The organism is Micrococcus sp. M4NT, assembly GCF_033790745.1.
GTDB lineage: Bacteria > Actinomycetota > Actinomycetes > Actinomycetales > Micrococcaceae > Micrococcus.
Genome location: NZ_JAMYEH010000002.1, coordinates 1 through 115343 on the forward strand (window position 1 = coordinate 1; position 115343 = coordinate 115343).

At 73.5% G+C, this 115343-nt stretch carries 99 protein-coding genes and 1 pseudogene (1 of these 100 running past the window's edge); 76 read left to right on the plus strand and 24 right to left on the minus strand.

Annotated features, from left to right (window positions below):
* Positions 1 to 232: 232 nt before the first annotated feature.
* From acnA to NJC10_RS01530, 5 genes are all read left to right on the plus strand, one after another.
* Entirely contained in the window at positions 233 to 2935 is a 2703-nt protein-coding gene (acnA, locus tag NJC10_RS01510; protein ID WP_319074184.1) for an aconitate hydratase AcnA, read from the plus strand.
* A 128-nt stretch (positions 2936 to 3063) separates the two neighbouring features.
* Positions 3064 to 5130, plus strand: a complete 2067-nt coding sequence (dxs, locus tag NJC10_RS01515; protein WP_319074185.1) for a 1-deoxy-D-xylulose-5-phosphate synthase — start codon at positions 3064 to 3066, stop codon at positions 5128 to 5130.
* Between the two features lie 58 nt (positions 5131 to 5188).
* Positions 5189 to 5788, plus strand: a complete 600-nt coding sequence (locus NJC10_RS01520; RefSeq protein ID WP_319074186.1) for a hypothetical protein — start codon at positions 5189 to 5191, stop codon at positions 5786 to 5788.
* 3 nt (positions 5789 to 5791) lie between these two features.
* Positions 5792 to 6766: an aldo/keto reductase gene (locus NJC10_RS01525; RefSeq protein ID WP_319074187.1), complete on the plus strand. Its 975-nt coding sequence runs from the start codon at positions 5792 to 5794 to the stop codon at positions 6764 to 6766.
* Entirely contained in the window at positions 6766 to 7191 is a 426-nt protein-coding gene (locus tag NJC10_RS01530; RefSeq protein ID WP_319074189.1) for a PLD nuclease N-terminal domain-containing protein, read from the plus strand. Before NJC10_RS01525 ends, NJC10_RS01530 begins: the two co-directional genes overlap by 1 nt.
* A gap of 45 nt (positions 7192 to 7236) precedes the next feature.
* On the opposite strand, the gene NJC10_RS01535 is transcribed toward NJC10_RS01530, so the two are convergent.
* Entirely contained in the window at positions 7237 to 7767 is a 531-nt protein-coding gene (locus tag NJC10_RS01535; RefSeq protein ID WP_319074191.1) for a Rieske (2Fe-2S) protein, read from the minus strand.
* A gap of 136 nt (positions 7768 to 7903) precedes the next feature.
* On the opposite strand from NJC10_RS01535, the gene NJC10_RS01540 reads away from it, so the two are divergent.
* Positions 7904 to 8557, plus strand: coding sequence for a hypothetical protein (locus NJC10_RS01540; protein WP_319074193.1), 654 nt, complete (start codon positions 7904 to 7906; stop codon positions 8555 to 8557).
* 166 nt (positions 8558 to 8723) lie between these two features.
* Here NJC10_RS01540 and NJC10_RS01545 read toward each other — a convergent pair whose 3' ends face one another.
* The 5 genes from NJC10_RS01545 to msrB are packed head-to-tail and all read right to left on the minus strand — an operon-like array spanning position 8724 to position 14561.
* A complete protein-coding gene (locus tag NJC10_RS01545; RefSeq protein WP_319074195.1) occupies positions 8724 to 10907 on the minus strand; it encodes a 3-hydroxyacyl-CoA dehydrogenase NAD-binding domain-containing protein in 2184 nt (727 codons plus the stop codon).
* A gap of 42 nt (positions 10908 to 10949) precedes the next feature.
* Complete coding sequence (locus NJC10_RS01550; protein ID WP_319074196.1) at positions 10950 to 12227, minus strand: ribonuclease D; 1278 nt, start codon at positions 12225 to 12227, stop codon at positions 10950 to 10952.
* Between the two features lie 23 nt (positions 12228 to 12250).
* Positions 12251 to 12850, minus strand: a complete 600-nt coding sequence (locus NJC10_RS01555; protein ID WP_319074197.1) for a DUF3000 domain-containing protein — start codon at positions 12848 to 12850, stop codon at positions 12251 to 12253.
* A gap of 59 nt (positions 12851 to 12909) precedes the next feature.
* Positions 12910 to 14049 carry a threonine aldolase family protein gene (locus NJC10_RS01560; RefSeq protein ID WP_298711165.1) on the minus strand — a complete coding sequence of 380 codons (1140 nt, stop codon included), beginning with the start codon at positions 14047 to 14049 and terminating at the stop codon, positions 12910 to 12912.
* Positions 14046 to 14561, minus strand: coding sequence for a peptide-methionine (R)-S-oxide reductase MsrB (msrB, locus tag NJC10_RS01565; protein ID WP_319074198.1), 516 nt, complete (start codon positions 14559 to 14561; stop codon positions 14046 to 14048). Before msrB ends, NJC10_RS01560 begins: the two co-directional genes overlap by 4 nt.
* A 108-nt stretch (positions 14562 to 14669) precedes the next feature.
* Here msrB and NJC10_RS01570 point away from each other — a divergent pair, with 108 nt between their 5' ends.
* From NJC10_RS01570 to NJC10_RS01580, 3 genes are read left to right on the plus strand one after another with little or no spacing between them, the layout of a single operon-like run.
* On the plus strand, positions 14670 to 16013 hold the full coding sequence (locus NJC10_RS01570; protein WP_319074201.1) for an alpha/beta hydrolase family protein: 1344 nt from the start codon (positions 14670 to 14672) through the stop codon (positions 16011 to 16013).
* Positions 16014 to 16072: 59 nt separating this feature from the next.
* Complete coding sequence (locus NJC10_RS01575) at positions 16073 to 16243, plus strand: hypothetical protein (RefSeq protein ID WP_319074204.1); 171 nt, start codon at positions 16073 to 16075, stop codon at positions 16241 to 16243.
* The gene (locus NJC10_RS01580; RefSeq protein ID WP_248115630.1) at positions 16243 to 16512 is read left to right on the plus strand and encodes a hypothetical protein; all 270 of its coding nucleotides are present in this window, start codon (positions 16243 to 16245) and stop codon (positions 16510 to 16512) included. Before NJC10_RS01575 ends, NJC10_RS01580 begins: the two co-directional genes overlap by 1 nt.
* A gap of 138 nt (positions 16513 to 16650) precedes the next feature.
* On the opposite strand, the gene NJC10_RS01585 is transcribed toward NJC10_RS01580, so the two are convergent.
* The gene (locus NJC10_RS01585; RefSeq protein ID WP_319074205.1) at positions 16651 to 18735 is read right to left on the minus strand and encodes a M3 family metallopeptidase; all 2085 of its coding nucleotides are present in this window, start codon (positions 18733 to 18735) and stop codon (positions 16651 to 16653) included.
* 93 nt (positions 18736 to 18828) lie between these two features.
* Between NJC10_RS01585 and NJC10_RS01590 the strand changes: the two genes are divergently transcribed.
* The 8 genes from NJC10_RS01590 to NJC10_RS01625 all read left to right on the plus strand — a co-directional run bounded on the left by NJC10_RS01590 (position 18829) and on the right by NJC10_RS01625 (position 27909).
* Positions 18829 to 19593 carry a YebC/PmpR family DNA-binding transcriptional regulator gene (locus tag NJC10_RS01590; RefSeq protein WP_248115628.1) on the plus strand — a complete coding sequence of 255 codons (765 nt, stop codon included), beginning with the start codon at positions 18829 to 18831 and terminating at the stop codon, positions 19591 to 19593.
* 11 nt (positions 19594 to 19604) lie between these two features.
* A complete protein-coding gene (ruvC, locus tag NJC10_RS01595; RefSeq protein WP_248115627.1) occupies positions 19605 to 20270 on the plus strand; it encodes a crossover junction endodeoxyribonuclease RuvC in 666 nt (221 codons plus the stop codon).
* Positions 20271 to 20365: 95 nt separating this feature from the next.
* On the plus strand, positions 20366 to 21007 hold the full coding sequence (gene ruvA / locus NJC10_RS01600; RefSeq protein WP_248115626.1) for a Holliday junction branch migration protein RuvA: 642 nt from the start codon (positions 20366 to 20368) through the stop codon (positions 21005 to 21007).
* Between the two features lie 17 nt (positions 21008 to 21024).
* Positions 21025 to 22026: a Holliday junction branch migration DNA helicase RuvB gene (gene ruvB / locus NJC10_RS01605; protein ID WP_404465332.1), complete on the plus strand. Its 1002-nt coding sequence runs from the start codon at positions 21025 to 21027 to the stop codon at positions 22024 to 22026.
* Positions 22027 to 22092: 66 nt separating this feature from the next.
* Positions 22093 to 22584, plus strand: coding sequence for a preprotein translocase subunit YajC (gene yajC, locus NJC10_RS01610; protein ID WP_248115624.1), 492 nt, complete (start codon positions 22093 to 22095; stop codon positions 22582 to 22584).
* A gap of 58 nt (positions 22585 to 22642) precedes the next feature.
* Complete coding sequence (gene secD / locus NJC10_RS01615; RefSeq protein WP_319074206.1) at positions 22643 to 24427, plus strand: protein translocase subunit SecD; 1785 nt, start codon at positions 22643 to 22645, stop codon at positions 24425 to 24427.
* On the plus strand, positions 24424 to 25446 hold the full coding sequence (gene secF, locus NJC10_RS01620; protein ID WP_298711141.1) for a protein translocase subunit SecF: 1023 nt from the start codon (positions 24424 to 24426) through the stop codon (positions 25444 to 25446). The genes secD and secF overlap by 4 nt, the downstream gene beginning before the upstream one ends.
* 138 nt (positions 25447 to 25584) lie before the next feature.
* Entirely contained in the window at positions 25585 to 27909 is a 2325-nt protein-coding gene (locus NJC10_RS01625) for a RelA/SpoT family protein (protein WP_413466368.1), read from the plus strand.
* 7 nt (positions 27910 to 27916) lie between these two features.
* Here NJC10_RS01625 and NJC10_RS01630 read toward each other — a convergent pair whose 3' ends face one another.
* Together NJC10_RS01630 and NJC10_RS01635 are read right to left on the minus strand one after the other, a co-directional pair.
* Complete coding sequence (locus NJC10_RS01630; RefSeq protein ID WP_319074208.1) at positions 27917 to 28591, minus strand: hypothetical protein; 675 nt, start codon at positions 28589 to 28591, stop codon at positions 27917 to 27919.
* A 102-nt stretch (positions 28592 to 28693) separates the two neighbouring features.
* Positions 28694 to 30343, minus strand: a complete 1650-nt coding sequence (locus NJC10_RS01635; RefSeq protein WP_319074209.1) for a DUF349 domain-containing protein — start codon at positions 30341 to 30343, stop codon at positions 28694 to 28696.
* A gap of 175 nt (positions 30344 to 30518) precedes the next feature.
* On the opposite strand from NJC10_RS01635, the gene hisS reads away from it, so the two are divergent.
* Positions 30519 to 31895, plus strand: coding sequence for a histidine--tRNA ligase (gene hisS, locus NJC10_RS01640; RefSeq protein ID WP_319074211.1), 1377 nt, complete (start codon positions 30519 to 30521; stop codon positions 31893 to 31895).
* A 62-nt stretch (positions 31896 to 31957) separates the two neighbouring features.
* Positions 31958 to 32230 carry a hypothetical protein gene (locus tag NJC10_RS01645; RefSeq protein WP_319074212.1) on the plus strand — a complete coding sequence of 91 codons (273 nt, stop codon included), beginning with the start codon at positions 31958 to 31960 and terminating at the stop codon, positions 32228 to 32230.
* Positions 32231 to 32242: 12 nt separating this feature from the next.
* Here the strand turns inward: NJC10_RS01645 and NJC10_RS01650 are convergent, their stop codons facing one another.
* The gene (locus tag NJC10_RS01650; RefSeq protein ID WP_319074213.1) at positions 32243 to 33535 is read right to left on the minus strand and encodes an APC family permease; all 1293 of its coding nucleotides are present in this window, start codon (positions 33533 to 33535) and stop codon (positions 32243 to 32245) included.
* Between the two features lie 165 nt (positions 33536 to 33700).
* Between NJC10_RS01650 and aspS the strand changes: the two genes are divergently transcribed.
* Together aspS and NJC10_RS01660 are read left to right on the plus strand one after the other, a co-directional pair.
* On the plus strand, positions 33701 to 35572 hold the full coding sequence (gene aspS / locus NJC10_RS01655; protein WP_319074214.1) for an aspartate--tRNA ligase: 1872 nt from the start codon (positions 33701 to 33703) through the stop codon (positions 35570 to 35572).
* The gene (locus NJC10_RS01660) at positions 35572 to 35793 is read left to right on the plus strand and encodes a hypothetical protein (RefSeq protein WP_319074216.1); all 222 of its coding nucleotides are present in this window, start codon (positions 35572 to 35574) and stop codon (positions 35791 to 35793) included. The genes aspS and NJC10_RS01660 overlap by 1 nt, the downstream gene beginning before the upstream one ends.
* Before the next feature lie 15 nt (positions 35794 to 35808).
* On the opposite strand, the gene dtd is transcribed toward NJC10_RS01660, so the two are convergent.
* Positions 35809 to 36261, minus strand: coding sequence for a D-aminoacyl-tRNA deacylase (dtd, locus tag NJC10_RS01665; protein ID WP_319074218.1), 453 nt, complete (start codon positions 36259 to 36261; stop codon positions 35809 to 35811).
* On the opposite strand from dtd, the gene NJC10_RS01670 reads away from it, so the two are divergent.
* Positions 36260 to 37606, plus strand: coding sequence for an MFS transporter (locus NJC10_RS01670; RefSeq protein ID WP_319074219.1), 1347 nt, complete (start codon positions 36260 to 36262; stop codon positions 37604 to 37606). The genes dtd and NJC10_RS01670 overlap by 2 nt on opposite strands.
* Positions 37607 to 37742: 136 nt before the next feature.
* Here NJC10_RS01670 and NJC10_RS01675 read toward each other — a convergent pair whose 3' ends face one another.
* Positions 37743 to 39488 (minus strand): choice-of-anchor I family protein, encoded by a 1746-nt coding sequence (locus NJC10_RS01675; protein WP_319074220.1) that lies wholly within the window; start codon positions 39486 to 39488, stop codon positions 37743 to 37745.
* A gap of 129 nt (positions 39489 to 39617) precedes the next feature.
* Here NJC10_RS01675 and NJC10_RS01680 point away from each other — a divergent pair, with 129 nt between their 5' ends.
* The 25 genes from NJC10_RS01680 to NJC10_RS01800 all read left to right on the plus strand — a co-directional run bounded on the left by NJC10_RS01680 (position 39618) and on the right by NJC10_RS01800 (position 68182).
* The gene (locus NJC10_RS01680; protein ID WP_248115614.1) at positions 39618 to 41084 is read left to right on the plus strand and encodes a replication-associated recombination protein A; all 1467 of its coding nucleotides are present in this window, start codon (positions 39618 to 39620) and stop codon (positions 41082 to 41084) included.
* Between the two features lie 252 nt (positions 41085 to 41336).
* Positions 41337 to 41987 (plus strand): 30S ribosomal protein S4, encoded by a 651-nt coding sequence (rpsD, locus tag NJC10_RS01685; protein ID WP_319074221.1) that lies wholly within the window; start codon positions 41337 to 41339, stop codon positions 41985 to 41987.
* Positions 41988 to 42145: 158 nt separating this feature from the next.
* Complete coding sequence (locus NJC10_RS01690) at positions 42146 to 42559, plus strand: hypothetical protein (protein ID WP_319074222.1); 414 nt, start codon at positions 42146 to 42148, stop codon at positions 42557 to 42559.
* Complete coding sequence (gene alaS / locus NJC10_RS01695) at positions 42556 to 45267, plus strand: alanine--tRNA ligase (RefSeq protein ID WP_319074223.1); 2712 nt, start codon at positions 42556 to 42558, stop codon at positions 45265 to 45267. Before NJC10_RS01690 ends, alaS begins: the two co-directional genes overlap by 4 nt.
* Complete coding sequence (gene ruvX, locus NJC10_RS01700) at positions 45264 to 45764, plus strand: Holliday junction resolvase RuvX (RefSeq protein WP_248115610.1); 501 nt, start codon at positions 45264 to 45266, stop codon at positions 45762 to 45764. Before alaS ends, ruvX begins: the two co-directional genes overlap by 4 nt.
* The gene (locus NJC10_RS01705) at positions 45761 to 47125 is read left to right on the plus strand and encodes an endolytic transglycosylase MltG (RefSeq protein ID WP_319074224.1); all 1365 of its coding nucleotides are present in this window, start codon (positions 45761 to 45763) and stop codon (positions 47123 to 47125) included. The genes ruvX and NJC10_RS01705 overlap by 4 nt, the downstream gene beginning before the upstream one ends.
* On the plus strand, positions 47122 to 48066 hold the full coding sequence (locus NJC10_RS01710; protein WP_319074226.1) for a shikimate dehydrogenase: 945 nt from the start codon (positions 47122 to 47124) through the stop codon (positions 48064 to 48066). Before NJC10_RS01705 ends, NJC10_RS01710 begins: the two co-directional genes overlap by 4 nt.
* A gap of 81 nt (positions 48067 to 48147) precedes the next feature.
* The gene (gene aroC, locus NJC10_RS01715; protein ID WP_319074227.1) at positions 48148 to 49383 is read left to right on the plus strand and encodes a chorismate synthase; all 1236 of its coding nucleotides are present in this window, start codon (positions 48148 to 48150) and stop codon (positions 49381 to 49383) included.
* A 76-nt stretch (positions 49384 to 49459) separates the two neighbouring features.
* Positions 49460 to 50032, plus strand: coding sequence for a shikimate kinase (locus tag NJC10_RS01720; RefSeq protein ID WP_248115606.1), 573 nt, complete (start codon positions 49460 to 49462; stop codon positions 50030 to 50032).
* Between the two features lie 17 nt (positions 50033 to 50049).
* On the plus strand, positions 50050 to 51225 hold the full coding sequence (gene aroB, locus NJC10_RS01725; protein ID WP_319074229.1) for a 3-dehydroquinate synthase: 1176 nt from the start codon (positions 50050 to 50052) through the stop codon (positions 51223 to 51225).
* Between the two features lie 123 nt (positions 51226 to 51348).
* Positions 51349 to 51912, plus strand: a complete 564-nt coding sequence (efp, locus tag NJC10_RS01730) for an elongation factor P (RefSeq protein ID WP_248115604.1) — start codon at positions 51349 to 51351, stop codon at positions 51910 to 51912.
* Positions 51905 to 52354 carry a transcription antitermination factor NusB gene (gene nusB, locus NJC10_RS01735; RefSeq protein WP_248115603.1) on the plus strand — a complete coding sequence of 150 codons (450 nt, stop codon included), beginning with the start codon at positions 51905 to 51907 and terminating at the stop codon, positions 52352 to 52354. The genes efp and nusB overlap by 8 nt, the downstream gene beginning before the upstream one ends.
* 171 nt (positions 52355 to 52525) lie before the next feature.
* Positions 52526 to 53143 (plus strand): bifunctional pyr operon transcriptional regulator/uracil phosphoribosyltransferase PyrR, encoded by a 618-nt coding sequence (gene pyrR, locus NJC10_RS01740; protein ID WP_319074232.1) that lies wholly within the window; start codon positions 52526 to 52528, stop codon positions 53141 to 53143.
* 3 nt (positions 53144 to 53146) lie between these two features.
* Positions 53147 to 54169, plus strand: coding sequence for an aspartate carbamoyltransferase catalytic subunit (locus tag NJC10_RS01745; protein ID WP_248115601.1), 1023 nt, complete (start codon positions 53147 to 53149; stop codon positions 54167 to 54169).
* Positions 54166 to 55548 carry a dihydroorotase gene (locus tag NJC10_RS01750; protein WP_319074234.1) on the plus strand — a complete coding sequence of 461 codons (1383 nt, stop codon included), beginning with the start codon at positions 54166 to 54168 and terminating at the stop codon, positions 55546 to 55548. The genes NJC10_RS01745 and NJC10_RS01750 overlap by 4 nt, the downstream gene beginning before the upstream one ends.
* Complete coding sequence (locus NJC10_RS01755; RefSeq protein ID WP_248115599.1) at positions 55545 to 56189, plus strand: hypothetical protein; 645 nt, start codon at positions 55545 to 55547, stop codon at positions 56187 to 56189. Before NJC10_RS01750 ends, NJC10_RS01755 begins: the two co-directional genes overlap by 4 nt.
* Complete coding sequence (gene carA / locus NJC10_RS01760) at positions 56186 to 57412, plus strand: glutamine-hydrolyzing carbamoyl-phosphate synthase small subunit (protein WP_298711088.1); 1227 nt, start codon at positions 56186 to 56188, stop codon at positions 57410 to 57412. Before NJC10_RS01755 ends, carA begins: the two co-directional genes overlap by 4 nt.
* Positions 57413 to 57415: 3 nt before the next feature.
* A complete protein-coding gene (gene carB, locus NJC10_RS01765; protein ID WP_319074236.1) occupies positions 57416 to 60718 on the plus strand; it encodes a carbamoyl-phosphate synthase large subunit in 3303 nt (1100 codons plus the stop codon).
* Complete coding sequence (pyrF, locus tag NJC10_RS01770) at positions 60715 to 61602, plus strand: orotidine-5'-phosphate decarboxylase (protein WP_319074237.1); 888 nt, start codon at positions 60715 to 60717, stop codon at positions 61600 to 61602. Before carB ends, pyrF begins: the two co-directional genes overlap by 4 nt.
* Before the next feature lie 136 nt (positions 61603 to 61738).
* Positions 61739 to 62053, plus strand: a complete 315-nt coding sequence (gene mihF / locus NJC10_RS01775; RefSeq protein WP_248115596.1) for an integration host factor, actinobacterial type — start codon at positions 61739 to 61741, stop codon at positions 62051 to 62053.
* Between the two features lie 96 nt (positions 62054 to 62149).
* A complete protein-coding gene (gene gmk / locus NJC10_RS01780) occupies positions 62150 to 62767 on the plus strand; it encodes a guanylate kinase (RefSeq protein WP_413466370.1) in 618 nt (205 codons plus the stop codon).
* 62 nt (positions 62768 to 62829) lie between these two features.
* Positions 62830 to 63300, plus strand: coding sequence for a DNA-directed RNA polymerase subunit omega (rpoZ, locus tag NJC10_RS01785; RefSeq protein WP_319074239.1), 471 nt, complete (start codon positions 62830 to 62832; stop codon positions 63298 to 63300).
* Between the two features lie 7 nt (positions 63301 to 63307).
* Complete coding sequence (locus tag NJC10_RS01790; protein WP_319074240.1) at positions 63308 to 64600, plus strand: bifunctional phosphopantothenoylcysteine decarboxylase/phosphopantothenate synthase; 1293 nt, start codon at positions 63308 to 63310, stop codon at positions 64598 to 64600.
* Positions 64601 to 64724: 124 nt separating this feature from the next.
* Entirely contained in the window at positions 64725 to 65987 is a 1263-nt protein-coding gene (gene metK / locus NJC10_RS01795) for a methionine adenosyltransferase (RefSeq protein WP_248115593.1), read from the plus strand.
* 98 nt (positions 65988 to 66085) lie between these two features.
* Positions 66086 to 68182: a primosomal protein N' gene (locus NJC10_RS01800; protein WP_319074241.1), complete on the plus strand. Its 2097-nt coding sequence runs from the start codon at positions 66086 to 66088 to the stop codon at positions 68180 to 68182.
* A 45-nt stretch (positions 68183 to 68227) separates the two neighbouring features.
* On the opposite strand, the gene NJC10_RS01805 is transcribed toward NJC10_RS01800, so the two are convergent.
* Positions 68228 to 69283, minus strand: a complete 1056-nt coding sequence (locus NJC10_RS01805; protein WP_319074242.1) for an alpha/beta hydrolase — start codon at positions 69281 to 69283, stop codon at positions 68228 to 68230.
* A 171-nt stretch (positions 69284 to 69454) separates the two neighbouring features.
* Between NJC10_RS01805 and NJC10_RS01810 the strand changes: the two genes are divergently transcribed.
* The 8 genes from NJC10_RS01810 (at position 69455) to holA (ending at position 82228) form a co-directional block, all read left to right on the plus strand.
* Positions 69455 to 70861, plus strand: a complete 1407-nt coding sequence (locus NJC10_RS01810) for an alkaline phosphatase PhoX (RefSeq protein ID WP_319074244.1) — start codon at positions 69455 to 69457, stop codon at positions 70859 to 70861.
* A 66-nt stretch (positions 70862 to 70927) separates the two neighbouring features.
* On the plus strand, positions 70928 to 72442 hold the full coding sequence (gene glpK, locus NJC10_RS01815) for a glycerol kinase GlpK (protein WP_319074247.1): 1515 nt from the start codon (positions 70928 to 70930) through the stop codon (positions 72440 to 72442).
* A 133-nt stretch (positions 72443 to 72575) separates the two neighbouring features.
* Complete coding sequence (locus NJC10_RS01820; protein WP_319074248.1) at positions 72576 to 73865, plus strand: hypothetical protein; 1290 nt, start codon at positions 72576 to 72578, stop codon at positions 73863 to 73865.
* Positions 73866 to 73991: 126 nt separating this feature from the next.
* Complete coding sequence (leuS, locus tag NJC10_RS01825; protein WP_319074249.1) at positions 73992 to 76496, plus strand: leucine--tRNA ligase; 2505 nt, start codon at positions 73992 to 73994, stop codon at positions 76494 to 76496.
* A 54-nt stretch (positions 76497 to 76550) separates the two neighbouring features.
* A complete protein-coding gene (locus NJC10_RS01830; RefSeq protein WP_298711051.1) occupies positions 76551 to 77513 on the plus strand; it encodes a DegV family protein in 963 nt (320 codons plus the stop codon).
* Between the two features lie 138 nt (positions 77514 to 77651).
* Positions 77652 to 78596, plus strand: coding sequence for a ComEA family DNA-binding protein (locus tag NJC10_RS01835; protein ID WP_319074250.1), 945 nt, complete (start codon positions 77652 to 77654; stop codon positions 78594 to 78596).
* A gap of 4 nt (positions 78597 to 78600) precedes the next feature.
* Positions 78601 to 81198 carry a ComEC/Rec2 family competence protein gene (locus NJC10_RS01840; RefSeq protein WP_319074251.1) on the plus strand — a complete coding sequence of 866 codons (2598 nt, stop codon included), beginning with the start codon at positions 78601 to 78603 and terminating at the stop codon, positions 81196 to 81198.
* 10 nt (positions 81199 to 81208) lie between these two features.
* The gene (gene holA / locus NJC10_RS01845; RefSeq protein WP_319074252.1) at positions 81209 to 82228 is read left to right on the plus strand and encodes a DNA polymerase III subunit delta; all 1020 of its coding nucleotides are present in this window, start codon (positions 81209 to 81211) and stop codon (positions 82226 to 82228) included.
* Between the two features lie 84 nt (positions 82229 to 82312).
* Here holA and rpsT read toward each other — a convergent pair whose 3' ends face one another.
* Both rpsT and NJC10_RS01855 read right to left on the minus strand, forming a co-directional pair.
* Positions 82313 to 82579, minus strand: a complete 267-nt coding sequence (gene rpsT / locus NJC10_RS01850) for a 30S ribosomal protein S20 (protein ID WP_248115583.1) — start codon at positions 82577 to 82579, stop codon at positions 82313 to 82315.
* 213 nt (positions 82580 to 82792) lie between these two features.
* On the minus strand, positions 82793 to 83560 hold the full coding sequence (locus NJC10_RS01855) for a type II toxin-antitoxin system PemK/MazF family toxin (protein ID WP_319074253.1): 768 nt from the start codon (positions 83558 to 83560) through the stop codon (positions 82793 to 82795).
* A 90-nt stretch (positions 83561 to 83650) separates the two neighbouring features.
* On the opposite strand from NJC10_RS01855, the gene lepA reads away from it, so the two are divergent.
* Both lepA and hemW read left to right on the plus strand, forming a co-directional pair.
* Positions 83651 to 85501 (plus strand): translation elongation factor 4, encoded by a 1851-nt coding sequence (lepA, locus tag NJC10_RS01860; protein ID WP_248115582.1) that lies wholly within the window; start codon positions 83651 to 83653, stop codon positions 85499 to 85501.
* On the plus strand, positions 85502 to 86791 hold the full coding sequence (hemW, locus tag NJC10_RS01865; RefSeq protein WP_319074254.1) for a radical SAM family heme chaperone HemW: 1290 nt from the start codon (positions 85502 to 85504) through the stop codon (positions 86789 to 86791).
* A gap of 18 nt (positions 86792 to 86809) precedes the next feature.
* On the opposite strand, the gene NJC10_RS01870 is transcribed toward hemW, so the two are convergent.
* Both NJC10_RS01870 and NJC10_RS01875 read right to left on the minus strand, forming a co-directional pair.
* Positions 86810 to 87220 (minus strand): DUF4870 domain-containing protein, encoded by a 411-nt coding sequence (locus NJC10_RS01870; protein WP_319074255.1) that lies wholly within the window; start codon positions 87218 to 87220, stop codon positions 86810 to 86812.
* Between the two features lie 105 nt (positions 87221 to 87325).
* Positions 87326 to 88186, minus strand: coding sequence for a DUF3097 domain-containing protein (locus NJC10_RS01875; RefSeq protein WP_319074257.1), 861 nt, complete (start codon positions 88184 to 88186; stop codon positions 87326 to 87328).
* A gap of 78 nt (positions 88187 to 88264) precedes the next feature.
* On the opposite strand from NJC10_RS01875, the gene hrcA reads away from it, so the two are divergent.
* The 11 genes from hrcA to NJC10_RS01930 all read left to right on the plus strand — a co-directional run bounded on the left by hrcA (position 88265) and on the right by NJC10_RS01930 (position 100063).
* Positions 88265 to 89278: a heat-inducible transcriptional repressor HrcA gene (gene hrcA, locus NJC10_RS01880; RefSeq protein WP_319074259.1), complete on the plus strand. Its 1014-nt coding sequence runs from the start codon at positions 88265 to 88267 to the stop codon at positions 89276 to 89278.
* A 49-nt stretch (positions 89279 to 89327) separates the two neighbouring features.
* Positions 89328 to 90455 (plus strand): molecular chaperone DnaJ, encoded by a 1128-nt coding sequence (gene dnaJ / locus NJC10_RS01885; RefSeq protein ID WP_319074260.1) that lies wholly within the window; start codon positions 89328 to 89330, stop codon positions 90453 to 90455.
* Complete coding sequence (locus tag NJC10_RS01890; protein WP_248115576.1) at positions 90452 to 91204, plus strand: 16S rRNA (uracil(1498)-N(3))-methyltransferase; 753 nt, start codon at positions 90452 to 90454, stop codon at positions 91202 to 91204. Before dnaJ ends, NJC10_RS01890 begins: the two co-directional genes overlap by 4 nt.
* A gap of 80 nt (positions 91205 to 91284) precedes the next feature.
* Complete coding sequence (locus NJC10_RS01895; RefSeq protein WP_248115575.1) at positions 91285 to 92307, plus strand: PhoH family protein; 1023 nt, start codon at positions 91285 to 91287, stop codon at positions 92305 to 92307.
* Positions 92297 to 92770: an rRNA maturation RNase YbeY gene (ybeY, locus tag NJC10_RS01900; RefSeq protein WP_298711020.1), complete on the plus strand. Its 474-nt coding sequence runs from the start codon at positions 92297 to 92299 to the stop codon at positions 92768 to 92770. Before NJC10_RS01895 ends, ybeY begins: the two co-directional genes overlap by 11 nt.
* Positions 92771 to 92781: 11 nt before the next feature.
* Entirely contained in the window at positions 92782 to 94116 is a 1335-nt protein-coding gene (locus tag NJC10_RS01905) for a hemolysin family protein (protein WP_319074261.1), read from the plus strand.
* A gap of 72 nt (positions 94117 to 94188) precedes the next feature.
* Entirely contained in the window at positions 94189 to 95151 is a 963-nt protein-coding gene (gene era / locus NJC10_RS01910) for a GTPase Era (protein ID WP_319074262.1), read from the plus strand.
* Between the two features lie 268 nt (positions 95152 to 95419).
* Complete coding sequence (locus NJC10_RS01915; protein ID WP_319074263.1) at positions 95420 to 96295, plus strand: hypothetical protein; 876 nt, start codon at positions 95420 to 95422, stop codon at positions 96293 to 96295.
* Between the two features lie 369 nt (positions 96296 to 96664).
* Positions 96665 to 98398 carry a 2-isopropylmalate synthase gene (leuA, locus tag NJC10_RS01920; protein ID WP_319074264.1) on the plus strand — a complete coding sequence of 578 codons (1734 nt, stop codon included), beginning with the start codon at positions 96665 to 96667 and terminating at the stop codon, positions 98396 to 98398.
* A 7-nt stretch (positions 98399 to 98405) separates the two neighbouring features.
* Complete coding sequence (gene recO, locus NJC10_RS01925) at positions 98406 to 99245, plus strand: DNA repair protein RecO (RefSeq protein ID WP_319074266.1); 840 nt, start codon at positions 98406 to 98408, stop codon at positions 99243 to 99245.
* Complete coding sequence (locus NJC10_RS01930; RefSeq protein WP_319074268.1) at positions 99242 to 100063, plus strand: isoprenyl transferase; 822 nt, start codon at positions 99242 to 99244, stop codon at positions 100061 to 100063. Before recO ends, NJC10_RS01930 begins: the two co-directional genes overlap by 4 nt.
* A 10-nt stretch (positions 100064 to 100073) precedes the next feature.
* Here NJC10_RS01930 and NJC10_RS01935 read toward each other — a convergent pair whose 3' ends face one another.
* On the minus strand, positions 100074 to 101138 hold the full coding sequence (locus NJC10_RS01935; protein WP_319074269.1) for an alpha/beta hydrolase: 1065 nt from the start codon (positions 101136 to 101138) through the stop codon (positions 100074 to 100076).
* Positions 101139 to 101217: 79 nt separating this feature from the next.
* Between NJC10_RS01935 and NJC10_RS01940 the strand changes: the two genes are divergently transcribed.
* Positions 101218 to 102345: a quinone-dependent dihydroorotate dehydrogenase gene (locus NJC10_RS01940; protein WP_319074271.1), complete on the plus strand. Its 1128-nt coding sequence runs from the start codon at positions 101218 to 101220 to the stop codon at positions 102343 to 102345.
* 124 nt (positions 102346 to 102469) lie between these two features.
* On the opposite strand, the gene NJC10_RS01945 is transcribed toward NJC10_RS01940, so the two are convergent.
* Positions 102470 to 103072: a DUF3043 domain-containing protein gene (locus NJC10_RS01945; RefSeq protein ID WP_319074272.1), complete on the minus strand. Its 603-nt coding sequence runs from the start codon at positions 103070 to 103072 to the stop codon at positions 102470 to 102472.
* A 42-nt stretch (positions 103073 to 103114) separates the two neighbouring features.
* On the opposite strand from NJC10_RS01945, the gene NJC10_RS01950 reads away from it, so the two are divergent.
* The 6 genes and pseudogenes from NJC10_RS01950 to NJC10_RS01975 all read left to right on the plus strand — a co-directional run.
* On the plus strand, positions 103115 to 104539 hold the full coding sequence (locus NJC10_RS01950) for a dipeptidase (RefSeq protein WP_319074273.1): 1425 nt from the start codon (positions 103115 to 103117) through the stop codon (positions 104537 to 104539).
* Positions 104540 to 104640: 101 nt separating this feature from the next.
* Positions 104641 to 105033 carry an iron-sulfur cluster insertion protein ErpA gene (gene erpA, locus NJC10_RS01955; RefSeq protein ID WP_298710992.1) on the plus strand — a complete coding sequence of 131 codons (393 nt, stop codon included), beginning with the start codon at positions 104641 to 104643 and terminating at the stop codon, positions 105031 to 105033.
* A gap of 300 nt (positions 105034 to 105333) precedes the next feature.
* Complete coding sequence (gene coxB, locus NJC10_RS01960) at positions 105334 to 106236, plus strand: cytochrome c oxidase subunit II (protein ID WP_248115563.1); 903 nt, start codon at positions 105334 to 105336, stop codon at positions 106234 to 106236.
* The gene (gene ctaD / locus NJC10_RS01965; RefSeq protein ID WP_248115562.1) at positions 106236 to 107948 is read left to right on the plus strand and encodes a cytochrome c oxidase subunit I; all 1713 of its coding nucleotides are present in this window, start codon (positions 106236 to 106238) and stop codon (positions 107946 to 107948) included. The genes coxB and ctaD overlap by 1 nt, the downstream gene beginning before the upstream one ends.
* Positions 107945 to 108346 (plus strand): cytochrome c oxidase subunit 4, encoded by a 402-nt coding sequence (locus NJC10_RS01970; RefSeq protein ID WP_319074274.1) that lies wholly within the window; start codon positions 107945 to 107947, stop codon positions 108344 to 108346. The genes ctaD and NJC10_RS01970 overlap by 4 nt, the downstream gene beginning before the upstream one ends.
* 425 nt (positions 108347 to 108771) lie before the next feature.
* Positions 108772 to 109142, plus strand: a pseudogene (locus NJC10_RS01975) (integrase core domain-containing protein); the annotation flags it as partial.
* Between the two features lie 324 nt (positions 109143 to 109466).
* Here NJC10_RS01975 and NJC10_RS01980 read toward each other — a convergent pair.
* From NJC10_RS01980 to NJC10_RS01995, 4 genes are all read right to left on the minus strand, one after another.
* Positions 109467 to 111164 carry a cytochrome b gene (locus tag NJC10_RS01980; protein WP_248115560.1) on the minus strand — a complete coding sequence of 566 codons (1698 nt, stop codon included), beginning with the start codon at positions 111162 to 111164 and terminating at the stop codon, positions 109467 to 109469.
* A gap of 5 nt (positions 111165 to 111169) precedes the next feature.
* Positions 111170 to 112246 (minus strand): ubiquinol-cytochrome c reductase iron-sulfur subunit, encoded by a 1077-nt coding sequence (locus tag NJC10_RS01985; protein ID WP_248115559.1) that lies wholly within the window; start codon positions 112244 to 112246, stop codon positions 111170 to 111172.
* A 69-nt stretch (positions 112247 to 112315) separates the two neighbouring features.
* The gene (locus NJC10_RS01990) at positions 112316 to 113122 is read right to left on the minus strand and encodes a c-type cytochrome (protein ID WP_298710989.1); all 807 of its coding nucleotides are present in this window, start codon (positions 113120 to 113122) and stop codon (positions 112316 to 112318) included.
* Between the two features lie 85 nt (positions 113123 to 113207).
* A complete protein-coding gene (locus NJC10_RS01995; RefSeq protein ID WP_319074361.1) occupies positions 113208 to 113786 on the minus strand; it encodes a heme-copper oxidase subunit III in 579 nt (192 codons plus the stop codon).
* A gap of 277 nt (positions 113787 to 114063) precedes the next feature.
* Between NJC10_RS01995 and trpD the strand changes: the two genes are divergently transcribed.
* Positions 114064 to 115119 carry an anthranilate phosphoribosyltransferase gene (gene trpD, locus NJC10_RS02000; protein WP_319074362.1) on the plus strand — a complete coding sequence of 352 codons (1056 nt, stop codon included), beginning with the start codon at positions 114064 to 114066 and terminating at the stop codon, positions 115117 to 115119.
* Positions 115120 to 115292: 173 nt separating this feature from the next.
* Here trpD and NJC10_RS02005 read toward each other — a convergent pair whose 3' ends face one another.
* Positions 115293 to 115343, minus strand: partial view of an Lrp/AsnC family transcriptional regulator gene (locus NJC10_RS02005; RefSeq protein ID WP_248115556.1) — the 3' portion only. Its footprint extends 231 nt past the window's final position; only the last 51 of its 282 coding nucleotides appear in the window; its start codon lies off the right edge, out of view — the gene reads right to left on this strand; its stop codon occupies positions 115293 to 115295.

Below are 115343 nucleotides of genomic sequence, written 5' to 3' on the forward strand. Positions count from 1 at the left end.
TGCGACGACGGACGCCGTCGTCGCACGCCCCCGTCACGTCCGCGGCCGCAGTGTGTCGCCACACAGGGGAAGAGAGCCCCGGGGCGGGGCGGGCACGCGGTAGGCTGGGCGGCAGTGCGGCGCCTGTGATTCAGGTGACGGCCCTGTGAGGACCGTCACGGACGAGGACCCGGCGCCGACCCCCACTGGACGAGTGCCCGGGACGAACCCGGGCGGGAATAGGAGTCCTCCCGTGACCACTGTTGACAGCTTCGGGTCGAAGGGCGTCCTCGACGTCGCCGGCGCCGAGTACGAGATCTTCCGCCTCAACGCGGTGGAGGGCGCTGAGAAGCTGCCCTACTCCCTCAAGGTGCTGCTGGAGAACCTGCTGCGCACCGAGGACGGTGCCAACGTCACCGCCGAGCAGATCAGGGCCCTGGCCTCGTGGGATCCCTCCGCGCAGCCGGACACCGAGATCCAGTTCACCCCCGCCCGCGTCATCATGCAGGACTTCACCGGCGTGCCCTGCGTCGTGGACCTGGCCACCATGCGCGAGGCCATCAAGGACCTCGGCGGCGATCCCGCCCGCGTGAACCCGCTCTCCCCGGCCGAGCTGGTCATCGACCACTCGGTGCAGATCGACGTGTTCGGCAACGACCAGGCGGTCGAGCGCAACATGGAGATCGAGTACGAGCGCAACGGCGAGCGCTACAAGTTCCTGCGCTGGGGCCAGACCGCGTTCGACGACTTCAAGGTCGTCCCCCCGGGCATGGGGATCGTCCACCAGGTCAACATCGAGCACCTGGCCCGCACCGTCATGACCCGCGAGGTCGACGGCGCGCTGCGCGCCTACCCCGACTCCTGCGTCGGCACCGACTCGCACACCACCATGGTCAACGGCCTGGGCGTGCTGGGCTGGGGCGTGGGCGGCATCGAGGCCGAGGCCGCGATGCTCGGCCAGCCGGTCTCCATGCTCATCCCGCGCGTCGTGGGCTTCAAGCTGACCGGCTCCATCCCGGCCGGCGCCACCGCCACCGACGTGGTGCTGACGATCACCGAGATGCTGCGCCAGCACGGCGTGGTGGGCAAGTTCGTGGAGTTCTACGGCGAGGGCGTCGGCTCCGTGCCGCTGGCCAACCGCGCCACCATCGGCAACATGTCCCCGGAGTTCGGCTCCACGGCCGCGATCTTCCCGATCGACGACGTGACGCTCGAGTACCTGCGCCTCACCGGCCGCTCCGAGGAGCAGGTCGCCCTCGTGGAGGCCTACACCAAGGAGCAGGGGATGTGGCACGACCCCTCCACCGAGGTCGCCTACTCGGAGTACCTCGAGCTGGACCTCTCCACGGTGGTCCCCTCGATCTCCGGCCCCAAGCGCCCGCAGGACCGCATCGTCCTCTCCGACTCCAAGGAGACGTTCCGCAAGGACCTGCACAACTACGCCACGGACGACGAGGCCGGCGAGGGCCGTCCCTCCAAGCTCGTGGACGTGTCCATGGAGGACGGCCGCCGGTTCCAGCTGGACCACGGCGCCGTGTCGATCGCCTCGATCACCTCATGCACCAACACCTCGAACCCCTCCGTGATGATGGCCGCGGGCGTGCTGGCCCGCAACGCGCTGGCCAAGGGCCTGACCTCCAAGCCGTGGGTGAAGACCTCCGTGGCCCCGGGCTCCCGCGTCGTGACCGACTACTACGAGAAGTCGGGCCTGCGCGAGTCCCTCAACGGCCTCGGCTTCAACGTGGTCGGCTACGGCTGCACCACCTGCATCGGCAACTCGGGCCCGCTCGAGCAGGAGATCTCCGAGGCGATCCAGGAGAACGACCTCTCCGTGACCGCGGTGCTCTCCGGCAACCGCAACTTCGAGGGCCGCATCAACCCGGACGTGAAGATGAACTACCTCGCGTCCCCGCCGCTCGTGGTGGCCTACGCGCTGGCCGGCACCATGGACTTCGACTTCGAGAACGAGGCCCTGGGCCAGGACGCGGACGGCAACGACGTGTTCCTGAAGGACATCTGGCCGGACCCCACCGAGGTCCAGAAGATCATCGACGAGTCGATCGACACCGAGATGTTCACGAACCAGTACGGCACCATCTTCGACGGCGACGAGCGCTGGCAGTCCCTCGAGACCCCCACCGGCGACACGTTCGCCTGGGACGCGGACTCCACCTACGTCCGCAAGCCCCCGTACTTCGAGGGCATGCAGGCGCAGCCGGAGCCGGTGGAGGACATCGCCGGTGCCCGCGTGCTGCTGAAGCTGGGCGACTCGGTCACCACCGACCACATCTCCCCGGCGGGCTCGTTCAAGTCGGACACCCCGGCGGGCCGCTACCTGCTGGAGAACGGCGTGGAGCGCAAGGACTTCAACTCCTACGGCTCGCGCCGCGGCAACCACGAGGTGATGATCCGCGGCACCTTCGCGAACATCCGCATCAAGAACCAGCTCCTGGACGGCATCGAGGGCGGCTTCACCCGCGACTTCTCCCAGGACGGCGCCCCGCAGGCCTACGTGTACGACGCGGCGCAGAACTACGCCGCCGCGGGCACCCCGCTGGTGGTGCTGGGCGGCAAGGAGTACGGCTCCGGCTCGTCCCGTGACTGGGCCGCGAAGGGCACCGCGCTCCTGGGCGTGAAGGCCGTCATCGCGGAGTCCTTCGAGCGCATCCACCGCTCGAACCTCATCGGCATGGGCGTGCTCCCGCTGCAGTTCCCGTCCGGCGAGTCCGCGGACTCCCTGGGCCTCTCCGGCACCGAGACCTTCGACATCGCCGGGGTGACGGAGCTCAACGAGGGCCACACGCCGAAGACCCTGAAGGTCACCGCCACCGGCGATGACGGCAAGGTCACCGAGTTCGACGCGGTCCTGCGCATCGACACCCCCGGTGAGGCCGACTACTACCGCAACGGCGGCATCCTGCAGTACGTGCTGCGCCAGATGGTCGCCGAGGCCTGATCCGCGCACGGGCCCCGTTCGCGGGGCCGCCCGACGCCGGCCCGCCGCCTCCCACGCGGAGGCGGCGGGCCGGCGTCGTCCTCGGCCTCCGCGCCCGCGCGCGGGGAGCGGAGTACCCTGGACGGACTATGAACGAGCCGTCCCGCGCCAGCCGCCCCCAGGACACCGGTGCACCCCTGCTGCCCCAGATCACGTCTCCGGAGGCCCTCGAGGGCCTCTCCGAGGAGGAGCTGACGCGGCTGGCGGCGGAGATCCGCGCGTTCCTCATCGCCCACGTCTCCCAGACGGGCGGCCACCTCGGCCCCAACCTCGGCGTGGTGGAGCTGACGCTCGCCGTGCACCGCGTGTTCTCCTCCCCGCGGGACGCGGTCATCTTCGACACGGGCCACCAGTCCTACGTGCACAAGCTGCTCACGGGGCGCCAGGACTTCACCACGCTGCGGCAGCAGGGCGGCCTGTCCGGCTACGGCGACCGCGCCGAGTCCGAGCACGACGTCGTCGAGTCCTCGCACGCCTCCTCCTCCCTCTCCTGGGCCGACGGGATCGCCCGTGCGTGGTGGCAGACGGGCCAGCGGGACCGCACCGTGGTCGCGGTGATCGGGGACGGCGCCCTCACCGGCGGCATGGCCTGGGAGGCGATCAACAACATCGCCGGCGATCGCAACCGGCGCGTGGTGATCGTGGTGAACGACAACGGCCGCTCGTACGCCCCCACCGTGGGCGGCCTGGCCGACCACCTCGGCGGGCTGCGCCGCGGAGTGCTGGACAAGGTCCGCACGCACCGGCGCTACGAGCAGACCCTGGACTACATGAAGCGCCGCCTGCAGGAGGGCGGCACGGCGGGCCACCTCCTCTACCGCCCGCTGCACGCGGCGAAGAAGGGCCTCAAGGACCTCTGGGCGCCGCAGGGCCTGTTCGAGGACCTGGGCATGAAGTACATCGGCCCCGTCGACGGGCACGACGTGGAGGCCATGGAGGAGGCCCTCGAGGACGCCCGCGCCTACGGCGGACCCGTGATCGTGCACGCCATGACCGAGAAGGGCCACGGCTATGCGCCGGCCGTGGCGAACGAGGCGGACCAGTTCCACGCGATCGGCCGGATCGACCCGTCCACGGGCGAGCCCGTCACCTCCGACACGGCGCAGTCCTGGACCAACGTGTTCGGCGAGGAGTTGGTGGACATCGCCCGCGAGCGCCCGGACGTCGTGGCCATCACGGCCGCCATGATGAACCCGGTGGGCCTGGCGCCCATGGCCCTGGAGTTCCCAGACCGCGTGTTCGACGTCGGCATCGCGGAGCAGCACGCCGTCACCTCCGCGGCGGGCATGGCCTTCGGCGGCCTGCACCCCGTGGTGGCCGTGTACGCCACGTTCCTCAACCGCGCGTTCGACCAGGTGCTCATGGACGTGGGCCTGCACCGCGCCGGGGTGACGTTCGTGCTGGACCGCGCCGGCGTGACCGGCCCGGACGGCCCGAGCCACCACGGCATGTGGGACCTCGCCCTGCTGCAGACCGTGCCGGGGCTGCGGATCGCGGCCCCGCGCGACGCCGAGACCCTGCGCGAGGAGCTGCGCGAGGCCGTGGCGGTGAGCGACGCGCCCACCGTGGTGCGCTTCGCGAAGGGCTCGGTGGGCGAGCCCGTGCGCGCCCTCGAGCGCCTCGAGGACGGCACGGACGTGCTCTCCCGGATCGGCCCGGCCGCCCACGAGGACGACGCCGACCGCGACGTGCTGATCGTGGCCGTCGGCGCAATGGCCGAGCTCGGGCTCGACGTCGCGCAGCGCCTGAGCCGCCAGGGCATCACCGCCACCGTCGTGGATCCCCGGTGGGTCCTGCCGGTGGCCGGGTCCGTGATCCGCCTGGCCGCGCGCCACCGGATCGTGGTGTGCCTCGAGGACGGCGTCCGCGCCGGCGGCGTGGGCTCCCGCATCCGCCAGGAGATGCGTGCCGCGGGCGTGGACACCGCCCTGAACGAGGTCGGCCTGCCCGTCGAGTTCCTCGCCCACGGCACGCGCGCCGAGGTGCTGGACCGCGTCGGCCTGACCGCCCAGCGCATCGCGCAGGACACCGTGGCCCAGGTGCTGGGCGCCAAGGTGCCGTATGCGCGGCCCGTGTCCGGCGCCGTGCCGGAGTCCGGCATGCCCGGCGTGGCCCCGTCCAGCCCCGAGGACGCGCGGCGCACGTCCGATCGCTGAGCGCCGGCCGCCGTCGTCGCCCTCCCCACCCACTGACCCCCGACGCCAGGAGCACCCCATGAGCATCGTCCGCCTGTACCGCGACGTCACCGCCGAGGACGGCACGCGCCGCTTCGAGTACCGCGAGGCGTGGTGCGAGCCCGGCTCCGGGCAGTTCACCGTGCACCACGGCCGCGTCGGCGCGGTCGGCACGGTGGGGGACCAGCCCGTGGCCGACGACGCCGAGGGCGAGGAGCTGCTGGCCGCCTTCGTGGCGCAGGGCCGCGAGGAGGGCTTCGCCGAGCTCGACGACGACGCCCTGACCACGCTGTCCGTGACCTACCGCCTGCGGGGGCGGACGAGCACGCCGATCGAGGCTCAGCACGCGGACGCCCTGCGCTCGGAGATCACCCACCAGCTCGCGTGGCGCGGTCTCGGCGACGTCGAGGACGTCGCGGAGGAGGAGGGCCGGCTCGTGCTCATCGTCCGCACGCCCCACGCCGCCAAGGCCGAGGCGGAGATCCCGGCCGCCGCCAAGCGCGCGCACGGCGTCCAGCCGAACAAGGTGGAGGTGCACCGCGGGGACCTGCGCCCGGCGGACGCCTCGGCCCGTGGTGAGGCGGACGCGGAGGCGGACGCCGACGTCGTGGACGCTGCGGCCGAGACCCGGGAGGCCTGAGCGATGCGCACCGTGCGACTGGGCCGCTCCGGCCTCACCGTCTCCGTGGTCGGGCTGGGCTGCAACAACCTGGGCCGTCCCGGCACCGCCACGATGGAGCAGGCGGGCACCGACGCCGTCGTCGGCGCCGCGCTGGATGCGGGCATCACCTTCTTCGACGTCGCCGACATCTACGGCGCCGAGCCCGGCCTCTCCGAGGAGCGCCTCGGCAGCGCCCTGGGCTCCCGCCGCGACGAGGTGGTGCTGGGCACCAAGTTCGGCATGGAGATGGGCGGGGCGAACGGGCCCGACGGCGGCGCCCGCGGTTCGCGCGCGTACATCGTCAGGGCGGTGGAGGCGTCGCTGCGCCGGCTCGGCACCGAGTGGATCGACCTGTACCAGTTCCACACGCCCGATCCCGGCACGCCGATCGACGAGACGCTGCGGGCGCTCGACGACCTCGTGCGGGCGGGCAAGGTCCGCTACGTCGGGCACTCGAACCGCACCGGCTGGCAGATCGCGCAGGCCGAGTACGTGGCGCGCGAGCTCGGCACCGAGCGGTTCGTCTCAGCGCAGAACCACTACAACCTCCTGGACCGCCGCGCCGAGCTGGAGGTCGTCCCCGCGGCCGCGGAGTTCGGCCTGGGCGTGCTGCCCTACTTCCCGCTGGCCAACGGCCTGCTGACGGGGAAGTACTCGCAGGGTGCGGCGCCCGAGGGCTCACGGCTCTCCCACGTGCGGCAACACATGGTGGACGAGGCGGACCTGGAGCAGCTGGCCGCGTTCGGGGCGTTCGCGCGCGAGCGCGGCATCACCGAGGTGCAGGCGGCCATCGGCTGGCTCGCCGCGCAGGGGCCGGTGGCGTCCGTGATCGCGGGGGCCACCCGTCCCGAGCAGGTCGCCGAGAACGCGAAGGCCTCCGACTGGGAGCCCACGGCCGAGGACCTCGCGGAGCTCGACGCGCTCTTCCCGGGCCCGGAGAAGGTGGCGCTGTTCTGATGCCCCTCGTGCCCTCGCCGGCCGAGATGGCCCTGGGGTGGAGCGTGTCCCTGACCGCGGGGGCGATCTGGGTGGGCGGGCTCGTCTCGCTCGCGCGCGGCCCCCTCGACCCCCGGGCCCGCCTGCCGTGGGCCGTGGCCATGCTGATCCTGCCGGTGCTCGGGGCGCTCATCTGGTTCTGGTGGCGGCACCGCTACTACCCGGCGCGGCGGCGTGAGCAGCCCGGATGGGACCCCAACCGGCGCGAGGTCGCGGCGCTGCCGCCGTCGCGGGGCAGCCGCACGCCCGCGCCCAGCCGGCGGGGCCGGCCCGATCCGTACGCCGGTCACGCCGCCCCGGAGGGACTGCTGCCGCGCCGGCGCTTCGGCATGGAGGAGTTCGCCGCGCCGGCAGGCCCCGGGCGGGAGCGCGGCGACGACGTCTGATCGCCCAGGACTCGCCGCGCCGCTCGGTTCCGGGCGTGCGCGGGCTCAGAGCTTGACGACCACCTGGTCGCCGTCGATGGCGGCCTCGTAGTCCATGAGGGGCTGGCGCGCGGGGCCGCCGAAGGGCTTGCCGGTCTCCACGTCGAAGTGGGAGCCGTGGCACGGGCACGCGTAGGCCGTCCCCTCGGGGCGGTCCACCACCTGGAGCAGGCAGCCCTGGTGCGTGCACACGTTCGAGTACGCGGTCACCGTGGACTCGTCCACGCGGTGCATCAGCAGCGTGCGGCCCTCCACCTCCACGGACGTCGTGGCGCCCACGGGCAGCTCCGAGACGGCGAGGGCGGGCGTCCTGGCGGCGCCGACGTAGTGGTCCTGCGCCGTGTCCTCCGCGCGGATCTCATCCGTGCAGCCGGAGAGGACGAGGGAGCTGGCACCCACGGCGGCGACGGCGGCGCCGCGGCCGAGCACGGTGCGGCGGGTGGTGCCGGGCTGGGCGTCCTGGGGGGCGCAGTGGCCGCAGCAGCCGGTCTCGGCGGCGGGGGCGGGCTGGGAAGAGCGGGTGTCCTGCGTGGTCATACCCCCATTGTTCCACTCGGCGGACCGGGCGCCTCCCCGCGTGCGGTGCGCGGGGGAGGGTGAGAGGATCGTGAGCCGACCCGCCGTCGTCGTGCATGAGAGCGCGGCGAGACCGACCGAGACCAGGAGACCCGCCGTGGCCGAGACCGCCCGCCCCGCCTTCGACCTGACCCCGTTCGAGCGCTGGGAGGCCGTGACCCTGCGCGGGGAGCACGTGGGCTTCCTGTTCCGGCGGCTCGCCGAGGGCGTGCTCACCTCCCGCATGGGCTTCGCCCCCACCGCGGTGCAGCGCGCGGCGACCCCGGACCTGCCGGAGCGGTTCTTCGCGCAGAGCCAGGTGGCCTTCACCGACGACGGGGCGACGTGGGTTTGGACGTCCTATGAGGACTCGGCCACGGAGCAGCGCGTGCGGATCGAGCGCGAGCGCGCGGGGCTGGGGGAGGACGTCGTGCCCTCCTACGCGGAGCACCTGCTGATGGGACCCGCGGCCGAGGCGGCGCTCACGTTCGTGCGGCTCGAGGAGGCATCCCCGCTGCAGGGGCCGGTGCGCATGCCGGAGGCGACGCTGCGGCCGGCCGGCGGCGATGCCGGTGCGGGGGCCGAGGGCGGCGTGCGGGTGGACGTGGTGAGCGAGGGCGTGGTGATCGGCGCGCATCACGTGAGCGAGGGCGCCGTGACGGCCTCGGACTGGGGTGGCGGGACGGCGTCCGCGCCGGTGGCCGGCAGGGACGAGGCGCTCGCCGGGCTGGGCGCGCAGCTGGTGACGTTCGCCGGACTGCCGGTGGCGTGAGGCGGGGCGGGCACCAGCGCCGCCAGGGACATGACCTGCCACCCGGCCAGCGCCCATCCGACGCCGAACGTGCGCGCCCTCGTGCCGCCGCTGCCGTGGGAGCGGTACGCCGGCGGCCCCGCCACCCTTCCGCGGTGACGGGGCCGCCGGCGCCGGGATGCCGGCCTCAGCCGTGGAAGCGCGTCCCGTTGACCCGCTCGGACGCGCCGGAGTCGTCGAGGTACCCCGTGATGCCGCCCAGGTGCAGCGGCCAGCCGGCGCCCAGGATCATGCACAGGTCCACGTCCTCGGGGGCGGCCACCACCTTCTCCTCCAGCAGCAGGCCGATCTCCTCGGCCAGGGCGTCCTCCACGCGGTGCAGCAGCTCCTCGGCCGTCTGCGGGGCGTCGCCCTGCTCGAGCAGCGCGGCGGTCGCGGCCGGGATCTCCTCGCCCGTCGCGCCGACGGCCTCCTCGCTCTCGGCGCCGCCGCGCACGTCCTTGGCCCAGATCGCCGTCTTGCCGGCGTCGATGAGGCGCTGGAGGTTCGCGGACACCGGGAAACGATCGGCCCCGAACGCCGTGTTCAAGGACTCCGAGACGTGCTGCGCCACCGGGATGCCCACCATCGCGAGGAGCGTGAACGGGGTCATCGGCAGGGCCAGCTCGTCCAGGGCGTGGTCGGCGGTGTGCGCGTCGGTGCCCTCGTCGAAGGAGTTCTGCACCTCGCCCATCATGCGCAGCAGCACGCGGTTGACCACGAAGGCCGCCGCGTCGTTGACGAGCACGCCGGTCTTGCGGAGGCGGCGGGCCAGCTCGAACGCGGTGGCCACGGCCTCGTCCGAGGTCTCGGCCACGCGGACGATCTCGATGAGCGGCATCTGGGCCACGGGGTTGAAGAAGTGGAAGCCCACGAGGCGCTCCGGGTTCTGGAGCACCTCGGCCATCGCGGCCACGGACAGGCTGGAGGTGTTGGTCGCCAGGATCGCGTCCGGGCGCACGATGCCCTCCAGCTCGCGGAACACCGCGCGCTTGACCTCGAGCTCCTCGAACACGGCCTCGATCACGACGTCGGCGTCCGCGTAGACGGACTTGTCCGTGTCCGCGGTGATGAGCCCGGCGAGCGCTTCGCCCTGCTCCGCGCTCATCCGGCCCTTGGCCACCTGCTTCTCGATCTGCCCGCGCACGCCGGCCAGGCCGCGGTCCACGCGCTCGGCGTCCATGTCCGTCATCACGACGGGCACCGTGAGCTGCTGCGCGAACACCAGGGCCAGCTGACCGGCCATCAGGCCCGCACCGACCACGCCGACCTTGCGGACCTCGCGGGCCTGGTCCGCGCCGGGATCGCCCGCCGGCCTCTTCGCACGGCGCTGGACGACGTCCAGGAACGCGTACACGGTGCGGCGGAACTCGGGGGAGCCGATGAGCTCCTGGAGCGCCTCGGCCTCGTGCTCGGCCGACTCCTCGCGCGTGCGCGTGCGGGCACCGACGAACAGCCCCTCGATGTGGCGGCGCGCCGGGAGGTGGCGCCCCGGGCGCGAGGCCTGGAGCTGCTCGAGCGCCGCGAGCGCGCGCTCCCATGCTGCGTCGGAGACGTCGCGGCCGTGGTGCTCGGACTGCGCCTCCTCGGTCTGGCCCTCGCCCGTGAGGATGCGCGCGGCGAACGCCAGGCCGGCCTCCAGCAGGTCGCCCTCGGCCACCGCGTCCATGAGCCCCAGCTCGTACGCGGCCTTCGCGTCCAGGGTCCGGTTGTTGTCCAGCGGGTTCTTCACCAGGACGCCGACGGCGGCCTCGGGGCCGATCAGGTGCGGCACGCGCCACACGCCGGACCAGCCGGGCACGAGGCCCAGCCGGACCTCGGGCAGTCCGAAGCCCTTGGCGCCCGCGGCCACCACGCGGTGCTCGGCCGCGAGGGCGAGCTCGAGCCCGCCGCCGAGCGCCGTCCCGTTGACGAAGGCGAAGGTCCGGGCGGGGAACGCGTCGAGCCGGTCGTAGGCGGCGTGGCCGAGCCGGGCCAGGTCGCGGCCGATGCCCGCCTGCGGGTCCCCGGCGTCCTCGATGCCCGCGATCAGCGAGAGGTCGGCGCCGGCGGCGAAGGTGCCCTCCGTGCCGGTGACCGCCAGGGCCTGGATCTCGCCGGCCTCGGCCCGCGCGGCCTGGGCGTCCAGGGCGCGGGCGAGCCCCAGCAACGAGGCCGGGCCCAGCGTCGCCGGCCGCTTCGGGCCCTGGCCGTTGTCCAGGGTGAGGAGGGCGAGGGTGCCCACGCCGCCGGGCAGCGCGTGGTCGGTGACCTCGATGTGGGTGACGACCTCGTCCGGGGTGATTCCGGGCAGGTGGCCGAAGGCGTCCAGGGGAGCGGGGCGTTGTGTCATGGCTCTCACTCTAACCGTGACGCGCCGTCCCAGGAACGCCGCTCAGTCCTCCACGGGGTCCGGATCCAGCAGGGCCACGGTCAGGACCGCGGCCACGTTCTCCACCTGCCACGGCCGCGCCCCGCGCTCGCGGAGGGCGTCCTCCACGGACTCGGGGGTGAGCGGCGTGGGCGGCTCCCAGCAGATCCGGCGCAGCGTGTCCGGGGTGAGCAGGTTCTCGGTGGGCATGTCGAGCTGCTCCGCGCGGCGGGCCACGCGCGCCTTCGCGGTCTTGAGCCTCCGGTCGGCGAGCGGGTCGCGATCGCGCCACGCCCGCGGCGGCGGCGGGGCGTCCCCGCCGCGCACGTGCAGGGGCGGGGCTGCGCCGTCGGCGGCGTCCTCGAGCCCGGCGCGGATCGCGGCGATCCAGCGGGGCGCCTCCCGGGACGCGGAGCGGCCATGGAAGCCGGAGGTGTCCCGCAGCGCGGGGACCGTGCGGGGCTGCGCGGTGGCGGCGGCCACCAGCGAGCGGTCGGGGATGAGTCGGCCGGGGGCGACGTCCCGGTGTCGGGCCAGCTCCTCGCGGGCCTCCCACAGGCGGCGCAGCACGGCCAGCTGTGCGGGTCGGCGCAGGCTGTGCGAGCCGGAAGTGCGGCGCCACGGGTCCGTGCGCGGGGCGGGCGGGGGCGCCAGCCGGGCGGCCTCGAACTCCTGGCGCGCCCACTCCGTCTTGCCCTGCTCCTCCAGCAGCGCGGCGAGCGCGTCCCTCAGCGGCACGAGCAGCTCGACGTCGAGGGCCGCGTAGGCCAGCCAGCCCTCGGGCAGCGGCCGGGTGGACCAGTCCGCCGCCGAGTGCTCCTTGGCCAGGGTGACCCCGAGCATCGCCTCCAGGACGGCGGCCAGGCCCACGCGGGGCAGCCCGGCCAGGCGGGCGGCCAGCTCCGTGTCGAACAGGGCGTCCGGGCGCAGCCCCTGCTCGGCCAGGCAGGGCAGGTCCTGGCTGGCCGCGTGGAGGACCCACTCGACCCCGCTCAGGGCCTCGGCCAGCGGCTCCAGGCCGTCGAAGGCCTCCGGGTCCACGAGCCAGATGCCCGCGCCCGCGCGCTTGAGCTGCACGAGCATCGCGCGCTGGCCGTAGCGGATGCCGGAGGCGCGCTCGGCGTCCACGGCCACCGGTCCGGTGCCCGCCGCGATGGCGCGGGCGCAGGCCTCGAGCCCGGCGGGGGTGTCGGTCACATGCGGGGTCCCGTCCTCGGGCTCGGTGATGAGCCGGGGCGCGGGGGCCTCCCCGGCGGCCTCGTCGGGGGACGGCTGTCCCGGTGCGGACGCGGCCTGGGTCATGGAGTGCTCCTGCTGGTGGGTCGTCAGTGGGTGGGGTGGGGGAGAGCGGCGGACTCGGGCGGCAGGCCGGCGAAGGCGCAGATCATGTCCGACCACGCCTCCAGATGCGCCCCGAGATCCCGCCCGCTCGGGGTCCAGGAGGCGCGCAGCTCGATGTCCGTCACGTCCGGCTCGCCGGCCAGGGTGCCGAAGCTCTCCGCGAGCTGGCGCGTGGCCACGCCTCCGGCCTCGGTGTGCTCGGCGTGCCGGGTCTCCAGGGCCTCCACGAGCCAGGTCCAGGCGACGGCGCCGGCGAGGTGGTCCGTGGCGACGTCGGGCTCCAGGCTCGCCCGGATGTACGTGACCGCGCGGAACCGGCCCCGCCACTGCGGCGAGCCGGCCGGATCGTGCAGGAGCACGAAGCGGCCCGTGGCCAGCACGGGGCCGGCCGGGTTCTCCGCGGCGACGTCCTCGCACACGTCCGCGGCCAGGGCCACGGCGTGCGGGGCGAGACCGGGCGGGGCCGGGATCTCGCGCAGGCGCACGGGGGTGCGGGGCCGGGCGTCGCGCAGTTCCGCGAGCGCCCGGCGGAACTCCGCGGGCACCTCGGCGCGCGCGGCGTGGGGCGCCCCGGTGACGGTCATGCCCGACAGCGTAGGCGGGCCGGTGCGCGTCGCGGCGCAGGGCGCGCCGTCGGCGGTCCTCAGCGCCGGGCCGCCAGGGCCTGGCCGAGCGCGTCAGTGAACCCGGCGACGTCCTCGCGGGAGGTGTCCCACGAGGTCATCCAGCGCACTTCGCCGGTGGCGGGGTTCCAGTCGTAGAACGGGTAACGGGCGCGCACCGCGTCGGCGGCGGCCGGGTCCAGGACGGCGAACACCGCGTTGGCCTCGGGCTGACGGGAGAGCTCCACCCCCTCGAGCGCGGACACGCGCTCGGCCAGCAGGCGGGCCATGGCGTTGGCGTGGTCCGCCAGGCGCACGCCGAGGTCGTCGGTGAGCAGGGCCAGCAGCTGCGCGGAGAGGTAGCGCTGCTTCGAGGCCAGCTGCATCGAGGACTTGCGCAGGTACCCCAGGGACATCTGCGCCGCGGAGTCCGCGTCGCGCTCGCGGCCCGGCACGTCGCGGTCGGTGATCATGGCCGCGGTGGCCACGGCATCCGGGTTCAGCACGACCACGGCCTCCGCGCCCAGCGCACCGTTCTTCGTGCCGCCGAAGGAGACCGCGTCCACGCCGGCGTCGGTGGTGAACTCCCGCAGGGGCACACCCAGGGCGGCGGCCGCGTTGCACAGGCGGGCGCCGTCCATGTAGACGCTCAGCCCGGCGGCGTGGGCGGCGTCGGCGAGCGCCCGCACCTCCTGCGCCGAGTACACGGTGCCGACCTCGGTGGCCTGGGCGATCTCCACCACGGCCGGCTGCACCGCGTGGACGAATCCGAAGGAGCCCAGCACGGGCGTGAGGAGCGCGGGGGTGAGCTTGCCGTCGTCGCCCGTGGGGACCGGGAGCAGGGAGAGCCCGCCGACCTGCACGGGGGCGCCGCCCTCGTCCGTGGCGATGTGCGCGTGGCTAGCGCACACCACCGCTCCCCACGGGGGCGTCAGGGCCCGCAGTGCGACGACGTTCGCGCCCGTGCCGTTGAACACCGGCAGCGCGAAGGCCCGCTCGCCGAAGGTCGCGCGGACGCGCTCCTGCAGCGCCGCCGTCACGGGGTCCTCGCCGTAGGCCCGCGCGTGGCCCGCGTCCGCGTCCAGCATGGCGGCCCACACGTCCGGATGGACGCCCGCGTAGTTGTCGGAGGCGAAGGCGCGCAGGTCGGCGGGCGACGTCGGCGCCCCCGGGGCGCTCACGCCGCGTCGCCCGGCGTGTCGGACGCGTCGGCGGAGGGCACGTCGGACGGGCTGAGGCGCAGCGAGATCGAGTTGATGCAGTAGCGCAGGTCCGTGGGCGTGCCGTAGCCCTCGCCCTGGAACACGTGGCCCATGTGGGAGCCGCACCCGGCGCAGCGCACCTCGATCCGCTGCATGCCGAGGGTCTCGTCCTTGATGTACTCCACGCGGTCCTCGGCCAGGGGTGCGAAGAAGGAGGGCCAGCCGCAGTGGGAGTCGAACTTCTCGTCCGAGCGGAACAGCTCCGCCCCGCACGCGCGGCACGCGTACACGCCCTGCACGTGGGAGTCCCAGTACTCGCCCGTGTAGGGGCGCTCCGTGCCGGCGCGGCGCAGGACCTGGAACTCCTCCGGGGTGAGGCGGCGCGCCCACTCCTCCTCGGTGAGGGCCGCGGTGTGCGGCGTCGCGGGCGGGGCGGCGTGGGGGGCGGCGTGCGGAGGGGTGTCCGGGGATGCGGTCTCGTGGGTGCTCATGGTCCGCACAACGCCCGCGCCGCTCGCCCTGTTCCCCGCCGGGCCGGCCGGATCGGCGCGGTCGGTGCGGATTGGCACGCCCGCGCGTGCGTGGTCGAGAATGCACTCATGGCCTCCTCCTGCCGCCGTCGCCCCCGCCGCCACCGGTCCCGCGCTCGCGGAGCCGTGCCCCTCGCGCAGCGCCTGGTGCGCCGAGGGGTGAAGGGCGCCGTGCGCGGCTCGGTGGCGATCGCCGCGCCCATGGCGCGCTGGTCCCCGGTGGTGGGCAGCGTGGCCCTCTCCGGGGCGTTCGTCGTGGCCGGGGCCAGCTCCGCGCTCGCGGGCGTCTTCGCCCGCACGGTGGTGACGCCCGTCCGCCAGCACGCGGAGTCGACGGCGATCCTGGCCGTCGTGGACGGGGAGGACGGGCCCGAGGTCATCCTGCCGGCCGACGAGTACACCACCGTCCCCGGCGCCTACTCGCTGACCTTCGACGGCGGCGCCGGCTGCGCGCGGATCGGTGCCATCACCTCGTTCGACCCGCGCGACGGCACGGTGCAGCGCGTCGTGGAGGAGGTCTACGCCGGCGAGCTGCGGGCCGCCGTGAAGGGGCGCTTCACCGCGTTCGTGTACCCCACCCCGGCCGACGCCGGACTCGAGGCCGCCGAGGTGCTCGTCCCCGTGCCGAACGGCTGCGCCCCGGCCTGGCGTGTGGACCCGGAGGCGGATCAGGACGCCCGGTCCGGCGAGGGGCTGTGGGCCGTGATGGTGCACGGCCGGGGCGCCCGCCGCAACGAGGGCATCCGCGCGGTGCCCACGGCGCAGCGACTCGGCATGACATCCCTGCTGATCTCCTACCGCAACGACGGCGACGCCCCCGACGCCCCGGACGCGCGCTACGGGCTCGGCACCACGGAGTGGGAGGACGTGGAGGCCGCCATCCGTTACGCGATGGAGCAGGGGGCCGAGGACGTCGTGCTGTTCGGCTGGTCGATGGGCGGGGCGGTGGCGCTGCAGTGTGTGGACCGCTCCGCGCTGGCCCCTCATGTGCGGGCCGTGGTGCTCACCGGCCCGGTGGTCGACTGGATGGACGTGCTCGAGCACCAGGCCAAGCTCAACCGCATCCCGGAGGCGATCGGCCTGCTGGGCCAGTGGCTGCTCTCCAACCGGGCCGGCCGGTTCGTCACCGGCCTCGCGGCCCCCGTGGACCTGAAGGCGATGGACTGGGTGACCCGCGCCGAGCAGGTGCGGGTGCCCACCTTGATCCTGCACTCCGAGGACGACGAGTACGTGCCCGTGGGCCCGTCCATGGACCTGGCCGAGCGCAACCCCGAGCTCGTGCGGTTCGTGCGGTTCCAGCGCGCCCGCCACACGCGCGAGCAGAACGTGGACCCCAAGAAGTGGGACACCACCGTGCGCGGCTGGCTGCGCGCGGTGCTCGGCGCGAGCCGGCCCGGCACCCGCCGCGCATGACGTCGTGATGGAGGCGCCGGGAGCGAGTCGAGGCCCCGCTCGAGGTGTCACGAGGGGGGATGGAGGAGCTGTACGGCCACGCTCGGGAGGTGTGTCGTGGGTCGGCGCGGATCTCACTCGCTGAACTCGCCGGCGCGGACATGATCGTGCTGGACCTTGTGCCCCACCGGAGGGACGCGGCGGAGATGCAGGTATGCGGTGACCTCGCCGAGCCGGGGGGGCCGCTGTGATGGGACTGACGATCTCCGTGGACGGGTGTGCACGCTTCGAGATCGGCGTGGACGACGACGACCTGGACTTCGCACGGCAGGTGATCGACGCCGTCGTCGACGGCCGGGTGCGGATCAGGGAGGCGCCCGGGCGGTCGGAGACCACGCTGACACTGCGTGACGGATCGACTGTCGTGTCCCGCGGGTGGTCGCTGCCCGACGGCGGGCTGGTGCCGCGTCCAGGATGGAGGAGCCGTGCCGATGTCCGGGAGTGTGCGCCCTACCGGTGAGACCGGCCCGCGAGGCGACACCCTCCACCTGCGTTCGTGTCACGGCGGAGGTGTCCTGAAGATGGCCGGAGACCGGGCCGGAACCGGGTCGGTTCCGGCCATCCTCATGACTGCTCGTCCCCGGTCACGGGGTCGCGCTCAGTCCTCGGTGAGCCCCCGGCGCCGCAGCAGCGGTTCCAGCTCCGCGTCCCGCCCGCGGAAGGCGCGGTAGGACTCGAGCAGGTCCCGCGTGTTGCCGCGCGCGAGCAGCTCCGCTGCGAAGCGATCGCCGTTCTCCCGCGTGAGGCCGCCGTTCTCCCGGAACCACTCCACGGTGTCCGCGTCCAGCACCTCGGCCCACACGTACGAGTAGTATCCCGCCGCGTAGCCCGAGCCGAAGATGTGCTTGAAGTAGCCGGTGCCGTAGCGCGGGGGCACGAGGTCCGGGTCGATGCCCGCCTCCGTGAGGACCCTGCGCTCGAACGCCGCCGGATCCGCGGTGGCCGCGTCCACGGTCTCCTCCGTGAGGGTGTGCCACGCCCAGTCGATCAGCGTGGCGCCCAGGTACTCCACCGTGCGGTAGCCCTCGCCCCACAGGTCCGCGGCCTCGAGCTTCTCCAGGGTGCCGGCGGGCAGCTCCTCGCCGGTCTCCTCGTGGCGCGCGTACGCGGCCAGGATCTGCGGCTCGCGGATCCACATCTCGTTCACCTGGCTCGGGAACTCCACGACGTCCCGCGGCACGGCCGTGCCGGTCAGCGAGGGGTACTCGCCCTCAGCCAGCAGGCCGTGCAGGGCGTGGCCGAACTCGTGGAACAGGGTGGTGGTCTCGTCCAGGGTCAGCAGCGCCGGGCGGCCCTCCGCCGGGGCGGGCACATTCATGGTGGTGAACACCACCGGCTTCTCGCCGAGGGCCTCGGACTTGTCCCGCACCGTGTGCATCCACGCGCCGCCCGACTTCGTGGCCCGGGCGAAGAAGTCGCCCACGAACAGGCCGACGGACTCGCCGCCCTCGCGGGCGACCTCCCAGACCCGCATGCCGGGGCGGTACAGGTGCCGCGCCAGCTCCGGGCGCTCGGTGAACGTGAGCCCGTACAGCGCCCCCGCCGCGGCGAACACGCCCTGCGTGAGCACGCGGTCCAGCTCGAAGTACGGGCGCAGGGCCGCGGTGTCCACTGCGAACGCCTCCCGCGCGTGCCGCGCGGACAGGTGCGGCCAGTTCCACGGGGCCACCTCGGCCGCGCCGTCACCCGTGCCCGCGACGACGGCGGCGTCCCGGCGGGCGTTGGCCATGGCCCGCGGAGCCATGGCGGAGAGCAGCTCCTCCACCGCAGCCACGGACGGCGCCGAGCGGTCCTTGAGGGCCTGCTCCGCCCAGCACGAGGCGCCCAGCAGGCGGGCCTTGCGCAGCCGCAGCCGCACGATCTCCATCGCCAGCGTCAGGGTCTCGTTCTCCCCCGATGCGCCGCGGCCCACAGAGGCCTCGAACACCTCCCGGCGCAGCGCCTCGTCCTCGAGGTCCGCCAGCCAGGGCTGGGAGGTGAACAGGGAGAGGGTCAGCAGCCACGGGCCCTCGCCCGCGGGGGCGTCCGCCGCGCGGTGCCCGGCCTCCACCGCGGCGGCCGCGGCGGCGTCGACGTCGTCCTGGCCGAGGCCCGCGAGGCGCTCGCGGTCCGTGACGAGCACGGCACGGGCGGCGGTCTCCGCGACGAGGCGGCGCGTGAAGGCGGAGGACGTGGAGGCGAGCTCGCCGTTGATGCGCTGCAGCTCCTCCCGCTCCGCGCCGTCGAGGTGGGCGCCGGCGACGTCGAGCCGCTGGCGGAGCACCTCGAGCAGGCGGGCGTCCTCGCCCGTGAGGGAGCCGGCGTCGATCGCGGCGACCCGCTCGGCCAGCCGCGGATCCAGCAGCAGGGCGTCCTCGTGGGCGGCGAGCTCGGGGGAGAGCTCCTGGGCCAGGGCCTGCCGGGCGTCCGTGCCGTCCGCGCCGACGAGCGTGAAGAACACGGCGGCGACGCGGCGCAGCAGGTCCTCGGAGAGCTCAAGCGCCCGCACGGTGTTCTCGAAGGTCGGGGCATCGGGGGAGGAGAGGATCGCCTCCACCTCGGCGCGCTGCTCCGCCATGCCCTGGCGGATGCCGGCGGCGAGGTCGGCGTCGGAGCACGCGGCGAAGTCGGGCAGCTCGTGGGGGAGGGCCGAGGGGCTCAGCAGGGGATGGCCCTCGGGGAGGGTGTCGGTGAGGGAGGTCATACGGGCACCCTACGACGGCGGCCGACGTCGGCGGGTGCGGGCCCGCTGGCTAGACTGGGCCGTCGAGCCAGCAGTCGAAGCCAGGAGGCGTGCATGTCCGGACATTCCAAGTGGGCCACCACCAAGCACAAGAAGGCCGTGATCGACCAGCGTCGCGCCAAGGCCTTCGCCAAGTACATCAAGGGCATCGAGGTCGCCGCCCGCGCCGGCGGCGCGGACATGTCCGGCAACCCGGCTCTGGACCTGGCCGTCAGCAAGGCCAAGAAGAACTCGGTCCCCAACGACAACATCGACCGCGCCATCAAGCGCGGCGCGGGCCTGACCGGCGAGGTCATCGACTACGTCGAGATCATGTACGAGGTGCGCGGCCCCCAGGGCTCCGCCCTGCTCGTGGAGTGCCTCACGGACAACAAGAACCGCGCCGCCTCTGAGGTGCGCGTGGCCGTGACCCGCAATGGCGGCACGATGGCCGACTCCGGCTCCGTCTCCTTCCTCTTCACGCGCAAGGGCGTCGTGCGCCTGCCGGCCGAGGGCAACACCGAGGACTCGCTCCTCGAGGCGATCCTCGAGGGCGGCGCGGACGCCGAGGAGGTCGTGGAGGCCGGGGAGGACTTCGAGATCGTCTCCGATCCCTCTGACCTGCGCGCGGTGGCCGAGGCGCTCGACGCCGCCTCGGTCGAGTACGAGACCGACGAGGTCGAGTTCATCCCCACCATGAAGGTGCAGCTGGAGGACGCCAAGGGCGCCGGCACCTTCCTGCGGCTCGTGGACGCGCTCGAGGAGCTCGACGACGTGCAGAACGTCTACTCGAACGTGGACATCGCCCCCGAGATCCTCGCCCAGCTGGACGAGGACTGAGCAGCACCGCCGTGACGCGGCCCGCCGAGGTCGTCCGCATCCTGGGGGTGGACCCCGGGCTCACCCGCTGCGGGATCGCCGTCGTGGACGTGGACGCCCGTCGTCGGGCCGCGCTCGTGCACGTGGAGGTCGTGGGCACCCCGCCCGGGACCTCCCTCGACCAGCGGCTGCTGCGGATCGACGAGGCCGTGACCCGCATCATGGCGTGCCACCGGCCCGACCGCGCCGCCGTGGAGCGCATGTTCGCCAACAACAACACGCCCACCGTGCTCGGCACGGCCCAGGCGGCCGGCGTGGCGATCGCGGCGGCGGCGCGCGCCGGGATCCCGGTGGGGCTGCACACCCCCTCGGAGGTGAAGGCGGCGGTGACCGGCCACGGCGACGCGGGCAAGGAGCAGGTCACCACGATGGTCACCCGCATCCTCCGGCTCGACGCCCCGCCGCGGCCGGCCGACGCCGCCGACGCCCTCGCGCTGGCCATCGCCCACGGCTGGCGCGGCACCGCCCTCGGCCACGCGGCCGGGCAGACCGGCATGGACACGGCCGACATGGCCTCGCGGGCGGGACGATCGCGCTCCGCGGCCCGGGTCCCCCTGCCGACGCGGGCCGGGGAGATGACGGCGGCGCAGCGGGCGTGGCTCGCCGCGGAGCGCTCGACGGGCGGCAGGCGCCGCTGACCCCGCGCCCTCGCCGGGGGCCGGGCGGATGCCGGGATCGCGGGACGTTCGATGATATGTTCGAATGCGTCCCCCTCGACGTCGGAAGGCCCAGCATGATCGCGTCCCTGAGCGGCACCGTGGAGCACGTGGCGCTGGATCGCGCCGTCATCGCGACCGGCGGCGTGGGCGTGCTCTTCCACTCCACCCCGCAGACCCTCGCCACCCTGCACGAGGGCCGCCCCGGCCACGTCCAGACGCACCTCGTGGTCAAGGAGGACGCGCTGACCCTCTACGGCTTCGCCGACCGCCATGAGCGCGAGGTGTTCGAGGTGCTGATCGGCGCCAACGGGGTGGGCCCGCGCCTGGCCCTGGCCATCCTCGCGGTGCACCACCCGGAGGCCGTGCGTCGCGCCGTCACAGAGGAGGACGAGAAGGCCCTCACGCGCGTGCCGGGCATCGGCCCGAAGATGGCGCGCAAGATCATCGTGGAGCTCTCCGGTCGGCTGGCCCCCACGGGGGAGCAGGTCCCGGAGGAGGACGCCCCCGCCGCCGAGGAGGCCGCCGCGACCGCGTGGCACGCCGACGTCGTCGCGGCCATGGCGGGCCTGGGCTGGTCCGAGAAGGAGGCCGAAAAGGCCGTGGCCGCCACCGTCGCCGCCCGGCCGGAGCTCGAGGACTCCCGCGACGTCGCCGCGCTGCTGCGCGCCACCCTGCGCGACGTCGGCACCGCCGGCGCCGCACGCGGGGGCCGGTGAGCATGGCCGAGCGGCCCATGACCGCCCCCGAGGCGGACGCGGAGGAGCGCCGGCTCGAGGCGGCGCTGCGGCCGAAGCACCTCGACGAGTTCGTGGGGCAGATGCGCGTGCGCGAGCAGCTGGACCTCATGCTGGCCTCGGCCCGGCTGCGAGACCGCGCGGCGGACCACGTGCTCCTCTCCGGCCCGCCCGGCCTCGGCAAGACCACGCTGGCCATGATCGTGGCGGCGGAGATGAACGCCCCGCTGCGCCTGTCCTCCGGCCCGGCCATCCAGCACGCCGGCGACCTCGCGGCCATCCTCTCCTCGCTCACCGAGGGGGAGGTGCTCTTCCTCGACGAGATCCACCGGATGTCCCGGCCGGCCGAGGAGATGCTCTACATGGCCATGGAGGACTTCCGCGTGGACATCGTGGTGGGCAAGGGCGCCGGCGCCACCTCGATCCCGCTCGAGCTGCCGCCCTTCACGCTCGTGGGCGCCACCACCCGCGCGGGCCTGCTGCCCAGCCCCCTGCGGGACCGGTTCGGCTTCACCGGCCACCTCGAGTTCTACGCGGAGGAGGAGCTGGAGCGCGTGCTGCGCCGCTCCGCCCTGCTGCTGGACATGCGCGTGGACACGGACGGCTACCGGCAGATCGCCTCCCGCTCGCGCGGCACCCCGCGCATCGCCAACCGGCTGCTGCGCCGCGTGCGGGACTGGGCGCTCGTGAAGGGCCTGGAGTCCGTGGACGCCGAGGCCGCCTCGGCCGCCCTCACCATGTACGAGGTGGACGCCCGCGGGCTGGACCGCCTCGACCGCGCGGTGCTCACCGCGCTGTGCACCACGTTCGGCGGGGGGCCGGTGGGCCTGTCCACCCTGGCCACCGCGGTGGGCGAGGAGATGGAGACCGTGGAGACGGTGGCCGAGCCCTTCCTCATCCGCGAGGGGATGGTGGCCCGCACGCCGCGTGGCCGCGTCGCGCTGGCTGGAGCGTGGGAGCACCTGGGGCTGACGGCGCCGGCAGCCCCCGGCTCCGCCTGAGCGGCCCGGGCGGGGACGGCCCCTAGACTGGCCCGGACCCCGACCTCGACTGACGGAGCCCGACGCATGTCCTCGCTCGACCACGCCCTCCCCGCCCTCGCCCCCGCGGCGGCCGCACAGCCCGCCGGCGGCGGCTCCAGCATGTTCATGCTGCTCATGTTCGCGGCCCTGGCCGTGCTCATGTTCATCTCCATGCGCCGCGCGAAGAAGGTGCAGACGCAGCAGGCGGAGATGCGCCGCGGCCTCACCCCGGGCCAGGAGGTCATGACCACCTCCGGCATCTTCGGCCGCGTGGTGCGCCTCGACGAGTCCGAGCAGCGCGCGACCCTCGAGGTCGCCCCCGGGATCCGCATGGACTTCCACCTCCAGGGCATCGCCAGCGTCGTGGAGCCCACCGGCGTCGACGCCGCGGCCGACGGTCCCGTCCTCGCCGAGCCGACCGCCGCGCCGACCACCGACCCGCGCGTCGCTCCGGAGAGTGCTGCGTCCGGCTCCACGGCGGCCGACGTCGTGGACCCCGGCCACGAGGGCACCGCCCCGCGGACCGACCGCCCCTGAGACCCACCCGGCGGCCCGGTCACGGGCCGCCCCCGACGCGGACGGAAGCACCTGAAGCATGGCGAAGACATCCCCCACCGGCTCAGTCGCGCGCACCCTGGCCTGGCTGGCCGCCCTGATCGTGGCGCTCACGGCGATCCTCGGCTTCGGCGTCGCCTCCGGCCAGGCGAGCTGGGCCCCGAAGCTGGCCCTGGACCTCGAGGGCGGCACGCAGATGGTGCTGGCCCCGCAGACCGCCTCCGGTGAGGAGGCCACCCCCGAGCAGCTCCAGCAGGCGGTGGAGATCATCCGCCAGCGCGTGGACGGCTCCGGCGTGGCCGAGGCCGAGGTGGCCACCCAGGGCGCCGAGAACGTCGTGGTCTCCCTCCCCGGCGTGCCCGACGACGAGACGCGCCGCCTCATCCAGGCCTCGGCGGACATGGTGTTCCGCCCCGTGCTGCAGGCCGCCCCCGGCGAGGCCACCCCCGAGGACCAGCTCATTCCCGCCGACCAGTTCCCGAAGCCCACCGCGGAGCCGACGGACGCCTACGACCCGAACCGGCTGACGCCCGAGCTCGCCGACGAGTTCCAGCGCGCGGACTGCACCGTGCCCCGCGATCCCTCCGCCCCGGCCCAGCCCGCGGACCAGGCGATCGTGGCGTGCCAGCCGGCGGAGGAGACGGACGGCGGCATCGTCTCCCCGTCCGTGAAGTACCTCCTGGGCCCCGTGGTCATCCCTGGCACCCAGATCGACGGCGCCACCAACGGCATGGCCCAGGCGACGGGCGGCGTGTCCACGAACCAGTGGGTCGTGAACATCGACTTCGACGCCGAGGGCGCCAAGACCTTCGCCGAGGTCACGCAGCGCCTGACCCCGTACCCGGAGGGCGACCCGCGCAAGCAGTTCGCCATGGTCCTGGACGGCGAGGTCATCTCCGCGCCGCAGTCCAACGGCGTCATCACCAACGGCAGCGCGCAGATCAGCGGCGGCAGCATGACGGAGGAGTCCACCGCTCAGCTCGCCGAGCAGCTCAGCTACGGCTCACTGCCCATCTCCTTCTCCATCGAGTCCGAACAGCAGATCTCCGCCACCCTCGGCCAGGACCAGCTCTTCTGGGGCCTGATCGCGGGCCTCATCGGCCTCGCCCTGGTGGCCGTCTACCAGCTCTTCCAGTACCGCGCCCTCGGCCTGCTGACGTTCGCCTCGATCGTGGTGGCCGGACTCCTGACCTACCTCGCCATCGCCATCCTCGGCTGGACGGACAACTACCGCCTCTCCCTGGCCGGCATCGCGGGCCTGATCGTGGCGATCGGCCTCACGGCCGACTCGTTCATCGTCTACTTCGAGCGCATCAAGGACGAGTTGCGCGCGGGCCGCACCGTGGACGTCGCCGTCCACGAGGGCTGGAAGCGCGCCAAGCGCACCATCGCCGCGTCGAAGGCCGTGAACCTGCTCGCCGCCGTCGTGCTCTACTTCGTAGCCGTGGGCAACGTCCGCGGCTTCGCCTTCACCCTGGGCCTCACCGCGATCGCCGACCTCATCGTGGTCTTCTGGTTCACCCACCCGATCATGCAGCTGCTCGCGCAGACCCGCTTCGTCGGCGGCGGGCACCGCATGTCCGGGCTGGACCCCTCGCTGCTGGGGGAGGAGCCGGCGCTGTACCAGGGCGCGGGCCGCCTTCGGGAGCCCCGGGTCGCCGCGCCGGGAACCCCCGCCGAGGAGGACGGCGCCCCCGCCTCGGGCGCGCACGCCGCCGCGTCCGTCCTCGCCGGCCCGTCCCGCGGGCGCCGCGGGGCGGCCCCCATGACCATCGCCGAACGCCGGCGCGCCGAGCGCGCCGCCGCACAGGAGGACACGCCGTGAACCGCTTCGCAGCCTGGGGCAACGACCTCTACTCGGGGCGGACCTCCTACCCCTTCGTCCAGCGCTGGGGGCGCTGGTTCGCCCTCGCCGGGATCCTCCTGGCCCTCGCCGCGGGCCTGACCGCGCTGCGCGGCGGGTACAACCTCGGCATCGAGTTCAAGGGCGGCTCGGAGTTCACCGTCTCCTCCGCCCAGTCCACGGACGTGGAGCCCGGACGGCAGGCCGTCGCCGACGTGGTGCCGGACTCGGACCCCACGGTCACCGACATCGCGCCCGGCACCATGCGCGTGCAGACCGAACAGCTCGACGACGCGCAGACCCGCCAGGTGGCCGAGAACCTCCAGGGCGCCTACGGGGTGGGACAGGACCAGGTCACCTCCACGTTCGTCGGCCCGACTTGGGGCCAGGCGGTCTCCCAGCAGGCGCTCATCGGCCTGATCGTGTTCGTGGTGTTGGTGACCCTGTTCATGGCCCTGTACTTCCGCACGTGGAAGATGTCGCTCGCCGCCGTGCTGGGCATGCTGTACGTGGTGGCCCTGACCGCCGGGATCTACGGGGCGACGGGGTTCGAGGTGACGCCCTCGGCGATCATCGGCTTCCTCACGATCCTCTCCTACGCGCTCTACGACACCGTGGTGGTCTTCGACAAGATCCGCGAGAACACGGCCACGGACCACGAGGACCCCCGCCGCACGTTCGCGCAGAACGTGAACCTGGCCGTGAACCAGACGCTCGTCCGCTCCATCACCACCTCGATCGTCGGCATCCTGCCCGTGGGCTCCATCCTGTTCATCGGCGCCGGACTGCTCGGGGCCGGCACGTTGCGGGACATCGCCCTGGCCCTGTTCGTGGGCATCATCGTGGGCACGCTCTCCACGCTCTTCATCCAGGCCCCGCTGTACGCGCTCCTGCGCCGCGGCGACGCGGACGTGCGGGCGCACGACGCGCGGGTGGGCGAGCTCTCCGCCGCCCGCGGCGCGGACGGCGAGGACGGTGAGGGGCGCGTCCCGGCGGTCTGATCCGCTGACGGCGACCCGGGCGGGGGCGGGCGGGGGCGGGCGGGCACGGCGACGTGCCCCCCCGCCCCCGTCCTTCTGCCCGGGGTAGACTCGCCCATCATCCGCGGGCCGGGCCCGGTATCCGAAGGAGTCGCCGCCATGAGCGAGCAGCACCAGCACCCCGCCCCGGCCGGCCCGCCCCCGGCGCCGCAGACACCGCCCGCCGCGGCGCGGCCCCGCGGCCGCATGGCCCGCCTCACCGGCCGCCACGCCACCGAGTACTCGCCGCTGCTCGAGCCGCTCATGCGCACCGTGCGCCAGCGCGCCACCCGCGCCGAGCTCATGGAGATCGTGCGCGCCTTCGAGGTCGCGCAGCGCTGCCATGCGGGGCAGATGCGCCGTTCGGGGGACCCCTACATCACGCACCCCGTGGCCGTGGCCACCATCCTCGCCGAGATCGGCGTCACCGGCCCCACGCTCCTGGCGGCCCTGCTGCACGACACCGTGGAGGACACCGACTACTCGCTCGAGCAGCTGCGCCGGGACTTCGGCCCCGAGGTCGCGCTGCTCGTGGACGGCGTCACGAAGCTGGACAAGGTGACCTACGGGGCCGCCGCGCAGGCCGAGACCGTCCGCAAGATGGTCATCGCCATGGCGCAGGACGTGAACGTGCTGCTCATCAAGCTCGCGGACCGCCTGCACAACGCCCGCACATGGCGCTACGTCTCACCCGCCTCGAGTGCCAAGAAGGCGCGGGAGACCCTGGACATCTACGCCCCGCTCGCGCACCGGCTCGGCATGAACACGGTGAAGTGGGAGCTCGAGGACCTCGCGTTCGCGGCTCTGAAGCCCAAGGTCTACGCGGAGCTCGTGCGCCTCGTGGGCGACCGCAATCCGGAGCGGGAGAAGCATCTCCAGTCCCTGCGCGGCGTGATCGAGGAGCAGCTGCGCGAGCAGCGCATCCGGGCCACCGTCACCGGGCGCCCCAAGCACTACTACTCGATCTACCAGAAGATGATCACGCGCGGGAAGGACTTCGACCAGATCCACGACCTCACGGGCATCCGCATCATCGTGGACACCGTGCGGGACTGCTACGCGGTGCTGGGCGTGATCCATGCGCGGTGGAACCCGATCCCGGGCCGGTTCAAGGACTACATCGCCGTCCCGAAGCTCAACATGTACCGCTCCCTCCACACCACCGTCATCGGCCCCGACGGCAAGCCCGTGGAGATCCAGATCCGCACGCTGGAGATGCACCGCCAGGCCGAGTACGGCGTGGCCGCGCACTGGAGGTACAAGGCCGGGGCGGCTGCGGCTGCCCAGGCCCCCGCGCAGGCCACGCCCGCGTGGCTGCGCTCCGTCATGGACTGGCAGAAGGACACGCGGGACCCGGACGAGTTCCTCTCCGCGCTGCGCACCCAGATCGGCGCCGACGAGGTCTACGTGTTCACGCCCAAGGGCGAGATCCGCTCCCTCCCGGCCGGGTCCACGCCGGTGGACTTCGCGTACGCCATCCACACCGACGTCGGCCACCGCACCATCGGCGCGCGCGTGAACGGCAAGCTCGTGCCGCTCTCCACCCCGCTCAGCCACGGGGACACCGTGGAGGTGTTCACCTCCAAGGCCGAGGACGCCGGCCCGAGCCGGGATTGGATGGGGTTCGTGGTCTCGCCGCGGGCCAGGTCCAAGATCCGCCACCACTTCGCCACCCAGCGCCGCGACGAGCAGGCCGAGCGCGGCCGCGAGGCCCTCACCCGACGCATGCGTCGGGCCGGCCTTGCCGTGCAGAAGGTGCTCGGCGGCGAGGAGATCGTCGGGGTCGCGGAGGAGATGGGCTACGCCGACCTGGACGGCCTCTTCGCCGCGGTGGGCGACGGGCATGTCTCCGCGCAGGCCGTGTGCGAGCGGCTCGAGGAGCGCCTGGCCCCGCCCGCACCCCCCGCCGCGGAGCCGACCGCGGAGCTCCCCGTGGGCGAGGTCGACCTCGCAGCGCTCGTCCCCGCGCAGACGCGCCGCACCCCGAAGCGTGCCACCAACGACGCCGGCGTGCTCGTGGCCGGCGACGGCGGGGTGCTGGCGAAGCTGGCGCGGTGCTGCAACCCCGTTCCCCCGGACGAGGTGGACGGATTCGTCACGCGCGGCTCTGGCGTCTCCGTGCACCGGGCCGACTGCCGCAACCTGGCGACCATGCTGGGGCAGGAGCCCGAGCGCCGGGTGCCCGTGGAGTGGGCGCCTTCGCGGGACACCGTCTACCTCGTGGAGATCCAGGTGGAGGCGCTCGACCGCACGTCCCTGCTCTCGGACGTCACGCGTGTGCTCGCGGAGAACCACGTGAACATCCTCTCGGCGTCCGTGAACACCACGCGCGACCGCGTGGCCATGAGCCGGTTCGTCTTCGAGATGGGCGATCCCATGTACCTGAGCCACGTGGTCAACGCGGTGCGCCGGATCGACGGCGTGTTCGACGTCCACCGCACCTGAGCGCCCCTCACCCGGGCGCCTCCAGCGCAGTGAGCAGCGCCGCGAGGCGGGCCCGGGCGGCGACGACGCCCGCCCGCCGCGTGCGCCGAGCCAGTCGCTCGGTCAGCCCCGCCGTCCCGTGGCGGGCCATCACGTGCGCGGCGCGCCGCGCGTGGTCCGGGTCCCCGGTGAGCAGGAGGTCCTCCACGGTGCGGGCCGGCGTCGTCACGCGCGCCGGCCCGACCCGCATCACGTCCGCCTCGGCCTCGGCGTGCCCCTGCGGCCCCGCGGCCACGTCCGACTGCACGAGCGCCCACGGCAGGACCGTGCCGCCGGCGGGCAGGCGGTGGTAGTGCGCCACGGCCGCGTGGATCCGCGGGGGCGCCGGCCCGCCCGCGAGCACCCACGCCGCTGACGGGCCCACCGCCGTCCAGCCGGCCGCCAGGACGGGGCCGGCCAGGAGCCAGAGGGCGGCGGCCCGTGTCTCCGCGTCGCGGGCCGCGCGGGACCGGCAGTAGACGCCCGGGAGGACCCGATCGATGGCGCCGCGGTGCACGAGCGCCTGCAGCTCCGCGTCGGTGAAGTGCTCCCCGGCCACAACGAGGTCCGTCGCGAGCCCGCGGCGGGCCGACGTCGGGAGGGCAGTGGCCGGCGGTGCGGCCGTCGGCGGCGCGGCGGGCGCAGGGGCGGGGGAGGTGCTCATGGCACCGAAGCGTGCCAGAGACGCCGCACCCCCGTTCGGCACCTGTGGACAGGTGCCGAACGGGGGTGCGGGAGCCGGCGTTCGGGGGACGCCGCGGAGGAGTCAGCGCAGCTCGGAGGCCGCGGCCTCGAGGGCCTGCTTCCACTGCAGGCGGGCGTCGAGGGCCTCCTGGGCCTTCGCGATGCCGCGCTGGTCGCCCTTGGCCTTGGCCTTCTCCAGGTCCGTCTCGAGGCCGGCGATGGTCTCCTCGAGCTGCGTCAGGGCCGAGCTGGTGCGGGCCTTGGTCTCCGGATCGGTGCGGCGCCAGTGCTCGGACTCGGCCTCCTTGACGGCGTCCTCGAGCTTGCGGAAGCCCTCCTCCATGCGGCGCATGTCGCCCCGCGGCACCTTGCCGGCCTCCTCCCAGCGGCCCCGCAGCGCATTGAGCGCGGCGCGGCCCGCCTTGAGGTCGGTGACGGGGAGCATCTTCTGGCCGTCGGCCAGGATCTGCTCCTTGACCTTCAGGTTGGCGGCGTATTCACGGTCGACCTCGGCGTCCACGGCCTTGCGGGCCGCGAAGAACACGTCCTGTGCGGCGCGGAAGCGGGCCCACAGGGCGTCGTCCTCCTTGCGGGAGGCGCGGGGGGCCTTCTTCCACTCGTCCATGAGGTCGCGGTACTTGCCGGCCGTCACGCCCCAGTCTGTGGAGGAGGAGAGCTCCTCCGCGCGGGCGATCAGCTTCTCCTTGACCTGCTTGGCCTCGGAGCTCGCCGCGTCGAGGCGCGAGAAGTGGGCGCGGCGGGTCTTGTCGAACGTGGTGCGGGCGGCACGGAAGCGCTTCCACAGGCCGTCCTCCACCGACTTGGACAGGCGCGGGCCGGCCTTCTGCGCGGCCTTCCACTCGTCGAACAGCTCGGCCATGCGCGCGGAGGCCTGCTTCCACGGCATCCGCTCCGCGGCGGTGCCGGCGTAGCCCTCGGCCTCGGCCACGATCGCCTCGCGGGCGGCCAGCTGCTCCGCCTGGGCGGCCTGGCGGGCCTCCTGCTCCGCGGCGCGGTAGTCGCCCAGGAGGGTGTCGAGGGCGGCGAGGCGGGTGCGCAGCGCGGCCATGTCGCCCACCATGTGGCGCTCGTCCACGGCGGAGGTCATCTGGCCCAGGGCCTTGCCCAGCTCGCCCGAGGGGGCCCCGGCGGCGATGCGCTGCTGGAACAGGGCCATCTGCGCGCGCACGTCGTCGTACTTGCGCACGAAGTAGCTGAGCGCTTCCTCGGTGGAGGCCTCCGGCACCTGGCCGACCGCGACCTCGTCCTCGCCGTCCAGCAGCGTGACGTGGCCGTCCTCGCTCACGCGGGCGAAGCGGGCGGCCTCGGCGATCGGCGTGGGGGGCACGGCGGGCGCGACGACGGCCGGGGCCTTGGCGGCGCGCGCCGGCTTCACGGCGGCGGGAGTGGCGGGGGCCTTGGGCGCCGCGGGGCGCATCGCGGCGGGGGAGGCCGGACCGGGGCGGGCGGCGGGCGCGGCCTGCTCGGCGGACGACTCCGCCGGGGCCTCCGCGGTGTCCTCGGCCGGCGCGGTGCCGTGCTCGGAGGCGTCGGGCACCACCACGGCCAGCGGCTGGGCCTCCGCGGGCACGGGGGGCTCCTCGGCGCTGGCTTCCTCGGCAGGAACGGCGTCCTGGTTCGGGGCGTCCTGCTCGGGCAGGGCGGCGGTCGCCTCGGCCTCGTCCTCGAGGGCGGGGGACTGCTGGTCGTCGGGCTGCTGCTGGTGGGTCACCGCTGGAACTCTCCCTGGATGCGCCGACGCGCACGCGGGGCGCGGGCCGGTCGGGATGGACACGAACGTCCCCAGCGTACCGGCCGCGTCGGCGGCCCCGACTAGAATGGGCCGGTGCTCGGGCTCGGTGCTCCGTTCCCGCCACCGCCCCTCACCGTCGTCGCGAAGGATTCCCATGTCCCGCAAGGCCTCCCTCTCCGGTTTCCACGAGTGGCTCCCTGCCGAGCGCCTCGTGGAGCAGCACGTGCTGGACACCCTGCGCCGGACCTTCGAGCTCCACGGGTTCGCCGGCATCGAGACCCGCGCCGTCGAGACCCTGGGCCAGCTGCTGCGCAAGGGCGAGATCGACAAGGAGGTCTACGCCGTCTCCCGCCTCGCCGAGGACGCCGAGGGCACCTCGGCCAAGGATCCGAACGACCCGAAGCGCCTGGCGCTGCACTTCGACCTCACCGTTCCGTTCGCGCGCTACGTGGTGGAGAACGCCGGCCACCTGGCCTTCCCGTTCCGCCGCTTCCAGATGCAGAAGGTCTGGCGCGGCGAGCGCCCCCAGGAGGGTCGCGCCCGCGAGTTCACGCAGGCGGACATCGACGTCGTGGGCGACGGCGAGCTCTCCCCGCGCTACGACGCCGACGTCGCGCTCGTGATGGCCGAGGCGCTCGGGGCCCTGCCGATCGGCGACTTCCGCATCCGCGTGAACAACCGCAAGCTCGCCGAGGGCTTCTACCGCGGCATCGGGCTCACCGACGCCGCGGGCGTGCTCCGCTCCATCGACAAGCTGGAGAAGATCGGCCCCGACGAGGTCGCCCGCCTGCTGCAGGAGGAGCTCGGCGCCACCGAGGAGCAGGCGCGCCAGGCCCTCGAGCTGGCCGCGATCCGCACCGAGGACACCTCCTTCGTCGAGCAGGTCCGCGCCCTCGGCGTGGAGGACGAGCTGCTCGAGGAGGGCCTGGCCGAGCTGGCCGACGTCGTGGGCACGCTGCACCGCCGCGCCCCCGGGCGCGCCGTCGCGGACCTCTCGATCGCGCGCGGCCTCGACTACTACACCGGCACCGTCTACGAGACCGTGCTCGTGGGCCACGAGCAGCTCGGCTCGATCTGCTCGGGCGGCCGCTACGACGCGCTGGCGTCGAAGGGGAACCGCGTCTTCCCGGGCGTGGGCCTCTCCATCGGCGTGACGCGCCTCGTGATGCGCATGCTCTCGCAGGAGATGGCCGTGGCCTCACGCTCCGTGCCGACCGCCGTGTACGTCGCGCTCACCCAGGACGCGGACTGGTCGGAGGCGCAGGACGTGGCCGCGCTGCTGCGCGAGCGGGGCATCCCGGCCGAGGTTGCCGTGAGCGCGGAGAAGTTCGGCAAACAGATCAAGTACGCCGACCGCCGCGGCATCCCCTACGTGTGGTTCATGGGTCGCGACGACGCCGGCACCCGCACCCACGAGGTCAAGGACATCCGCTCCGGCGAGCAGACCGCGGCCGACCCGGCCGACTGGACCCTGCCCACCGAGGACCTGCTGCCGCAGATCACGCGCGCGGAGGACGTCGACCCCGCCTGACCGATGCCCGTCCGACCCGCCTGTCCGTGAGGCGGGTCATGGCCGACGCCGAGGATGCCACCATGGAGCTGCCCACCGCCGTCCTGACCCTCCTCACCGCCGGGGAGCCGAACCCGCTGGTCCCGCAGCCGTACGAGATCACCGTGCTGGTGCTCGGCGGGCTGCTGGTGGCCCTGGCGGTGGCCGCCGTCGTCCTGCTGGCCCGCACGCCCATGGACCCGTTCTGGCGCCTGCTGTGGCTCGTGGTGACGCTGGCGGTGCCGCTCTTGGGCCCGGTGGCCGGCATCGCCGCGGCTCGCCAGGAGCGTCGTCGCCGACGGCCCGCATCGGCCTGACGGCCTCCGGCCTCAGCGCGGGGGCCGGTCCCGCCCGGCCAGCACGAAGGCGCGTCCGCCCACGCCGATGAGGAAGACCGCGAGCATCGCCACCACGGACAGAGGCGGCAGGGTGAACGCCAGGACCAGGCACAGCACGAGGCCCAGCACGTTCACGGCCCGCGGGACCCGCAGCGGGCGGGGGAGCGCGGCGTCCCTGCCGTCCTCGCCGCCGCGCAGGGTGAGCGCCGCGAGGTTGGCCACGGCGTAGTAGACCAACACGCCGAAGGAGCTGAAGCCCACCACGGTGAGGATGTCGGTGGTGAGCACCAGCAGGATCACGGCCATCGCGACGGCCAGCTGGCCGACCCACGGCGTGCCGGTGCGCTCGTGCACGCGGGCCAGCGGCCGCGGCAGGTCGGACTCCCGGGCCATCGCCAGGGCCGTGCGGGAGATGCCGGTGAGCAGGTTGAGCATCGCGCCCGCGCTGGCCAGGCCGGCGGCGACGAGGGCGAGCCAGCCCCATCCGGAGCCCAGGGTGACCTCGAGTGCCTCGCGCACGGGCGCCGGGGAGAGCGCCAGGCCCCTCGGGCCGAGCGCGGCGAGGAGCCCGAGCGTCACGAGCGTGTAGAGGCCGACGGTCAGGCCCAGGGCGATCAGGATGGCCCGCGGGATGGTCTGCCGCGGGTCGATGACCTCCTCTCCCATCGTCGCCACGCGGGCGTAGCCGGCGAACGCGAAGAACAGCACGCCCGCGCCCATGAGCACGCCCGCCATGGGGGCGTCCCCGAGGCCGCCCGCCACGTCGCCCGCGCCGCGATCGCCGAGGGCCAGCCCGGCCGCCGTCGTGAGGGCGAGCACCGCCACCACGGGCACGAGGATGGCCATGGTGGCCTGCGCGGTGCGGGTCACGCCCGCCATGGCCACGCCCGTGAGGACGACGACGGCGGCCACGCCCGCCAGGCGCGCGGCCAGGGGCTGGTCCGGGAAGAGGTAGAGGCCGACCGTCGTCGCCATGGCGGCCACCGAGGCCGTCTTGCCCGTGACGAAGCCCCAGCCGGCGAGGAAGCCGGCGAGGGGGTGCAGCTGCCGGCGGCCGTACACGTAGGTGCCGCCGGACTGGGGGTGCACCGTGGCCAGCTGGGCGGTGGAGAGCGCGTTGCACAGCGCGGTGAGCACGGCCAGGCCGAGTGCCGCGAAGAGCAGCCCCGGATGCCCGCCCGTGAGGGCGGCCGCGAGGCCGATGGCGGTGAAGACGCCCGCACCGATCATGGAGCCGAGGCCGATGGCGATGGCATGGGGCAGGGTCAGGCGGCGCTGCAGCACGGGGCCTCCTGGTCAGAGGGGACGGTGGTGGCCTGGCGCCGGCGGGCGGCCAGTAGACTCGCGTGCGACGGTCCGCGCGCGTGTCCCCCAGGGATACCACGGCGGACCGACCATCACATGAACCCCGCACCTCGTCCGGCGGACACCGGACGGAGAGGACACCCCGTGCTGCGCACCCACCACCTCGGCGAGCTCAACGCCTCGCTCATCGGCCAGACCGTCACCGTCACCGGCTGGGTGGCGAAGCGGCGTGACCACGGCGGCGTGGCCTTCGTGGACCTGCGCGACGCGTCCGGCCGCGCCCAGGTCGTGGTGCGGGACGAGGCCGACTTCGACCCGCTGCGCAACGAGTGGGTCCTGCAGGTCACCGGCACCGTGGAGCGCCGCCCCGAGGGCAACGAGAACGCGAACCTCGCCTCGGGCGAGGTCGAGCTGATCGCCGAGGACGTCACCGTGCTCAACACCGCGGCCGCCCTGCCGTTCCAGGTGGACGAGCACGTGGAGGTCGGCGAGGAGGCGCGCCTGCGCCACCGCTACCTCGACCTGCGCCGCCCGCAGCCGAGCCGCATCATGCGCCTGCGCTCCGAGGCCAACCGCACGGCCCGCGAGCTGCTGCACGGCGAGGGCTTCACCGAGGTGGAGACCCCCACGCTGACCCGCTCGACGCCGGAGGGCGCCCGCGACTTCCTCGTCCCCGCCCGCCTCGCGCCCGGCTCCTGGTACGCCCTGCCCCAGTCCCCGCAGCTGTTCAAGCAGCTGCTGCAGGTCGGCGGGATCGAGAAGTACTACCAGATCGCCCGCTGCTACCGCGACGAGGACTTCCGCGCCGACCGCCAGCCCGAGTTCACCCAGCTGGACATCGAGGCCTCGTTCGTGGAGCAGGACGACGTCATCGCCCTCGGCGAGAAGATCGTGCAGGCCCTGTGGGGCCTCGTGGGCGTCGAGGTCCAGACCCCGATCCGCCGCATGACGTACGCCGAGGCCATGGAGAAGTACGGCTCGGACAAGCCGGACCTGCGCTTCGGCCTCGAGCTGACCGACCTCACCGCGTACTTCAAGGACACCCCCTTCCGCGTGTTCCAGAACGAGTACGTGGGCGCCGTCGTCATGCCGGGCGGGGCCTCCCAGCCGCGCCGCACCCTGGACGCCTGGCAGGAGTGGGCCAAGCAGCGCGGTGCCAAGGGCCTGGCCTACGTGCTCGTCCAGGAGGACGGCTCGCTGACCGGCCCGGTCTCCAAGAACATCACCGACGAGGAGAAGGCCGGCCTTGCCGCCGCCGTCGGGGCCGAGCCCGGCGACTGCGTGTTCTTCGCCGCCGGCTCCGCCAAGGAGGCCCGCGCGCTGCTCGGCGCGGCCCGCGTGGAGATCGGCCGCCGCTGCGAGCTCTTCACGGACGCCGGCAACGGCATCGAGGCCAAGGACGCCGACTGGGCGTTCGTGTGGGTCGTCGACGCCCCCATGTTCGAGCCCGCCGCCGACGCGGTCGCCTCGGGCGACGTGGCCGTGGGCTCCGGCACGTGGACCGCCGTGCACCACGCGTTCACCTCGCCCAAGCCCGAGTTCGCCGACACCTTCGACACCGATCCGGGCTCGGCCCTGGCCTACGCGTACGACATCGTGTGCAACGGCAACGAGATCGGCGGCGGCTCCATCCGCATCCACCGCCAGGAGATGCAGGAGCGCGTCTTCGAGGTCATGGGCCTGTCCCAGGAGGAGGCGAACGAGAAGTTCGGCTTCCTGCTCGAGGGCTTCAAGTACGGCGCCCCGCCGCACGGCGGCATCGCGTTCGGCTGGGACCGCGTGGTGGCCCTGCTGGCCGGTACCGACTCCATCCGCGAGGTCATCGCCTTCCCGAAGACCGGCGGCGGCTACGACCCGCTGACCGCCGCCCCGGCGCCGATCACGCCGCAGCAGCGCAAGGAGGCCGGCGTGGACGCGACGCCGGAGCCCACGAAGGGCGCGGGGGAGAAGACCGCCGAGGCCCAGGCGAAGCAGAACGACGAGCGGACCGCGGCGGACGAGGCGCAGCTGCGCTGATGCCGGATCGGCCCGAGCACCGCGCGTCGGCGGGGTCCGAAGGGGTCCCGCCGACGTCGGTGCGCCTGCTGCCCACGCTCCTGGCCACCTTCATGACGTCGATGCTCATCGACGTCGCCACGGACTGGCCCTGGTGGGTCCGCTGGATCCTCGCGCTGGGCGTGGGGCTGGCCGTCGGCGTCGTGGCGGTCGCGGTGTGGGCGCGCCGCCGACGCGGCTGACCTCCGTCCCGCCCCTCAGCCCCGGCGCGGGGCCGCCAGGTCGTCCGTGTCCACGAGCAGCGTGAACGGCCCGGCGTTGGTCAGGGACACGTCCATCTCCGCGCCGAAGACGCCGCGCTCCGCGCGCACGCCCTCCGCCTCGAGCTCCGCCATGAACCGCTCGTACAGCGGCTCGGCGGCCTCGCCCTTCGCCGCGCGCGTCCAGGACGGCCGGCGCCCCTTGCGCACGTCCCCGTAGAGCGTGAACTGGCTGATCGCCAGGACGGGCGCGTCGGCGTCGGTCACGGAGCGCTCCCCGTCGAGCATCCGCAGGCCGGCGACCTTGCGGGCCGTCTGCACCGCCTCGGCCTCGGTGTCGTCCACGGACACCCCGAGCAGGACCACGAGGCCCTCGCCCTCGAAGGCGCCGACCACCTCGCCCCCGACGCTCACGGACGCGGACCGGGCTCGCTGACATACTGCACGCATGGCCCCATCGTCCCATCCGGCGGTCCCGCCCGCCGCCCACGACGACGGGCCCGCCCGCCGCTCCGCATGCCGCCTCGTGGCGGCCAACGCCCTCGACGCCGCCGGGCGCTCGGCCACCGACGTCGCCCTGGACGTGATCGCCGTCCTCGCCCTGGGTGTGGGCGCCGCCGAGATGGGCGTTCTCATGACGCTGTCCGGCCTGGGCTTCCTCTTCCTGGGCGTGCCGCTGGGCATCCTCGTGGACCGGCACCTCAGTCCGCGGCTGCTGGCCGGTGCCGGGCTGGCCAAGGGGGCGCTGCTGGGCACGCTCGTCGCCGCCTGGGCCCTGGACGCCCTGACCTTCGCCCACCTGGCCGCCGTGATGGCCGGGCTCGGTGTGCTCACGGTGCTCGCCGAGACCACGCAGACCACGCTGGTGCCGCGCGTGACGGGCCCCGACGGCGTCGCCCTCCTAAGCGCGCGCCTCGAGTCCGCGGACGCGGCCCTGGGCGTCGCCGTCCCCGCGGCGGCGGGCCTGGCCGTGGGTGCGCTCGGCGCGGGGCCGGTGGCGGGGCTGGCGGCCGCGCTGCTGGCGGCGGCGGGGCTGACCGCGGCCACGGTCCGGATGGCGCCGGTGGCGGCCGCCGAGACGGTGGACGGGGACGAGGACGGGGTGAACGTGCCGCAGGCCGAGCCCGACGCCCCCGCGGCCGCCGCCACCCTGGGTGTGTGGCGGCGCTTCCTCGCCGAGGCCGCCGAGGGCTGGACCACGCTGCGGCGCACGCCGGTGCTGTGGGCGCTCACACTGGCGTCGACGGTCGGGAACGTCGGGATGGCGCTGTTCGCGCCCGTGGAGGCGGTGTGGATCCTCACGGACCTGCGGCTGGGCCCGGAGTTCCTCGGCTTCCAGCTCACCGCCGGCGCGGTCGGGGCGCTGGCGGCGTCGGCGGCCGTGGGGCGCGCGCTCGACCGTCTGGGGGAGCGGACGGTGCTCGTCGTCGGCTCGGCGGGGTGCGTCGTCGCCGTCGGACTGCTGATGGGGGCCCTGGTGGACCGGGCGCACGCCCCGGCCTGGCTGCTCGCCGGCAACGTCGCGTGGGGGTTCTTCATCGTGCTCGGCAACGTCACCCAGGGGGCGGTGTTCGCCCGCGCGTGCTCGCCTGGGGCGCTCGGCCGGGTCACGGCCATGCGCCGCACCCTCAGCCGCGGGTCCGTGCCGCCGGCCACGCTGCTGGGCGGGATCGCGGGCTCGGCCCTCGGGGTCGGCTGGGTGCTGGGGGCGTGGCTGGCCCTGGCCGTGGCCGGGTTGGGGATGGTCCTGCTGGCGGTCCGGCACCTGCGCGGGGCCGCGGACGGGCCCCGCTGAGTCGGCCTCCCGCCCCGGGGACGTCGCCGCCCCCGAGAACGCGGGTCGACTTCTCGGAGATGCCCGGGCTGGACACCTCCGAGAAGTCGACCCGCGTGCACCGGGTGAGGGTGCGGCGGGCGAGGGGCGCGGCGGGTCAGCGGGCCCGGGTCGGCTTCACCTCGTACACGGTGGTGGAGCCGGAGACCTCGTTGGCCACGATCAGCAGCGCCACGCCCGAGGGGGACTCGTGCGCGGGCACGAAGGTCAGGCCCTCGGCGCCCATGTCGCCCAGGCCGGCCTCGGCGTCGTCGCCCTCGGCGTCCCAGTTGCGCTCGTTGACGTAGTCCACGTAGGTGGCCTGCGTCGGGTCCGTGATGTCGAAGACCATCACGCCGCCGATGCGCTCCAGGCCCACGAACGCGTAGGTGCGGCCCTGGATCTGGCCCACGACGACGGACTCGGGCTCGACGCCCTTGTCGTCGGAGCGGGAGTCGAACGAGGGGGTCTCGTCGTTGTTCGCGTTGAACGCCCACTCGGGCAGCTCGCCGGCCTCGATGAGCGCGGCGATCTGCTCCTCGATCATGCCGGCGGAGTCGAAGAGACGCTCGCCGTCCGCGGTGTAGATGGAGAAGGAGCGGCCGCCGAAGGCGTGCAGCTGGGAGTAGCACTCGCGCTCGGCGTCGTAGCCGAGGTCCGTGATGACGTTGAGGCGGCCCAGGGCGCCCTTCTTCTGCAGGGCCTTCGCGTCCGGGTACTCGGCCTTGCACAGCTCGAGGTCCTTCACCCGCTCGGCGTCCACGAAGTCGCCCCACTCGCGGGAGTCGCCCTCGTTGGCGGAGACCACGAGGTCCTGGCTGCGCCAGCGGTAGGAGTCGATGCCGTCGGGCATCGGCACGCCCATCACGGGCCAGTTCCGCAGGGAGATCGCGTCGTCGTCGTTGGAGACGTCGAGGACGCCGTCCTGGGACCAGTCGGTGAGCTGGAGGGCCCAGAAGTCCTCGATGGACGCGGACTTCAGGTCGATCGCGACGATCGCATTGGCCTCCTGGATGGAGACGTAGGCGGTGCGGCCGGTGTCGCCGATGGTGACGTACTCGGGCTCGAGGTTGCGGGCCACGTAGCCGGCCTCCTCCTGGCCCTCCGGAACCTGCACGTCCGGGCCGAACACGCGGACGCCCTCGGGCAGCGCGGCGCCCTCGTCGTAGGCGCGAAAGTCCACGGTGCGCACGTCGTCCTGGGACAGGCGGGAGAACTGCTGGACGTTCTTCGGCACGGAGATCACGGAGATCGTGCCCTCCGGGTCCACGGAGAAGTCGTCGGCGGGCTCGCCCTCGTTGGCGACCACGGCGTACTCGCCGTTCGGGGAGAAGGCGATGGAGTCCGGCAGGGCGCCCGCGCGGACGCCGCCGAGGTACTCCAGGGTCTCGGTGTCGAAGAACACGACCCAGCCGAGGCCGGTCTTGTCCGTGGCCTCCACGGCCACGGCCATCACGCCGCCGGACACGGCCACGGAGTTCACCGTGGCACCCTCGTCCGTGATGGAGCCGTCGGCGGTGGCCAGGCCCTCGGCGGAGAGGGCGGTCTCCGCGGTCGGGGCGCCGTCGGCGCCGACGCGCAGCACGTCGATCGCGCCCTTCTCCGCGTTGACCACGAACAGGCGGCCGGTGGTGGGGTCGAAGGCCGGGATCTCGGCGGCGGACTCGCCGAACACACCGGTCTCGTGCGTGCCGGCGGGGGTCAGCTCGACGGACCTGCCGGCCGCGTCGCCGGACGCGACGGCCGCGGAGCGCCCGTGGGCCTTCGCGTGGGCGGGCGGGGCGGCGGCGGTCATCGGGGCGACGACGGCGGCGGACAGGGCGACGACGGAGGTCGCCGCGGCGAGGCGGTGCAGGGTGCGCATGGGGATCCTGTGCTGGGGTGCGGGGGTACCCCTGAGATCTATGCCATGCGGGTGAACCGCGGGTGACCCCGCGCTGACGCCCACCTCTCCACGGGGTGACCGGCACGGGGGAGGCCTACGCTGGAGGGGATGGACGACCTCTTCTCCGCCGCGCTCACCCCCGACGACGACCCCGGCCCCGCCGGGACGGTCGCCGGGACGCACCCGTCCGCGCCGCTGGCGGTGCGCATGCGGCCACGCTCCCTCGACGAGGTCCTGGGCCAGCGTCACCTGCTCCACGCCGGCTCGCCGCTGCGCAAGCTCGCCCAGCCGGACCCCGCCTCGCAGGCCGCGGGCCCGAGCTCGGTGATCCTGTACGGGCCGCCCGGGATCGGGAAGACGACGCTCGCGCACGTGATCGCGCGCGGCGAGGGGCGCACCTTCACGGAGCTCTCCGCCATCACCGCGGGCGTGAAGGACGTGCGCCAGGTGATGGAGCAGGCCCTGCGCGAGCGCGACCTCTACGGCCGCACCACCGTCCTGTTCCTGGACGAGATCCACCGGTTCACGAAGGCGCAGCAGGACGCGCTGCTGCCCGGTGTGGAGAACCGCTGGGTCGTGCTCGTGGCCGCCACCACGGAGAACCCGAGCTTCTCGGTGATCGCGCCGCTGCTCTCGCGGTCGCTCCTGCTGACGCTGCGGCCGCTCACCGCGGAGGACATCGTGGGGCTCGTGGACCGCGCGGTGGCGGACGAGCGCGGGCTCAACGGCGCGGTCGCCCTCACGGACGAGGCCCGGGAGTACATCGTGCGCATGGCCGCCGGCGACGCCCGACGGGCCCTCACGGTGCTGGAGGCGGCTGCCGGCGTCGGACTGGACCGGGCGCGCGACGACCGCCCCGCGGCCGAGGGGGCGGATCCCGCGGAGGCGGACGGCGACCCGTCCACCGGGGGAGAGGGCGCCGAGGCCGGGACGCCCGTGACCGTGACCGCGGAGGACGCCGCGCAGGCGATGGACCACGCGGTCCAGCGCTATGACAAGGACGGCGACCAGCACTACGACGTGATCTCCGCGTTCATCAAGTCGATCCGCGGCTCGGACGTGGACGCGGCGCTGCACTACCTCGCGCGGATGCTCGAGGCGGGGGAGGACCCGCGGTTCATCGCCCGGCGGCTCGTGATCTCTGCCTCCGAGGACGTCGGGATGGCCGACCCCACCGCGCTGCAGACCGCCGTGGCCGCCGCCCAGGCGGTGCAGCTGATCGGCATGCCGGAGGGGCGGATCATCCTCGCGCAGGCCGTGACGCACCTGGCCACGGCGCCGAAGTCGAACGCCTCCTACACGGCGATCAACGAGGCGATCGCGGACGTGCGCGCGGGCCACGGCGGGCTCGTTCCGCCGCCGCTGCGGGACGCCCACTACGCCGGCGCGGCGGACCTCGGCCACGGGAAGGGGTACGTGTACAGCCACGACGAGCCGCACGCCGTCGCCCGCCAGCAGTACCCGCCGGACCCGCTCGTGGGCAAGGACTACTACCGGCCCAAGCCCATCGGCCATGAGAAGCGGCTCGTGGACCAGGTGGCGGCCCTGCGGCGCATCGTCCGCGGGCAGGACTGAGCCCACGGCTCTGGTAGGGTTGACCGGTCTGGCAGGCGCTGCGCCGCAGACTGATCCCCCCGCGCCGATCGGCGGGCACCCCGTGTGCCTGCGCTCCGGCGCGGACCGCGCAGCGCATCAGTGGATGACGGGCGGCGGCACGCCCCTCAGCTCTCCGGAGGATCACGCGGAGGCCAGGTTCCACGCCCTCACCGTCGCCCGCGCCCGCGCGGGTGCTTGACGGGGCGCGGAGACAAACCCGAACCGTGTCGCATGTCAAGGAAAGAAGGAACCACCATGAGTGGCAACCTGCGCACCCGCCGCACCGTGCGGCACTCCCGCGCTCTGGGCATCGCCCTGACCCCCAAGGCCGAGAAGTACATGGAGCGCCGTCCGTACGGCCCCGGTCAGCACGGCCGCGCCCGCAAGAAGCAGGACTCCGACTACGCGGTGCGCCTGAAGGAGAAGCAGCGTCTGCGCGCGCAGTACAACATCCGCGAGGCCCAGATGCGCCGCTACTTCGAGGAGGCCAAGCGCACCGCCGGCCTGACCGGTGAGAACCTGGTCGAGCTCCTCGAGATGCGCCTCGACGCCCTCGTGCTGCGCTCCGGCTTCGCCCGCACCATCCAGGCCGCCCGCCAGCTCGTCGTGCACCGCCACATCATGGTGGACGGCAAGCGCGTCGACATCCCCTCCTTCCGCGTGAAGCCGGGCCAGATGATCCACGTGCACGAGCGCTCCGAGAAGATGGTCCCCTTCCAGCTGGCCGCCGCCGGCGCCCACCAGCAGGTCCTGCCCACCACCCCGGGCTACCTGACCGTGGAGATCGAGAAGCTCCAGGCCACCCTCTCCCGTCGCCCCAAGCGCTCCGAGGTCCCCGTGACCTGCGAGGAGCAGCTCGTGGTCGAGTACTACGCGCGCTGATCCCTCTCCTCCGGGACCCGTCCCGGACGACGACGCCGCGCGCGTCCCGCAGGCCCGGTCACCTCGTCGAGGTGCCGGGCCTGCGACGTCCCCGGCTCCGTCCGCGCGTCCCGGTAGGGTGAACCCGGTATCCGCACGCTCCCGAAGGAGGGCCAGCCATGCTCCGCTCGCTGCTGCTGTTGACCGCCGGCTCCGCCGCGGGGTGGTACGCCCACCGCGCGTTCGGCCCGCTCGTCGAGCCCGACGCCGCCCGCCCCTCCGCCGCGCACGGCGCCCCCGACCTGGGGCGCCGCTTCGCCCAGCGCGCCGGGATCGACCCGGACACGATCGCCCAGGACCTCGGCCAGGCGGCCGGCGACGCCGCGGCCACGGCCCTCGCCGAGGGCGTGAACCGCTTCACCGAGCGCCTCAAGACGGACGCCCCGCCGTGGGTCTCCGCCCTCGCCACGCGCGCCACCGTCATCGCGGGGGAGACGCTGGACACGCCGTCGTCGTCCGCGCCGCCCGCACGTGCGCCCCGCACCACCGCCTCCCCGTCCACCACCACCATCTCGAAGGACCCCACCGCATGAAGTCGCAGGAGATCGCACGCCGCTGGACGGCCTACTTCGAGCAGCAGGGCCACCGCCCGGTGCCCTCGGCCTCGCTGGTGTCCCCGGACCCGTCGCTGCTCTTCACCGTGGCCGGCATGGTGCCCTTCATCCCCTACTTCCTGGGCGAGCAGACCCCGCCGGCGCCGCGCGCCGTGTCCGTGCAGAAGTGCATCCGCACCGCGGACATCGAGGAGGTCGGCAAGACCGTCCGCCACGGCACGTTCTTCCAGATGTGCGGCAACTTCTCCTTCGGCGACTACTTCAAGGAGAAGGCCATCCCCCTGGCCTGGGAGCTCCTGACCTTCTCCGTGGACGAGGGCGGCTTCGGCCTGGACCCGGACCGGCTGTGGGTCACGGTGTACGAGGAGGACGACGAGGCCGCCCGCATCTGGCGCGAGGAGGTCGGTGTCCCCGCCGAGCGCATCCAGCGCATGGGCAAGGACGACAACTACTGGAACACGGGCCAGCCCGGCCCCGGCGGCCCGTGCTCCGAGATCTTCTACGACCGCGGCCCCGCGTACGGCGCCGAGGGCGGCCCGGCGGCGGACGACACCCGCTACATCGAGATCTGGAACCTCGTGTTCATGCAGTACCGGCTCTCCGCGGTGCGCTCGAAGGACGACTTCGACGTGGCCGGCGAGCTGCAGAACAAGAACATCGACACCGGCCTCGGCCTCGAGCGCCTCGCGATGATCCTCCAGGGCGTGGAGAACATGTACGAGACGGACCAGGTCCGCCCCGTGCTGGACCGCGCCGCGCAGCTGGCCGGCCGGGACTACACCTCCACCGAGGATCCCGCAGACCCGCACTACGAGGACGACGTGCGCCTGCGCATGGTGGCCGACCACGTGCGCTCCTCCCTCATGCTGATCGGCGACGGCGTTCGCCCGGGCAATGAGGGCCGCGGCTACGTGCTGCGCCGCCTCATCCGCCGCGTGGTCCGCGCCCTGCGCCTGATGGGCGTCACCGAGCCCGTGTTCCCCGAGCTGCTGCCCGTCTCCCGCGATGCCATGAAGGGCGTCTACCCGGTGGTGGCGGACGAGTTCGACCGCATCTCCCGCATCGCCTACGCCGAGGAGAAGGCGTTCCTGCGCACCATCGCCGCGGGCACCGCGCGCCTGGACGCCGCCGTCGGCGACGCGAAGACGGGCGGGACGGGCATCGGGGGCGCGGACGCCTTCGAGCTGCACGACACCTACGGCTTCCCGATCGAGCTGACCCTCGAGATCGCCGAGGAGGCCGGCGTCGCCGTCGACGAGGCGGGCTTCCGCACCCTGATGACCGAGCAGCGCGACCGCGCCCGCGCGGACGCCAAGGCCAAGAAGTCCGGCCACACGGACACCGCCGTGTACCAGCGCCTGCGCTCCGAGGGCCAGACCCACTTCACGGGCTACACCGAGCACACCACCGAGTCCGTGATCCGCGGGCTGCTCTCCGACGGGGCCGAGGTCCCCTCGGCGGCAGCGGGCACCGAGCTCGAGCTGGTCCTGGACGCCACCCCGTTCTACGCCGAGTCCGGCGGCCAGGCGGCCGACACCGGCCTCATCACCGGCGACGGCTTCCGCCTCGAGGTCCTCGACGTCCAGGCGCCCGTCAAGGGCCTCTCGGTGCACAGGGTCAGGGTGCTCGAGGGCGAGGTGCCCGTGGGCGCCGAGGCGCTCGGCCAGATCGACCTGCAGCGCCGCCTCGACGGCGAGAAGGCGCACTCGGGCACGCACCTCGTGCACGCCGCCCTGCACCAGGTCCTGGGCCCCGACGCCACGCAGTCCGGCTCCTTCAACAAGGAGGGCTACCTGCGCTTCGACTTCCGCTGGGCGGAGTCCGTCTCGGCGGGCGCACGCTCGGAGATCGAGGACGTCGTCAACATCGCCATCCGGGACGACCACCAGGTCCTCACCCAGGAGATGGGCATCGAGGAGGCCCGCGCGCTCGGCGCCATGAGCCTCTTCGGCGAGAAGTACGGGGACCGCGTGCGCGTCGTCGAGATCGACGGCGCCTGGTCCCGCGAGCTGTGCGGCGGCACCCACGTGGGCCGCACCGCGCAGATCGGCTCCCTGACCCTGCTCGGCGAGCAGTCGGTCGGCTCGGGCAACCGCCGCGTCGAGGCGCTCGTGGGCCTGGACTCCTTCCGCCACCTGGCCACCGAGCGCACCCTCGTCTCGGACCTCTCGGAGATGTTCAAGGCCCCGGCCGACCAGCTCAAGGACCGCATCTCCGCCACGATGGACCGCCTCAAGGCGGCCGAGAAGCAGATCGCCGACCTCCAGGCGAAGCAGCTGCAGGCGCAGGCGGGCCAGCTCGCCGCGGGCGCGCAGGACGTCACGACGACGGCCGGCACGGCGGTGCGGGTCCTCACCCACCACGCCGGCGAGGTGGCGGGCGACCAGCTGCGCACCCTCGTGCTCGACCTGCGCTCGCGCATCGAGTCCGCCGGCGGCAACGCGGCCGGCACCCCCGTGCTCGTGGCGCTCACCGGTGAGGCGAAGGGACGCCCGCTCGTCGTCGTCGCCACCAACGAGGCCGCCCGCGCGGCGGGCCTCAAGGCCGGCGCCATGGTCAAGACCGCCACGCGCGTGCTCGGCGGCGGGGGCGGCGGCAAGGACGACGTGGCCCAGGGTGGCGGTCAGGACGCCTCCGCCGTGGCCGCGGCCCTCGACGCCGTGCGGGCGGCGGTGGCCGCGGCGTGAGCTCGTGGGAGGTGCGCCGCGGGCGCGCGATCGGGGTGGACGTCGGCCGCGCGCGCGTCGGCGTCGCCTCGTCCGACCCGGACGGCCTCCTCGCCACCCCCGTGGCCACGCTGCGGCGGGACGCGAGGCACGGCCGTGACCTCGGCGAGCTCGTGCGCCACGTGGACGAGCACGAGGCCGTGGTGGTGTACGTGGGGCTGCCGGTCAACCTGCGCGGGGAGCACACGCCGTCCACGCAGGACGCCCTCGACTACGCGGCGCGTCTCGAGCGCGCCCTCGGCGCCGCGGGCCGTCCGGTCCCCGTCCACCTCGTGGACGAGCGCCTCTCCACGGTCACAGCCCAGGCGGGCCTGCGCAGCGCCGGCCGCACCGTGAAGGACAGCCGGTCGGTGATCGACCAGGCGGCGGCCGTCGCCATCCTGCAGGCGGCCATCGACGAGCAGCGCCGCACGGGCGCCTGGGCCGGGCAGCCGGCCACGACGGAGGAGACGCCGTGAACGAGACACGCCGGGGCTACGACCACGACCCGGAGGACGACGACCTCGACGTGTTCGGCTTCGTGGAGCACGAGGACCTCACCGCGGACCTCTCGGACGTCGAGGAGCCCGGCGAGCCGGAGCCCGCGCCCGCCCCGCCGCCGGTCCGCGGGGGCGCCCTCGCGGGCACGCTGGGACGGTTGCGCGCCGGACGCTCCCCGCGCCGGGCTGGAGCCGTGGATCGCGGGCGGGGGTCGCGCGCCGCGGGCCCGTCCGTCGTCCGCGGCACCGCACGGCGCCCCGTCGTGACCGGCTCGGCCCGCGCGGCCGGCACGGGACGGGGGGACCGGCGGCGCCGCGGCCGGGTGGTCCTGCTCGCCGTGGCGGCGGCCCTCGTGGTCGTGGCCGCACTGGCGCTGCGCTCCATGCTCGCCGGGGCGGACCACGCCGAGGCCTCGGGCGAGGAGGTCACGTTCACCGTCCGCCCGGGGGAGTCCCTGCAGTCCGTGGCGGAGCGCCTGGACGAGAAGGGCATCGTCGGCTCGGCCTCGGCGCTGCGGCGCGAGGCCGAGGAGTCGGGCGAACGGCCCATCGGTGCCGGCGACTTCGTGCTGCGCGAGCGCATGCCCGCCGCCGACGCCCTCGCCGTGCTGCAGGGCCGGGACCAGGGCGCCGTGCACTACGTGCTCGTCAACCGCGGCCAGTGGCTCACGGAGACGCTGGACGCCCTCGTGGAGTCCACGGGCCACTCCCGCGAGGAGTTCGACGCCGCGGCCAGCGATCCGCAGCGGTACGGCGTCCCCGAGGGGGCCGACTCGCTCGAGGGGTGGCTCGACCCGGGGGAGTACCGGATCTCCGTGGACTCGACCCCGGAGCAGATTCTGGACAGGCTCGTGCGCCCGCGCCTCGAGTTCCTCGACGAGCAGGGGGTGAGCGACGCCGACGAGCGGATGCGCGTGGTCACCCTGGCCTCCCTCCTCGAGGCCGAGGCCCTGCCACGGGACTACGCGCGGGTCGCGGGCATCATCGAGAACCGGCTCGCGCCGGACAACACGGAGACCCACGGCCTGCTGCAGATCGACTCGGCCGTCAACTACGGGCTTGAGGCGCGCAGCCTCCAGTTCACCAAGGCCCAGCGCGCCGACGAGTCCAACCCCTACAACACCTACCAGCACCGGGGCCTGCCGCCGGGGCCGATCGGCATGCCCTCCGACGCCGCGGTGGAGGCCGCCGTGGACCCCGAGCCGTCCGAGGACTACTACTGGGTGACCACCGACATCGCCACGGGGCACACCGAGTTCTCGAAGACGTACGAGGAGCACCGCGCCCACCAGCGCGAGTTCCAGAAGTACTGCGCCTCCAACCCGGACGTGTGCGGGTGAGCGCCGCCCCGGCGCCCCCGGGGGTCCGCCTGCGCGCCGGCGTGATGGGCCGCCCGATCGCGCACTCGCTCTCCCCGACGCTGCACGGGGCCGCCTACGCGGCCCTCGGCCTGCCCGTGGTCTACGACCGCCACGACCTCGGCCCGGACGAGCTGCCCGCCTTCGTGCGGGACCGCCTCGGGAGGGCCTCCGGGGCGACGGGATCCGGCGCCGCCGACCCCGGGGAGGACTGGCTGGGCGTCTCCGTCACCATGCCGCTCAAGGCCGCGGTGGTCTCCGAGGCCGACGTCCTGACGGACCGGGTGCGCCTGCTGGGCGTGGCGAACACGCTCGTGCGCGACCACCCGGACCATCCGGGCGCCCTGCTGGCCCACAACACGGACGTCGACGGCGTGGTCGGTGCCCTGCGCACCGCAGGGCTGGACCCCGCCGCCCGCGGCGGTGCCATGGGTGTGCTCGGCAACGGCGGCACCGCGGCCGCCGCGGTGCTGGCCGCGTGGCAGCTCGGCGCCGACGCCGTCGCGTTCGGCGTGCGGGAGCCGTCCCGCGCCGCGGACGTCGCAGACCTCGCGGCCGGGCTCGGGCTCCGGGTGGAGGTCATGGCACAGGCCGAGCTCCTGGCCCTGGCCCCGGACCTGCGCGCGCTCGTCGCCACCCTGCCGCCCCGCGCCGCCGACCCCCTCGCCCCGTGCCTCCCCGAGGGCGGGGCGCTGCCGCCCCTGCTGGATGCCGCGTACGACCCGTGGCCCTCCGCCCTCGCCCACGCGTGGTCCGGCCACGGAGGGGCGGTCGTGTCCGGCGTCGCGATGCTGCTGCACCAGGGCGTGGAGCAGGTGCGCCTCTTCACCGCTCGGCCCCGCCGGGAGGCCGGTGCGCCGGAGCCGGACTGGGCCGCGGTGACGGCCGCGGCCGCCCGGGCACTCGGCGTGGCCGGGGCCTGACCCGCCGCCGGCACGGCCCGCGGGCGACGCCGCCGGTCACATCCGGCGGCGGCGCCCCGCCTGCGTGAGAGGATCGTCGGCATGGTGCGCTGGTTGACAGCGGGAGAGTCTCACGGCCCCGCCCTGACAGGAATCCTCGAAGGTCTCCCCGCCGGGATCCCGGTGACGACGGAGGCGATCGCGGACGCGCTCGCGCGCCGTCGCCTCGGCTACGGCCGCGGCGCGCGGATGTCGTTCGAGCAGGACGCCGTCACCGTGCTCGGCGGCGTGCGGCACGGCCTGACGCTGGGCTCGCCCGTGGCGATCCAGGTGGCCAACACCGAGTGGCCCAAGTGGGAGAAGGTGATGGCGGCCGATCCCGTGCCGGCCGAGGAGCTCGCGGGGCTCGCGCGCAACGCGAAGCTGACCCGCCCGCGTCCCGGCCACGCCGACCTCACCGGCATGCAGAAGTACGGCTTCGACGACGCCCGCCCCCTGCTGGAGCGCGCCTCGGCCCGCGAGACCGCCGCGCGCGTGGCCCTCGGCACCGTGGCCCGCTCGTTCCTCGCCGAGCTCGGCGTGCGGATCGTCTCGCACACCGTCGCGTTCGGAGCGGCCACCCTGCCCGCGGACCACGCCTTCCCCGTGCCCGAGGACGAGGCCCGGCTCGACGCCGACCCCGTCCGCTGCCTCGACCCGGAGACCTCGGCCGCGATGGTGGCCGAGGTGGACGCGGCGCACAAGGAGGGGGAGACCCTCGGCGGCGTCGTGGAGGTCCTGGCCTACGGCGTGCCGATCGGCCTCGGCTCGCACGTGCACGGGGACCGCCGGCTCGACGCGCGTCTGGCCGGCGCCCTCATGGGCATCCAGGCCATCAAGGGCGTCCAGGTGGGCGACGGCTTCGCCACCGCCTCCCGCCGCGGCTCGGCGGCCCATGACGGGATCGCCCGCGGCGACGGGGGCCGATTGCGTCGCACGAGCGACCGCGCGGGCGGCATCGAGGCCGGCATGTCCACGGGCGAGGTGCTGCGCGTGAGCGCGGCGATGAAGCCCATCGCCACCGTCCCGCGCGCGCTGCCGACCGTGGACGTGGCCACCGGCGCCGAGACCACGGCGCACCACCAGCGCTCGGACGTCGCGGCGGTGCCCGCCGCGGGCATCGTCGCCGAGGCCATGGTCGCGCTCGTGCTGGCCGATGCCGTGATGGAGAAGTTCGGCGGCGACTCGCTCGGGGAGACCCGGCGCAACCTGGAGGCCTTCACGGCCGCGCTCCCCGCGCTGCCCGAGCCTGCGGGGGACGCCCCCGCCGACGGCCCCATGGGCGACCCCCTGCCGTGAGGCCCGCGCCGTGACGGCCGCCTGCCCGGCGTCCCACCCCGTCCCGGGGCCCTGCACGGCTCGGCCGTGGGACGCGATGGCCGGCGCCCTCGAGGCGCGGCTCGCCGCGTCGGCGAGGGCGGGGGAGGACGCCGGCACGCGGCGCGGCCTCGTGCTCGTGGGGCCCATGGGCGCGGGGAAGACCACCGTCGGGCGCGCCCTGGCCGAGGCCACGGGGCTGGCGTTCGTGGACTCCGACGACCTCCTCGTGCAGGTCCACGGACCCATCCCCGCCTTCTTCGCCGAGCACGGCGAGCGGGCGTTCCGGGCCGAGGAGGCACGGGTGATCGAGCACGTCCTGAGCCGCGCCGTGCCGTGCGTCCTGGCCAGCGGCGGCGGCGCCGTGCTCTCGCCCGGGACGCGGTCGCTGCTCTCCCGCCCCGAGGTCGCGGTCGTGTACCTGCGCGTGACGGAGGCCGAGGCGCTGCGCCGGCTCGACAGCGGTGCCGGGCGCCCCGTGCTCGCGGGGGACCCGGCCGGCACGTGGAGCCGGATCCTCGCGGAGCGCGATCCCCTCTACCACGAGGTCGCCGACCTCGTGGTGGACACCACGTCAGATCCGGCCCGCGAGCTCGCCTGGCGTATCGTGGAGGGGATCTGCCCCCGCTGAAGGAATGAGACCCACCCATGACCGAGCGACATCCGGACCCGTCCGAGCTCGATCCCGTCGGTGAGCCGGGAGCCGACGCGCCCGGCGCCGACCGCCCCGAGGACGCCACCGTCATCCCGGTGGGCGGCGGCCACGAGAACGCCGCCCAGGGCGGCTACGACGTCGTCGTGGGCCGTGGCCTGCTCGCTCGCCTGCCCGACATCCTGGGCCCCGGCGTGCAGCGGGTGCTGGTGGTCCACCCCCGCGCCCTGCGGGCGACGGGCGACGTCGTGAAGACGGACCTCGAGGCCAGCGGCCTCACGGCCCTGACCGCGGAGATCCCGGACGCCGAGGAGGGCAAGCACCTCCAGGTGGCGGGCTTCTGCTGGCAGGTCCTGGGCCAGAACGACTTCACCCGCTCGGACGCGATCGTCTCCGTGGGCGGCGGCGCCGTCTCCGACCTGGCGGGCTTCGTGGCCGCGACGTGGCTGCGCGGCGTGCGCGTGGTGCACATGCCCACCACCCTGCTGGGCATGGTGGACGCCGCCGTGGGCGGCAAGACCGGCATCAACACCGCCGAGGGCAAGAACCTCGTGGGCGCGTTCCACTCGCCCGCCGGCGTGCTGGCGGACCTCGACACCCTCCTGACGCTGCCGGCCAACGAGCTCATCTCGGGCCTGGCGGAGGTGGTCAAGTGCGGGTTCATCGCGGACCCGGCGATCCTCGAGCTGATCGAGGAGGACCCGGCCCAGGCGCAGAACCCCCATTCGCCGCGCCTGCGGGAGCTGATCGAGCGCGCCATCCGGGTCAAGGCCGAGGTGGTCTCCCGGGACCTGCGCGAGTCCGGTCCGCGGGAGGCCCTCAACTACGGGCACACCATGGGCCACGCGATCGAGCACGCCGAGCGCTACCAGTGGCGTCACGGCGCAGCCGTGTCCGTCGGCCTCGTGTTCGCGGCCGAGCTGGCCCGCTCCCTGGGCCGGCTGGACGACGCCACCGCGGACCGCCACTGGGCCGTGCTGCAGTCCCTGGGCCTGCCGGTGTCCTACCGCGGCGACCGCTGGCAGACCCTCCTCGAGGGCATCCGCCGGGACAAGAAGAACCGCGGGGACCAGCTGCGCTTCGTCCTGCTCGAAGGGCTGGCCAGCCCCGTGACGGTGGACGTCCCGGACGCCTCGCTGCTCTTCGCGGCGTACCAGGAGATCGCGGAGTGAGGCGGCCCCGCCCCTCCTGCAGGACGGGCCGGGGGCGTGCACTGCGTAGACTGGCACGCGCAATCAACGACTGAGAAGACCGGCGGGCCGCTGCGCGCCCGCCCCAGGCACCGGGAGACCTTCGTGGCAACGACCAATGACATCAAGAACGGCTCCGTCCTGAAGCTGGAGGGCCAGCTCTGGAACGTCATCGAGTTCCAGCACGTGAAGCCCGGCAAGGGCGGGGCGTTCGTGCGCACCAAGATGCGCAACATCACCAGCGGCAAGGTCGTGGACAAGACCTTCAACGCGGGCACCAAGGTGGAGTTCGCCATCGTGGACCGCTCGGACTACCAGTACCTGTACCAGGACGGCGCGGACTACGTGTTCATGGACACGAAGACCTACGACCAGATCACGGTCCCGGCCGCCGTGGTGGGCGACGCCGCGAAGTACATGCTCGAGAACACCCAGGTGGTCATCGCCCTCAACGAGGGCACCCCGCTGTACCTCGAGATGCCGGCGTCCGTGGTCCTGGAGATCACCTACACCGAGCCGGGCCTGCAGGGCGACCGCTCCTCCGCGGGCACCAAGCCCGCCACCGTGGAGACCGGTGCCGAGATCCAGGTCCCGCTGTTCGTGGAGCAGGGCACCCGCGTCAAGGTGGACACCCGCAACGGCGACTACCTGGGCCGCGTCAATGACTGATGCCGCCTCCGCCCCCGGCGCCAAGCGGGGGACCACGGCGCGCAGCCGCTCCCGGCAGCGGGCGGTGGAGATCCTCTTCGAGGCCGAGCAGCGCGGGACCACCGTGCTCCAGGGCATCGAGACCCGGCGCTCCCAGACCGACCTGCAGGTGAACGCCTACACGCAGCTGCTCGTCGAGGGCGTCATCGCCGACCAGGAGCGCCTGGACGAGGCCCTGACCTCGTACTCCCGCGGCTGGAGCCTGGACCGCATGCCCGCCGTGGACCGCGCGATCCTGCGCGTGGGCGCGTGGGAGCTGCTGTTCCAGGACGACGTGCCGGACGCCGTCGCCGTGTCCGAGGCCGTGGCCCTGGCCGCGCAGCTCTCCACGGACGACTCCCCGGAGTTCGTCAACGGCCTCCTCGGCCGTCTCCAGCAGGTGAAGCCGACGCTGCTCGCCTGAGCGGGACGCGGATCACACCCGACGCGAGGCCCGCGCGGGACGTCATCGGGCGTCCCGCGCAGGCCCCACTGGTAGAGTCGGACTCGCCCGCGGACGGTGCCCCCGACCGTCGGACACACCCCTTTCGCATCCTTTAACGACCGTCCTGTGAGGCGGGGAAGGAGGCGCCGGATGGGACGAGCTCCCACCGCACCTCGTGCTGCCCGGACCGTGCTGACCGCGGCCGAGATCGACCGGGCCCTGACCCGGATCGCCCATGAGATCCTCGAGTCCAACAAGGGCGCGGACTCCCTCGTGCTGATGGGGATCCCGCGCCGCGGCGTCCCGCTGGCGCACCGCCTGGGCACCGTGCTGCACCGCATCGACCCGGGCTTCGACCCCGAGGCCTGCGTCGGCGAGGTGGACGTCACCCTGTACCGGGACGACCTGCGCCGCAGCGCAGCCCGCACCCCGGCCCCCACGCGCCTGCCCGCCCACCCCCTCGACGACGCCGTCGTCGTGCTCGTGGACGACGTCCTCTTCTCCGGGCGCACCGTCCGCGCCGCGCTCGACGCGATCGCCGACCTGGGCCGCCCCGCCGCCGTCCGGCTCGCCGTCCTCGTGGACCGCGGGCACCGCGAGCTGCCGATCCGGGCAGACTTCGTGGGAAAGAACCTTCCGACCTCCACCGCCGAGCGCGTGCAGGTCCGCCTCACGGAGGTGGACGGCCCCGCGGGCACCGGGGAGGTCGTCGAAGACACCGTGAGCATCGCCGACGCCCCGTCCGCGCCCGCCGGCAAGGAGGCCTGAGCCGTGCGCCACCTGCTCTCCACCGCCGACCTCAGCCGCGCAGACGCCCTCGCCGTGCTGGACACCGCCGAGGAGATGGCGGCCGTCAACGAGCGCGAGGTCAAGAAGCTGCCCGCCCTGCGCGGCCGCACCGTGGTGAACCTCTTCTTCGAGGACTCCACCCGGACGCGCATCTCCTTCGAGGCGGCCGCCAAGCGCCTCTCGGCGGACGTGATCAACTTCTCCGCGAAGGGCTCCTCCGTCTCCAAGGGCGAGTCCCTCAAGGACACCGTCCAGACGCTCGAGGCGATCGGCGCGGACGCGATCGTCATGCGCCACTGGTCCTCCGGCGCGGCCCGTCAGCTGGCCGACTCCGGCTGGGTCGGCTCGGCCGTGGTGAACGCCGGCGACGGCACCCACGAGCACCCCACGCAGGCGCTGCTGGACGCCTTCACGCTGCGCCGCCACCTGGCCGCCGAGACCGGCGCGGCGCCCACGGGCACCGACCTGGCCGGCATGCACGTGGTGATCGTGGGGGACATCCTGCACTCCCGCGTGGCCCGCTCCAACGTCTGGCTCCTGACGACGCTGGGGGCGGAGGTCACCCTCGCCGCGCCGCCCACCCTCCTGCCCGTCGGCGTGGACGCGTGGCCGTGCCGCGTCACCTACTCGCTGGACGAGGCCCTCGCCGCCGCCCCCGACGCCGTCATGATGCTGCGCGTGCAGGCCGAGCGCATGGGCGGCGCGTTCTTCCCGTCCGCGGGGGAGTACACCCGTTCGTGGGGCCTGACCGCGGACCGGTTCGCGCGGCTCTCCGCCCAGCGCGGCGGCCGCCTCGCGCAGCCGCTCGTGATGCACCCGGGGCCGATGAACCGGGGCCTCGAGATCTGCCCCGCGGCGGCCGACTCGCCCCGCAACACGGCCCTCGAGCAGGTGGCCAACGGCGTGTCCGTGCGCATGGCCGTCCTGCACCTGGTCCTCAACCACGACGATCCCGGCCGGCCCTCCGCCGCGCCCGCCCAGCCCCTCCAGGAGGTCCGCCCGTGAGCGCTCCCGTCACCCGCCCCGCCCCCGTGCTGCTGCGCGGCGCCGCCCTCGCCTCCGGGGAGAGCGCCGACGTCCTCGTGGCGGACGGCCTGGTCGCCGCCGTCGGCCCGGACGTGTCCGCCCACCCGGCCGCCGGCGCCGCCGAGGTGCTCGACTGCACCGGCCTGATCGTCCTGCCCGGGCTCGTGGACCTCCACACCCACCTGCGTCAGCCCGGCAAGGAGGACGCGGAGACCGTGGAGACCGGCACCCGCGCCGCCGCGATGGGCGGCTTCACCTCCGTGCACGCCATGGCCAACTCGACCCCCACCGCGGACACCGCGGGCGTCGTCGAGCAGGTCTGGCGCCTGGGCCGCGACGCCGGCTGGTGCGACGTGCACCCCGTGGGCGCCGTGACCGTGGGCCTGGCCGGCGAGGCCCTCGCCGACCTCGGCGCGATGGCCGACTCCCAGGCCCGCGTGCGGATGTTCTCCGACGACGGCATGTGCGTGCACGACGCCGTGCTCATGCGCCGCGCGCTCGAGTACGTGAAGTCCTTCGGCGGGTTCGTGGCCCAGCACGCCCAGGAGCCCAAGCTCACCGCCGGCGCCCAGATGAACGAGTCCGAGCTCTCCGGGATCCTCGGCCTGCCCGGCTGGCCCGCCGTGGCCGAGGAGGCGATCATCGCCCGCGACGTGCTGCTCGCCCAGCACGTGGACTCCCGCCTGCACGTCTGCCACGTCTCCACCGAGGGCTCCGTGCGCCTCATCCGCTGGGCCAAGGAGCAGGGCGTGCGTGTCACCGCGGAGGTCACCCCGCACCACCTCCTCCTCACCGAGGAGCTCGTGCGCTCGTACGACCCTGTGTACAAGGTGAACCCGCCGCTGCGCCGCGAGGCCGACGTCATGGCGCTGCGCGAGGCCCTGGCCGACGGCACGATCGACACCGTCGGCACCGACCACGCCCCGCACACGCCCGAGACGAAGCAGTGCGAGTGGACGGTCGCCGCGATGGGCATGACGGGCCTGGAGACCGCCCTGCCCGTGGTGCAGCAGGCCATGGTGGAGACGGGGCTGCTCGACTGGGCCGGCGTGGCCCGCGTGCTCTCCGTGAACCCGGCCCGCATCGCGGGCCTCACCGACCAGGGCCAGGCCGAGGACGACGGCGCCCCGCGCGTCGGCGCGGTCGCGAACCTGGTGGTGTGGGACCCCTCGGTGCGCCGCACCGTGGACCCCGAGGCCCACCTGACGCGCTCGCGCAACAGCCCGTACCGCGGCATGGAGCTGCCGGGCGCCACCGTGCACACCCTCTACCGCGGGCACCGCGTGGTCGCCGACGGCGCCCCCGCCACGCCCTACCGCCATCCCGCGGCCGCCGAGACCGGCGAGGCGAGCCGGTGACCGGGCCGCGCTTCGACGCCCTCGCGCGCCTGGAGGGTGTGCTCGCCGCGCGTCCCGTTCCCCCGACGGCCCCGGGGAAGGACTACAGCGGCGTGTGGCTGCCCATCGTCGTGGCGACGCTCCTGACGATCGCCGTGATCCTCGCGCTGCTGGCATGGGGGTGGCGCTCCCGGCGCCGCGCCCAGTCCGGCATCCCCGCTCCGGCCGCCGCCCCCGCCGCGCTGTACGAGCAGGAGCCGGCCCTCGCCGTCGAGGGGATGTACGTGGGCACGGTGCGGGAGGAGAGCCGCCTGGACCGCGTGGCCGTGCACGGCCTCGGCCTGCGCTCGAGGGCCCGCCTCGAGGTGCACGCCGCCGGCGCCCACCCCGGCCTGCTGGTCCTGCGCCCCGGGATGGATGCCCTGTTCGTGCCGGCCTCCGATCTCACCGCCGTCGGGCACTCCGCCGGGATCGCCGGCAAGTTCACCGAGCCGGGCGGGCTCGCCGCGTGGGGCTGGCGCCTCGGCGACGTCGCGCTCACCTCGGCCTTCCGCCCGCAGCGCACCGAGGACCGCCACCGCGTCGTCGACGCGCTCCAGACCATCATCGACCGCGCCCGGACCGCCACCGCGGACCCCGCAGGACAGGAGAACCCCCGATGAGCACCCCGACCCCCGGCACCGCCGCCGGCACCGACGACCGCGCCCTCCTCGTCCTCGAGGACGGCTCCGTGCACCGGGGCCGGGCCTACGGCGCGCGCGGCACCACCCTCGGCGAGGCCGTCTTCACCACCGGCATGACCGGCTACCAGGAGACCCTGACCGACCCCTCCTACGCCCGCCAGATCGTGGTCCAGACCGCTCCGCACATCGGCAACACCGGCGTCAACGACGAGGACCGCGAGTCCCGCGCCATGTGGGTGGCCGGCTACGTGGTGCGCGACGCCGCCCGCCGCCCCTCCAACTGGCGTGCCGAGCGCTCCCTCGACGAGGAGCTCACGGCGCAGGGGATCGTCGGCATCCAGGGCGTGGACACCCGGGCGATCACGCGCCTGCTACGCAGTTCGGGCGCCATGCGCGCCGGCATCTTCTCCGGTGCGGACGCGCAGCGCCCCGAGGCGGAGCTGCTCGCCGAGGTCCGCGCTGCCCCGGCCATGGAGGGCGCGCGCCTCGCCGAGACGGTCACGGCGGAGTCCGGCTACGTCGTCGAGCCCGCCGACCACGGCTGGGAGGGGGAGCCGATCGCCACGGTCGCCGCCCTCGACCTCGGCATCAAGGCCGCCACCCCTCGCCACCTGGCCGCTCGCGGCATCCGCGTGCACGTGCTGCCCGCCACCGCCGGCTTCGCCGAGATCCAGGCGGTCGAGCCGGACGGCGTGTTCCTCTCCAACGGTCCCGGCGACCCCGCCACCGCCGACGCGCAGGTGGAGACCCTGCGCCGGGTGCTGGACGCGGAGCTGCCCTACTTCGGCATCTGCTTCGGCAACCAGATCTTCGGCCGCGCCCTGGGCTTCGGCACCTACAAGCTGCCGTTCGGCCACCGCGGCCCCAACCAGCCCGTCATGGACAAGGCCACCGGCCGCGTGGAGATCACCTCGCAGAACCACGGCTTCGCCGTCGACGCGCCCATCGGCGAGGTCGTTCAGGCCCCCGAGGCCCGCTACGGCCGTGTCGAGGTCTCCCACTGGTCCCTCAACGACGACGTCGTGGAGGGGCTGCGCCTCGTCGACCGGCCCGCGTTCTCCGTGCAGTTCCATCCCGAGGCCGCCGCGGGTCCGCACGACTCGCTGGGCCTGTTCGACCGCTTCGCCGCCATGCTCGCCGAGCGCCGCTCCGCCGGCGCGCCGGCCGCGGCCACCCCGTCCGCCACCCCCGAAGGAGCCTGATCCATGCCCAAGCGCACCGACCTGAAGTCCGTCCTGGTCATCGGCTCCGGCCCCATCGTGATCGGCCAGGCCGCGGAGTTCGACTACTCCGGCACGCAGGCCATCCGCGTGCTCAAGGAGGAGGGGATCCGCGTGGTCCTCGTCAACTCCAACCCGGCCACGATCATGACCGACCCCGAGCTGGCCGACGCCACCTACGTCGAGCCCATCACGCCCGAGGTGGTCGCCAAGATCATCGAGAAGGAGCGTCCGGACGCCGTCCTGCCCACCCTGGGCGGGCAGACCGCGCTGAACACCGCGATCGCCCTCGACAGGGACGGCGTGCTGGAGCGGTACGGCGTGGAGCTCATCGGCGCCAACATCGCCGCGATCGAGCTCGGCGAGAACCGCGAGAAGTTCAAGGGCGTCGTGGAGCGCTCCGGCGGCGAGTCCGCGCGCTCGCACATCGTGCACACGATGGAGGAGGCCCTCGCCGCCGTCGAGGACCTGAAGTACCCCGTGGTGGTGCGCCCGTCCTTCACGATGGGCGGGCTCGGCTCCGGCATGGCCTACGACGAGGCCGACCTGCACCGCATCTGCGGGCAGGGCCTGCAGTACAGCCCGACCTCCGAGGTGCTCCTCGAGGAGTCGATCCTCGGCTGGAAGGAGTACGAGCTCGAGATGATGCGCGACCGCAACGACAACGTCGTGGTGGTCTGCTCGATCGAGAACGTCGACCCCGTGGGCGTGCACACCGGCGACTCGATCACCGTGGCCCCGGCCATGACGCTCACGGACCGCGAGTACCAGAAGCTGCGCGACATCTCCATCAACGTCATCCGCGAGGTCGGCGTGGACACGGGCGGCTGCAACATCCAGTTCGCCGTGAACCCGGAGGACGGCCGCGTCGTCGTCATCGAGATGAACCCCCGCGTGTCCCGCTCCTCCGCGCTGGCCTCGAAGGCCACCGGCTTCGCGATCGCCAAGATCGCCACGAAGCTGGCCCTGGGCTACACGATGGACGAGATCCCCAACGACATCACCCGCAAGACGCCCGCCTCCTTCGAGCCGGTGCTCGACTACGTGGTGGTGAAGGTCCCGCGCTTCGCGTTCGAGAAGTTCCCCGCCGCGGACCCCACGCTCACCACCACCATGAAGTCCGTGGGCGAGGCCATGGCCATAGGCCGCAACTTCACGGAGGCGCTCCAGAAGGCGCTGCGCTCCCTCGAGCAGAAGGGCTCCGAGCTCGCCTTCGACCAGGACGCGGATCCGAAGGCCCTCCTCGAGCGGGCCCGCACCGCCACCACGCAGCGCCTCGCCCAGACCCAGCAGGCCCTGTACGCCGGCGCCACGCTCGAGGAGGCCTTCGAGGCCACCGCGATCGACCCGTGGTTCCTGGACCAGTTCATGCTGGTCAACGAGGTCGCCGACGAGGTCCGCACCGCGGAGCAGCTCACGGAGGACCTGCTGCGCCGCGCGAAGCGGCACGGCTTCTCGGACGAGCAGATCGGCCGCCTGCGCCACATGGACCCCGACGTGGTCCGCGGCGTCCGCCACGCCCTCGGCGTCCGGCCCGTGTTCAAGACCGTGGACACGTGCGCCGCCGAGTTCGAGGCGTTCACGCCCTACCGCTACTCGTCCTACGACCTCGAGACCGAGGTGACCCCGCACGAGGGGAAGTCCGTGGTCATCCTCGGCTCGGGCCCCAACCGCATCGGCCAGGGCATCGAGTTCGACTACTCGTGCGTGCACGCCACCATGGCGCTGCGTGAGGCCGGGTACGAGACCGTCATGGTCAACTGCAACCCCGAGACCGTCTCCACGGACTACGACATCTCGGACCGCCTGTACTTCGAGCCGCTCACCCTCGAGGACGTCCTCGAGGTCATCGCGGCGGAGGAGGCCTCCGGCGGCGTGCTGGGCGTCTTCGTCCAGCTCGGCGGCCAGACCCCGCTCAAGCTCGCCCAGCAGCTCGCCGACGCCGGCGTGCCGGTCCTCGGCACCTCCCCGGCGGCGATCGACCTCGCCGAGCACCGCGGGGAGTTCGCCCGCGTGCTCGACGCGGCCGGGCTGATCTCCCCGAAGAACGGCACCGCGGTGTCCTTCGAGGACGCCAAGCGCGTGGCGGACGAGATCGGCTACCCCGTGCTGGTCCGCCCGTCCTACGTGCTCGGCGGCCGCGGCATGGAGATCGTCTACACGGAGGAGGCGCTGGCGCACTACGTGACGCACGCGACCGAGATCACCCCGGACAAGCCGATGCTCGTGGACCGCTTCCTCGAGGACGCGATCGAGATCGACGTCGACGCGCTGTTCGACGGCACGGAGCTCTACCTCGGCGGCGTCATGGAACACATCGAGGAGGCCGGCATCCACTCCGGCGACTCGGCGTGCGTGCTCCCGCCCGTGACCCTCGGCCCGGACGTGGTGGAGCGCGTGCACCGCGCCACCCGGCTGATCGCCGAGGGCGTGGGCGTGCGCGGCCTCATCAACATCCAGTTCGCGCTGGCCTCGGACGTCCTCTACGTCATCGAGGCGAACCCCCGCGCGTCCCGCACGGTGCCGTTCGTGTCCAAGGCCACGGGCGTGCAGCTGGCCAAGGCCGCCGCGCTCATCGGCGTGGGCCGCTCGATCGCGGACCTCCAGGACGCGGGCGTCCTGCCCACGGCCTACGACGGCGGCTCGCTCCCCCTGGGCGCGTCCGTCGCGGTCAAGGAGGCCGTCCTGCCCTTCACCCGCTTCCGGACCAGGGAGGGGCGCGTCGTCGACTCGCTGCTCGGCCCGGAGATGCGCTCGACCGGCGAGGTCATGGGCATCGACAAGTACTTCGACACGGCCTTCGCCAAGTCCCAGGCCGCCGCGGGCGGCCCGCTGCCCACCCAGGGCCGCGTGTTCGTCTCGGTGGCCAACCGGGACAAGCGGGCCGTCGTCGGGCAGGCCAAGCGCCTCGTGGACCTGGGCTTCCAGGTCGTGTCCACGGGCGGCACCGCCGAGGTGCTGCGCCGCAACGGGATCCCCGCGGAGACCGTGGCGAAGATCGCCGAGGCCGGACGCGAGGACGGCGTGGGCACGGTGCTCGAGCAGCTGCACGCCGGGACCGTGGACCTGGTGCTCAACACGCCCTCGGGTGGCGACGCCCGCACGGACGGCTACGAGATCCGCGCGGCCGCGACCTCGCTGGGCGTGCCGGTGATCACGACCGTCGCCGAGTTCGCGGCGTGCCTGCAGGCGATCGAGGCGATGCGCACCTACGAGTGGAGCGTGACCTCCCTCCAGGAGCACGACGAGCGCCTCCAGCAGGCCGTGCGCGCCGGGGCGTCCGCGTGAGCGAGGAGTGCGCCGCACGGGCCTCGCGCACGCCGTTCGGGCGGCGCCTCGCCGACGCCATGGCGGCGGCCGGGCCGCTGTGCCTGGGCGTGGACCCGCATCCCGTCCTGCTGCGGGCGTGGGGGCTGCCGGACACGGCCGCGGGCCTGGAGTCCTTCTCCCTCACCGCCCTCGAGGCCGCCGCGGGCGGTGAGTGCCCGCGCGTCGCGGCCCTGAAGCCCCAGGTGGCCCTGTACGAGCGCCACGGATCGGCCGGCTTCGCGGCCCTCGAGCGGCTCCTCTCCGAGGCCCGGGCCGCGGGCGTGCTCACCATCGCGGACGCCAAGCGGGGGGACATCGGCTCCACGATGGCGGGCTACGCCGCCGCGTGGCTCGAGGACGCCTCCCCGCTGGCCGCCGACGCGGTGACCCTGAGCCCGTATCTGGGCTTCGGGACGCTGACCGCCGCCGCGGAGACCGCGCACGCCGCCGGACGCGGCGTGTTCGTGCTCGCGCTCACCTCGAACCCCGAGGGTCGCGACGTGCAGCACGTGGGCGTGGGGGAGGAGGGCGGCGCCGTCGCGCGACGGATCACGGAGGCTGCCGCCGAGCTCAACGCCCGGCTGGCCGCACCCGGCGAGTGGGGGCCCGTGGGGCTCGTCGTCGGGGCGACCGTCGCCGAGGAGGCCGCGCGACTGGGCATGCGGCTCGAGGACGTGGGCGGCCCGTTGCTGGCGCCCGGCTTCGGCGCCCAGGGCGCCACGGCCGCGGGCATGCGCGCGGGCTTCGGCCCGGCGTGGCCGCAGGTGCTGGCGACGTCCTCCCGCGGCATCCTCGCGGCGGGGCCGACCCTGGCGGGCCTGATCGCCTCCCTCGAGCAGAGTCGCGCTGACCTGGGTGGATGACATGACTCCTGCGCGCCAAGTGACCGACGGCACACGAAGTGGTATCTTCCCCTCTCAGATCGGTGATTCTCCGATCCGTTGAACATCGAACGGTTCGGTGACGCCGCGCATCGCGCGACAGAGAAGGGGGCGGCCCATGGCACTGCGGGAACTCAGCACGGCCGAGCGGGCCGAGGCGCGCTCGAAGGCACTCGAGGCGCGGCAGGCGCGTGCCGCGCTGAAGGCCTCGTTCGCGGAGGGCGAGGTCACCCTCCACGATGTCTTCGAGCGCGCGGACGCCGATCCGGCGATCGCCCGGCTGCGCACCGTGGACCTGCTCCAGGCGCTCCCCGGCGTGGGGGAGGTCCGCGCCCAGGCCGTCATGGAGGCGTGCGAGATCTCCGCGCCGCGGCGCCTCAGGGGACTGGGTCGGCGCCAGCGCGAGGCGCTGATCGCCTATATTGGCCGGTGACCCCCACCCCCGTCGCGGACCGGTGAGCGCCGTATCGCGGTGAGCCCGGCCGCCGTCCCAGGAGCGCGCGTGACCGAGCTGAACGACCAGGGCCCGGTGCCCGCCATCCCCGCCGCGCGGACCGCCGTCGTCGCCCCCGGCCCCGGCGTGACCGTGCTGGCCGGGCCCACCGCCGTGGGCAAGGGCACCGTCTCCGCCTACGTCCGGGACCACTTCCCGCAGGCCTGGCTCTCGGTCTCCGCCACCACCCGCCCGGCCCGGCCGGGCGAGCAGGACGGGGTGCACTACTTCTTCACCTCGCCCGAGGAGTTCGACGAGCTGGTGGAGCGGGACCAGATGCTCGAGTGGGCCGTGGTGCACGGGCTCAACCGCTACGGCACGCGGCGGGACCGCGTCGAGGAGGCCGTGGCGGCCGGACGCCACGTGCTCCTCGAGATCGACCTCCAGGGTGCCCGCCAGGTGCGGCGGTCGATGCCGGACGCCACCTTCGTGTTCCTCGCCCCGCCGAGCTGGGACGAGCTGGTGTCCCGGCTCGTCGGGCGCGGCACCGAGGGACCCGAGGAACAGCGGCGCCGTCTGGATACGGCTAGACTGGAGCTCGCCGCGGAACCCGAGTTCGACGCCGTCGTCGTGAACGACACCGTCGAGCGGGCCGCCGATGAACTGGTGAGACTCATGGGGCTGGACCCCGAGCGCCGTTCGCCCCAGGCCTAGGACCTGGCCGCCGCCCGGCGGGAACCGGGCCAGTGAAGACAGCGACAGACTCTGGAGAACTCGTGACCGAACAGTACGACGGCATCGTCAACCCGCCCATCGACTCCCTCCTGGAGCGGGTGGACTCGAAGTACGCCCTGGTGCTCTTCGCCGCCAAGCGCGCTCGCCAGATCAACGCCTACTACTCGCAGCTCCACGAGGGCCTCTTCGAGTACGTGGGCCCCCTCGTGGACACCTCCCTGAACGAGAAGTCCCTCTCCATCTCGCTGCGCGAGATCGAGTCGGACCTGCTGGTCTCCCGCGAGGAGCAGGAGCCCACCCCCGCGGCCGACCTCGCCGCCGAGGACTTCGGCGACTTCTCCCTCCCGGGCGACGACGACCCCTTCTCGCTCCTCGAGCACTCGGACGCCGGCCAGCCCGTGGGCGACCCCGCCGAGATCGCCGAGGCGGGCGAGGCCGTGCGCGCCGAGGAGGGCGAGCAGGCGGAGCCCGAGGCCGCCGCGCCGGCCGACGAGGACGCGCAGGAGTCCTGATCCCGCCATGGAGATCGTGCTGGGGGTCGGCGGCGGCATCGCCGCGTACAAGTCCGCCCTCCTGCTGCGTCTCATGACGGAGGCGGGCCACGGCGTCACCGTGGTCCCCACGCCCAGCGCGCTGAAGTTCGTGGGCGCCCCCACGTGGGAGGCCCTCTCGGGGCGACCCGTGCGGACGGACACGTTCGAGGCCGTGGACGAGGTGAACCACGTCCGGGTGGGCCGTTCGGCCGACCTGGTGGTGGTGGCCCCGGCCACGGCCGACCTGCTCGCGCGCACCGCTGCCGGGCTCGCGCCGGACCTGCTGGGGAATGTGCTGCTCACGGCCACCTGCCCCGTGGTGCTGGCACCGGCCATGCACACGGAGATGTGGCACCACCCCGCCACGCGGGCCAACACGGCCCTGCTGCGCGAGCGCGGCGTGACCGTGGTGGCGCCGGCGTCCGGCCGGCTCACCGGCCGGGACTCCGGCCCCGGCCGCCTGCCCGAGCCCGAGGACATCTGGGCCGCCGCCCAGGCCGCGGCCGCCGCCGCCCCCGCCGGGGACCGTGAGGCGGCCGTGACCGCCCCGTCGGCGTCCACGTCCGCCGCGTCGGCCGACTCGGCCCCGCACGGCCCCCTGGCCGGGCGCACCGTCGTGATCACGGCCGGCGGCACCCGCGAGCCGCTCGATCCCGTGCGCTATCTCGGGAACCGCTCCTCCGGCAAGCAGGGCGTGGCCCTCGCCGAGGCCGCCCTGGCCGCGGGGGGGCGCGTGCGCTTCATCGGCGCCGCCATGTCCGTCGAGCCGCCTGCGGGCGCCGACGTCACCCGGGTGGAGTCCACGCAGGAGCTGCTCGACGCCGTCCTGTCCCAGGCCGCGGACGCCGACGTGCTCATCATGGCCGCCGCCGTCGCGGACTTCCGTCCGGCGCAGGTGGCCGATGCCAAGATCAAGAAGACGGACGACGGCGGCGCTCCGACCATCGTCCTGGAGCGCACCCCGGACGTGCTCGCCACGGCCGTGCGCACGCGCGCCGCGGGGGAGTCCATGGCCCCCGTGATCGTGGGCTTCGCGGCGGAGACCGGGGACGCCACGTCGTCCGTGCTCGACTACGGCCGCGCGAAGCTGGCCCGCAAGGGCTGCGAGATGCTCGTGGTCAACGAGGTCGGGACGGACAAGGTGTTCGGCCAGGACCTCACGGAGGTCACGGTGCTCTTCGCGGACGGGCGCGCACCGCTGCACCGCGCGGGGACCAAGGTGGAGGCGGCCGGAGTCGTCATCGAGGCCGTGGCAGCCGAGGTGGCCGCGGGCCCCTGACCCGCTCCCTCGACGTCGGCTGTGACACGACGTCGGCCGTGACGCGGCGGCGGCCGCGGCCCGCGCGCCGCGCGGCTGTGGACGACGCCGTGCCCCGCCCGCCCGCTGTTCTAGAGTGGGACGCATGACCGATGCCGCCCAGCAGAGCCCCTCCCGACCCACCGAGCCGTACCGCGGGGTGAGCGGCGGTGAGCTCCGCCTCTTCACCTCCGAGTCCGTCACGGCCGGGCACCCGGACAAGATCTGCGACCAGATCTCGGACGCCATCCTGGACGCCATCCTCGCCGCGGACCCGTCCGCGAAGGTGGCCGTGGAGACGCTCACCACCACGGGGCTCGTCCAGGTGGCCGGCGAGGTCAACACGTCCGCGTACGTGGAGATCCCGAAGCTCGTGCGCGAGACCATCCTGGACATCGGCTACGACTCCTCGGCCAACGGCTTCGACGGCGCCCAGTGCGGCGTCAGCATCTCCATCGGCCAGCAGTCCTCGGACATCTTCGCCGGGGTCTCCCGCTCGCTCGAGGCGCGCGAGTACGGCTCCGCGGACGTCGACGACGAGCAGGGCGCGGGAGACCAGGGCATCATGTTCGGCTACGCCACGGACGAGACCCCCACGCTCATGCCGATGCCCATCCACCTGGCGCACCGCCTCTCCGAGCGGCTGACGAAGGTGCGCCAGCAGGAGCACTCGCCCATGCCGTACCTGCTGCCCGACGGGAAGACGCAGGTCACCGTGGGGTACGACGCGCAGCACGTGCCCCGCACGGTGGAGACCGTGGTGGTCTCCACCCAGCACCACGACGTCGTCTCCCAGGAGCAGCTGCGCCGCGACGTCGAGGAGCACGTGATCCGACCGATCATCGACCTCTCCGGCCTCGACGCCTCGGACACGCGCGTCATCGTGAACCCCGGCGGCAAGTTCGTCATCGGCGGGCCCGTGGGCGACGCCGGCCTGACCGGCCGCAAGATCATCGTCGACACCTACGGCGGCATGGCCCGCCACGGCGGCGGGGCCTTCTCGGGCAAGGACCCGTCGAAGGTGGACCGCTCCGCGGCCTACGCGCTGCGCTGGGTGGCCAAGAACGTGGTGGCCGCAGGGCTCGCGAAGCGCGCCGAGTTCCAGGTGGCCTATGCCATCGGCTCCGCCCGTCCCGTGGGGCTCTACGTGGAGACCTTCGGCACGGGCGCCGTCTCCGACGAGACGATCATCGACGCCGTGAACGCGGTCTTCGACCTGCGACCCTCGGCCATCGTGAAGCATCTCAACCTGCTGCGCCCCATCTACCGCCGCACGGCGGCGCACGGCCACTTCGGCCGCGAAGAGGCGGACTTCACGTGGGAGCGCACGGACCGGGTGGAAGAGCTGCGCCGCGCCGCCGGCGTCTGAGCGGGGTGTGAGCCATCACGGACGCGCTGTTCGCCCTTCCCGCCTCTGAGGCGAGGCCCCGCCTGCCCGAGAGCGCGGAGGGCTGGCCGGAGGACCCGGTGGCCCGCGTCCTGCTGGACACGCCCGTCCCGCACCTGGACCGAGAGTTCGACTACCTCGTCCCGGCCGAGCTCGACGCGCGGGCCGTGCCCGGCTCCCGGGTCGGCGTGCGCTTCGGCGGCCGGGAGATGACCGGCTGGCTCGTCTCCCGGGTGGCCGAGCCGGTCACGGGGGCCCAGCTGACGGCGCTCACCTCCGTGCTCACGGCGGTCCCGCCGTTGACGGAGGAGGTCCTCGCGGTGGCGCGGGCCGTGGCCGCCCGGCAGGCGGGCATCGTCACGGACGTGCTGCGCGCGGCGGTGCCCCCTCGGGTCGTGCAGGTCGAGAAGGAGATCCTCGCGGCACGCACGGCGGAGCCGACGGCGGACCACCCGGTCGCCCGGGTCGAGACCCCTGACGACGACGCCCCGGGCGGTGACGGCGCCCCGGCGGCGGCCGAGCCCACCGTCTGGGAGTCGCTCCAGGGCGGCGCCGCCTTCGTCGCCGCCGCGTGCGCGGGGGACGGGGTCCGGGCCGCCGCCGCCGTCCCGAGCCGCGTGGGGGAGTGGGACGAGGCCGAGGCCCTCGCCGCGCTGGCCCGCACCGTGGCGGCCTCCGGCGGGAGCGTCCTGCTGCTGGTGCCCGACCACCGCGACCTCGACCGGCTGTGTGCCGCCCTCGACCGCGCCGTGGGCGGGGAGGCCTACGCCCGCATCGGCTCCGAGGACGGGAACACCCCGCGGTACCGTGCGCACCTGCACTCCCTCGAGGGCACCGTGCGGATCGTCGCGGGCACACGCGCCGCCGCCTGGGCGCCGCTGAAGGATCTCCGACTGGTGGTGATGTGGGACGACGGCGACGACGCCTACGCCGAGCCGCGCAGCCCCTACTTCCACGTGCGCGAGGTCGTGCTCGAGCGGGCCCGGGCCTCGGGCTGCGCGCTCCTCTTCGCCGGCCCCTCCCGCTCTGTGCCGGTCCAGCGCCTCGTGGAGGCCGGCTGGCTGCTGCACCTCGGTCCCGGCCGCGAGCTCCAGCGGGCGATCGGCCCGCGCGTGGTCGCCACGGCGGACGCGTGGGAGAGCGCGCGCGACCCGTTCGCCCGGCGCGCCCGCCTGCCGCACGCCGCGTGGGCCGCCGCGCGCGAGGCCCTGACCGGTGCCCGTCCCGGGCCGGTGCTCGTCCAGGTGGCCCGCGCCGGGTTCATCCCCGCGCTCGTCTGCGAGCGGTGCCGCACCCCCGCCCGGTGCCGGGAGTGCTCCGGCCCGCTCGCGTTCCGCGACCGGCACGCCGCCGAACGCGGTGAGCTCGCGTGCCGCTGGTGCGGCACCCGCGAGCGGGCATTCCGCTGCACCGAGTGCGGCGGCACGCACGTCCGCGCCGGCGCCCGCGGTGTGGACCGGACCGCCGACGAGCTCGGCCGCTCCTTCCCCGGAGTCCCCGTCCACGCCTCCTCCGGCCAGCACCGCCTCGGCTCCGTGACGGACGCGCCGGCCGTCGTCGTGGCCACCGTGGGTGCCGAGCCCACCGCTCCCGGCGGCTACGCGGCGGCGCTGCTCCTCGACGGCGACGCCCAGCTCCAGCGCGAGGGGCTCGACGTGCCCTCTCGGGTGCTCGCCCGCTGGCTGGCGGCGGCGTGCCTGGTCCGCCCGGCGTCCGAAGGGGGCACCGTGGTGGTGACCGCCGAGCACGACGGGGTCGTCGGCGCCCTCGTGCGGCGCGATCCCGCGGGCTTCGCGAGCCACCAGGTCGCGGAGCGTCGGGAGCTGCGCCTGCCGCCCGCCGGGCGGCTCGCCGAGGTGACGGGGGACGCCGCCGCCGTGAAGGAGTACCTGGGCCTGGTCGAGGCCGCGCGACGCGAGAGGCGGCGGGTGGGGCCCGACGCCGAGCCCTCCCTCGACCTCGAGCCGGGCGCCCGTCCCGGCGACGCGGCCCCGCTGCCGTGGATCGGCCCCGTGCCGGACCCCGTGGACGAGACCCAGCACCGCGCGCTGCTCCTCTTCCCCTACGCCGCCGCGGACGAGACGGTCGCGGTGCTGCGCACGGCCCGCTCCGCGGCGAGCGCGCGCCGCGAGCAGAAGGCCGTGCGCGTGCGGCTGGACCCGCCGGGGGTGCTCTAGACGGGCGGCCCCGCACGGCCTCCGTCCAGGACCCGCCACGGCCGGTCACCTCGGGTGCGCGGCCTCCCGGATGAGCCTCGCGCACGCGAGCGGACGCTCGTAGTGCAGCAGGTGGCCCACGCCGGGCAGCACCTGCAGGTCGGCCGTCCCTCCCGCCGCGGCGATCGCGGCGGCGAGGCGCTCCTGTGCGGCCACGGATCCCAGCGGATCCTCGGCACCCGCCACGAGGACCACGGGCAGCGCGAGCCCCGCGGCGGCGTCGAGGGCGGTGGACGTCGTGGAGGCCCGGTAGGCCTCGGAGAGCATGCGCCGTGAGGCGAAGCGGGAGAAGTACCGGCGGTGCTGGTCATGGGTGTAGGCCAGGACACGCCTGTCCGTGGTTCGGCTCATGACGACGGTGGTGGCCCACACCACGGGCGCCGCGCCCAGCAGGGCGCGCCCGGCGCGCTCGGGCAGACGCGCCGCGACCTCGTAGTAGCCCTGCGCGACGGCGGCCGCCGCCGTCGCCGTCCACGACCCCGACGCGTCCAGGGCGGGCTCGGCGATCGGGTTGAGCAGCACGAGCCGGTGCCACGCGGAGGGGTCCCGGGCCACGAGGTGGGACGCGACGATCGACCCGTACGAGTGGGCGACGAGCACGGGAGGCTCCGTGAGCGCCAGCGCGTGGACGACGGCGGCCACCGCATCCGCGTGGTGCGCCACCGAGTGCTCGGCCGCGGGGAAGGCCTCGGACGCGCCGAAGCCGGGCAGATCGATCGAGGAGATCGCGAACTCGGGCAGCGCGTCGGCGATGAGCGCGAGCCCGTGGTGGTCACCGCGGAACCCGTGCACGAAGACCAGGCGGGGGGCGGCATCGGGATCGACGCCCCTGGACCCGTCCGCCGGGCCCACCGGTGCGTACTCCCACACCGCCACGTCGACGCCGGACCCGGCCACGGGGTCGGGGACGGTCACCTCGCGCCGTCGGGGGATCCGCGCGGGGCATCCGGTCAGCGAGCCAGGCCCGTCGTCCGGGCGCGGGATCCGGACCCGGTCCCAGAGTCTCACCCGGTGCCCGGGCGGCACGGGGGCGCCGCTGCCGGCGTCGTCGTTCTGCTTCACGCCCCCAGCCTAGTGAGCACGCTCCGCAGGGGGGGGCGCGCCCGCACGTGTTCACCGGTGCGTGTGGCGGGGTTCAGCACCTGGACGCGGGATCGCCACCTCCCTGACCTTCACTGATCCCGTCGCCCTCCGAGCACGGGGTGACATCCCTCCCTGTGGAAAGGTCCACCCATGAGCATCTCCCGCCGCTCCTTCTTCGCCGGATCCGCCGCCGCCGGCCTCACCGTGGCCGGTGCGCAGACCGCCGCCGCCAAGCCTCGCCACATCAGCTCCGCCGTCGCCGCCGGCGCCCAGCTGCCCGCCCTCTCCGAGGACGGCATGGTCGCGATGCCCCCCGGCTTCAAGGCCCACCGCATCGGCACCATCGGCGTCGAGCCCCTGCTGTCCGACCGCGGCGGCCGCGTCGTCGGGGTCACCCCCTCCAACCTGGACGGCATGGGCGCCTTCGACCGCGCCGGCGTGACCCGCCTCGTGCGCAACCACGAGTGCCGCGCGAACGCCAAGGTCCCGGTGCCGCTGGTCCCCGGCACCGTCTACGACGCGGGCTGCCCCACCGGCATGGGCGGCAACACCGTCGTCGAGGTCTCCCGCTCGGGCGAGCTCGTCCAGCAGTGGGTCGGCCTCTCCGGCACCATCCGCAACTGCGCCGGCGGCACCACCCCGTGGGGCTCCTGGCTGGCCTGTGAGGAGACCACCGAGCGCGCCGGGCAGACCGTCACCAGCTCCGTGGACGGCCAGGCCTACACCCTGCAGAAGGACCACGGCTACGTCTTCGAGGTGTTCCCCGAGCCGGTGGCCCAGCAGATCCCGCTGCCCATCAAGGCCTGGGGCCGCGCCGTGTGGGAGGGTGCCGAGATCGGCGCCGACCTCTCGAGCGCCTACCTCACCGAGGACACCAAGGGCGGCCTGTTCTACCGCTGGACCGCCCCCGAGGGCGTCACCCTGCGTCCGGGCATCGCCACCCAGCTGGGCGAGGGCGACGGCGTCCTCCAGGCCGCCCAGCTGGTGCGCGACGGCGTCGCCCTCGAGCACTACGGCCAGCTGACCGAGGCCGACCTTGACGTGGCCCACCCGGTCCGCTGGGTCGACGGAGGCGCCGACCGCCAGGCGCAGACCACCGACCTGCGCCAGCAGTTCCCGGGCGCGACCACGCACCGCAAGATCGAGGGCGTCTGGAGCGACAACGCCGGCGAGGGCCTGTGGTTCACCCTCTCCACCGTCAAGGACGGCGAGCACCCCGAGGCCGTCGCCAACCAGGGCATGATCATGTACTACTCCTTCGCGGAGCAGACCATGACCCTCAAGGAGTACTGGGCCAAGGGCAGCTACTTCGACGCCCCGGACAACATCACCATCTCCCCGTGGGGCGGCGTCGTGATCGCCGAGGACGGCTCCGATCCGAACCACCTGGTGGCCTTCTCCCCGCGCCTGGGCTCCTCGGCCCTGGCCAAGGACCTCGCCGAGCGCGGCGAGTGGGCCGGCCCCTGCTTCGGCGGCGGTCGCGCCCTGTTCGCCAACATCCAGAGCGACTGCACCTACATGATCACCGGCCCCATGGCCAAGCAGCTCCACCGCTGACCGGCCCGCGCGACGGCGCCCCCCGCCTCCTCGAGGCGGGGGGCGCCGCCCGTTAGGGTCACTCCCATGAGCCGCACCGCCGTCGTCGCGATCGACCAGGGGACCACCTCGACCCGGGTGGCGGTGGTGGGCGCCGACGGGCACGTGGTGGCGAGTGCGCAGCGCGAGCACGTCCAGCACTTCCCGCACGCGGGGTGGGTCGAGCACGATCCGACGGAGCTGTGGGAGGCCGTCCGGGAGCTCACCGCACTCGCCCTGGCCCGCGCGCACCGGGGCCCGCATGACATCGCCGCAGTGGGCATCACGAATCAGCGCGAGACCACCGTGGCGTGGGACGCGGCCACCGGCCGGCCCGTGCACCGGGCCATCGTGTGGCAGGACACGCGCACCGCCGACGCCGTCGCCCACCTGCGCGCCGACGGCCATGAGGACGCGGCCCGCGCCCGCACCGGCCTCCCCCTGGCCTCCTACTTCTCCGCGTCCAAGATCCGCTGGATCCTGGACGAGGTCCCGGAGGCCCGCGCGCTGTCGGCCGCGGGGCGGCTGCGGGTCGGAACCGTGGACTCGTGGCTCGTGTGGAACCTCACGGGCGGCGTCCACGGCGGGGTCCACGTCACCGACGTGACGAACGCCTCGCGCACCCTCCTGATGGACCTCGAGACGGGGCGATGGAGCGCCCCCATGCTCGAGCTCTTCGGGCTCGACCCCGAGGAGTGGGAGGCGATGGCGCCGCGCATCGTGCCCTCGGTGGGCGTGCTCGGCGAGGTCGCCGGCCACGAGACGCTGGCGGGCGTCCCCGTGGCCGGGGTGCTGGGGGACCAGCAGGCCGCGTGCTTCGGCCAGGCGCTCTTCCGCCCCGGGGACACGAAGAACACCTACGGGACCGGCTGCTTCCTGCTCCAGCACACGGGGACGCAGCGGCCGACGTCGGCGCACGGCCTCGTCTCCACGGTCGCCTACCAGCGGGCGGGGGAGCCGATGCGCTACGCCCTCGAGGGTTCCGTGGCCGTGGCCGGGGCGCTCGTGCAGTGGCTTCGCGACGGCCTCGGGATCATCTCCACGTCCGAGGAGGTCGAGGCGGCCGCGGCCACGGTGCCGGACAACGGCGGCGTGGTGATCGTCCCCGCCTTCGCGGGCCTCTTCGCGCCGCACTGGCGGGCCGACGCCCGCGGGCTCATCGCCGGCCTGACCGGATTCGCCCATCGCGGCCACCTCGCCCGGGCCGCGGTGGAGGCGACGGCCTACCAGAGCCGGGACCTGCTCGAGGCCCTGACGGCGGACACGGGGACGCGCATCCGGGAGCTGCGCGTGGACGGCGGGATGACCGTCAACGCGGGCCTCCTCCAGTTCCAGGCGGACATCCTGGACCTGCCGGTCGTGCGCCCCGCGGTGGCCGAGACCACCGTCATGGGGGCGGCGTGGGCGGCCGGACTCGCCGTCGGCGTCTGGCCGGACGAGGCCGCCCTGTGCTCCCTGTGGCGAGAAGACCGCCGGTGGGAGCCGGCCATGGCGGCGAGCGAGCGCGAGCGCCTGCTGGAGCGGTGGCACCGGGCGGTGGAGGCCTCGCTCGGCTGGGCGTGAGACCGCGCACAGGGCGGCGCCCAGCGCCCGTGCTTCCTGTGCGGACCCCCGGGCCCGCCACTACCCTTGCGGAGGCCGTACCGGGGGATCGACCTCGGTGTGCCGCGCCCTGCCCCCGAGGATGAGGAACCCCATGCAGAACTCCGCCGTGTTCAGATCGGCCAAGATCGCACTCGCCTTCGTCGGCCTCGTCGTCGGGGCGGGCTTCGCCACCGGCGCCGAGGTGATCCAGTACTTCGTCGGGTTCGGCGAGATCGGCATCTGGGGGGCGATCCTCGCCGGCGTCCTCGTGGCCGTGGGCGGCGCGGTGATCCTTCAGCTCGGCAGCGCCTTCCTGGCCAACGAGCACAAGGCCGTGTTCCGCAGCGTGACCCACCCGGTGATCGCCCGCATCCTGGACGTCAGCGTCTCCATCACGCTCTTCGCGATCGGCTTCGTGATGCTGGCCGGTGCCGGCGCGACCATGCACCAGCAGCTCGGGTGGCCGACCTGGGCGGGCGCCGCCATCATGACGGCGCTCGTGATCGTCACCGGCCTGCTGGACGTGGAGAAGGTCTCCTCCATCATCTCCGGGCTCACGCCGTTCGTCGTGGTCGCCGTCGTGGGGGCGTTCCTCGCCACGGTGCTCGCCCTGGACGGCTCCTTCACCGCCAACGAGGCGATGGCGGCCCAGACCGCCACCCCCATCAACCCGTGGTGGCTCTCGGCCCTGAACTACACCGGGCTCGTCCTCGTGATGGCCGTGTCCATGTGCCTCGTCATCGGCGGCTCCATCACCAACCCGCGCGAGGCGTTCTTCGGCGGGCTCGCCGGCGGACTGCTCTACACGGTCCTCATGGTCATGGCGGGCGTGCTGCTCTACCTGAACTTCGACCGGATCGGGCACGCCTCCGTGCCCATGCTCGAGCTCTTCGGCGCGTTCCACCCCGTGCTGGGGTGGGCCATGCTGGCGGTCATCTACGCCATGATCTACAACTCGGCCATCGGCATGTTCTACGCCCTGGGCCGGCGCATCTCGGCGGACCGCCCCGACCGCTACCGCCCCGCGTTCATCGCCGTCACCCTGGTGGGCTTCGCGGTGAGCTTCCTCGGCTTCGGCACCCTGATGAACGTGGTCTACCCGTTCCTGGGCTACCTCGGCCTGCTCCTGACCGTGGTCCTGGTGGCCTGGTGGCTGACCCACCGCGGGGAGCTCTCCGCCGAGCGGACCCTGCGCCTGCGCCTCTCCTCCCTCATCCGCCTGCAGCGGCACCCGGAGAAGCGCTTCACGACCGCGCACGCGGACGCCCTCGAGGAGGCGGCCGCCCACTCCGTCGCCGAGCCCGCGGCCGTGACGGGCGCGATCGAGCGCCAGGTCGCCCGGGACCTCGACGCGGAGCTCGAGGACGACCCGGGCCAGGCCGAGGGATCCCACCGCGCCTGAGCCGACGCCGTAGGATGGACCCGCCCCGCACACGCGCGGGCGGGTCCGCCGTCATGCCGTCGCGCGAACGTCCCGCCCCCGCCGCCACCGCACCCCCACCCCGACCGCGTTAGGACACGAGCCGCCGTGAGCCAGACCTCCGAGACCCCCGCCCCCGACACTCCCGAGGTCCCCGCGGACGCGGAGTACTCGTTCCGCGAGGTGGAGGCGCGCTGGGCTGGGTACTGGGAGCAGGCGGGCACGTTCACCCCGCGGGAGGACGGCGCCGAGCGGCGCACCGTGGTGGACATGTTCCCCTACCCCTCGGGCGATCTGCACATGGGCCACGCGGAGGCGTTCGCGATGGGCGACGTCGTGGCCCGCTACTGGCTGCAGCGCGGCTACGACGTGCTGCACCCCATCGGCTGGGACTCGTTCGGCCTCCCGGCCGAGAACGCGGCCATCAAGCGCGACGCGCACCCGGCCGCGTGGACCTATGCCAACATCGAGACCCAGAAGCGTTCGTTCCAGCGCTACGGGATCGCCGTGGACTGGACCCGCGAGCTGCACACCTCCGACCCCGAGTACTACCGCTGGACGCAGTGGCTCTTCCAGCAGCTCCACAAGGAGGGCCTCGCCTACCGCAAGGACTCGCCCGTCAACTGGTGCCCGAAGGACCAGACCGTGCTCGCCAACGAGCAGGTCGTTGACGGCACGTGCGAGCGCTGCGGCACCGAGGTCACCAAGCGCACGCTGAACCAGTGGTACTTCCGCATCACGCGGTTCGCGGACGCGCTCCTGGACGACATGGACCAGCTCACCGGTCACTGGCCCGAGCGGGTCCTCGCGATGCAGCGCAACTGGATCGGCCGCTCCGAGGGCGCGCACGTGGACTTCCAGGTGGAGGACGGCCCCTCCGTCACCGTGTTCACCACCCGCCCGGACACCCTGTTCGGGGCCACCTTCATGGTGGTGGCCGCAGACGCCCCGCTGGCCCTCGAGCTCGTCTCCGACGACGCCCGGGCCGACCTCGAGGCCTACCGCGAGGACCTCAAGAAGGTCTCCGACATCGACCGCCAGGCCACGGACCGCCCCAAGACCGGCGTGTTCCTCGGCCGCCACGCGGTGAACCCGCTGACGGGGGAGCGCCTGCCCGTGTGGGCCTCGGACTACGTGCTCGCCGACTACGGCACCGGAGCGATCATGGCCGTGCCCGCCCACGACCAGCGCGACCTCGACTTCGCCCGCGCCATGGGCCTGCCGGTGCGCGCCGTCGTGGACACGGGCGAGGAGGACCCGGCCGTGTCCGGGGTGGCCACCACCGGCGAGGGCGTCCTGGTCAACTCCGGCGAGCTCGACGGCCTGGACAAGACGGCGGCCATCGCCCGCGCGATCGAGGTCGTCGAGGCCAAGGGCACCGGGCGCGGCACCACCACCTACCGCCTGCGCGACTGGCTGCTCTCCCGCCAGCGCTTCTGGGGCACCCCGATCCCCGTGATCCACTGCGCCGACTGCGGCGAGGTCCTCGTCCCCGAGGACCAGCTGCCCGTCACCCTGCCGACCGACCTCAAGGGTGAGCAGCTCGCGCCCAAGGGCCAGTCCCCGCTCGCCTCCGCCGAAGACTGGGTCAACGTGGACTGCCCGCGATGCGGCGGCCCGGCGAAGCGCGACACGGACACCATGGACACCTTCGTGGACTCGTCCTGGTACTTCCTGCGCTACGCCTCCCCGTGGGACGAGACGCAGGTGTTCGACCCCCAGGCGGTGCGCGACTGGCTGCCCGTGGACCAGTACGTGGGCGGCGTCGAGCACGCGATCCTGCACCTGCTCTACGCGCGCTTCTTCACGAAGGCGCTGCACGGCATGGGCCTCGTGCCGTTCACGGAGCCCTTCCGCGCCCTGCTCAACCAGGGCCAGGTGCTCAACGGCGGCAAGGCGATGTCCAAGTCCCTCGGCAACGGCGTGGACCTGGGACAGCAGCTCGACGAGTTCGGCGTGGACGCCGTCCGCCTCACCATGGTCTTCGCGTCTCCGCCGGAGGACGACGTGGACTGGGCCGACGTCGCCCCCGGCGCCGCGGGCAAGTTCCTCGCCCGTGCCTGGCGCCTGGCCCGGGACGTCCGCGAGGCGGGCCCGGCGACGGGCGCCGCCGAGGGCGGCTCCGCGGCCCTGCGCCGCGTGACCCACCGGACGGTGCACGAGGCCGCCCAGCTGCTGGACGACGGCAAGTTCAACGTGGTGATCGCCAGGACCATGGAGCTCGTGAACGCCACCCGCAAGGTGATCGACAACGGGGCCGGCGCCGCGGATCCCGCGGTGCGCGAGGCCGCCGAGGCCGTCGCCAAGCTGCTCTCGCTCGTCGCGCCCTACGCGGCCGAGGACATGTGGGTGCTGCTGGGCCACGAGCCCTCGGTGGTGCGCTCCGGCTGGCCCGAGGTCGACGAGTCCCTCCTCGTGGAGGACGCGGTCACCGCCGTCGTGCAGGTCAAGGGCAAGGTGCGCGACAGCTTCGAGGTGCCCGCGGACATCACCGCCGAGGAGCTCGAGGCCCGCGCCCGGACGTCCGAGAAGGTCATGGCGTTCATCGGGGACGCCCAGATCGTCAAGGCGATCGTCCGCGAGCCCAAGCTCGTGAACCTCGTCATCCGCTGATCGGCGAGCCGGACTGAGCCGGGCCGCCCCGTCGGCCCGGAGGAGGAGGGGAGCATGGCGACGCTGGACCAGTGGCGCGACGACGTCCTGGAGCGCCTGCGCGCCCGCCGACCCCACCTGGTGGGCCGGGCCCGCTACGGGCTGAAGCCGCCCCGGCGGGACCGGACCGCGATCGTGACCGACTCCGCCGCGGCCCTGCCGCCGGCCCTGCTCGCCCACCCCCTGGCGGCGGGCATCCGCCAGGTCACCCTCCCCGTGATGGTGGGGGAGCAGATCCACACGGAGGGGACGGAGGACCTGCGGTTCGAGCTGCCCGTCGCCCTCGCCTCCGGCACCCCCGTGAAGACCTCCCGGCCGTCTCCGGGGGCGTTCCGGGCCGTCTACGCCGACCTCGCGCAGGCCGGGTATGCGCGGGTGCTCTCCCTGCACCTCTCGAGCCGGCTCTCCGGCACCGTGGAGGCGGCACGGCTCGCCGCGGCGGACGCCCCGCGCCCCGTCACGGTCCTCGACTCGGGCACGGCCGGCTTCGCGCTCGGCCTCACGGTGCTGGACGCGGCGATCGACGCCGGCGTGGGGCTGCCGGTGGAGCAGATCACCGCGCGGGCGGAGGCCACCGCACAGGCGGGCGCCGTGCTGTTCTCCGTGCCGAGCCTCGAACAGCTGCGCCGCGGCGGCCGGATCGGCGCCGTGGCCTCCCTGCTGGGCACCCTGCTCCACGTGCGCCCCGTGCTGGCCCTCGACGACGGCGCGGTCACCCTGGTGGACCGCCCGCGCTCGGCGGCCCGCGCGATGGACCGGATCGTCGAGCTCGCCCTGGAGCGTGCCGCCGGGAAGCCGAGCCGGATCGTGGTGCACGGCTTCGGCGACCCGGCGGGGAGCGAGGAGCTGGTGGCGCGCCTGCAGCCGCACTCGGCCACGCCCGTTCCCGTCGTCGAGCTGCCGGCGGTCCTCGCCGCGCACCTGGGACTCGGCGCGCTGGGCGTGGTGGTGACCCCGCTCGAGGTGGAGGTCGACTGAGGCCGAGTCGAGCCGGGGCGGACCGGGCGTGTGTGGACCGGGCAGTCCGCTCCTGCACAGGCGTCGGGTCGCTCCTCGCCATCCCCGAGGCCGCGGCGGGCGCCTCTCCTGACCTGCCGGGCCGGCCACAGTGGCTCCATGCACACGCGAGCCCCGGACGTCCCCTCCGAGCAGCCCGGCCCCGTCCACGGTCAGGACCCCCGCGGTTGCGGCCCCGGTGAGGACTGGGAGGCCGTCCCGCCGCGCCCCCCGATCGTCCGGTGGCGCGCCGCAGGCACGGCCGCGCTCGTGCTGCTGGTGGCGGCCATCGCGTGGTGGGCCGTGACCTGGCTGACCGCCCCGGCTCCGCCCGCCCCGGCCTCCGCGGCGGCATCGGTCGCGTCCGTGTCGGGTGTCCCGGCGCCGCCCTCGGGCGATGCCGCCGGCGCGGCCCCGGGCGCGAGCGTCCCGGATCCTGGCCCCGGGGCGACCGTGAGGCCGGCCGGAGAGGCCCCCGGCGCGTCCTCGGGGACACCGTCCGGCGGTTCTTCCGGGGACTCCGGGGGCGCGGGCGAAGGCTCCGCACCGGCGGAGGTGCGCGTGCACGTGGTGGGCGAGGTCCGTCGGCCCGGCGTCGTGACCCTGGCGGCCGGGTCCCGGGTCACGGACGCGATCCGGGCCGCCGGCGGGGCCGCGTCCCAGGCGCGCACCGAGCGGATCAACCTCGCTGCGACGCTCTCGGACGGCCAGCAGGTCCTAGTCCCGTCCGCTCGCACGCCGGACGCAGAGCTGGCCGCGGCGGCCGGGGGTGGGGCGCCGCCAGCGAGGTCGGCGGCTCCCAGCGGGCGAGCGGGGGCCGCGGTGGCGGGGCCCGGCAGCTCGGGGGCGCAGTCTCCCGACGGTGCGGGCGCGGTGCCGGTGGACCTGAACACGGCCGACGCGGCCGCCCTCGAGACGCTCCCGGGCGTGGGTCCGGCGACGGCGGAGAAGATCATCGCGCACCGGGACACGGTGGGCCCGTTCGGCGGGCTGCAGGACCTGGACGCGGTGCCCGGGATCGGCCCGGCCGCCCTCGCGCGGCTGCGTGACCACGTGAGCTGGTGACCCCGTGAGGGCCGGCGCCGTCCCCGGACCGCTGGACGGCCGATGGGTTCCGGCGCTGCTGCTGTGCCTGGCCCTCGGGAACGTGCTCCCGAGCCGGCCCGCGCACGAGGCCGTCCTCGCGTCCGGGGCGTGTGGGCTCCTCGCCCTGTGCGGGGCCGCCGCGCTGGTCGTGGGCGGCCGATCCGCCGGAGCACGACGCACCGACCGCCCTCGGCGAGGCGTGGCCACCGCCGTCGTGCTGGCCGGCGTGGCGGGAGCGCTGATGGCCCAGCACGTGGCCCTCCACCAGTCCGCGCGTGAGCGCGTCGGCTGGGATGACGCAGTAACTGCGGAAGAGGCCGTGCGGGTCGAGGTGGTGCTGGACGCCCCACCCCAGGCCACCGGGTCGCCCTTCGGACCGCGGTGGGGCGCCCCGGCCACGGCCACGCGGTTCGGCCACCCCTCTCGAGCGTTCGAGCGGCCCGAGGCGGTCCGCCTCACGGGGGAGGGGGAGCCGCCCCTCGGGCTCGGCACGGCGGACGGCGGTGTCGCGGCGGGCGGGAAGGCCTGTGTCGTGGCCGCTCCCCGGCGCGAGGGGGACACGGTGTTCCTCACCGCACGCGCGGCACCGATCCCGGGGCCCTGTCCGGCACAGGGAGGAGCAGCACTCCCGCCGGACGTGGCGGGACCCTCCGGGCGTGAGGTGCTGCGCTCGGCGTTCCGGGCCGCGGCCTCTCCCCTGATCGGCACGGCGCCCCAGCTGATCCCCGGGCTCGTGCTGGGGGACCGCACGGCCCAGAGCCCCGAGCTCGGGGACGCCATGAAGGATGCCGGGCTGAGCCACCTCAGCGCCGTCTCCGGGGCGAACTGCGCGCTGCTCCTGGGCACGGTCGCCGTGGTCCTGCGCTCGCTGCGCGTGCACCGGCACGCGGTGGTGGCCGCGGCGCTGGCCACGCTCGGGGTGTTCGTGGTCGTCGTCGGACCGGAGCCCTCCGTGCTCCGGGCGGCTGTGATGGGCGCGCTGGGGGCGCTGGCCCTCTTCCTCGGCCGCGGCCGGCAGGCGTTCTCCCTGCTCGCGGTGGGCGGCACCGGGCTGCTCGTGGTCGCGCCGACTCTCGCGACGGAGGTCGCGTTCCACCTCTCCCTGGCCGCGACGGCGGGGATCGTGCTCGTCGCCGCCCCCGCGGACCGGTGGCTGCATCCGCGGATGGCGCGCGTGCTGCCCGACTCCGCCGCGCGCTGGCTCTCCGCGTCCCTGTCCGTCACCGTGGCTGCCCACCTCGCGTGTCAGCCGATCCTCCTGGCCATGACCGGCACGGTGAGTGCCTACGCCGTGCTCACCAACATCGTGGCCGCCCCCGCGGTCGCACCGGTGACCGTCCTCGGCACGCTCGCCGCCGCGCTGGTCCTGCCCGCCCCGCCGATCGCGGCCGCCCTCGTCTGGATCGCGCAGTGGCCGGCCGCGGCCATCGGCTGGACCGCGACCACGGCCGCCACGCTGCCGGGCGCCCTGCGGCCATGGCCGGGCGGCGGCCTCGGGTTCGCCCTCGGCGCCCTCCTCACGGTCGCCACGCTCGCGGGCTTCCGTGCGGTCCTGGTGCTGGAACGGGAGTCGCCTCCCCGCGTGCGGCGCGTGGGTCGCTCGGCGCCGGACCGCGTCCGGCGGGTGTCCGCCGCCGCGGTCCTGACGGCCGCGCTGATCGCCGCGGCCACGGGCGGCGTGGGCGCGGTGCTGACCCCCCGACCGGCCGGCGACGTCCCCGCGGGCTGGGTCGCGGCGTTCTGCGACGTGGGGCAGGGGGACATGACGGTCCTCCGCACGGGCGTGGACTCTGCCCTCGCCGTCGACGTCGGACCGGATCCCGACGCCGCCCGACGATGCCTCGCGGACCTGCGCGTGGAGAGGGTGGACGCGGTGCTGCTCACCCACCTCCACGCGGATCATGCCGGAGGGCTGGCCGGGCTCACGGGGCAGCTCGCCCCTGGCGCGGTCCACTACGCCACCCGCTCGGCCGGCACCTCGCCGCTCGGCGACCCCGCCGCGGGCACACCCCTCGAACGAGGGAGGAGCCGCGCCAGCACGGGGGAGGACCCCGCGATGCCGCCGCCCTCCGGAGCGACGCCGCTCCACACGGGCCAGGAGGGGGAGAGCGGATCGGTGCGGTGGAGCGTCCTCCTCGCCGATCGCGCCGCGCCCGAGGAGAACGACGCCTCCGCACAGCTCCTGCTCACTGTGCGCGGCGCCGTGGGCCCGCTGACCGTGCTCGTCACGGGGGACATGGAGCAGGCGGCGAGCGCCGCCTGGGCGGCCGGACTGCGCTCGGACGCACCCCCGCCGCCCTCTGCGGACGTGCTGAAGGTGGCCCACCACGGTGCGCGCAACGGCGGCACGGACGTCCCCGCGGCGGTCCGCGCCCGGCTCCAGGTCGTCTCGGTGGGCGCAGAGAACACGTACGGACACCCCCACCCCGCCACCGTGGCCGCCCTCGAGCGGCTCGGCCCGGTGGCCCGCACCGACCGGCACGGCACCCTCGCGCTCACCCTGGAGTCGGGCTCGGACGGGGATCCCGGGATCGCCGTGCACACCGTCCGCCCTCCCGCCGTCCCCGTCTCCACACCCTAGGATGGTGCCCATGTCCGCCGCCCGCAGCCCCCGCTCCGGCCGCGCCCCGCGCACGGATCCGCTGGCCTGGCGCCGCACGGAGCCCGGCCCGCTCATGCTGCTCAAGGGCCCCGAGGACTACGTGGCCCGCTGGGTCACGGACCGGGTGACGGCCGCGCTGCGTGCCCGGCACGAGAGCCTCGAGGTGCACGACCTGCGCGCCGGGGAGTACCAGGCGGGGCAGCTGGCCATGGCCGCCAGCCCCTCGCTCTTCGCCGAGCCGACCCTCATCCGCGTGGACGGGCTCGAGTCCATGAACGACGCCTTCCTCGCCGACGCCCTGCGCCTCGTCGAGCAGGGCCCCGGCGCGAACGAGGTCACCCTCGTGCTGCGCCACACGGGCGGCAGCCGGGGCAAGCGGCTGCTCGACGCCGTCGCGAAGGCCGGCACCGTGGTGGACTGCGCGCCCCTCAAGCGGGACGAGGACCGCCTGGCGCTCGTCCAGGCGGAGTTCCGCGAGGCACGCCGCCGCGTGGACGAGGACGCCGCCCGCGCCCTCGTGCGCGCCACCGGCGCCTCCCTCACGGAGCTCGCCGCCGCGTGCCGTCAGCTGATCGACGACACCACCGGCACGGTCACCGCCGAGATGGTGGACACCTACCACGGCGGCCGCGTCGAGGCCACGAGCTTCGCCGTCGCGGACGCCGCTCTCGAGGGCCAGGCCGCCCGCGCCGTGTCCCTCGTCCGCCACGCGCTGGCCACCGGCGTGCACCCCGTGATGATCACCTCGGCGCTCACGCTGAAGGCCCGCCAGGTCGCGCGCATCATCGACGCCGGCCGGGAGCAGGGCGAGCTCGCCTCCCTCCTGGGGGTGGCTCCGTTCCAGGTGCGCTACGTGCAGCAGGCCGCCCGCCACTGGACCCCCGCCGGGATCGCGCAGGCCGTCGAGTGGATCGCCCAGGCCGACGCCGAGGTCAAGGGCGCCTCCCGCAACCCCGACTTCGCGGTCGAGCGGGCGGTCATCCGGATCGCCACGGCCGTGCGTCGCTGACCACGCCGCGGACCCTCCCCGGACGCACCACGGCCCCCGTCCGAGGGTCTCGGAGCGGGGGCCGTGGCGGTGTGGCGCTGCGGATCAGGCGAAGAGGGCCTTCACGCGGTTCGCGATGCCCGACTTGCGGTTCGCGGCCTGGTTCTTGTGGATGACGCCCTTGGAGGCTGCCTTGTCCAGCTTGCGGTTCGCGGTGCGCAGCGCGGCGGCGGCGGCCTCGGCCTCGCCGGCGGCCACGGCCTTGTCCACGGCGCGGATGGCGGTGCGCAGCTCGGACTTCACAGCGATGTTGCGCTGGCGCGCCTTCTCGTTGGTGAGGATGCGCTTCTTCTGAGACTTGATGTTGGCCAACTCTGGTCCTTACGTCGTCGGCGCGGGACGGGTGGTCCGCACGCCGCGTGAACAGGGGGGTCGTGGAGGGTTCCCGGATCCGTGGACTTCAGTGGCGTGGGGACACCGTGGCGATCCCGGTCCGGGGGTGCCCGTCGACCGGCGGACACAATGCCCACAATCGTATCATCTGCGTGTCCCGGACATGGCCGGGGAGTGCCTCGGCGTGGCGCGTCAGCACTCCCAGCCCTGGTGGCGGCGCAGCGCGTCGCCCACGGCCTCGAACCGCGCGGGGTCCAGGACCCCACCCTCCCGGCGCACGGCGTCCGGGTCCACGCGCAGCACGCGGTCCACCTTCGCCTCGGAGGCCCGGCCGCGCCGGTCCCACGGCCCGGCGCCGACGTCCACGTAGTCCTCGTCGCGCAGGTCCGCGTTGTTGCGGTCCCGGCTCGTGAGCATGAGGCCGAGCAGGCACGCGCCGTCGCGGCCGACGAGGAGGACGGGGCGGTCCTTGCCCCGGCCGTCCATCTCCTCGAACGGGACCCAGGTCCACACCACCTCGCCCGGGCCCGCCGCGGGGCCGGGCACGGGGGCGTACTCCACGCGCGCGCGGCCGGAGAAGTCGGGGAGCAGCTCGGCGGGGGACCGCCGGTCCGGCCGGCCCGCCGCGCGCCCCGACGCCGCCGGTCCCTCGGCACGGTCCGCGTCCCGGGCGCGGCGCAGCACCTCGTCCACACGGCGCCGGTCCGGCCGGCGCGCGCCGCCGGCCGGGGGAGTGGGCCAGTCGTCGGTGCGCCGGGTCGGGTCGAAGGCCGGGGCCCCCGGATCCCGGGGCGGGACGCCCAGGTCGAAGACGGGCCCGGCGCCGCCGCCCGTCCCCGAGCCGGAGGCGCGGCGGGACGAGCCGCGGCGTGGGCCGGCGTCGGAGGAGGAGCTGAGCGTCTCCAGGAGGCGGGCGGCCTGCCGGCCGAGGGAGAGGGCGCGCTGGAAGTCGAAGGCCATGGGCCCGAATCTATCCGGCCGGGCGGGCATGGAAGAATGGGCGGTCAGTGTTCCACCCCACCCGTCCCCGAGACTTCCAAGGATGTGCCCGTGTCGCCCCAGGCGTCCCACCCCCCGGCGCCCGCCGCCACCGACCCCTCGGTGATCCGCAACTTCTGCATCATCGCCCACATCGACCACGGGAAGTCGACGCTGGCGGACCGCATGCTGCAGTCCACGGGCGTGGTGCAGCCGCGTGACATGAAGGCCCAGTACCTGGACCGCATGGACATCGAGCGCGAGCGAGGCATCACCATCAAGTCCCAGGCGGTGCGCATGCCGTGGGCGCTGGACGGGACCGACTACGCCCTGAACATGATCGACACGCCCGGGCACGTGGACTTCACGTACGAGGTCTCCCGCTCGCTCGCCGCGTGCGAGGGCGCGATCCTGCTGGTGGACGCCGCGCAGGGCATCGAGGCGCAGACCCTGGCCAACCTGTACCTGGCCATGGAGAACGAGCTCGAGATCATCCCCGTGCTCAACAAGATCGACCTGCCCGCCGCGGATCCGGACCGCTACGCCGCCGAGATCGCCACCCTGATCGGGTGCGAGCCGGAGGACGTGCTGCGGGTGTCCGGCAAGACGGGCATGGGCGTCGAGGCGCTGCTGGACCGCGTCGTCGAGCGGATCCCCGCCCCCACGGGCGACGCCGACGCCCCGGCCCGCGCCATGATCTTCGACTCCGTGTACGACACCTACCGTGGCGTCGTGACCTACGTGCGCGTCATGGACGGCCGGCTCTCCCCGCGGGAGAAGATCCGGATGATGTCCACGGGCGCGGCCCACGAGCTCCTGGAGATCGGCGTGTCCTCGCCGGAGCCCCACCCCTCCCAGGGCCTGTCCGTGGGCGAGGTGGGCTACCTCATCACGGGCGTGAAGGACGTGCGCCAGTCGAAGGTGGGCGACACGGTGACGAATCACGCCAAGCCCGCCGCCGCGGAGATCGGCGGCTACGAGGACCCCAAGCCCATGGTGTTCTCCGGCCTCTACCCGATCGACGGCTCCGACTACCCGGTGCTGCGCGACGCCCTCGACAAGCTCAAGCTCAACGACGCCGCGCTCGTCTACGAGCCGGAGACGTCCGTGGCGCTGGGCTTCGGCTTCCGCGTGGGCTTCCTGGGCCTGCTGCACCTGGAGATCATCCGGGAGCGCCTCGAGCGCGAGTTCAACCTAGACCTGATCTCCACCGCGCCCAACGTGGTCTACGAGGTCACGAAGGAGGACAAGGAGGTCATCACCGTGACCAACCCCTCCGAGTACCCCGAGGGCAAGGTCCTGGCGGTGCGGGAGCCGATGGCCTCGGCGACGGTCATCGTGCCGAGCGAGTTCATCGGCGCCGTCATGGAGCTGTGCCAGGCCAAGCGCGGCAATCTCAAGGGCATGGACTACCTCTCCGAGGAGCGCGTGGAGATCCGCTACTGGATCCCGCTCGCGGAGATCGTGTTCGACTTCTTCGACCAGCTCAAGTCCCGCACCAAGGGCTACGCCTCCCTGGACTGGAAGGCCGACGGCGACCAGGTCGCCGACCTCGTCAAGGTGGACATCCTCCTGCAGGGCGAGCAGGTGGACGCGTTCTCCTCGATCACCCACCGGGACAACGCCTACGCGTACGGCGTGATGATGACGGGCAAGCTCAAGGAGCTCATCCCGCGTCAGCAGTTCGAGGTGCCGATCCAGGCGGCGATCGGCGCGCGCATCATCGCGCGCGAGAACATCCGGGCCATCCGCAAGGACGTGCTCTCCAAGTGCTACGGCGGCGACATCTCCCGCAAGCGCAAGCTGCTGGAGAAGCAGAAGGAGGGCAAGAAGCGCATGAAGATGGTGGGCCGAGTCGAGGTCCCGCAGGAGGCCTTCATCGCCGCACTGTCCTCGGACGGTGCCGAGCAGGCCAAGAAGTAAGTGCCCGCCCTTCCCCTGGGCATGCCGGTGCCCGACGACGGCGCCCTGCCCGCCGACGTCGGCGCGCGGGTCCGCGCGGCCGCGGCCGCCGGTGCGCCGCGGACGTTCAGCCTGTACGTGCACGTGCCGTTCTGCACCGTTCGTTGCGGCTACTGCGACTTCAACACGTACACGGCCGTGGACCTCGGCCCGGGCGCGGCCCGCGGCGACTACGCCGAGACGGCCATCGCGGAGCTCGCCTTCGCCGAGCGCGCCCTCGAGGCCTCCGGCGTGCCCGCCCGCCCGCTGCACACCGTGTTCTTCGGCGGCGGCACGCCCACGCTGCTGCCGGCCTCCCACCTCGTGCGGATCCTCGCCGCGGCGCGGGAGCGGTTCGGGATCGTGCCGGGCGCGGAGGTCACCACCGAGGCGAATCCGGACACGATCACCCCGGAGTACGCCGCCACGCTCGCCGCGGGCGGATTCACCCGGCTCTCGGTCGGCATGCAGTCGGCCGTGCCACACGTGCTGGCCACACTGGACCGCACGCACCGTCCCGCGTCGGTGCCCGCCGCCGTCGCCGCGGCCCGCGCGGCCGGCCTCGAGGTCTCCCTGGACCTCATCTACGGCACGCCGGGGGAGTCGCTCGAGGACTGGCGCGCCACGCTCGAGACGGCCGTCGCCCTCGCGCCGGACCATGTGAGCGCGTACTCCCTGATCGTGGAGGAGGGCACGAAGTTCGGGGCCCGGGTGGCCCGCGGCGAGGTGGACGACGTCGACCCGGACGACCAGGCCGACAAGTACGTCCTGGCCGACCGGATGCTCGCCACGGCCGGCTACCGCTGGTACGAGGTCTCCAACTGGGCGCGGGACCCGGAGGGGACGGGCGTCCACCGGGCGCGGCACAACGTGGCCTACTGGGAGGACCAGGACTGGTGGGGCGTGGGGCCCGGCGCGCACTCGCACCTGGCGGGCGTGCGCTTCTGGAACGCGAAGCACCCCGCCGCGTACGCGCAGCGCCTGGCCACGGGCGTGACCCCGGCTGTGGGCCGGGAGATCCCCGATGCGCCGGCGCGCCGGCTCGAGCGGGTGATGCTCGCCGCCCGCACGTCCACGGGACTGGGCCTCGCCGAGGTGGAGGAGGGGTTCGCCGCGGCCGGCGACGACGGCGCCCGGCTGCGGGACCTCGTGGCCGCCCTCATCGCGGACGGGCTCGTGGACGGCCGTGCCGCCCAGTCCGGGCGGATCGTGCCGACCCTCGAGGGGCGGCTGCGCAACGACCGGATCGTCCGGGACCTGGCCGGCTTCTGACGCCGAGCGCGGTGCGGCTCAGCGCAGGACGCGCAGGTTGAACGGGTAGCGGAAGGGGCGGCTCTTCGACACGTTCGCGGCCCCCATGACGCCGTAGCAGGACATGGCCACCCAGGTGAGGGCGCCGAGGATCGCGAGAATCGGCCCGATGACCGGGAGGGCGCCCAGGAGCAGGAAGAGCACCACCAGCAGCGTGGGCGGCACGGAGAAGTTCAGCGCTTCCTTGGCCTCCTGAGCGGTGAACGGTCCGCGGTCACGGTAGCGCAGCCACACGAGCAGCGGTCCGAGACATCCCAGCGCCACGCTCAGGTGCCCGAAGGCGGCGCGGTCTCGGTCCTGCTTCGCGCTGAGGGGTCCGCCCTCGGTGCCGGCGGAAGCCACCCAGGCCGCGGCACGGGGCTGGCCGGTCTGCGGCGGGGTGGTGTTCACGGCGGATCCTCCTGAGGGGCGGCAAGGTCCCGGCCGCACGGGGCGGGCGCGGGGCCCGATCAGTGTAGCGCGGCGACGGGAGGCGGAGCCGGCGCCCCGGCGTGCTCAGCCACGGTCCTCCGCGGTGAGGAAGTCGATGAGCTCCTCGACCCGGCCCAGCAGGGACGGCTCGAGGTCCGCGTACGTGGTGACGTGGGAGAGCAGCCGCTTCCAGCCCAGTCCGGTGGCCTCCTTCGTGCCGTGGGGCCAGCCCAGGCCCTTCAGCACGCCGGTCTTCCAGTCCTGGCCGCGCGGGACCACGGGCCAGGCCTCGATGCCGAGCACGGCGGGCTTGACGACCTGCCAGACGTCCACGTAGGGGTGGCCCAGGATGAGCACGTTGCCGGCCGCTCCGGGCACCCGCATCGCCTCCGCGGCGATCCGCTCCTCCTTCGAGCCCGTCACGAGGTGGTCCACGAGGATGCCCAGGCGGCGCCGGGGGCCGGGGGAGAACTCACGGATCGCCCCGGCCAGGTCGTCCACGCCGTGCAGCGGCTCCACGACGATCCCCTCGAGGCGCAGGTCCTCGCCCCAGACCTTCTCGACGAGCTCGGCGTCGTGCACGCCCTCCACCCAGATCCGCGACGCGCGGGCGGTGCGCGCCCGGACCCCCTCCACGCGGCGGGATCCCGACGCCGTCCGGGCGGGCGCGCGCGAGGCCGTCGTCGTCGCGGGGGTGAGGGTGACGGGCTCGCCGTCGATCCAGAATCCGCCGCCCAGGGGGAAGGAGCGGCGGACGCCGCGGCGGTCCTCCAGGACCACCACGTGCACGCCGCCGGAGCGCTCCGTGCGCACGACGGCGCCGGTGAACCCCGAGCCGACGTCCTCCACCACGACGCCGGGGGAGGCCGGCACCTCGGGGGTGCGCCGCGCCGGCGGTCGGGTCAGGGAATCGTGGCCCGCGGGGCCCCACGTGCTCCAGTCCATGTCGGGCACGGTACCAAGGGCGGTAGGATTGGCACTTGGATGTGGCGAGTGCCAGACATCGGAGGGAAGGAGACCGTCATGACGGAGCAGCCGCGCCGACTGCAGGTGCTCCAGGCCATCGTGGAGGACTACGTGGCCCTCAGCGAGCCCGTGGGCTCCAAGGCCATCGTCGAGCGTCACGCGCTGGGCGTCTCCTCGGCCACGGTGCGCAACGACATGGCCGCCCTCGAGGAGGAGGGCCTGATCGTGGCCCCCCACACCTCCGCGGGGCGGGTGCCCACGGACAAGGGCTACCGCGTGTTCGTGGACCGCATCTCCGAGGTCAAGCCCCTCTCTCCGGCCGAGCGCCGAGCCGTGCAGGCACTGCTGGACTCGGAGCAGGACACGGAGCACATGATGGAGGCCACCGTGCGCCTCCTCGCCCAGCTGACCCACCAGGTGGCCGTCGCCCAGTTCCCGCACGAGGACGGCTCGACCGTGCGCCACCTCGAGCTCGTCTCCCTGACGCCCACGCGCGTGCTCGCCGTGCTCATCCTCTCCACCGGCCGGGTGGACCAGCGGGTGGTCCCACTCGAGCGTCTCGTGGCGGAGGAGGACCTCGCCGCGCTGCGCCTGCTCCTGCTCCAGGCGATGATCGGCCGAGGGGCCGGGCAGGCCGCCGCCCTGCTGGACGCAGCCGTCACGGGTGTGCCGCCGGAGCAGCGTCCCACGGCGGACGCGCTCGTCAGCGCGGTGCGCAGCCTCCTGGAGGCGGGCCGACAGGACCGGATCGTCATGGCGGGCACCGCCAACCTGGCCCGCTCCACGGGGGACTTCGGCGCCTCGATCGGACCGATCCTGGAGGCCCTCGAGGAGCAGGTGGTGCTGCTGCGCCTGCTCACGGAGATGGAGCAGGACGCGCACGGGGTGTCCGTGCGGATCGGCTCCGAGAACGCCGGCTCGCTCGCGGACACCTCCGTGGTGGCCGCCGCCTATGGGCCGGGCGCCGTCGCCAAGGTGGGCGTGGTGGGCCCCACGCGCATGGACTACCCCGGCACCATGGCCTCCGTCCGCGCGATCGCCCGCTACCTCTCCCGCATCCTCACCCCCTGACCTCGACGCCCGCGTCGACCCCGACCCCCGCGAAGGAAGTGCCCCCACCGTGTCCGACCACTACGAGACCCTCGGCGTCAGCCGCGACGCCAGCACCGAGGAGATCCGCCGCGCGTACCGCAAGCTGGCGCGCACCCACCACCCGGACGTGAACCCCAGCCCGGAGGCCGCGGAGCAGTTCAAGCGCATCTCCCACGCCTACGAGGTCCTCTCGGACGAGGACAAGCGCCGCAGCTACGACACCACCGGCAACGAGAACGGCTCCGCCGGGTTCGGCGGCGGCTTCGGCGGCTTCGGCGGTGGCGGCTTCGCCGACATCTTCGAGACCTTCATGTCCGCGGCGGGCGGCGCCGGCCGGGGCCCCGCGAGCCGGACGCGCCGGGGCCAGGACGCGCTCGTCACCGCGCAGATCGACCTCAAGGACGCCGTGTTCGGCAGCGAGCAGACCCTCCACCTGGACACGGCCGTGCGCTGCGAGCGATGCGAGGGCTCGTGCTGCGAGCCCGGCACCGACCCCGAGACCTGCGAGACCTGCCACGGCCGCGGCATGGTGCAGCGGCCGATGCGCTCGATGCTCGGCACCGTGATGGCCACCGAGGCGTGCCCGGCGTGCCGCGGCTTCGGCACCGTGATCCCCACCCCCTGCACCGAGTGCTCGGGCCAGGGACGAGTGCGCACGGAGCGCCCCCTCACCCTGCGCATCCCCGCCGGCGTGGACGACGGCACCCGCATCCACCTCGCCGGCCGCGGAGAGGCCGGCCCCGCCGGCGGCCCGAACGGCGATCTCTACGTGGAGATCGCCGTGCGCCCGGACCCCGTCTTCCGCCGCGAGGGCGACCACCTGGCCACCACCGTGACGGTCCCGATGGCCGCCGCCGCCCTCGGGACGAGCATCACCCTCGACACCCTGGACGGCAAGCAGAGCGTGACCCTGGAGCCGGGCACCCAGTCCGGGCACGTGGAGACGCTGCACGGCCTCGGCGTGGGCCGGCTGCGCGGCTCCGGTCGCGGCGACCTCAAGGTGGACGTGGTCGTCACCACCCCCACGGACATCACCGGCGAGGAGCGCGAGCTCCTCACGCGCCTGGCCGAGGTCCGCGGCGAGGACGTGGTCCACGGCGCCCCGCAGCAGCGGGGCGTGTTCGCCCGCCTGCGGGAGAACCTGAAGAACCTGTGACCGCGCCGCTGTTCCACCTGGCGGCGGGGGCGCTCGAGGGAGCGGCCGCCGGGGCCACCGTGACCCTCACGGGCTCCGAGGCCCGGCACGCCGCCGCCGCGATGCGCCTTGCCCCGGGGGAGTCCGTGCTCGTGGCGGACGGCTCCGGCCGCCGCGGCCACGGGACGGTGCTGGCCGCCTCCCCCGACGCCGTCGACGTGCGGCTCGACGAGGTGGACGAGGAGCCCGATCCCGCGCCGCGCCTCGTGCTCGTCCAGGCCCTGGCCAAGGGTGACCGCGACCTCATGGCGGTCCAGGCGGCCGTGGAGCTCGGGGTCCACGCCGTGGTCCCGTGGGAGGCGGAGCGCTCGATCGTGCGGTGGAAGGGTCCCAAGGCCGCCAAGGCCCGGCAGAAGTGGGCCGACACCGCCCACGCCGCGGCCAAGCAGGCCCGCCGGGCGCGGGTGCCCGAGGTGCGCGAGCCCGTCTCCGGCACGGGCGCGGCGTCCCTGGCGCGGGAGGGACGCGTGCTCCTCGTGCTCCACGAGGACGCCGCGGACGGGCTGGGTGCCCTTCCGGAGGCCGCGTGGGCCGGGGCCGAGGAGATCGCCGTGCTGGTCGGCCCGGAGGGCGGGATCTCGCCCGCCGAGCTGGACGCGTGCCGGGACGCCGGGGCGCACCCGGTGCGGCTCGGACCCCACGTGCTGCGCGCCTCGACGGCCGGCCCCGCCGCACTGGCCGTGCTCGAGCACCGGCTCGGCCGCTGGTGAGGGGCCCGTCCCGCGCCCGGCCGTCCGCCTAGACTAGACCCGAGCATCCCGCCCCCGACCGAACAGGTGATCCGCCCCTCGTGACCGTTCCCGCCGTCCTCCCCCCGGACTCCGCAGAGGAGTCCGTCCAGTTCGAGACCGCCGACCTCATGGTCCGCGCCTTCGGTCCCCAGGACGCTCTGCTGCGCATCCTCGGCGGCGTGTTCCCGGCGGTGGGCCTGTCCGTGCGGGACCAGCGGCTCGACCTCTCCGGTCCCGCGCCGGACGTCGCCGCGGTGCGCCGCGTCGTGGAGGACCTGCGCTCCATCGCACGCCGTGACGCCGCCGTCACCCCCGAGGTGATGGAGCAGGTGGTGAACCTCGTCCGCGGAGGCCGCGTGGGCGCCGGCGCCCTGCACCTGGACTCGATCCTCTCCGGCCGCGGCCGCAAGATCCGCGCCAAGACGCTCCACCAGCAGGACTACGTCGAGGCGATCGACCGCTCCACCGTGGTGTTCGGGCTCGGCCCGGCCGGCACCGGCAAGACCTACCTGGCCATGGCCAAGGCCGTGCAGGCCCTCCAGGCCAAGGAGGTCACGCGGATCATCCTGACCCGCCCGGCCGTCGAGGCCGGGGAGCGGCTCGGCTTCCTGCCGGGCGGACTCAACGAGAAGATCGACCCCTACCTGCGCCCGCTCTACGACGCGCTGCACGACATGATCGAGCCGGAGTCGATTCCGCGGCTCATGGAGTCCGGCGTGATCGAGGTGGCCCCGCTGGCGTACATGCGCGGCCGCACCCTGAACGACGCGTTCGTGATCCTCGACGAGGCGCAGAACACCACGGGCGAGCAGATGAAGATGTTCCTCACCCGCCTGGGCTTCGGCGCCCGGATGGTGATCACGGGGGACACCTCCCAGGTGGACCTGCCCCGGGGTGTCACCTCCGGCCTGGCCGAGGCCGTGGACGTGCTCGAGGGGGTGGACGGGATCGAGATGGTCCGGTTCGACTCCTCCGACGTCGTGCGCCACGCCCTCGTCAGCGCGATCGTGGACGCCTACGACCACCAGGCAGCCGCCGACGCGCGGACCACGACGAAAGGACGCCGCGGCCGTGGCCATTGAGATCGTCAACGAGTCCGGGATCGACGTCCCGGAGCGGGACCTGCTGGGCATGGCCCGCCACGTCTATGCCCGGCTGCACGTCCACGAGCTGGCCGAGACCGCCGTGACCGTGGTGGACGCGGACCGGATGGCCCAGCTCCACGAGGAGTGGATGGACCTGCCCGGGCCCACGGACGTCATGAGCCTGCCGATGGACGAGATCACCCCCGGCGCCCCCGAGGCGCCGAGCGAAGGCGTGCTCGGCGACGTCGTGCTGTGCCCCGAGGTGGCGGCCGAGCAGGCCGCGCGCGGCGGGCACACCCGCGACGACGAGCTGATGCTGCTGCTGACGCACGGCATGCTCCACCTGCTGGGCTACGACCACATGGACGAGGAGGACCGCGTCGAGATGTTCGAGCTCCAGGACCGGCTCGTGAGCGAGTTCCTCGGCCGCCCCGCCCCGGCCCCCACCATCGAGGACTGATCCCGCCCGCCATGTTCACCCCCGTCGCGCTCGCCGCGCTCTTCGTCGTCTTCATCGCCTTCACGTGGGTGCTGGCCCTCGCCGACTCCGCCCTCACGTACATCTCGCGCCGCGAGGCCGAGGAGGTCCTCCGCGAGCATCCCCGGTCCCGCATCCTCGAGGTGACGGCGGAACGGGACGCGCACCTCGGCGCCCTGCGCGTGTGGCGGTTCATCACCGAGGCGCTCGGCGCCGTGTGCCTGACGGCCGCTGCCGTGTGGGTGCTGGAGGGCGTGTGGGCCGCCGTCGGGGTGGCCGCCCTCGTGCTCGTGGCGACGGCCGCCCTGCTGGGCGTGTGGAGCCCGCGGCCGATCGGCTCCCGCAACGAGACCGCCGTCGCCCGCCGTACCGCAGGCCTCGTGTGGGGTCTGCGGCGCGCCCTCGGTCCGATCGGCACGCGGCTCGGCCAGGACCGCCGCCGGGGGGACGACGAGGTGAACGAGGAGGACGACTTCGAGGAGCGTCACCTCCGGGAAGTCGTGGCGCGCGCTCACGACGCGGACGTGCTGGCCGACTCCGAGGCCGAGCTCATCCAGTCCGTGTTCTCCATGAACGACACCATCGTCCGCTCCGTCATGGTGCCGCGCACCGACGTCGTCACGATCGACGACGACCACACCCTCGCCCAGTCCATGGACCTCTTCCTGCGCTCGGGCTGCTCCCGCGTGCCGGTGATCGGCGAGGACGCCGACGACGTGCGGGGCATGCTCTACCTCAAGGACGTCACCCGGGCCCTCCACCACGAGGGCGCGGCCTCGGGCGATCCCGTGACCGGATGGATGCGGGACGTGCGCTTCGTCCCGGACTCCAAGTCGGTGGCCGGCCTGCTGCAGGAGCTGCAGCGCGAGTCGACACATGTGGCCATCGTGGTGGACGAGTACGGCGGCACCGCCGGGCTCGTGACCCTGGAGGACCTCATCGAGGAGATCGTCGGCGAGATCTACGACGAGGACGACCTCCCGGACCGCCCCGAGGTCGAGGTGATCGAGCCCGGCGTGTACTCGGTGGACGCCCGCATGGGCATCGGGGACTTCCGCGAGGAGTTCGACCTCCCCGAGCCGGAGGATCACGAGGACGACGACGTCGACACCGTGGGCGGCCTCCTGGCCAAGGAGCTCGGCCGCGTGCCGATCCGCGGCTCCCAGGTCACCGTCCAGGGTCTCGTCATCGTCGCCGCCGCGCTCGAGCCGCGCCGCAACCGCGTGGACCGGCTGCGCGTGATCGAGACCGAGGACCGCCCCCCGCGTGTACGTCGCCGTGACGAGGAGCCGCACGGCTCCACCGCGGTGGACCCTGCCGCCCACTGAACCCCTCGGCCTCGCGTGACGGGGCCGAGCGCCATGGCCGGGCGACCGCGCGGCCCAACCCGAAGGATCCCCATGACCTCCCTGCTGCCCCCGCTCGTCCCGGAGGGCCACCGCTCCGGCTTCGCCTGCCTCGTGGGGCGGCCGAACGCCGGCAAGTCCACGCTCACCAACGCGCTCGTGGGGGAGAAGGTGGCCATCACCTCCTCCAAGCCGCAGACGACGCGGCACACCATCCGCGGGATCGTGCACCGGCCGGACTTCCAGCTCGTGTTGGTGGACACCCCCGGCCTGCACCGCCCTCGGACCCTGCTGGGCGAGCGGCTCAACGCCCTGGTGCAGGAGACGCTCTCCGAGGTGGACGTGGTGGGCTTCTGCCTGCCCGCCGACGAGAAGATCGGCCCGGGGGACCGCTTCATCGCCCAGCAGCTGGCCGCCCTGCGCCGGACGCCCGTGGTGGCGATCGTGACCAAGACGGACAAGACCGACCCGGCGCAGGTGGCCGAGCAGCTGCTGGCCGTCACCGCGCTGGGCGACGAGGTGCTCGGCCCGGAGAACGGCGGGAAGGGCTTCGCCGCGGTGGTGCCGGTCTCCGCGGTGGCGGGCCGCCAGGTGGAGGACGTGGAGACCGTCCTGGCGGAGCTGCTGCCCGAGGGGCCGCCGCTGTACCCCGACGGCGAGCTCACGGACGAGCCGGAGGCCGTCATGGTCGCCGAGCTCATCCGCGAGGCGGCCCTGGAGGGCGTGCGCGACGAGCTGCCGCACTCCGTGGCCGTGGTGGTCGAGGAGATGGCCCTGCGTGAGGACCGCCCCGAGGACCGGCCCCTCATGGACGTGTGGGCGAACCTCTTCGTCGAGCGGGACAGCCAGAAGGGCATCATCATCGGCAAGGGCGGCTCCCGCCTGCGCGAGATCGGCGCGCAGGCGCGGGCGGGCATCGAGCGGATGCTCGGCACCAAGGTGCACCTGGACCTGCGGGTCAAGGTCGCCAAGGAGTGGCAGCGCGATCCGAAGCAGCTCGGCCGACTCGGCTTCTGAGCCCGAGGCCCAGTGGGAGGCACGCCATTCCGGAAGGGTCACGGTCCCTGGAATCTCCTGCTAACCTCAGGTGTGCAAGAGTCCCCTCTCAGGTGTGGAACATGCGCGTCTCAGCACGGATATGGCTTGCGAGATGCGCCCGCCTGGAACACCAAGAACTGTCTCCGCCACCACATGAGGTGAACCGATGGACAACAAATCAACCTCGTCCCACCGCTCTGATCACTCCGTGTCACGCCGGCGCGTCTCTCAAGGGTTGGCCTGGTCCGTGCCTGCCATCGCAGGTGTCGCCGCCGCCCCGGCCTATGCGATCAGCTCTCCCTCGAACTGCACGCCGAAGATCGAGGCATACGCGGAGCTCACCTATGGCTGGGGCGCCGCCACCTCTGGCACCACCACGCAGATGTTCGACTTCAACGGCACGTGGATGAACGTCATGAACATCCCGGCGGACGCCGTGATCGTCAGCATGACCCAGTCGTTCATCTTCATGGCGCGCGACGACTCGGTGAACGGGGGTCGCGGGCCGGGCTTCTACGACCTCGGCAACTCCCACGTCAAGGACACCAAGAACGTGTGCGGATCCAGCTACGGGGCCATCACCGGGTGCCGCTGGACGGCCAAGACCACCCGGACCGACAAGGACATCAGCTTCTACCAGCGCACCGGGTCGCCCGTCGCGAAGGTGTGGGACCCGGCCAACGGCGCCACGGGGGCCATGACCCGCAACTGGTTCGACTACGACTTCAGCCGGTACGCCACCGCCTTCAAGAACAACTACCCCAACTACACGGGCACTTTCGGGGTCAGCAAGGCGTGGGAGTTCACCTACACGGCCGCCACGCAGAACGGCGTTGTGCCGACCTCCCTGCTGCCCGCCCCGACCTACAACGCGGACGGCACGTGCAAGAGCTACCTCTTCGCGACGGGCGTGACGGACGGTCAGCATCCGCACACCTACGTGGCCCAGACGGCCGGCGGCGGTGCCACCCCGTCGCTGACCTACTACGCGACGGTCAACGGCCTGACGGACACACGCACCCAGCTCGCGGCCGCCGCCGTCTCCGTCCGTACGGTCACCTATCGACTGCCCAGCGGCGCGACGCAGACCATCACGCGCCAGGCACCGTTCTACGTCAACTGAGCCCCTGTGGCATCTTCTTCGCCCGCCCCGGCTTCCTGCCTGGGCGGGCGGTGTCGTATCCGCGCCGGAGCGGGCCGCCGTCGTCGTGCGTCACACGGGGACGGCCTCCTGTGGCCCGGCCCACCTCGGTGCTAGGGTCGGGGCATGTCCCTCCGCCTCGAGACGACGGCGTCGGCCACGGCCCGCCTGCTACTTCCCGGCCGCACGGGGTCCCCGTGCCAGGCCGCGATCGACGCCGCCTGAGCGCACGCGGAGGCAGGATGCCTCCCACCGGACCGGACACCCCGTGCGGAGCCCTTGACCTCCCGGTCCGGCCACCGACCAGCCACAGATCGCGCGCCGCGGCGCGCACGTCGAGGGAGAACACGCATGAGCGCCCACCTGCAGAAGACGTCGGGGATGAAGTTCCACAAGTACGTCCCGTTCCAGGATCAGATCGAGGTCGTGCTGCCGGACCGCGCCTGGCCGGACAAGGTCATCGAGACGGCGCCGCTGTGGTGCGCCGTGGACCTGCGCGACGGCAACCAGGCCCTGATCGACCCCATGGGCCCCGAGCGCAAGCTGCGTATGTTCCAGCTGCTCGTCGGCATGGGCTTCAAGGAGATCGAGGTCGGCTTCCCGTCCGCCTCGCAGACCGACTTCGACTTCGTCCGCCAGCTCATCGAGGGCGACCACATCCCGGACGACGTCACCATCCAGGTCCTCACGCAGGCCCGCGAGCACCTGATCGAGCGCACCTTCGAGTCGCTCGAGGGTGCCGACCGGGCCATCGTGCACCTCTACAACTCCACCTCCGTGCTGCAGCGGCGCGTCGTCTTCCGCCAGGACGAGGACGGCATCGTGGACATCGCCACCTCCGGCGCGCGCCTGGTGAAGAAGTTCGAGGAGCAGCTCTCCGGCACCGAGATCACCTACGAGTACTCGCCGGAGTCCTACACGGGCACCGAGCTGGAGTTCGCCCGGCGCATCTCGGACGAGGTCGCCACCGTCCTCGAGGTGTCCACGGATCGGAAGATGATCCTCAACCTGCCCGCCACCGTGGAGATGGCCACCCCCAACGTGTACGCGGACTCCATCGAGTGGATGCACCGGAACCTCGAGCACCGGGACGCCGTCATCCTCTCCCTGCACCCCCACAACGACCGCGGCACCGGCGTCGCCGCCGCCGAGCTGGGCTACCTGGCCGGCGCGGACCGGATCGAGGGCTGCCTCTTCGGCAACGGCGAGCGCACGGGCAACGTGGACCTCGTGACCCTGGGCATGAACCTCTTCTCCCAGGGGATCGACCCGATGATCGACTTCTCGGACATGGACCACATCCGCCGCACCGTGGAGTACTGCAACCAGCTCCCGGTCCCCGAGCGTGCCCCCTGGGGCGGCGACCTCGTGTTCACCGCCTTCTCCGGCTCCCACCAGGACGCCATCAAGAAGGGCTTCGAGGACATGGAGCGCCGCGCCGCTGAGGCCGGGACCCACGTGGACGAGCTCGAGTGGGGCGTCCCGTACCTGCCGATCGACCCGCGGGACATCGGCCGCTCCTACGAGGCCGTGATCCGCGTGAACTCGCAGTCCGGCAAGGGCGGCGTGGCCTACCTGCTCAAGTCGGAGCACAAGCTGGACCTGCCGCGCCGGGCGCAGATCGAGTTCTCCCACGTCATCCAGGAGCTCGCCGACGCCCAGGGCGGCGAGGTCTCGGGCGCCGACCTCTGGAAGGTCTTCCAGGACGAGTACCTGCCCGCCGAGGACGCCGCGGCCCGCTGGGGCCGCTACCGGATCGGCTCCGTGGAGTCCGCCTCGGACGAGGACGGCGGCTTCCGCATGACCGTCGAGCTCGCCGTCGACGGCCGGGTGGAGACCCGCACTGCCACGGGCAACGGCCCGATCGACGCCTTCCTCGCCATCCTCGCCCAGGACGGCACGGACGTCCGGGTGCTCGACTACACCGAGCACGCCCTCTCCGAAGGCGGTTCCGCCATGGCCGCCGCGTACGTCGAGGCGACGGTCGGCGACCGCGTCCTGTGGGGCGTCGGCCTGGACCACAACACGACGACGGCCTCCCTCAAGGCCCTCGTCTCGGCGGTCAACCGCGCCATGCGGGCATGATGATCGGGTGACCGGCTCCACCCGGCGCTCCTCGGGGGCGCGGCACGGCGGCTTCGCGGCGAACTCGTATCGCACCGAGGCCATCGTGCTGCGCACCCGGGACCTGGGGGAGGCCGACCGGATCGTCGAGGCGCTCACCCCCGAGCACGGGATCGTGCGCGCCGTCGCCAAGGGCGTGCGGAAGGCGTCGTCGCGCTTCGGCTCCGTAGTGGAGCCCTTCATGCACTCCACCCTCCAGGTGGCGCGCGGCCGGGGCGAGCTGCAGACGATCACACAGGCGCAGTTGCTCCACCCCTACGGCAGCGCGCTCGCCGCGGACTACGACGCCTTCACCGCCGCCGCCGCGCTCGCTGAGACGGTCCAGCGGATCGCCGCGGTCGACGACGTCGGGCGGGCGGCCCAGTACCGCCTCTTCCACGGGGCCGTGGCGGCGCTGGCACGCCGGGCCCACGCCCCGCGGATGATCCTCCACTCGTTCGTGCTGCGGTCCCTCGCCCAGGCCGGCTGGGCGCCGTCGTTCTCGGCGTGCGCGCGCTGCGGCCGGCCCGGCCCCCACGCCGCGGTGAACGTCGGCCTCGGCGGGGCGGTGTGCCTGCACTGCCGGCCTCCCGGCTCCTCCCACCCGGCTCCGGAGACGCTGGCCCTGCTCGGCGCGCTCGCGCAGGGGGACTGGGACGTCGTGGACGCCGCGGGGGAGGCCGCGCAGCGGGAGGCGGCCGGTATCGTGTCCGCTTACCTGCAGTACCACGCCGAGCGGCGGCTCGTCTCCCTGTCCGTCCTGGACCAGGGCATCACGGGCCCGACGCCGCCCCGTCCCGCCCGGCCTCCCGCCGAGAGGAGCGCATGACCGTCCCGCCCAGCCCCTGCCTCACGCCCCCGCCGCATCCGTCGGGCGCCACGGCCCCGCGGATCGACCCGCGCTTCATCCCGCGCCACGTGGCGATCGTGATGGACGGCAACGGTCGCTGGGCCAACCAGCGCGGCCTGCCGCGCACCGATGGCCACCGCGCCGGCGAGGCGGCGTTGCTCGACGTCGTCGCCGGGGCTGTGGACCTCGGGATCGGCCACGTCTCCGCCTATGCGTTCTCCACCGAGAACTGGAAGCGCTCCCCGGACGAGGTGCGCTTCCTCATGGGGTTCTCGCGGGACGTGCTGCGTCGGCAGCGGGACACGCTGCACTCATGGAACGTGCGGATCCGGTGGAACGGACGTGCGCCACGGCTGTGGACCTCCGTGATCAAGGAGCTGCGCGAGGCCGAGGAGCTCACGCGGCACAACACGGGCACCACGCTGCACATGTGCGTCAACTACGGCTCACGCGCGGAGATCACCGACGCCGTCCAGGCCCTGGCCGAGGAGGTCGCCGCTGGCCGGATGCGCCCCGGCGACATCCGCGAGGACACCATCACGCGCTGGCTCGACCGGGCCTACCGCGCGGGGGAGCGGGGGATCGACGTCACCCCGGACGTGGACCTCTTCCTGCGCACCTCCGGGGAGCAGCGGCTCTCCAACTACCTCCTGTGGCAGTCGGCCTACGCCGAGCTGCTCTTCCTGGACGTGCTCTGGCCCGACGTCGACCGGCGCACCCTGTGGGACGCCGTCGAGGCCTACGCCCGACGCGACCGGCGGTACGGCGGCGCGGTGGACGCGCCCGGCGCGGGCTGAGCCCGGGGCCTCACGCGCGCGGCGGCGCGTAGGCCGACAGCCAGCGCAGGGTCTCCGCCGCGGCGGCCCGCCGGACGGGAGCGGGGGAGGCGAAGACGTCGTGCAGCGCGTCCGGGTGGCGCTGCACCATGACCCGGTCGCCCAGCCGCAGGGCCCGGCGCGCCATGCTCACCGGATTGAGCACGATGTCCGCCGAGCGCATGGCCTCCCCGTAGCGCGTGCCGCGATGTCCCCGCCCGGCCACGTGCACGAGGACCGGCTCCCGGACGTCGAGCCCCGCGGCCACCGTCCGGTGGCCGGCGAGGACGGCGCCCAGCCAGGCGGCCGGCACGTCGAAGGCCCACCGGGGCCGCCAGAGCGGATGCAGGTCCCACTCGCCGTCCGCCGCGTCCGAGAGAGTGCGCCAGTAGTGGTCTATTCGGGGGAGCTTGAGCATGGCGTACGGCTGCAGGGCCGAGACGGGGTCCACCACCGCCCTGGCCATGAGGCGCACGCCCGTGCTGCCCTGCATCTCGAGCCACGGGCTGTTGAGCACGAGGGCGGCGGCCCGGCCGGGGTGCCGGTCCGCCCAGAGCGCGGCGATCAGCCCGCCCGTGGAGTGGGCCAGGAGCACGGGCGGCAGCGGGTGGTCCTCGGCGAGCACCGCGAGAGCGGCGTCGAGGTCGGCGTCATAGCGGGCGAGGTCATCCGTCCAGCCGGGGGTCTGCCCCGGTCGCAGGGATCGGCCGTAGTGGCGCAGGTCCACCGCGTGGAAGGCGTACCCGGCCTCCTCGAACGCGTGGGCCAGCGGGGCGTTGTAGAAGTAGTCGCTCCAGCCGTGCACGGCGAGGACGGCGCGGCGCCCGTCCCCCCGAGAGCCCCCCGGGCGGACCACTGTGACAAGGTTCTGGCCTTGTTCGTCCACCTCCAGCCCCAGGGTCCGGCGTTCGAAGCCCTCCATCAGGTCCGGCACCCATCCGCCGCCCGGGGCATCCTCGAGCAAGGCCGCGTCCGGGCGGGTCGCGTCCGGGCCGGCGGCGGGGAGGGCGACGTCGTCCGACGTGGGAGGGGCGGAGTCGGGGTCGCCGGGGGACATGGCTCCACTCTAGGCAGGGGGGGCCGGCGGGGATGTCGGTGCCGCTCCGGGGGGAGCCGCCCGTGCGATCATGGGCGGCATGCAGCTGCCCGACCCGAAGACCGGAATCGACGCCCTCCTGACCTCCCGCGCGCCGCGCCTCTACCCGCCGTTCTTCCGCGCCGTGTTCGCCGGCATGGACGCGGAGGACGCCCACCACCGCGGATTCCAAGCGATCCGCGCCGCCGAGCGGACCGGCGCCTCGGCCGCCCTCCGCTCCGCGTTCCGGCCGGATCCGCTGCTCGCCCGCACCGTCATGGGGCTGCGGTTCCCCACGCCCTTCGGCCTCGCCGCCGGGTTCGACAAGGAGGGGCGCGGCACGGCGGCCCTCGCGGACCTCGGCTTCGGCCACGTCGAGGTCGGCACCATCACGGCGCAGCCGCAGCCGGGCAATCCCCGTCCCCGCCTCTTCCGCCTTCCCGAGGACCGGGCGCTCGTGAACCGCATGGGGTTCAACAACGACGGCGCGGCCGCCGTCGCGCCCCGCCTCGCGCGCACGCGGGCCACGCTGGAGCGCCGCTTCGGCGAGGTGCGCCCTGTCCTTGGCGTGAACATCGGCAAGTCCAAGGTGGTGCCGCTCGAGGACGCCGCTGAGGACTACCGTGCCTCCACGCGGCTGCTCGCCCCCCATGCGGACTACCTCGCGGTGAACGTCTCCTCGCCCAACACACCCGGCCTGCGGCAGCTCCAGGAGATCTCGGCGCTCGAGCCGCTGCTGGCCGCCGTGCGGGACGAGGCGGACCGCGCCGTCGCCGGGCGCCGCGTGCCGCTCGCCGTGAAGATTGCCCCGGACCTCGCCGACGAGGACGTGCGCGAGGTGGCCGCCATGGCCGCCCGGCTGGGCCTCGACGGCGTGATCGCCACCAACACCACGATCACGCGCGACGGACTCACCGCGGACGCGGCGCACGTGGAGTCGCTCGGGGCGGGCGGCCTCTCCGGGGCCCCGCTCACGGCGCGCTCCGTCGAGGTGTTGCGGGTCCTGCGCGCGGCCCTGCCCGCGGAGACGGCGGTCATCAGCGTGGGCGGTGTGACCGACGCCGACGACGTCCTCGAACGCCTGGACGCCGGGGCGCAGCTCGTGCAGGGCTACACCGCGTTCCTCTACGAGGGGCCGTTCTGGGCCGGTCGGATCACCGCCGGTCTCGGCCGGTCGCTGCGCGCCTGATCCCTCCGGCTCGAGGCCGGCACCGCTGCAGCCCGGGGGTGCCCCGGCCTGTGCGAGACCCGGACGACGACGGCGCCGCGCCCCTCGCGGGGCGCGGCGCCGTCGTCGTGGCTGACGGAGTGGCTCAGGCGGGGTGCTGACCGCGGGTGACCTGTGGCTTGGGCAGGCGCAGGCGGCGGAACTGCAGCCCCCGCATGACGCCGTACATGCGGGTGCCGGGCTCGGGCGTGCCGAAGCGCGCCGTGAGGCCCCGCTTCACCTGGCGGGAGAGGATCACGCTGTCCACGATCACGAGGGCCACCACCGCGTAGAGGCTCAGCATGAGGATGATCTGGAACTGCTGCCCCGGCACGAGCATGAGCAGCAGGTAGAGGAAGACGATGGGCATGAGCCACTCGCCCACCCCGGTGCGGGCGTCCACGAGGTCGCGGACCCAGCGCTTCTGAGGGCCCCGGTCCCGTGCCGGAAGTCCGCGCTCATCCCCGGTCTCGAGGGCGACGCGCTGGCGCATGCGCTCCTGGCGTGCCGCGTCGCGCTGCGCCTTCTTCGCGGCCTGGCGGTCCGCTGGGACGAGGGGGCGGCGGCGGGCGGCCTCCTGGTCGCGGCGCCGCGGCGTGGGCGTGGACTTGCCCTGTGCGCGGTCGGCGCCGGTGTGGGCGGTCGAGCCGTGGGGGGCCGGGGCGGCCGGGGGCTCGGCGGTCGGGGAGGACTTCCTGCGAGTGAACACCGAGCCAGTCTAGTGCGGCGGGGCCGTCGCTAGGCTGGGTGCATGACCGAACAGATCCCCGCCGCCTCCGCCGGCTCCGCGCCGCAGTCCCTCGACGCCGAGCTCGTGGCCGCCGTCCGCGCCGCCGTGGACCGCCGCTTCCCGCAGACCCTCCAGACGCTGAAGGACCTCGTGGCCGTCCCGGGCATCGCCTGGGACTCCGCTCCCCGCGAGGACCTCGAGCGCTCCGCCCAGGAGGTCGCCGACCTCCTCCGCGGGGCCGGGCTGCAGGGCGTCGAGGTCGTGACCGAGACGCGCGAGGACGGCCGGCCCGGCGGCCCCGCCGTGCTGGGCGAGCGCCCCGCCGCCGCTGACAAGCCCACCGTGTTGTTGTACGCCCACCACGACGTCCAGCCCCTCGGTGACGAGTCGCTCTGGGACACCCCGCCGCTCACGGCGACGGAGAAGGACGGGCGCCTCTACGGCCGCGGCGCGGCCGACGACAAGGCGGGGATCATGGTCCACATCGCCGCCCTCGCCGCGCTGGATGAGGCCCTTCCCGACGCCGGCGTCGGCGTGCGCGTGTTCATCGAGGGGGAGGAGGAGGCCGGCTCTCCCACCTTCCGCCCCTTCCTGGAGAAGCACCGCGACCGCCTCGCCGCCGACGCGATCGTGGTGGCGGACTCCTCCAACTGGGCCGTGGGGGAGCCGGCGGTGACCACCTCGCTGCGGGGGCTCGTCGACGGCACCGTGACCGTGCGCGTGCTCGACCACGCCGTGCACTCCGGCATGTTCGGCGGCCCCGTCCTGGACGCCGTCGTCCTGCTCTCCCGCCTCGTCGCCACCCTGCACGACGAGCACGGCGCTGTGGCGGTGCCCGGCCTCGAGCCGCGCCACACGGCCTCCCTCGAGTACCCGGAGGACGTGTTCCGCGCCGACTCCGGGCTCCTGGACTCCGTGACCCTCGCCGGGACGGGCGCCCTCGCCGACCGACTGTGGAACGCCCCGGCCCTGAGCGTCATCGGGATCGACGTCCCGAGTGTGGCCCAGTCCTCGAACACGATGCAGCCGCAGGCGCGCGCCAAGTTCTCCCTGCGCCTCGGCCCCGGGATGGACCCTGCGGCGTCCTTCGCGGCGCTCAAGGAGCACCTCGAGGCGCAGTCCGCCGCGGTGCTCGGCGCGGAGATCACCGTGGAGGCGGGCGAGTTCGGCCAGCCCTTCTCCACCGACACCTCCGCGCCCCACGCGGCCGCCATGCTGGAGGCGCTCGGCGCGGCGTGGGGCGTGGAGCCCAAGGAGACCGGCCTCGGCGGGTCCATCCCGTTCACCGCCGACCTCAAGGAGGTCTTCCCGGAGGCGACGATCCTCATCACCGGCGTGGAGGACCCGGACTCCCGTGCACACTCCGCCAACGAGTCCCTGCACCTCGGGGACTTCCGCAACGCGATCGTGGCCGAGGCCCTCTGGCTCGCCGGCCTCTCCCGCTGAGAACCTGCAGCGGGAATGCCCCGCCGTCCGGCGTTGTTGAGCCGGACGACCCCACCGGCGTCGGCATCCCCGACGCCCCCACCCCCAACCAGGAGGTCAGGATGGCACTGTCCGCAGAGGAGACCGGCGTCGAGATCGGCGCCACCGAGAACGCCGCGGGCCTTCCCCCGCACGAGGTCGAGCTCACCGAGGTCGCCGCGAACAAGGTCCGCGCGCTGCTCGATCAGGAGGGGCGCACCGACCTGCGCCTGCGCGTGGCCGTCCAGCCCGGCGGCTGCTCCGGCCTCATCTACCAGCTCTACTTCGACGAGCGCGTGCTCGAGGGCGACACCGTCCGCGACTACGACGGCGTCGAGGTCATCGTGGACAAGATGAGCGTGCCCTACCTCATGGGCGCCTCGATCGACTTCGAGGACACCATCTCGAAGCAGGGCTTCACCATCGACAACCCCAACGCCGGCGGCTCCTGCGCCTGCGGCGACTCCTTCCACTGATCCGAGGGCGACTCCGGGGACGCGCACGCGGCCCCCGCTGACCCGTGGACGACGTCGGGCCGGCTCCCCACCCGGGGAGCTGGCCCGACGTCGTCGTGATGAGGCGGCCAAGGGGCGATGCGCGGGGGAGACCGGCGGAATCCGCCCGTGTCACGGTGCGGCGATTGGGGCCCGGTCGGCTTAGACTGGCTCCTGAATCATCAGGGCATACCCGGCCCACCTGAAGGGAACCTGCGAAATCTCGCGGGAGTCCGTGGGACGGGGCGCTCATCGCACACGAGATGAAGAGGAAGGCCGTCTGTGAGAGCACACAATGACGCCGGACGTCGGACTCGCCGCCGCCTGAAGAGCGGGGCCGTCGGTGCCGCCGCACTGGTGGTGCTGACCGGCTGCTCCGCCGAGGTCCAGCAGGGCTGGATGCCCGGCACCCGGGAGACCACCAACCACAACGCCGAGCTGATCGATCTCTGGGTGAACTCCTGGATCGCCGCCCTGGTCATCGGCCTGCTCGCGTGGGGCGCGATGATCTGGTGCATGATCGCCTACCGGCGGCGCAAGAACGATCAGGGGTTCCCGAAGCAGACGGCCTACAACGTGCCGATCGAGACCATGTTCACCCTGATCCCGGTCCTGCTGGTCTTCACGCTGTGGGGCTTCAGCGACCGCGTCCAGGCCTCCGTGGACGAGCCCATCGACGACTCGCCGCTGACCGTCACCGTGTACGGCAAGCAGTGGTCTTGGGACTTCAACTACGAGTACGAGGGCCAGCAGGCCCACTACTCCGGCGTGCAGGCCCAGCTCAACGGCGAGGAGGGCGTCCGGGACACGCTGCCGACCCTCTACCTGCCCAAGGACGTGCCGGTGCACTTCGAGCTGAAGTCCCGCGACGTGGCGCACTCCTTCTGGATCCCGCAGTTCCTCCAGAAGCGCGACATGATCCCCGGCAAGACCAACCACCTGTACCTCACCCCGCAGGAGCTGGGCCGCTTCGACGGCAAGTGTGCCGAGCTCTGTGGCGAGTTCCACTCCGAGATGATGTTCAACGTGGAGGTCGTCGACGAGGCGGAGTTCACGCAGAAGCTCGACGAGATGGAGCCGGGCCTGGTGGGCGACGAGTACAACCGCAACCCGAACAACAACCCTGACGGCGCCCGGGAGATGGAGGTCGACCTCCAGACCCCCCGCGGTGGAGGTAACCACTGATGACCACTTACGAGTACGCAACGGATGAGGTGCGCACGCAGGCGCAGCCTCGTGTGGTGCCCCGTTCCCTGGGCAAGATCATCGTCAGCTGGCTGACGACCACGGACCACAAGACGCTCGGGTACATGTACCTGATCACGTCCTTCGTCTTCTTCTGCGTGGGCGGCGTCATGGCGCTCATGATCCGCGCCGAGCTCTTCGAGCCGGGCATGCAGATCCTGCAGACGAAGGAGCAGTACAACCAGCTGTTCACGATGCACGGCACCCTGATGCTGCTCATGTTCGCCACGCCGCTCTTCGTGGGCTTCGCGAACGTGCTGGTGCCGCTGCAGATCGGCGCCCCTGACGTCGCCTTCCCGCGACTGAACGCGCTGGCCTTCTGGTTCTTCCTGTTCGGCTCGCTCATCGCCACCGCCGGCTTCCTCACCCCCCAGGGCGCGGCCTCGTTCGGCTGGTTCGCGTACGCCCCGCTGTCGGACACCACGTTCTCGCCCGGCGTGGGCGGCGACCTCTGGGTCTTCGGCCTGGCGCTCCAGGGCTTCGGCACGATCATGGGCGGCGTCAACTTCATCACCACGATCCTGACGATGCGTGCCCCGGGCATGACGATGTGGCGCATGCCGATCTTCACCTGGAACACCCTCATCACGGGCATCCTGATCCTGATGGCGTTCCCGCCGCTGGCCTCGGCGCTCTTCGCGCTGGGCATGGACCGCCGCTTCGGCGGCCACATCTTCAACCCGGAGAACGGCGGTGCCATCCTGTGGCAGCACCTGTTCTGGTTCTTCGGCCACCCCGAGGTGTACATCATCGCGCTGCCGTTCTTCGGCATCGTCTCCGAGATCGTCCCGGTGTTCTCCCGCAAGCCGATCTTCGGCTACAAGTCGCTCGTCTTCGCGACGACGGCCATCGCGGCGCTCTCCGTGACCGTGTGGGCCCACCACATGTACGTGACCGGCTCCGTGCTGCTCCCGTTCTTCTCGGTGATGACCATGCTCATCGCGGTCCCCACCGGCGTGAAGTTCGTGAACTGGATCGGCACCATGTGGCGCGGTTCCATCACCTTCGAGAACCCCATGCTGTGGACCCTCGGCTTCATGGTGACCTTCCTCTTCGGCGGTCTGACGGGCGTCATCCTGGCGTCCCCGCCGATGGACTTCCAGGTCTCCGACACCTACTTCGTGGTGGCGCACTTCCACTACGTGATCTTCGGAACCGTGGTCTTCGCGATGTTCGCCGGCTTCTTCTTCTGGTGGCCCAAGTTCACCGGCAAGATGCTGAACGAGCGACTCGGCAAGATCCAGTTCTGGATGCTGTTCGTGGGCTTCCACGGCACCTTCCTCATCCAGCACTGGCTGGGCGTCACCGGCATGCCCCGCCGCTACGCGGACTACATGGTGGAGGACGGCTTCCAGGCGATGAACGCCTTCTCGACCGTCTTCTCCTTCGTCCTCGGCGCGTCGCTGATCCCGTTCTTCTGGAACGTGTACATCACCTCGCGCTTCGGCAAGAAGATCACCGTGGACGATCCGTGGGGCTTCGGCGCCTCGCTCGAGTGGGCTACCTCGTGCCCCCCGCCGCGCCACAACTTCCACTCGCTGCCGCGCATCCGCTCGGAGCGTCCGGCGCTGGACCTGCACCACCCGGAGCTGTCGGCACACTCGCCGCAGCACGACACGGACACGGCATTCGGAGAGAGGGCACACCAGTGAAGGTCAGCGCGAACATCTTCTGGATCATCGGCGCATTCCTGATCGCCGTCGCCACCCTCTACGCCTTCTGGACCGAGTGGACCGAGTGGGCCGGCATCCCCGCCATCTACGCCCTCGGCGCGATGAGCTGGATGATCGCCTGGTACCTCCGGTCCACCGACCGGAAGTACGGCCTGGGTCCCGCGGATGACGAGGACGGCGAGATCGCCGACTTCGCCGGCACCTACGGCACCTTCGCCCCCTGGAGCTGGTGGCCGCTGGGCCTCGGCATCGCCTGCGCGATCGTCGTGACCGGCCTCGCGGTCGGCTGGTGGGTGTTCTTCATCGGCGCCGGCCTGTCGATCTTCTTCCTCTACGGCTGGGTCTACGAGTTCTCCAAGGGCAAGTACGCCCACTGAGCTCGCCGACGTCGGCACTGGCCGCGGGCCGGATCTCCTCAGGGAGGTCCGGCCCGCGGCTTTTTCGCGTTCCGGTCGCACCAGGGAGCATTCCCCTGCAGTTCGTCCTCCTGATGCACTCCCACCCCCAGCCGTGAGGCCACGCGGCCAGCTGTCCTGACCGGACAGGTTGTTCGAGGACTCAGGCGAAGCGTCGGCGCGCAGCGCGGCGGGCGAGGTCGTCAGGTCCGCACACTCACCCGACGCCCCTCTGCCGCGGCGAACAGCGATGCTGGGCGTCTTCATCGCGGCGGCGCTCCTCGTGGCTCTGGCTCCAAGACACGGGGTCAGCACGACAATGCCGCATTGACGTCTCGGCATGACCGGTCGTCGCGGCCGAGGACGTCGCCGAACAAGACCCCGAAGGCGGTGACGAAGCGCTGCGTGAGCCGAAGAGCACGTCGCGCAACCCCAAGCTCGGCTACGCGTTCGTCCACACCGTCATCGACGACCATTCCCGCGACGCGTACACCGAGGTCCACGACGACGCGACCGCCATCACCGCCGTGACCGTCCTGCACCGAGCCGTCGAGTGGTTCGCCGACCGCGGCGTCACCGCGGACCCGCCCGTACCGTCCGCCGACCAACGGGACGGCAGTGCGCTTCCACCGACCGCACCATGCCCGACGGATGGGCCTACGCCCGCTGCTGCACCAGCGTGCAAGAACGACGCGACGCACTTCCCGAACGGCTGCGCCAGTCCGACCACCGCCGCCCTCACACCGCGTGCGGCAGCCATCCGCCCTTCTCAGAATTGATCAGCGGCCCCGGTCAGGACAACGAGCGACCACGTCGCCGCCTCTCAGGCCCGTCCGCAGCGCACGAGGGTCGACCTCGGCACGCACCGTCGACGCGGTCGGCGCGCACCGTCGACGAGGTCGCCATGCATGCGCCCCTCGGTGATCCGTCCGGCGCCCGCGTCGTCCGTCACGACGGGCGCCCCTCGTCGAGCCGGGCAGACGCGGCGGCAGGCCGCCTGACGTCGTCCGCCAGGCGCCAGCGAGCAGTGCAAGGCATGACGAAGGGCCCCGCACACCGATCGGTGCGCGGGGCCCCTCCTGAGGGGGTCAGCTCAGACTGCTCAGCGGCTGATCTCCGGGTTGGCGCCGCCGTCGTGCCCGGCGCCCTCGATCTGGTCCGCATCGCCGTGGCCGCCGTGCAGGCGGGCCTCGACAAGCTCCGCGCGGGAGACGGGAGCGACGCGGTCCTGGTAGAACGCGCGGTTCAGGCCGGAGCGCATCTTCTCCATGCCGGAGACCTTGCCGTTGCGGCCCGGGGTGGCCGGGACCGGGCGGTGCTCGTCGAACGCGACCATGCGGTACATCTCGTAGTCCGTCAGCTGGCGGTGACGCTCGTGGAAGCCGCCGTCGGGGGACATCTCGATGACGCCGGCCTCGTGGCCGTGCAGGACTGTCTCCCGGTCCTTGCGCTGCAGGGACAGGCAGACGCGGCGCGTGATGAGGTAGGCGACCACCGGGCCGAGGAAGAACAGCGCGCGCAGGAAGTACGCGACGTCGTTCAGCGACAGGTGGAAGTGCGTCGCGATGAGGTCCGAGGAGGCCGCGGCCCACATCGTGCACCACATGGTCATGACGGCGACGCCGAACGCGGTGCGCGCCGGGGCGTTGCGCGGGCGGTCCAGGATGTGGTGCTCGCGGTCGTCACGGGTGATCCAGCGCTCGATCCAGGGCCACAGAATGAGGCCCACGAGGATCACGCCGACCGGGATCAGCGGCGCCAGGACGCCCATCGGGAGGGACACGGAGGAGCCCCACGGCATCGGGACGTTCCAGAGGAACGAATAGTCGCCGAGCATGCCGGGCATCAGGCGCAGGGCACCGTCGAACGGGCCGATGTACCAGTCCGGCTGGGTGCCCGCGGACACGGGGGAGGGATCGTACGGACCGTAGGTCCAGATGGCGTTGATCGTCACGGTGCCGGCGATGAGGGCCAGCACGCCGAACACGATGAAGAAGAAGCCGCCGGCCTTGGCCGCGTACACGGGGCCGACGGGGTAGCCGACCACGTTGTTCTCGGTGCGGCCGGGGCCGGGGTACTGCGTGTGCTTGTGCACGACCACCATGAACAGGTGGACGGCGATCAGCAGCAGGATGACAGCCGGCACGATCATGATGTGCAGCGCGTACAGGCGGCCGATGACCGAGTAGCCCGGGAACTCTCCGCCGAAGAGGAAGGCCGAGAGGTACGAGCCGACCAGGGGGAGGGCCTTGAGGATGCCGTCGATGATGCGCAGGCCGTTGCCGGAGAGCACGTCGTCGGGGAGGGAGTAGCCGGTGAAGCCGGCGGCCCAGCCGGCCATCAGCAGGAAGCAGCCGACGACCCAGTTCAGCTCACGCGGGCGACGGAACGCGCCGGTGAAGAAGATGCGGAGCATGTGCACGGACATGGAGGCCACGAACAGCAGGGCCGCCCAGTGGTGCAGCTGGCGCATGAAGAGGCCGCCGCGGATGTCGAAGGAGATGTCGAGGGCCGAGGCGTAGGCCGCGGACATCTCGATGCCGCGCATCGGGGCGTAGGCGCCGTCGTACGTGACGTGCGACATCGACGGATCGAAGAAGAACGTCAGGAACGCGCCGGACAGCAGCAGGATGACGAAGCTGTACAGCGCCACTTCGCCGAACATGAACGTCCAGTGGTCGGGGAAGATCTTGCGGCCGAAGAACTTGACGATGGGGGACATGCCCATGCGGGTGTCCACGAAGTTCGCGACGCGGCCGGTCGAGGTGGCCGGCTGGAACTCTTTCACTGCGGTGCTCATAGGTGTCAGCCACGCTCCCAGTAGACAGGCCCGACGGGCTCATGGAAATCACTCTGAGCGACGAGGAAGCCCTCGTCGTCCACGGAGATCGGCAGCTGCGGCAGCGCGTGGCTGGCAGGGCCGAAGATCGGCTTGCACTCCTGGGCCAGGTCGAAGGTCGACTGGTGGCAGGGGCAGAGCAGGTGGTGGGTGTGCTGCTCGTAGAGGGCGATCGGGCAGCCCACGTGCGTGCAGACCTTGGAGTAGGCGAAGATGCCGTCCACGTTCCAGTCCTCACGACCGGGGGAGATCTGCACCTTCGAGGGGTCGAGGCGCATGACGAGCACCACGGCCTTGGCCTTCTCGTTCAGCTTCCCGTGCTCGACCTCGTTGAGGCCCTCGGGGATCACGTGCATGGCGGAGCCCAGGGTGACGTCGGACGCCTTGATCGGCGAACCGGTGGGGTCACGGACGAGGCGGACGCCCTCGGCCCACATGGTGTGGCGCAGGCGCTCGGGGCCGAAGTTCTCCGCCGCGTTGTCGGCGAAGTTGTCCGTGTTGTCCAGGTCGCGGAAGACGGCGATGAAGGGCAGCGGGGCCAGGAGGATCGCACCGATCAGCGTGTTGCGCAGCAGCGGACGACGCTTGATCTGGGACTCGTCGATGATGTCCGTGATCATGCCGGTGGCGGCGACGCGGTCGGCCTCCGTGCGGATCTCGTGACGCTCCTCGACGGTCTCGTGGTCGGGCATGAGCGTCTTCGCCCAGTGCACGATGCCGATGCCGATGCCGAGCATCGCCAGTGCGGTGCCGAGGCCCAGCAGGAGGTTCTGCAGGAAGATCGTGGAGAACGCCTCGTTGTTGCCGATCTGACCGACGCCGAAGTAGCCGATGAAGAACAGCACCGTGCCGACGATGGAGATGAGGAACATGATCGAGACCTGGCGCTCAGCGCGCTTGGCGGCCTTCGGATCCTCATCGGCCAGACGCGGACGGTGCGGGGGAAGGCCCGGGTTCTCGATGGCGTACCGGGACGCGTCCGCCCCGGAGTGCTCGAGGGAGTCCGAGTGTCGCTCGGTCCCTTCGTAGCCTTTCTCGCCCATATGCCTGTTTCCTTTACTCGAGTGATGAATGACGATGACGGAGGACCGGTGCGCAGGGCGCCGGCGCGATCAGGAGGACCGGCTGGTCAGCCAGACCATGAAGCCGATGATGAGGGCCAGGCCGGCGGTCCAGATGAACAGGCCCTCGGCGACCGGGCCGAGTGAGCCGAGCTGCAGGCCGCCGGGGGAGCCGTTGTTCTCGATGGTCTTGAGGTAGGCGATGATGTCGCGCTTGTCCTCGGGCTTCAGGTTCGAGTCGGAGAACACGGGCATGTTCTGCGGGCCGGTCTCCATGGCCTCGTAGATGTGCTTCTCGGAGACGCCCTCGAGGGACGGGGCGTACTTGCCGCGGGTCAGGGCACCGCCGGCGGCTGCCGCGTTGTGGCACATGGCGCAGTTGATGCGGAACAGGTCGCCGCCCTTGGCGATGTTCACGTCCTCGTGGTCCTTGTCGAGGTACTGCTCCTCGGGCAGGGCCGGGCCGGTGCCGAGGGAGGCGACGTACGCGGCGAGCTGCGCGGTCTGCTCCTCGTTGAACTGGTTCGGCTTCACCATGGCCTGGGGGCCGTTCATCTGCATCGGCATGCGGCCGGTGCCCACCTGGAAGTCGACGGAGGCGGCGCCGACGCCGACGAGCGACGGGCCGGAGGGGCCGCCCGCGGCGCCGGTGCCGTGGCAGGAGGCACAGTTCGCGTTGAAGAGCTTCTCGCCCTCGGACAGATCGTCAGCCGAGGCGGCCGCGGTGACCTGCGTGGCCGCCTGCGCCTGATTCACGGTGCTGGCGACGGAGTACAGTCCGCCGGTCACCAGGAGTCCCAGCAGGAGGAGCGCCAGCCCCATCAGGGGGTGGCGTCGATTCTGCGAAAGTGCCTTCACGGGGTTTCCTATCGTGTGTCTTCCGGACCGGGTCTCATGCCCCCCGGCCCGTACCTCTTGTCAGGTGCTTGAGAACGGGGGCGTCTTACTTGAGGAAGTAGACGATGAAGAACAGGGCGATCCAGACGACGTCCACGAAGTGCCAGTAGTAGGACACCACGATCGCGGAGGTGGCCTCGTGATGGCCGAAGCGGCGGGCCAGGTAGGCGCGGCCGATGATGAGGAGGAATGCGACGAGGCCAGCGGTCACGTGGAGGGCGTGGAAGCCCGTGGTGATGTAGAAGGCCGAGCCGTAGGCGCTCGAGGCGATGGAGATCCCGTGGGACACCAGGGTGGCGTACTCGTACGCCTGCACCGAGACGAAGACGGCGCCCATGATGAACGTCAGGATGAACCACTCCACCATGCCCCACTTCGCGAAGGCGAAGGGGCCGCCCGTGCGGCGGGGCTGCAGGCGCTCGGCGGCGAGGACGCCGAACTGCGCGGTGACGGAGGAGAGCACCAGGATCACCGTGTTCACCGCGGCGAGCGGGACGTTCAGGAGCTGGGTGTTCTCCGCCCACAGCGCCGGGGAGGTGGAGCGCAGGGTGAAGTACATGGCGAAGAGCCCACCGAAGAACATGAGCTCGCTGGCGAGCCACACCATGGTCCCGACCTGGACCATGTTCGGCCGGCTCGGGAGGCCCGTGGTGGGCTGATGGAGAGTGGGGGTAGCAGTGGTCACCCAGTCATTATGGCCCCAAAGGCGGTGCAGGGGGTAAACCGAACCTATCGTGTCGCCCTCGCCGTCGGACGGGGTGGGGGCGGGTTCGGGGCCAGTCAGCGGGTGGCGGCCAGGAAATGTTCAGGTTCGGAACCCCTGTGGACGGGTATGTCGGCGCGTCTCCGGGTGTCGCGTGCGGCCTCGGCTCCGCCGGGCCGGCGTTAGAGTCGTCCGCGTGATGACTCGGACGACTTCTCCGGAGACCGGAACGACCACGTGGCCCGAGGTGTTCCGCGCGCTCATGCTCGGCCAGGACCTGGAGGACCACGCGGCGGGCTGGGCGATGGGCGAGATGATGTCCGGCGACGCCAGCGAGGGGCAGGTGGGTGCCTTCCTGCTCGCGCTGGCCGCCAAGGGCGTCACCGTGCCTGAGCTCCGCGGGCTCACCGATGTGATGGTCCGCCATGCCCGCCCCGTCCATGTGGAGGGGGAGACCCTGGACATCGTGGGCACGGGCGGTGACCGCCTCGGCACGGTGAACCTCTCCACGATGTCCTCGCTCGTCGCCGCCGGCTGCGGCGTGCGGATCGTCAAGCACGGGAATCGCGGTGCGTCCTCCACGGCGGGTGCCGCGGACGTGATCGAGGCCCTCGGCGTGGACCTGTCGATGCCGCGCGCCAAGGCGGAGGAGTGCGCGGAGGCCGTGGGCATCACGTTCCTCTTCGCCCAGCACTACCACCCCTCCATGAAGCACGTGGCGCCGGTCCGCAAGCAGCTGGGCGTCCCGACCGTCTTCAACTTCCTGGGCCCCCTCAGCAATCCGGCCCAGGTCACGGCGCAGGCGCTCGGCTGCTCGAGCGAGGTCATGGTCCCCCTGCTGGCGCAGGTGCTCGCGGACCGCGGCGTGCGGGGCTTCGTCTTCCGGGGCTCGGACGGCAGGGACAAGATCACCACCTCCGGGCCCTCCACCGTGATGGAGGTGCGCGGGGAGGTCACCGCTCATGAGCTGGATCCGCGCGAGCTCGGCATCGAGCTGACGTCCGTCGAGGCTCTGGCGGGCAAGGACGGGGCCCACAACGCCACGCTCGTCCGCGCGCTCCTCGCTGGAGAGAAGGGGCCGATCCGCGACGCCGTGCTCCTCAATGCCGCCGCCGGTCTCACCGCGGCCGACCCCGAGGCCGATGCTCCCCTGATGGACCGCCTCGCGGCCAACATGCGGCGCGCCGCCGAGTCCCTCGACTCCGGCGCCGCGGCCGACGTGCTGGATCGCTGGATCGAGTTCTCGCGGTCCTGAACGGCCTCAGTCGCCCTGGGCCAGGGTGGCGCCGGGCGCCTGGGAGCACATCCCGACGTCGGCGCCCTCCTCCGTGATGAACAGGACCATGCCGGCGATCGCCGCGCGGGCGGCCACCCTGCGGGCAGCGGACGCGGCGTCGACCGGCGCCGGGAGGAAGATGGGCGTGACGCTCAGGCGTCGAAGCCCAGCGCCCACCCTTCCTCGAGATCCTCAGAGGAGTA

Bases quoted from the DNA above. Each gene is read 5' to 3' on its own strand.
- dxs (WP_319074185.1), top strand. From the start codon at position 3,064: ATGAACGAGCCGTCCCGCGCCAGCCGCCCCCAGGACACCGGTGCACCC.
- NJC10_RS01520 (WP_319074186.1), top strand. From the start codon at position 5,189: ATGAGCATCGTCCGCCTGTACCGCGACGTCACCGCCGAGGACGGCACG.
- NJC10_RS01525 (WP_319074187.1), top strand. From the start codon at position 5,792: ATGCGCACCGTGCGACTGGGCCGCTCCGGCCTCACCGTCTCCGTGGTC.
- NJC10_RS01530 (WP_319074189.1), top strand. From the start codon at position 6,766: ATGCCCCTCGTGCCCTCGCCGGCCGAGATGGCCCTGGGGTGGAGCGTG.
- NJC10_RS01535 (WP_319074191.1), bottom strand. From the start codon at position 7,767: ATGACCACGCAGGACACCCGCTCTTCCCAGCCCGCCCCCGCCGCCGAG.
- NJC10_RS01545 (WP_319074195.1), bottom strand. From the start codon at position 10,907: ATGACACAACGCCCCGCTCCCCTGGACGCCTTCGGCCACCTGCCCGGA.
- NJC10_RS01550 (WP_319074196.1), bottom strand. From the start codon at position 12,227: ATGACCCAGGCCGCGTCCGCACCGGGACAGCCGTCCCCCGACGAGGCC.
- NJC10_RS01555 (WP_319074197.1), bottom strand. From the start codon at position 12,850: ATGACCGTCACCGGGGCGCCCCACGCCGCGCGCGCCGAGGTGCCCGCG.
- msrB (WP_319074198.1), bottom strand. From the start codon at position 14,561: ATGAGCACCCACGAGACCGCATCCCCGGACACCCCTCCGCACGCCGCC.
- NJC10_RS01570 (WP_319074201.1), top strand. From the start codon at position 14,670: ATGGCCTCCTCCTGCCGCCGTCGCCCCCGCCGCCACCGGTCCCGCGCT.
- NJC10_RS01575 (WP_319074204.1), top strand. From the start codon at position 16,073: ATGGAGGAGCTGTACGGCCACGCTCGGGAGGTGTGTCGTGGGTCGGCG.
- NJC10_RS01580 (WP_248115630.1), top strand. From the start codon at position 16,243: ATGGGACTGACGATCTCCGTGGACGGGTGTGCACGCTTCGAGATCGGC.
- NJC10_RS01585 (WP_319074205.1), bottom strand. From the start codon at position 18,735: ATGACCTCCCTCACCGACACCCTCCCCGAGGGCCATCCCCTGCTGAGC.
- NJC10_RS01590 (WP_248115628.1), top strand. From the start codon at position 18,829: ATGTCCGGACATTCCAAGTGGGCCACCACCAAGCACAAGAAGGCCGTG.
- ruvA (WP_248115626.1), top strand. From the start codon at position 20,366: ATGATCGCGTCCCTGAGCGGCACCGTGGAGCACGTGGCGCTGGATCGC.
- ruvB (WP_404465332.1), top strand. From the start codon at position 21,025: ATGACCGCCCCCGAGGCGGACGCGGAGGAGCGCCGGCTCGAGGCGGCG.
- yajC (WP_248115624.1), top strand. From the start codon at position 22,093: ATGTCCTCGCTCGACCACGCCCTCCCCGCCCTCGCCCCCGCGGCGGCC.
- secD (WP_319074206.1), top strand. From the start codon at position 22,643: ATGGCGAAGACATCCCCCACCGGCTCAGTCGCGCGCACCCTGGCCTGG.
- NJC10_RS01625 (WP_413466368.1), top strand. From the start codon at position 25,585: ATGAGCGAGCAGCACCAGCACCCCGCCCCGGCCGGCCCGCCCCCGGCG.
- NJC10_RS01630 (WP_319074208.1), bottom strand. From the start codon at position 28,591: ATGAGCACCTCCCCCGCCCCTGCGCCCGCCGCGCCGCCGACGGCCGCA.
- hisS (WP_319074211.1), top strand. From the start codon at position 30,519: ATGTCCCGCAAGGCCTCCCTCTCCGGTTTCCACGAGTGGCTCCCTGCC.
- NJC10_RS01645 (WP_319074212.1), top strand. From the start codon at position 31,958: ATGGAGCTGCCCACCGCCGTCCTGACCCTCCTCACCGCCGGGGAGCCG.
- NJC10_RS01660 (WP_319074216.1), top strand. From the start codon at position 35,572: ATGCCGGATCGGCCCGAGCACCGCGCGTCGGCGGGGTCCGAAGGGGTC.
- NJC10_RS01670 (WP_319074219.1), top strand. From the start codon at position 36,260: ATGGCCCCATCGTCCCATCCGGCGGTCCCGCCCGCCGCCCACGACGAC.
- dtd (WP_319074218.1), bottom strand. From the start codon at position 36,261: ATGCGTGCAGTATGTCAGCGAGCCCGGTCCGCGTCCGTGAGCGTCGGG.
- NJC10_RS01675 (WP_319074220.1), bottom strand. From the start codon at position 39,488: ATGCGCACCCTGCACCGCCTCGCCGCGGCGACCTCCGTCGTCGCCCTG.
- NJC10_RS01680 (WP_248115614.1), top strand. From the start codon at position 39,618: ATGGACGACCTCTTCTCCGCCGCGCTCACCCCCGACGACGACCCCGGC.
- rpsD (WP_319074221.1), top strand. From the start codon at position 41,337: ATGTCAAGGAAAGAAGGAACCACCATGAGTGGCAACCTGCGCACCCGC.
- NJC10_RS01690 (WP_319074222.1), top strand. From the start codon at position 42,146: ATGCTCCGCTCGCTGCTGCTGTTGACCGCCGGCTCCGCCGCGGGGTGG.
- alaS (WP_319074223.1), top strand. From the start codon at position 42,556: ATGAAGTCGCAGGAGATCGCACGCCGCTGGACGGCCTACTTCGAGCAG.
- aroC (WP_319074227.1), top strand. From the start codon at position 48,148: ATGGTGCGCTGGTTGACAGCGGGAGAGTCTCACGGCCCCGCCCTGACA.
- NJC10_RS01720 (WP_248115606.1), top strand. From the start codon at position 49,460: ATGGCCGGCGCCCTCGAGGCGCGGCTCGCCGCGTCGGCGAGGGCGGGG.
- aroB (WP_319074229.1), top strand. From the start codon at position 50,050: ATGACCGAGCGACATCCGGACCCGTCCGAGCTCGATCCCGTCGGTGAG.
- nusB (WP_248115603.1), top strand. From the start codon at position 51,905: ATGACTGATGCCGCCTCCGCCCCCGGCGCCAAGCGGGGGACCACGGCG.
- pyrR (WP_319074232.1), top strand. From the start codon at position 52,526: ATGGGACGAGCTCCCACCGCACCTCGTGCTGCCCGGACCGTGCTGACC.
- carA (WP_298711088.1), top strand. From the start codon at position 56,186: ATGAGCACCCCGACCCCCGGCACCGCCGCCGGCACCGACGACCGCGCC.
- carB (WP_319074236.1), top strand. From the start codon at position 57,416: ATGCCCAAGCGCACCGACCTGAAGTCCGTCCTGGTCATCGGCTCCGGC.
- mihF (WP_248115596.1), top strand. From the start codon at position 61,739: ATGGCACTGCGGGAACTCAGCACGGCCGAGCGGGCCGAGGCGCGCTCG.
- NJC10_RS01790 (WP_319074240.1), top strand. From the start codon at position 63,308: ATGGAGATCGTGCTGGGGGTCGGCGGCGGCATCGCCGCGTACAAGTCC.
- metK (WP_248115593.1), top strand. From the start codon at position 64,725: ATGACCGATGCCGCCCAGCAGAGCCCCTCCCGACCCACCGAGCCGTAC.
- NJC10_RS01810 (WP_319074244.1), top strand. From the start codon at position 69,455: ATGAGCATCTCCCGCCGCTCCTTCTTCGCCGGATCCGCCGCCGCCGGC.
- glpK (WP_319074247.1), top strand. From the start codon at position 70,928: ATGAGCCGCACCGCCGTCGTCGCGATCGACCAGGGGACCACCTCGACC.
- NJC10_RS01820 (WP_319074248.1), top strand. From the start codon at position 72,576: ATGCAGAACTCCGCCGTGTTCAGATCGGCCAAGATCGCACTCGCCTTC.
- NJC10_RS01830 (WP_298711051.1), top strand. From the start codon at position 76,551: ATGGCGACGCTGGACCAGTGGCGCGACGACGTCCTGGAGCGCCTGCGC.
- NJC10_RS01835 (WP_319074250.1), top strand. From the start codon at position 77,652: ATGCACACGCGAGCCCCGGACGTCCCCTCCGAGCAGCCCGGCCCCGTC.
- holA (WP_319074252.1), top strand. From the start codon at position 81,209: ATGTCCGCCGCCCGCAGCCCCCGCTCCGGCCGCGCCCCGCGCACGGAT.
- NJC10_RS01855 (WP_319074253.1), bottom strand. From the start codon at position 83,560: ATGGCCTTCGACTTCCAGCGCGCCCTCTCCCTCGGCCGGCAGGCCGCC.
- NJC10_RS01875 (WP_319074257.1), bottom strand. From the start codon at position 88,186: ATGGACTGGAGCACGTGGGGCCCCGCGGGCCACGATTCCCTGACCCGA.
- hrcA (WP_319074259.1), top strand. From the start codon at position 88,265: ATGACGGAGCAGCCGCGCCGACTGCAGGTGCTCCAGGCCATCGTGGAG.
- NJC10_RS01905 (WP_319074261.1), top strand. From the start codon at position 92,782: ATGTTCACCCCCGTCGCGCTCGCCGCGCTCTTCGTCGTCTTCATCGCC.
- era (WP_319074262.1), top strand. From the start codon at position 94,189: ATGACCTCCCTGCTGCCCCCGCTCGTCCCGGAGGGCCACCGCTCCGGC.
- leuA (WP_319074264.1), top strand. From the start codon at position 96,665: ATGAGCGCCCACCTGCAGAAGACGTCGGGGATGAAGTTCCACAAGTAC.
- NJC10_RS01930 (WP_319074268.1), top strand. From the start codon at position 99,242: ATGACCGTCCCGCCCAGCCCCTGCCTCACGCCCCCGCCGCATCCGTCG.
- NJC10_RS01935 (WP_319074269.1), bottom strand. From the start codon at position 101,138: ATGTCCCCCGGCGACCCCGACTCCGCCCCTCCCACGTCGGACGACGTC.
- NJC10_RS01940 (WP_319074271.1), top strand. From the start codon at position 101,218: ATGCAGCTGCCCGACCCGAAGACCGGAATCGACGCCCTCCTGACCTCC.
- NJC10_RS01950 (WP_319074273.1), top strand. From the start codon at position 103,115: ATGACCGAACAGATCCCCGCCGCCTCCGCCGGCTCCGCGCCGCAGTCC.
- erpA (WP_298710992.1), top strand. From the start codon at position 104,641: ATGGCACTGTCCGCAGAGGAGACCGGCGTCGAGATCGGCGCCACCGAG.
- ctaD (WP_248115562.1), top strand. From the start codon at position 106,236: ATGACCACTTACGAGTACGCAACGGATGAGGTGCGCACGCAGGCGCAG.
- NJC10_RS01980 (WP_248115560.1), bottom strand. From the start codon at position 111,164: ATGAGCACCGCAGTGAAAGAGTTCCAGCCGGCCACCTCGACCGGCCGC.
- NJC10_RS01985 (WP_248115559.1), bottom strand. From the start codon at position 112,246: ATGGGCGAGAAAGGCTACGAAGGGACCGAGCGACACTCGGACTCCCTC.
- NJC10_RS01995 (WP_319074361.1), bottom strand. From the start codon at position 113,786: ATGGTCCAGGTCGGGACCATGGTGTGGCTCGCCAGCGAGCTCATGTTC.
- trpD (WP_319074362.1), top strand. From the start codon at position 114,064: ATGACTCGGACGACTTCTCCGGAGACCGGAACGACCACGTGGCCCGAG.